Genomic DNA, 115,343 nt, shown 5'->3' on the forward strand with positions numbered 1-115,343 from the left:
GAATCCCCACCCGGCGCAGCCACCAGACCGCCCGCTCGGCGAGCGCCTTGCCGCGATAGCGGGTGTGCGCGCGCAGGGTTTCGTATAGCTGCTGCCTTACCGTCATGACCGGGTTGAGGCTGGTGGCCGGCTCCTGGAAGATGATGCCTATCCGGCCTCCGCGCACCTGGCGCATGCCGCTTTCGGAAAGGCCGTTGAGCTCAACCGTGCCCAGGTGTATGCGCCCCGCCGAAATCGCTCCGGCGTCGGGCAGCAGCCGCAGCAGCGCCAGGGCCGTCATGCTCTTGCCGCAGCCGGACTCTCCCACCAGGGCGAAGGTCTGCCCTTTGGCTATGGTCAGTTGCAGCGATTTCACCGCCTGGGTCAGGCCGCCGTCGCCGGCTATCTGCACGGACAGGCCGTCCACCGACAGAACCGTGTCGGCGCCGGCGCACCCGGAAGCCATGGAATCCGGTCCGTTCATGTCGGGCTATCCTTGATCTCCGGACGCCCGGCGGCCGGGACGGCGCCGGCGGGGAACGGCGCCAGCCGGGCCGGCCTGAAGCGGCGCATGCGGGGATCGAACGCGTCCTGGACCGCATCCGCGAAAATATTGGCCGAGAGCACCAGCGCCAGCAGGAACACGAAGGCGCCCAGCAGATTCCACCAGATCATCGGATCGCGCGACATCTCCAGCCGTGCCGCGTCGATCATGGTGCCGAAGGACGGCGTACTGGGATCCACGCCTATGCCCAGGTAGGACAGGACGGCCTCGTACAGGACCAGGCCGGAAAACTCCAGCACCATGGTTATCAGCACAATGTGCATGAGATTGGGCAGCAGATGACGCCGCATGATGCGCCAGTGGCCTACGCCGAAAGCCCTTGCCGCCTGGACGTATTCCAGTTCGCGCAGCTTCAGCGTTTCCGCCCTGAGCATGCGGCACAGGCCGGCCCAGCCGGTCAGTCCCAGTATCATGCACAACAGGAACAGGCGCAGGTCGGCGCGCGATGCGACCGTGTCGAACATGCCCGGATTGTTGTCGATATAGACCTGCATCATGAGCACGCAGGCGGCGATGAGAAGGACGCCCGGAATCGAGGTCAGCGTGGTGTAGATGTACTGGATGGCATCGTCGACCCGGCCCTTGAAGTAGCCCGCCGCAATGCCGAAGCCCAGCGCCGGGGGCAGCATGGCCAGCGTAGTCAGCGTGCCGATGACCAGCGCGGTGCGCACGCTTTTCAGGCATTGCCACAACACATCGTTGCCCGTTCTGTCGGTTCCCAGCACGTGGTAGTCGGCGCCCAGCGCCAGCGCAACGCCGGCCAGCAGCAGGATGATGCTGGATGTGACCCACATGGCGCGCCACGGAACGCCCGATTCGCCCCGCCACCACGCAGCCGCCGCCGGCCTCAGGCCGCGCCGCGCGCCCAGATGGCACAGCGTGAGCATGAACGCCGCCAGCGCCGACGCGGCCAGTCCGGCGGCTACGCCGCGCAGCAAGCGGGCCATGACGTCGTGCGCGTGGTCGTCCGCATCCTGCAGCAAAATGCCCGCATACTTGAGGCGGGGAAAATCGCGCACGGGCTGGCCGTCGATGATTTCGGTTTCCTTGACGAACTGCCGTATCGCCAGCGGCGCCGAATAGGTCTTCTCGCGCTGCGCCAGCTGCGTCAGCGACAACAGGTCGTCCAGCGCCGAGCGCAGCACCGGCGAGTAGATCGCCGCGGGCTCCGCCGCCTGCGGCCCGTTGGCGTGCACAGGAGGCAGCAGGGGCCGGTAATGTATGGAGTCCAGCACGCCGATCAGGGCGAAGCCGGCAAGCACGACCGCGGCGCACATGGCGGACGGTGTCCTGGCCACGCTGCCCCAGGCCGATCGCAGCGACGCGCTGCGCCGTATGCGCCAGCCGTAGGCCAGCATGGCCGCCACCAGCAGGAAGATGAAGATATCGGTCCAAAGGAATACGAATTTGGGCATGGACGTCTACTCGAAACGGACCCGGGGGTCGGCAAGCGTGTACGAAATGTCGGCCAGTATCAGCCCCACGATATACAGGGCCGAGCCCAGGAACACCATGGCCCTGACGATGGAGAAATCCTGCGCATTGATGGCATCGATGGTGTAGCTGCCCAGCCCCGGAATTCCGAAAAACGATTCGGAAATGAGGCTGCCCATGAACAGCAGGGGAATGGCGGAAACCGTGCCGGTCAGGATGGGCAGCATGGCATTGCGCAAGATATGCCTGAACAGCACGGCCCGCTCGGACAGCCCCTTGGCCCGCGCGCTGCGGACGTAATCCTTGCCGGCCTCCTCCAGGAATAGCGTACGGTAGAAGCGCGCCTGCGAGCCCAGGCTGGAGACGATGCCGACCAGTACCGGCAGAACCAGGAAGCGCAGGCTGCCCCAGCCGTCCACATAGCCGGAATACGGCACCCAGCGGAGGATCTTCGCAAACATCCATTGCCCGGCAATGATGTAGAAAAGCCCGGAAATCGACAGCAGAACCACGCAAAGGACCACGCCCGCGAAGTCGAGCCGGCTGCCTTTGAAGAACACCAGCATCAGCGCAAAGGCGATGCAGACGAACAGCCCCAGTACGAAGGTGGGCAGGGCCAGCGCCAGGCTGGGCCCCATGCGTTCCGCGATTTCATGGCCGATGTCGCGCCCCTCGTCCGAGAAGCCGAAATCGAAGCGCAGCAGGGGAACGGAACGCGCCGCGAATATCGTGTCCGTCCATTGCTCCGTCCCCTGGGCCCGGGCATTGAAGAACAGCGGCTTGTCGTAGCCGCGCTCGGCCTTCCAGCGTTCGATGGCGGCCTGGTTGACGCGCTGGCCGCCTATGGCAAGGCGCGCCATGTCGTCGGGCGTATTCACCGCGAAAAACAGCACGAAGGTCAGCAGGTTCACGCCGATCAGGATGAAGACCCCGTACAGCAGCCGGCGCGCAATATATCGGATCATGGCCGCTCCGCGAAATCGGCGCCCATCAGGGCGGGCGCCTTGTCCCGGCGGCGCGCCACCCGCCAGGCCGCCACGCCCCCCGCCGCGAACAGGGCGGCCAGCAGCCACAAGGGCCACCACAGCGGAGCATTCCATTCCTTGATCTTTTGCGCACGCAAGGCCGGGTCGATCCGGTAGTACTGCAAGGTATTGCGCACCATTTGCGTGGGCTTGGCGTTGCCCACCCATGCCTGGTAGGCTCCGCCCGACTTGGGGAAATAGCCGAACATCCAGGGCGCGTCCTTCTGGACGATGGCCACCATCTTGTGCACCAGTTCTTCCTTCTCGGGGCCGTCGTCCAGGAAACGCATCTGTTCGAACAGGCGGTCGAATTCAGGATTCCGGTAGTTCGAGGCGTTCTCGCCGCCGTTGGCGGCCTTGGCGTTGGGACCGTACAGCAGGAACAGGAAGTTCTCGGCGTCCGGATAATCGGCGACCCAGCCCCACATATACATCTGGGCGCTGCCATTGCGCATCTTGTCCTGGAAACGGTTGTAATCGGTGGCTCGCACCTCGAGCTGCACATTCAGGGCCGCCAGCTGGCGGCGCATCCAGTCCAGCATGGCGCTGGAACCCATGCCGCCGGCGGAATCGAAATACAGGATGAGGGGCTTGCCGGTCTGCGCGCTGCGGCCGTCCGGGTAGCCGGCCTCGCGCAGCAACTGCCTGGCCTCGTCCAGCGAACGCCTGACCGCCCTGCCGTTCTCCAGTTTATACACTTGGCGGTTCAGCCCTTCGGGCGGATCCTGATAGCCCGGCACGCCGGGCGGCACCGGCCCGTACGCCACCTGCGCCTCGTCGTTCTGGAAGATCGATACGAACTGCTCCCAGTCGAAGGCAATGCTGATCGCCTGCCTGAGCTTGCGGTTCTTTTCCTGCTGCTCGGGCGTATCGCCTCCGCCCAGCACGGGATCCAGCCAATTGAAGCCCAGGTAATAAAGCTGCGCCTCGGTGGAGCTGCGCAATTGCAGGCCATGGTCCTGGTAAAGCGCCGCCTTCTGCTCGGAATCGCCGGCCGCCACCCGCATGGCCACGCCATAGTCGCCCCGGTCGGCTTGCGGTATGTCGTAATAGCCTTGCAGGAACTTGCCCATCAGCGGCACGCTTTCCTTCTCCAGCGAAAAAACGATGCGGTCGATGAAAGGCGTAAGCTTGCCGCAATCGTCCAGCAGGCCGGCCTGGCGGTCGCCCGGCTCGCCCCGGCACGGATAGGGTTCACCGCGGAAGTTGGGATTGCGCTGCAGGACGTGGCGGCGGTTCACGATGGATTCGGCCAGCATGTAGGGGCCTGTGCCCACCGGCCAGGTGTTCAGGGAAAGATTGTGTTCCGCCATGCCGGGCTGATGATAAAAGCGGTCGGCCTCCCAAGGTATGGGTGCCGTGAAGGTCATGGCCAGCCAGTATTTGAACTGGGGATACTTGCCGATGACCTTGATGCGCAGGGTGTGCTTGTCGACGGCCTGCACGCCCTCGAAGCCTTCCTTGCGCAAATCCAGCCAGCCCTGCGCGCCATCCGGTTCAGCCTGGGCACGCAAGGCCTGATCCACCTGCTTCAGGCGCCCGCCATAATCGCGCATGCCCACCACGTGCTCGGCCATCACCCCATAGATGGGCGAAACGACGCGCGGGCTGGCCAGTCGCCGGAAGGCATAGACGTAATCATCGGCCAGCAGCTCGCGCGTTCCCGTCCGCTCGAAGTCGTCCATGCCGAACTTGTCGACGAGCTGGCCGGGTGCGATCGGCCAGTAGGCATAGCCGCCCTCCGCGTCGCGGGCAAAAGCGGGATGGGGCTGGAACAGGATGCCGGGCTTGATGCGGATGTCGTACACGCTGACGGCCACGTCCTGACCGGGCGCATCGGCCGGCAGGCGGCGGCCATCCTTGTCGAAATAGGCGGGGGGGTCGATGGATGCCGCGGCCCGTGGCACCAGGACGTAGGGCCGCGCCAGGTAATCGTAGCCGTACAGCGGCTCATAGATCGAATAGGTGAAGGGGGTTTCGTCGGTCGAATACGAACTGGCCGGATCCAGGTATTTGGGCGACCGCTGGGTAAAGGCCGTGTGCATCACATTGGCCTGTTCCAGGCCCTTGGCATAGGGGCTGTTCACCGGCTCGGGCGAACAGCCCGCCAGCAGGCACGCCGCCAGCAGGGCCCCAAGGCCGCGCAGGATTCCCGTGCCTAGCACCGCTGCTTCTGCCAGCATTGATAACGCCAAACCCATGGCGGAACCGGGTCGGGCTCCCGCCAGATCCCCTGGCGGTCCGCCTTGGCCTGGCGCTCCAGTTCGGGCAGCTTGCCGTCGCGCATGAATTTTCCGCGCCCTTCCATATTGGCCCAGGCCATGCCGCTTTGAACCTGTTTCCGGTTGGCCGTCGTGCCGCCCTCCAGCGGCACTTCGCAAATATTGCGCTCGTAGCGGTCGCGCTCGAAGCAGGCCACCGTAATGGTCCTGCCCGCGATCAGGGCCGCCAGCGCATCCCTGGAAGCCTGCGCATAAGCCTGGCCGGGCCGCTCGCGGTCTTTGCCCACTTCGGGCGCGTCGATGCTGGCCAGGCGCACCCTTTGCTGCCTGCCCTGCACCAGCAGATTGAAGGTGTCGCCGTCCGCGACACGGACCACGCGGCCGGTCAGTTCGTAGCCGCCCGCTACGCTTGCAGCGCCGGCCGGCCCGGGCCGGGCCTGGGCGGCGGGCTCGCCGAAATCGATGGCGCCGGCCGCCGCCAGCCCGGCGGCCACGACCAGCACGAGCACCTGGGTCCAGCGCCTGGCCATGAGGGCGCCGACCAGCCTGCGCAGCACATTATTCAATACTCCGTTCACTCGTTCCCCGTATCGATGCAAGCCCATGCACCCTGCCCGGAAGCCGGCGGGGCTGATCGATTATAGGGGTTGGACGCGCCCGGTCAAACCGGCCAGGCGCGTTCGAGGACGCTGTTCAGCGCCGACGGCGAGGTGGCCAGCCCATAGACCCGTCCTCCCGCGCCCTTGTAGCGGCTTTGCACGAAAGCGTCGGCCAGCCCCTGCGGAGCATGACGCCGCAACAAGCCGGCCTGCACCAGAAGCACCAGTTCCTGCGCGACATAGCGCCCCGCCGCCTCCAGATCGGGGCCGCTCAGGGCCAGCAAGGATCGCAGATGCCGCAAGCGCTCCGCCAGGACGGGCTCGTCGGCGCTGTCGCTTTCCAGCGAGCTGAAGAGGGCCTGCGCCTGTTCCGGATGCCGCTTGAGCGCCCGGAGCACGTCCAGGCACATGACATTGCCCGATCCCTCCCAGATGGAGTTGACCGGCGCCTCGCGATACAGCCTGGCCATGGGGCCGTCCTCGATATAGCCATTGCCGCCCCAGACCTCCATGCACTCGGCCGTCGCCTCGATCGCGCGCTTGCACACCCAGAACTTGGCCGCCGGCGTAAGGATGCGGCGATAGGCCTGGTCCACCAGGTCATCGGACGGGTCGAAAGCCCGCGCAAGGCGCAGGGCCAGGGCCGTGGCCGCCTCGCTTTCCAGGACCAGGTCCATCAGCACGCTTTGCATCAGGGGCTGCCTTATCAGCGGGTGGCCGAACGCAATCCGGTGGCGCGCATGATGCAAGGCCTGGACGACGGCCTGCCTGAGCAGGGCCGCGCTGCCCAGCACGCAGTCCAGCCGCGTATACGCGGCCATCTCGACCAGCGTGGGAATGCCCCGCCCTTCCTCGCCGACCAGCACCCCGGTGGCGTCCAGGAACTCGACCTCGACGCTGGCATTGGACGCATTGCCCAGCTTGTTCTTCAGCCGCTGGATGTGGACCGGGTTCTTGCTGCCGTCGTCCAGCCAGCGCGGCACGTAGAAGCATGAATAGTCCTGGCCATGCCGGGCCAGCACCAGGTGCGCATCGGACATGGGCGAGGACAGGAACCATTTGTGGCCGACCAGGCGATAGGGCTGCCCGCGCCCCGGCTGACCCAGCGGCTCGGCCCGCGTGGTGTTGCCGCGCAGATCGGAGCCGCCCTGCTTTTCGGTCATGCCCATGCCCACCATCATGGATGTCTTGCGCGACAGCGGCGCGTCGCGTTCGTCGTATTGCAGGCCATACAGGTACGCGCGGACCGACTCGAACCATTCCTCTTTCTGCAGCAGCGGTATGGCGGCCGAGGTCATGGTGGCCGGGCACAGCGTGCCGGCCTCGACCTGGCCGTGCATGAGATAGGCCGCCGCGCGAGCCACCTGCGCGCCGGGTCCGGGCGCCGACCAGGCGCTGCAATGCATGCCTTGCAGGAAGGCCATGCGCATGAGCCGGTGCCAGGCCGGATGGAAGCGGACCCGGTCCACGCGGTGGCCCAACCGGTCATGGGTTTCCAGTTCGGGCCGGTACCGGTTGGCATCGTGCCCCAGCGCAAAGGTCTCTTTCAGGCCCAGGCGCCCACCGTAGTGCAGCAGCGCTTCGCGATGCGCCTGGCCGCCCTCCCGGATGACGCCTTCCTGCAGCGCCGTGTCGCTGGCGTACAGGTTGTAGTCGCCCAGTTCGGGAACCTGGTTGGTCACTTCATGCGTAACCCAGTTCATGATGCACCTCGCTTGCCGCCCCCGGCGGCCTATAGCCACTTGGCTTTCTTGAACTTCCAGTACAGCACGCCGCATGCCGCGAAGGTCAGCCCCATGATGGCCGGGTAGCCGTAGAACCAGTTCAGTTCGGGCATGACCCTGAAGTTCATGCCGTACACGCCCGCGACGGCGGTTGGAACCGCCAGTATGGCGGCCCATGCCGCCAGCTTGCGCGTGGTGTCGGTTTGCTGCGTCTGCCCTATCATCAGGCTGGCCTCGAAGGCGAAAGCCAAGGCCTCGCGCAGGCTGTTGATGAATTCGTTGGCGCGCAGGATGCGGTCGGCCACTTCGCCGAAATAGCCCCGGCTGTCGGCATCGATGTGGCGCATCTCCACCCGCGACAGCCGCCGGCAGATTTCCGCCATGGGAGCGATGGCCGTATGGATGCGCAACAGGTCCCGGCGCTGCCGGTACAGCCGCCGGATGTCGCTTTCGCGGAACCCGCGCAGCAGGAATTGCTGCTCTATGCCTTCCACGGCGGTCTCCAGCCTTGAGAGCGCGGCCACGTAGCGGTCCACCAGCAGGTCCAGCAAGGCCGAAGCCACATAGTCGCTGCCCCGCCCCAGGAATTCGGGGGAGTTCTCCAGCAGTTCGCGCAACTCGTGATGGGTGGCCGTCGCGCCGCGCCGTATGGTCAGCAAAAAGCCCTTGCCGATCAGTATCTGGGTATCGCCGAAGCTGGGCTTCAGGTTCTCGACTTCGACCGTGATGGCCACGATCAGCGTCATTTCTTCGTATTCAACGACTTTGGGCCGCCGATGCGGTGAAATGACCTCTTCCAGGGCCTTGCGCGAGAACCCCAGCTGTCCGCCGAGCTGTTCCAGCAAAGCGGGCTCGGGGTCCTTCAGGCCGACCCAGAGCAGGCCCGAGGACGTATCAAGGCTTGCATCGATGCGGTCCAGCGGCACCTTTTCCGGCGCGCGGCCCGAACGGTACAGCACGGACGCGATCACCGCCTTGTCGGCGGCTTCAAAAACGGCGCTATCGCCGGCCATGTGACTTACCTCCGTTTGCAGGCATGCACGAGCATGCGGAAGGCCTGAAATCATCATAGCACCATGCTGCCGGCGCCTCCTCCGGACTGTTAAAGTATGGCTTTGACATTCCGATATTCGATACGCAGCAATAGGGGCAGACATGATCCGCGATTCCGAAACCCAAACCCTGCTGGAGGACGGCGTGCGCCGCTTCGTGCAGGAAGTCCTTGTGCCGCGCGAAGAGGAAGTCGCCGAAACCGACCGGATACCCGCCGACATCGTCGGCCAGATGAAGGAGCTGGGCCTGTTCGGGCTGTCCCTGCCCGAAGAATATGGCGGCCTGGGCGTGACCATGGAAGAAGAGGTTCGCATTGCCTTCGAGCTGGGCCAGACCTCGCCGGCGTTCCGCTCGCTGATCGGCACCAACAACGGCATAGGCGCGATGGGCATTTACCTGGACGGCACGGATGCGCAAAAGCAGGCTTATCTGCCTCGACTGGCCAGCGGCGAACTGATCGGCTCCTTCGCCCTGACCGAACCCGAGGCGGGGTCGGATGCGGCCTCGCTGCGCACGACCGCCGTGCGCGAGGGTGATTTCTATATTCTGAACGGCACCAAGCGCTTCATCACCAATGCGCCGGAGGCCGGGATATTCACGGTCATGGCGCGCACGGATCCCGCCGTCAAGGGGGCGGGCGGCATTTCGGCATTCATCGTCGAGGCGGACTCGCCGGGCTTGTCGCTGGGCAAGACCGACAAGAAAATGGGGCAAAAAGGGGCGCACACCAGCGACGTGATTTTCGAGAACTGCAAGGTGCCCGCGGCCAATCTGATCGGCAATCGCGAGGGGGTCGGTTTCAAGACGGCCATGAAGGTGCTGGACAAGGGCCGGCTGCATATTGCCGCCGTGGCCATCGGAGCCGCCAAGCGCATGCTGCGCGACGCCCTGGACTATGCCATGAACCGCAAGCAGTTCGGCAGCGCGATCAGCGACTTCCAGCTGGTGCAGGGGATGCTGGCCGACTCCAAGACCGAGCTCTACGCCGCGGAGTGCATGGTGATCGATGCCGCCCGCAAGCGCGACGAAGGGCGCGACGTGTCGATAGAGGCTTCATGCGCGAAGTATTTTTCCACGGAGATGTGCGGGCGGGTGGCGGATCGGGCGGTGCAGATCCACGGCGGGGCGGGCTACGTCAGCGAGTACGCGATCGAGCGCTTTTACCGCGATGTGCGGCTGTTCCGGCTGTACGAGGGCACGTCGCAGATCCAGCAGGTCATCATTGCGCGCGGGCTGACGAAGGGCGCAAGCATCTAGCGGTCAGGGCTTGAGCGGGATTGCATTGCTGGATGTGCCTGGATTCGGCCCTGCGGCCGGGCATCCGATAAACAGCGCTTGTGCGTTTTCAGGACCTGCCCGTTCACGATTCATTTTCGAGGATTTGTTCAATGACTGAACGTCAACTTGTTGTAGCGGGAGCCGTGATGCTGCTGATCGGCGTGGGCGCCGGAGCATTCGGCGCGCATGGCCTGAAGCGCCTGATTTCGCCGGAGATGCTGGGGGTGTGGCAGACGGCGGTACTGTATCAGCTGGTCCACGGTCTGGGGCTGCTGCTGCTTGCCGTGCTGTGCGCCCGATTCGGTGTTTCTTTGCTTGGCGTGGCGGGCGGCGTGATGCTGCTGGGGATCCTGATTTTCAGCGGCAGTTTGTATGCGCTGGTGCTGACGGATGTGAAATGGCTGGGGGCGATTACGCCGATAGGCGGGGTGGCGTTTCTGGTGGCCTGGGGGATGGTGGCGGTGGCGGCTTATCGGGGGAGCTGATGGCTTTCTAAGCCACGATTCTCTCGTTTCTTTAGCACTGTTTTTTGGCATCGGGTTTTCTCTGGCTTCTCTTCTCTCTTAAGCCACGCCAGTTTTGGGATCGAACGGTTCCTGATTCTTAAGCGGCGTGGCTGGCGGGCCCAGGCCGCGCCTGGAAGGAAGATGCAGGTGTAAGGTCCGGTCTTGGCAAACACAGATCAAATAGCGGGCGATGGCAAGGCTTCGCCCCGTTCAAGCGGGCCGTTGAGACAGACCCACACGCCTACCATGAAAGACACACAGCTTGGCAGAATGCGGCTTCAGCTCACACCCAGCAAGGCCTTCAATCCCGCCTCGTCCAGTACAGCCACGCCCAGTTCCTGGGCCTTGGTCAGCTTGCTGCCGGCCTCTTCGCCGGCGACCACGTAGGCGGTTTTCTTGGATACGGAGCCGCTGACTTTGCCGCCGGCGGCCAAGATGTGGCGGGTGGCTTCGTCGCGGGTCCAGTTGGGCATGGTGCCGGTCAGGACCAGGGTCTTGCCGGCCAGGCGCTGGGCGCCGCCCGCTGGGGTAGCTTCGGGCTCCGGGTGGACGCCGGCCTCGGCCAGGGCGGCAACGACCTGGCGGTTATGAGGTTCGGCAAAGAAACGGAGGATGGAGCCGGATACGACGGGGCCGACGTCGTTGACCTGCAACAGGGCTTCTTCGTCGGCGTCCATGACGGCATCGACCGAGCCGAAGTGCCGGGCCAGATCGCGCGCGGTGGTTTCGCCGACGTGGCGGATGCCCAATGCATACAGCAGGCGGCCCAGGGTCGGCTTGCGGGCGGCGTCCAGGGCGGCCACGAGGTTCTCGGCGGACTTGCGGCCCATGCGTTCGTAGGCCGCCAATTCGTCCGCGTTCAGCGTGAACAGGTCGGCCAGCGACTTGACGCGTCCGCTCTCCACCAGTTGGTCGACCAGCTTTTCGCCCAGGCCTTCGATGTCCAGGGCCTTGCGCCCCGCCGCGTGGGTCAGGCTTTGCTTGCGTTGCGCGGCGCAGAACAAGCCGCCCGTGCAGCGCGATATGGCCTCGTCCTCGGGCCGTTCTATGGCCGATCCGCAAACCGGGCAGCTTGCCGGCATGGCGAACAAACGGGCGTCTTCGGGCCGCAGTTCCGGCACCGGCGCGACCACTTCGGGTATGACGTCGCCGGCGCGGCGCACGACGACGGTGTCGCCGATGCGCACGTCCTTGCGGCGGATCTCATCTTCGTTGTGCAGGGTGGCGTTGGTGACGGTGACGCCGCCGACAAAGACGGGCTTCAAGCGCGCCACGGGGGTGATGGCGCCCGTGCGTCCGACCTGCACTTCGATGTCCAGCAGTACGGTGGTTTCCTCCTGGGCGGGGAATTTGTGCGCGATGGCAAAGCGCGGAGCGCGCGCCACGTAGCCCAGCACCTCTTGCGCGGCCAGCGAATTCACTTTGTAGACGACGCCGTCGATGTCGAAGGGAAGCGCGCCACGGCCGGCGCCCGTGCGCGTATAAAAGTCAAGCAAGCCCTCTGCACCCGCGACCACCGAACGGGACGCGTTGACGGGCAGCCCCAATTCCTGGAACCAGTCCAGCATGGCGGAATGGCTGGCACGGGGCATGTCGGCGTCGCCTGCCTCTTGCCGGAACAATTCGGTCTGTCCGTCGTGAACGATGCGTATTTCGCCCCAGCCGTAGGCGAAGAAGCGCAAAGGCCTTTGGGCGGTGATCCGGGGATCGAGCTGGCGCAGGCTGCCCGCCGCCGCATTGCGCGGATTGACGAAAATCTTGTCGCCGCGCGCCTGCTGGGCTTCGTTCAGGCGTTCGAAATCGCGGCGGTTCATCAATACCTCGCCGCGCACTTCCAGCACCTGCGGAAAATCGCCCGCCAGCATCAAGGGGACGGAACGCAGCGTGCGGATGTTGCTGGTGATGTCTTCCCCCGTCTGTCCGTCGCCGCGCGTGGCGGCCTGGACCAGACGTCCCTGTTCGTAGCGCAGGCTGACGGCCAGGCCATCGAACTTCAGTTCCGCCACGTATTCGACCTGGCCGTCGGCACCGGCCATGCCTGCGCCCGCCAGGGTGTCCGACACCCGCTTGTCGAACGCCAACACGTCCTCGGCCTGGAAGGCGTTGCCCAGGGAGCGCATGGGCACGGCATGCCTGACGCTCTTGAATGCCGACAGGGGCTGGGCGCCGACGCGCTGCGTGGGCGATTCCGGCGTGATCAGATCGGGATAGGCCTGCTCCAACTCTAGCAGCTCGGACATCAGCCTGTCGTACTCCGCATCGGAGACGACGGGCGCGTCCAGAACATAATAACGGCGATTGTGCTCGGCGATTTGCGTGCGCAGGGCCGCCAGCCTTTGCGCGATTTCCGCGCGCCCTTCATCCCTGTCGGTCACGAAAAGACCCTTACGGTGCGCTCCGCGCCGGCTTCGAAGCCGGCCTGTGCAAGCCGCTTGTACAGGTCCAGCAGCTGTTTATCGATGGTGTGATCCGCGCCCTCATGCACGGGACGGCCCTGATCGTCCAGGAGCTCCGCCTTCAGGCGCTTGGCCAGGTCGCGGCCCACGCTGGCCATGCGGCTGAAGGCCTGCTCGTCGGCGGGGCTGTTTGGCAGGTCCAGCAGCAGGTCGACGCGATCGACGCCGGCCGACTGCACATCCTGGGGCGGGACCCCGTCGAACAGGGCGGTGAAGCGCGGCGTGCCGGTATCGGACATCCAGGCAAGCTGCCGGCCGTATGCCAGGAAGCCGGCCTCCTGAAGCACCCGCGTCATGTCCGCGACCGGCGCGGTGCCTGGCAGGCGCAATACCAGGGCCACCTGGGCGTCCAGGCCGGCGCAATGGCCGTCCAGCTCGCGGGCGCGCTGCATGACTTCGTCCTGTTCGGGCGCCTCGATGGCGCCGTCGAAACGCTCGGCCAGGTCTTGCGCCATGCCCCATAGCTGCGACCACTCGATCTCGGTCAGCGGGCCGCTGCGATTGGCCAGCAATACGGCCAGCTGCATGGACACGTAGGCTTCGCCGGGCCGTAGCCGGGCCCGGTGCCCGCCGCCTTCCCGCTCGGCGAAAATGCGCACGGGCTTGCTGCCCGCCTTGTGCAGGGACTGGATAGCCTGGTGCAGTTGATCGGTGGGAATCGCTTGCGCAAAGCCGATGTCTATCACGACCTCGGTGGACGGATCGACTTCGGCGGTGTCGTCGGCGGCCGTCTCCTGGGCGGTGTCGATGGCGCCGAAAGCCGGTTCTCGCCGGCCCCCTCCCATGGGATTGCCGCTCATCAGGGGATCGAGTTCACGCTCGGGGAAGTGCTCCTGCATTTTCTGCCGTATGCGCCTGTCCTGCCACCAGTTGAAGACGAGGACGATCAGGATCAGTAGTACGCCAAGGAGGATCAAACCGATTTGCAAGTCACTCATTGTCAGCCTCGCCGTATTGCCAAAGGTTTAAGCGTGTGCGCACCATCAGACCTCGGCCATTTGCAGGGCGGAGTCGATATCCACCGCAACAATGCGCGACACGCCTTGTTCCTGCATGGTAACGCCCACCAGTTGCCTGGCCATCTGCATGGCGATCTTGTTGTGTGAAATGAACAGGAATTGCGTCTGCTCGCTCATGCTGTCGACCAGCTTGGCATAGCGCTCGGTATTGGCGTCGTCCAGCGGCGCGTCGACTTCGTCCAGCAGGCAGAAGGGGGCCGGGTTCAGCTTGAACAGCGCAAATACCAGGGCGGTCGCGGTCAAGGCCTTTTCTCCGCCCGACAACAGATGTATGGTGCTGTTGCGCTTGCCCGGTGGCTGGGCCATGACCTGCACGCCGGCATCCAGGATTTCGTCACCGGTGATGACGAGCCTGGCTTCGCCGCCGCCGAACAGGCGCGGGAAAAGTTCGCCGAAATGTCCGTTGACCGTATCGAAAGTGCCTTGCAGCAATTCGCGCGTTTCGCGGTCGATCTTGCGTATGGCGTCTTCCAGGGTCTCGATGGCGGTGCTCAGGTCCTCGTGCTGGGAATCCAGATAGCCCTTGCGCTCGCGCGCCGCGTTCAGCTCGTCCAGCGCCGCCAGGTTCACCGAGCCCAGGCTGTCTATGCTGCGCGAAATGCGCTGCACCTCGGACTGCAGCCAGTTCGTGCGGCGCCATTCCTCGGGCCGCTGCTCCAGCAATTCGCGCAGCTTCTGGCGGTCGACCTGCTGCGTATCCAGCTGTTCGGCGAACTGCTCGACCGCCAGGCGGGCCGCCTGCTCCTGCAATTGCAATTCCATGATGCGCGCGCGGCGCGGTTCCAGCGAACGCTCGAGGCTGACGCGTTCTTCGTCGGCGCTGCGCAGCATGGCGGCCAGGTTGTCCAGTTCGATGCGCGCCAGGTTCAGCGCTTCCTCACGCTCGGCGCGCAGCTCCAGCGCGTCCTGCAGGCCGGCCTGCGAGGCCGACGCATCCAGTTCGAACAGTTCGCCCTGTAAGCCTTCCAGTTCGGCATTGGCGCGCTGCGCCTGGTCCACGGCCAATTGAAGATTGCGCTTGAGCTCGGCGATGCGCGTCTGCAAAGCGCGTTCCGCGTATTCGGACTCGTGCACCGCGCGTTCCAGATCCCTCAGGTGCTGGCGCGCCTTCTCGGCCTGCGCGTGCAGGTCCTCGCCCGACATCTCGGCCTGCGAGAAGTTTTCCTGGTGTTCGCCCAATTGAATGTCCAGCGCTTCGAACCGGGCTTCGGATTCTTCCTTGCCGGCCAGCAAGGTCTCGCTTTGCAGCGCGATCTCGGCCAGCTCTTCGCGGATGCGGGCGGCCCGCTCGCCAGACTGCTCGGCTTGCTGCTTCAGGCGGGAATACTCCAGCTGCACATCGTGCAGGCGCCGGGTCAGCTCGGCCACCCGCTGGCGCGCCGGCCCCTGCGATTGCGACACCTGCTGCCAGGCGCTTTCGGCTCGGGCGACACCGGCCAAGGCCTGGTCGGCAATGAGCTGGCGGGCTTTAAGATCGCGCCGCAGGTTTTCGATTTCCTGCTGCCTGGCCAGCATGCCGGCCTGTTCCGAGTCGGGCGCGTAGAAACGCACGCTGTGCCTGTCGACAAGGTGGCCTTCCTTGACCACGTACAAGCCGCCCTCGGGCAGATCGTTGCGCAGGGACAGGGCCTTGCCCATGTCGGCGCACACATACACCTGCGCCAGCCAGTCGTTCAGCAAAGTGCGCAGGTCGGGATCGCTGATGCGCAAGAGGCTGGCCAGCGAGGTCAAGCCAGGGATGGGCGGCGCGGCAGCGGCGGCCACGGGCAATTGATAGAAAGCCAGGCGGGCCGGCGGCGCATCGCCCGCGAAGGCGCCGGCATGATCCAGATTGCGCAGTTCCAGGCCGGTCATGCGTTCGCGCAACACGGCTTCAAGCGCCGTTTCCCAACCGTTTTCGATATGCAGCTTCTGCCACAGGCGCGCCAGGCCGGTCAGCTCGTGATGCGCGAGCCAAGGCTCCAGCGCCCCCTGCTTCTGGACGTCGTCCTGCAGTTTTCCCAGTGCGGCCAGCCGCGCATCGAGCCGGGCCAGGGCCTGCGCCTCTTCCTGCGCCGCGCCCTGTGCGCTGCGGCGCTGTTCGTCCAGTTCGGGCAGGCGGTCTTCGAGTTCCAGCAGTTGCGCCTGCGCCTCGTGCAGTTGTTCTTCCATGGCGGCGCTGTCGCCCGCCAGGCGTTCGATATTGTCCGGATCGGGCGCGTTCAGGTCGCGCAGTTCCTGCTCCAACCGTTCTTTGCGCAATTCCAGCGATTGCAGTTGCCGATCGGCGTCGCGCTGGGCCTGAGCCACCAGGGCAAGCTCCTGTTCGACACGCGCCAGCACGCCGCGCATTTCGTCGCGCGATGCCGCGGCGGACCGGAGCTGGCTTTCGATGCTGGGCAATCTGGCTTGCGCGTCGTCGGCCTGGGCCCGCGCTTCCTCGGTACGGGCCGCCGCCGCTTCCAGGTCGGACTCGGCCTGGGCGATCTGCTCGGTGCAATGGACTTGCTGATCGGCCCATTCCTGAAGCTGTTCCTGCAACTGGTTCCGGCGCGCCTGCACGCGATTGCGTGAATCGACCACATGCCGGATTTCGGCTTCCAGCCTGCTGACCTGCGCACCCGCCTCGAAAAGCAGGCCTTGCGCGGCATGCACCGCATCGCCGGCGGCGTAATGCGCCTGCCGGCGCGATTCCAGCGCCGATTCGCCCGCACGCAGACTGGCCGTTGCCGCTTCCAGTTCCGTCTGGGCCTGTTCTATGGATAGAAACCTGGCCTGCTGTTCTTCCCGGGCATTGCTTTCCTTCAGCAGCCACAAGGCGTGCTGCTTCTGCTCCCCGTCTTCCTGCAAGGCCCGGTATTGTTGCGCCACCTCGGCCTGCCCTTCCAGCTTCTCGAGCTGGCTGGCGAGTTCGCGCAGGATGTCTTCGACCCGCGTCAGGTTCTCGCGCGTGTCGCTCAGTCGGTTCTCGGTCTCGCGGCGCCTTTCCTTGTAGCGTGACACACCGGCCGCTTCTTCCAGGAATACCCGCAATTCCTCGGGCCGGGCCTCGATCAGGCGATTGATCATGCCCTGGCCGATGATGGCGTATCCACGCGACCCGAGCCCGGTGCCCAGAAAGATATCGTGGATGTCGCGGCGCCGCACCTGCTGGTTGTTGACCAGGTAGCTACTGGTGCCATCGCGGGTCAGCACCCGCCTGACGGCGATTTCCGAATAGGTGCTCCACTGCCCCGCCGCCCTGCCCTCGGAATTGTCGAAAACCAGTTCGACGGACGCCCGGGCGGCCGGCTTGCGGTTGCCCGAACCATTGAAGATGACGTCCTGCATGGATTCGCCGCGCAGTTCCGACGCCTTGGTCTCGCCCAAAACCCAGCGCACCGCATCGATGATGTTGGACTTCCCGCAGCCGTTGGGGCCCACCACGCCCACCAGTTGGCTGGGCGTGGGAATAACCGTCGGCTCGACGAACGACTTGAAACCGGCTAGTTTTATCTGAGTCAGACGCACAATAAGCGAACAATTAAAAGAAGACAGCAGACTCCGTAATTCATACGGGACGGTGAAAAAAACAACGGGCTGGCGGGGCCGGCACATGGCTTGCGCGACCGGCTCGTATGATAACGCACCATGCGGCGCCTTCCATGCCCGTAAATAAAACTACGCTATTATTTTCTGTTTGCGCCGTCGCGCGGACGCTATACTCGTTAACATTTTTTTGCTATTTGTTTGCATGGCCAACCCCTAACCACCTACGAGATTTCCATTGAAAAAAGGCTTTTATCTGGTCATGATAGCCCAGGCGCTCTCGTCCGTGGCAGACAACGCATTGCTGATAGCCGCCATCGCCCTGATCGCCGATTTGCATGGGCCCGACTGGATGGCGCCCATGATGAAATGGTGGTTCGCGCTGGCCTATGTCGTGCTGGCCGCCTTCGTGGGAGCCTTTGCCGACTCCTTCCCCAAGGGCCGGGTCATGTTCATCACCAACGCCATCAAGGTCAGCGGCTGTCTGCTGATGTTCAGCTATGGCTGTTTCGGGCTCGAAGCCGACCACCAGTTGATTCTGGTGTTCTGCGCCTATACGCTGGTAGGGATAGGCGCGGCGGCCTACTCGCCGGCCAAGTACGGCATCGTCACCGAGATGCTTCCCCCTGAATTGCTGGTCAAGGGCAATAGCTGGATAGAAGGTCTGACCGTGCTGTCCATCATCGTGGGCACGGTCCTGGGCGGGGTGCTGATCAATCCCACCGTATCCGATGCGGTGTTGTCGCATTCCTGGCTGCCCGCCTTCGTGCAGACCCGCACGGAAGGCGCCATACTCATCATCGGCATCGTTTATCTGCTGGCCGCCGGAACCAATCTCCTGATACCGCTTACCAATGTGCGCTACCCCAAGCAGCAGACCAATCCGATCAAGCTGCTGCGCACCTTCAACGGCTATGTCCGGATACTGTGGCACGACAAGCTGGGCCAGATATCGCTGGCGGTCACCACGCTGTTCTGGGGAGCGGGCGCCACGCTGCAATTCATCGTCATCGAATGGGGCGCCCGGCATCTGGGCTACAGGCTGGACCAGGCCTCGGTGCTGATGGGCGTGGCGGCGCTGGGCACCGTGGCGGGCTCCATACTGGCGGGCCGGGTTCCCCTGAAACGCGCCCTGATGGTATTGCCGGTGGGGGTGATCATGGGCTTTGCCGTCATGCTCATGCCCATCGTGCGCGAACAGTGGGCCGTATACGGCGTGCTGCTGCTGATCGGCGGCTTGTCGGGCTTTTTCGTGGTGCCCATGAATGCCCTGCTGCAGCACCGTGGACACGTGCTGCTGTCGGCCGGCCACTCCATCGCCGTGCAGAATTTCAATGAGCAATTGAACATCCTGCTGATGCTGGCCGTCTACAGCCTGATGCTGTGGCTGAATCTGCCCATCAATGTCATTATCGTCATCTTCGGCCTGCTCGTGTCGGGGCTGATGCTGGTATTCATATACTGGAATCGCCTGAATCACCGCGCCAATCCGGGCCTGGAAAACACCATAGGCCAGCATGGCCATGGGCAGGCCCTGCGCCAGCACTGAATCAGCGCTTATGCCTGCGGCTCGGTCGCCATGGAGCGCGCCAGGTTCAGGTCTCGCCAGGCATCGGCCTTGTGCTGCGGGCGCATCAACAGCGAAGCCGGATGATGTGTCGCCACCAGGGGAATGTCCTGCCCCGTCTCGCTGCGCACCCGGTGCACCCGTCCGCGCAGGGCATCCAGATCGCCATCCTCTTCCAGCAGCGCCTGCGCGGCCAGGCGGCCCAGCGTCAGTATGCGCCGTGGCGCCAGCCGCGCGATCTGCCGTTGCAGATACGGCTTGCAGGCGGCGATCTCGTCGGGCCTGGGCGTACGGTTGCCCAGGGGCCGGCACTTGACCAGGTTGGTGAAGAACACCGGCGTATCGGGTTGCAGGCCTATGGATGCCAGCATCGCCCCCAGCAGCACCCCCGCCTTGCCCTGGAATGGCAGGCCGGCACGGTCGTCGAAATCGCCCGGCGCCTCGCCGACGATCAGCCATTCCGGTGAGTTGGACTCGCCCGAGCCGAATACCGTCTGGCTGCGTCCGGCATGCAGTCCGCAGGCCTGGCACTGGGCGATGTGCCCGCGCAATGCCTCCCACTCTTCGGGCAGCGAGCCCGCATCGGGCGCATGATGGGTCTCGCCGGCCTGTTTGGGCGCGCGGCCGGCCAGCGCATCGCCGGCCCGGAGCATGGCCGGGGCGGATTTGGCCATCGGCGCCGCGGCATCCGCGCCCTGCCGCGGTGGCGCGGATGCCGCAACGGCGGGCATGCCGACCGCAGGCTCGCCCTGTCCCGATGCGCTCTTGCTTGCGGCGGCGGAGCCGTCCGCCGCGAAAGGTTCCGGATCCGCCACATAGCGGGCCAGCATATGCCTGTCCAGGCCGATTTCCTGCAGCCAGGCCAATTGCAGTGGGCTGAGGGACGGCGCCGTATTCAAGCGGACTCTCCCTGAATATCAGCCAATGCCTTCTGCATTACGCACGCGTCCTCGCGCCTGCCCTGGGCGGCGGGGTAGTAGTCCTTGCGCATGGCCAGCAGTTCATAGCCCTTGTGCTTATAGAATTCCAGCGCATTCAGGTTCGAGGGCCGAACCTCCAGGACCATGGCCGGCAAGCCCCGCGCGCGGGCTTCGTTCTCGCAGTGAGCCAGCAGCAGGCCTCCTATGCCCCGCCTCTGGCCCTCGGGCGCCACGGCGATGACCAGCACGTGCGCCACGTCGGGCGCAAACATCGTCATGCAGAATCCCATGGTGCGGCCCGCCAGCCTGGCAACCCAGGCGCCATAGCCGGCGTGCAGGCCGTCCGCGAAATTGCCCCTGGACCAGGGAAAGGACTGCACCCGCTGCTCGATATCCGCCACATCGTCCAGATGTTCGGTCCGCATCGCCTCCAGGGAAACCTGAAACTCGGGGGCACGGGGATTGCCGCCCGCGCCCTGCTGGCGCTCCAGAGTGGTATAGGCGACCTTGTCGCGCACATACAAAGGCGCCGCCAGTTCCGGCGCGACGGCCTGCCCCGCATGCCATGCGCGCAAGGCCATCCGTGCGACGGCGGAAGCATCGGGACGCAGCGGCTCGCCGATGGCCAGGCCCGCCTTGCCCTCGAGTTCCCGGCGCAATCCGGGATAGGCCAACAAGGCATCGCCCAGCACCCGTATGGCCGGATCGCGCCCGTCGGACGGGGGCAGGCCAGCGGCGGCGTGTTCCAGCCAGCGGCCTACCTGGCTCGAACCCAAAAGAATGGGCGCCTGTACCGGCTCCCACTCAAAACCGGCCTCTTGGCGGCCCGCAACGACCCGATAAGCCGCCAGATAAACCTCGTCCATGCGCGCGTCCTGCACAATTACATGTAACAAGCCGGGGACGACAGGCGCCGAATCCCGTGCCGCCACCGCCAGAAGCGAAGGCACCGGAATCACGGGAATATCCAGGGCGAAAGCCATGCCCTGGGCGACACCGCAAGCCACGCGCAAGCCCGTGAAGCCGCCCGGACCCTGGCCAAAGGCCACGGCCGTAAGCTGGCTCCGACCCATGCCCTGCCGTGCCAGCAGCTGGTCCACCATGGGCAACAGGCGCTCGGCATGCTCCGCGGTGGCGTCGTGCTCCAGGGCGTGGACGCGCAGCTCTTGGTCGGATTGCGTCAGCAGCGCCACGCCGCACAGGCTGGATGAAGTTTCCAAAGCGAGAATAGATACCGTCATGGGCTCATTTTAAACGTAGCCCGCCGGAATTTCCGTCCTCTACGGGCATAAGGCATTCGGCGGGCAGACCGCCGGCCCCGCGCTGTATAAAATTAGTACCGCTCCGCAGGCGTAACGGCTAAAATACCTTGTCTTAGCTCACGATTCCAATAACAAAAAGGAGACGGCTACATACACTACGCAGCAGATCGGCGCGGCTCGCCCACCCAGCCCTAAATAATCAAGTCAAGAGAACGCGCGGGCGCGATATACCGCCAGGAGCCTGGATACGGTACCGATGTGACATGTTCTACCAGACGCTTAATATGTAATATCTTGCTACGGCCCCTATACGGGTTAACTCTACCCTGTTACATTTTCCCCATGAACACACAAAACCAATCCCTATCTCGCAAAATTCTTATCGTCGACGACGATCCACGGTTACGCGATTTACTCCGCCGCTACCTATCGGAACAAGGTTTTAATGTATTTGTCGCCGAAGACGCCAAAGAAATGGGCAAATTGTGGCAGCGCGAGCACTTCGACCTGCTGGTTCTCGATCTCATGCTTCCCGGCGAAGACGGGCTGTCCATTTGCCGTCGGCTGCGCGGCGGGCACGATAACACTCCCATCATCATTCTGACCGCCAAGGCGGAAGAAATCGACCGCATCGTTGGCCTGGAAATGGGCGCGGACGACTACCTGTCCAAGCCGTTCAACCCGCGTGAACTGCTCGCCCGCGTCAACGCCATCCTGCGCCGCCGCGGCACCGAAGAGCATCCGGGCGCCCCCAGCCAGGAAAACGAATCCATCGAATTCGGCCCTTACGTGCTGAACCTGTCCACCCGCACCCTTACGCGCAACAATGAACAGGTTCCCATCACCACGGGCGAGTTCTCGGTGCTGAAGGTATTCGCGCGCCATCCCAAGATTCCCCTGTCGCGCGACAAGCTGATGGAACTGGCCCGCGGCCGCGAGTACGAAGCCTTCGACCGCAGCCTGGACGTCCAGATTTCCCGGTTGCGCAAGCTGGTCGAACCCAATCCCTCGAAACCCGTGTTCATCCAGACCGTCTGGGGCCTGGGCTATGTTTTCGTACCCGATGGCGGCCATTGAAGCCTTGCGGGCGTGATGCAGCGCCATGGCCATGTCGCCCCCGCAAAAACCACGAGCCAAAACCAAGTCGCGTTTCCGCCTGGGCCTGTTCAGCCGCTCATTCCTGCTTCTGGCCGGATTGATGCTGGTCAGCCTGGGCGCCTGGCTCCAGGTGTTCTTCAGCATGGAAGAAGGCCCGCGCGCCACCCAGATGGCCCAGCGCGTGACCACAGCCGTCAGTATCACGCGCTCCGCGCTGGTCTATGCCCCCACCAGCGTGCGCCCCGCATTGCTGCTGGACCTGGCCACCAAGGAAAGCCTGCGGGTGCAGCCCCGCGAAGCGGCCGACGTCCTCCAGCCGCTGCCCAATTCCAACTACTGGAATCACGTCGCCGCCGAAATCAAGGACCGGCTGGGGCCTGACACCCACGTCATGTGGACGGTCAACCAGGCGCCCGGCATCTGGGTCAGCTTCGAGATCAACAACGATCAGTACTGGCTGGTCTTCGACCGCGAGCAGCTGGGGCTGACCGCCGGCGTCGAGTGGTTCGGCTGGGGCGCCACCGCCCTGCTTCTGGCGCTGGTGGGCGCGGCGATTAGCGTGCGCTTCGTCAACCGCCCCCTGGCCCAGCTGGCCAAGGTGGCTCAGCAGCTGGCGCGCGGCGAGACGCCCTCGCCGCTGCCCGAAAAAGGGCCGGCCGAGATCCGCGACATGAACATCGCCTTCAACCGGATGGCGCGCGACATCCGCCAGACCGAGGCCGACCGCGAGATCATGCTGGCGGGCATCTCGCACGATCTGCGCACGCCGCTGGCCCGCATGCGCCTGGAAATCGAGATGAGCAACGTCACCGACGAGGCGCGCCAGGCCATCGACGAAGACCTGGGCCAGATCGATCACAGCATCGGCCAGCTCATGGAGTATGCCCGGCCCGCCGGCATCGTGCCCGAGCAAGGAGTAGACGTCTCCTCGGTGCTGCATGACCTGTTCGAGCGCGAACGCTCGCATACCGAGTCCCTGGGCGGCGAGCTGACCGCCGACATCGAGCCCAATCTGTATGCCAAGATCAGCGCCCACGATCTCAAGCGCATCGTGGGCAATCTCATCGAAAACGCGCGCCGCTATGGCCGCACTCCTTCCGATGGACGCGCCTACATCGAACTGTCGGGCAAGCAGCAAGGCAACATCCTGGCCATCGAAGTGCGGGATCGCGGCACGGGAATTGCCCCCACCGACGTGCAAAGGCTGCTGCGGCCTTTTTCGCGTGGGGAGTCCGCGCGCACCGGCGTCAGTGGAGCGGGCTTGGGGCTGGCCATCGTCGAGCGCCTGCTGGGCCAGGTGGGCGGGCAGCTCGAGCTGATTTCCCACCCGCAGTCGGGCTTGGTCGCGCGCATCGAAATACCCAAAGTCCGCATCCGTAATTTTCAGGCCGACACCCAGGCTTGATGGCGTAGAATCAACGACAAGGGGCGCATGCGCCCGGCATGTGTTTACACCAGACTTCAGGAGCTCAGATGAAAACAGTAGGCGATAAACTCGAACCCTTCAAGGTCGCGGGCGTCAAGCCCGGCTTCAATCAGCATGAAGAAAACGGTGTCTCGGCCTTCGAGGACATCACCGAAAGCTCGTTTCCCGGAAAGTGGAAAGTCATTTATTTCTATCCCAAGGACTTCACTTTCGTATGTCCGACCGAAATCGTCGGTTTCAACAATCTGGCCCAGGACTTCGAGGACCGCGACGCGGTGCTCATGGGCGGCTCGGTCGACAATGAATTCGTCAAGCTGGCCTGGCGGCGCGAACATCCCGACCTGAACAAGCTGGGGCACTACCAGTTCGGCGACACCACCGGCGCGCTGGTCGACCAGCTGGGCATACGCGAAAAAAGCGAGGGGGTCGCCCTGCGCGCCACCTTCATCGTCGATCCGGACAACGTCATCCAGCATGCCTCGGTGAACAACCTGAATGTCGGCCGCAACCCCGAGGAAATCCTGCGCATACTCGACGGCCTGCAAACCGACGAACTCTGCCCGTGCAACCGTTCGCTGGGCGGCGATACGCTGTAGAACGCCCGCCGCCCTCTCTTCCAGCCCGGCGCGCCGGGCTTTAGCGGCACTGATCGATAGGTAGGAACCATGGAGTTTCTTGCATCCATCAAGGCAATGATCCCTGATTGGGCCAAGGACATACGCCTGAACCTGGACGGCACCATTGCGCGCTCCTCGCTCAACCCCCAGGACGCGGTCGGGGCGGCGCTCGCGGCCGCCTATGCGGCGCGCAGCCCGGTGCTGATGGCCGCGTTCAAAAGCGGCCTGTCACCGGAAGACGCAAACGGCGTGCTGACCGCCGCAGCCCTCATGGGCATGAACAATACTTATTATCCCTATCTCGAGATGGCGGGCGACGAGCAATTGAAAACCCTGCCCGCCCAGCTGCGCATGAACGCCTATGCCAGCCACGGCGGCATCGACCAGAACCGTTTCGAGCTCTTCGCGCTGGCCGCGTCCATTGTGGGCAAATGCCATTTTTGCGTCGGCTCGCACTACCAGAACCTGAAGAAAGCGGGCTATACGTCGGAGCAGTTGCGCGATGTGGGCCGCATCGCGGCGGTGGTCAATGCGGCCGCACAGGTCCTGACGGCCGAAGGCAAATAAGGGACCGCTATTTCGCCAGCATGGCGACCACGGTCGCGGCAATGCCTTCCTTGCGGCCCAGGTAACCCAGGCTCTCGTTGGTTTTGGCCTTGATGTTGATGTCGGCCACGGAAACCTCCAGGTCGGCCGCTATGTTGGCGGCCATCGCGGCCGCGTGCGGGCCGATCTTGGGCGCCTGCGCATGCACGGTCGCATCCACGTTCACCACCTTCCAGCCGGCCTGCGCCACCTTCCGCACGGCGGCGCGCAACAGCACGCGGCTGTCCGCCCCTTTGTAGGCCGGGTCCGTATCGGGGAAATGCCGGCCGATGTCGCCCAGGCCGGCCGCCCCCAGTATGGCATCGGTCACCGCATGCAGCAGCACGTCGGCGTCGGAGTGACCCAGCAGGCCGTGCGTATGCGGTATGTCCACGCCGCCGATGATCAGCGGCCGGCCCTCCACCAGCGCATGCACGTCGAAGCCCTGCCCCACTCGAAACGGAAAACTCATTGCAACTCCTTGAAATCACACAAGCCGCCCGGTCGGCCACCGGCGACCTATAGCCATTTTTCCATCAGCTCGAAATCCTCGGGCCAGGTCACTTTGAAATTACGCGCCGAACCGTGCACCAGGCTGGGCGCATAGCCGGCCAGCTCCATGGCGGAAGCCTCGTCCGTCAAGGACGCGCTGGACGCATCCGCACTTTGCAGGGCCTGCAACAAGCGGCCCGCCTGAAACATTTGCGGCGTCTGCGCCAGCCACAAGCCATCACGGGCCACCGACCGGCTCACCCGGTCGGCCATATTGGCGGCATCCGCCTCGCCGCCCGGCGCGGCACCGGCGGCCAGCTTCACCGTATCGGCAACCGGCTGGGCCAGGAGCCCTCCGGCCTGGGTCCGCAAGCAGGAATCGACCAGCCGCTTCAACGCCTGGGCGGGCAGCCCCGGCCGGGCGGCGTCGTGCACCAGCACCCAGTCGCCCGGATCCAGCCCGGCGTCCTGCAAGGCCGCCAGCACGGTTTCCGCCCGGGAAGGGCCGCCGCAAGGCCGCCACACCGTTCGCGGCAGGCCAGCCAGCGCGGACTCGACCCATGCATCGCCCGCCGCCACCGCCACCCGCACCTGCGCAATGCGCTCATCGGCCAGCATGGCGCGGACCGCCCAGCGCAGCATGGGCTCGCCCTTGAGCAGACGATACTGCTTCGGCATGGCGTCCCGTCCCAGGGCGGACAATCCCGGCTCTTGAGCGCGCGCCCCGATGCCGGCGGCGGGAATGATTGCAATCAGTTTCGTATGCATAAGAAAGGCATTTTATAATGATGCGCTACATGGCTACAGAAACAACCCCTCCCGTCCCCATTCCCTCCATCCAAGCCGTGCTGGCCGCGCTCAAGCCGGGGCAGCGGCACGTCCAGCCCCTGCCCGCGGGCTCCGGCGACGCATGGCTGCTGGCGGACCTGGCGCGCGCCTCGCGGCAGACCATCGTCGTCCTGTGCGCCGACCCGCTGTCCGCGCAGCGCCTGGCCGAGGAAGTGCTGCTGTTCGCGCCCGACCTGCGCCTGCGGCAATTGCCCGATTGGGAAACCCTGCCCTATGACAGCTTCTCGCCGCATCAGGATCTGATTTCCGAGCGCCTGCGCACCCTGCACGCCCTGATGCAGGAAAGCGTCGACATCCTGACCGTGCCGGTGACCACGGCGCTGTACCGGCTTGCTCCACCGGAGTTCCTGGCCGCCTATACGTTTTCGTTCCGACAGGGCGAGAAGCTGGACGAGGAGGGCCTGCGCCGCCAGTTGACGCTGGCCAACTACACCCACGTCACCCAGGTCACCGCGCCGGGCGAATTCAGCATCCGCGGCGGCCTGATCGACCTCTTCCCCATGGGCTCCGTCCTGCCCTACCGGCTGGATCTGTTCGACGATGAGATCGAGTCCATACGCAGCTTCGACATCGATACCCAGCGCAGCCTGTATCCGGTCAAGGACGTGCAGTTGCTGCCCGGCCGGGAATTTCCCATGGACGAAGCCGCGCGCAATCGCTTCCGCGCGCGCTTTCGCGAAGTGTTCGAGGGCGATCCCACCCGAGCGCTGCCCTACAAGGACATCGGCAACGGCATCGCTTTCGCGGGGGTCGAATATTACCTGCCGCTGTTCTTTACCCAAACGGCCACGCTCTTCGACTACCTGCCCGAGCAGTCGTTCACCGTCACGCTGGGCGACGTCAATCAGGCGGTGCAGCGCTTCGCCCACGATACGCAAAGCCGCTACCAGTTTCTGAAAAGCGACCGCGAACGTCCGGTCCTGCCGCCCGACCAGTTGTTCCTGGACGAGGAGGCGCTGTTCGTTCACCTGAAAGCTTTCGCGCGCCTGGTGCTGGACGGCGAGCAGCCTCATCCCGGCTTGCGCGCCGCACCCAACGTGGCGGTGGCGCGGCGCGCCCAGGACCCGGTGGCCAACCTGCGCGGGCTGCTGGGCCGTTCTCATGGCCGCGTCGTGCTGTGCGCCGACTCGGCGGGCCGCCGGGAAACCCTGTTGCAGATGCTGGCCGAATTCGGCATCGCGCCCGACTCCGGCACCGAGACACTGCAGGATTTCCTGGACTCCCAAAGCCGCTTCGCCCTTGTCGTTGCGCCGCTGTCCAACGGTTTCACCGTCGTCGACCAAGACTTGACCCTCTTGACCGAGAACGACCTGTACCCCAGCCAGGCGCGCCCCACCCGGCGCGGCCGGCGCGCGCAGGAGGCGGGCAGCGACGTCGAGGCCATGGTGCGCGACCTGTCGGAGCTGCGCGAAGGCGATCCGGTGGTGCATGCCCAGCACGGCATCGGACGCTACTGCGGCCTGGTCGAAATGGACCTGGGCGAAGGCTTGATGGAATTCCTGCATCTGGAGTACGCCAACGGCAGCACCCTGTACGTGCCGGTGGCCCAGCTGCACGTCATCGCCCGCTACAGCGGCGCCGACCCCGAACATGCGCCCCTGCACCAGCTGGGCTCCGGCCAGTGGGACAAGGCGCGCCGTAAGGCGGCCAGGCAGGTGCGCGACGCCGCCGCCGAACTGCTGGCCCTGTATGCGCAGCGCGCGGCGCGTGAGGGCTATCGCTTCAAGCTGTCTGCCTCCGACTACCAGGCTTTCGCCGAAGGCTTCGGCTTCGAGGAGACCGCCGACCAGGCCGCCGCCATCGAGGCCGTCATCGGCGACATGACCTCTGGCCGGCCCATGGACAGGCTGGTCTGCGGCGACGTGGGCTTCGGCAAGACCGAGGTCGCCTTGCGCGCCGCCTTCCTGGCCGTCATGAACGGCAAGCAGGTCGCCCTGCTGTGCCCCACCACCCTGCTGGCCGAACAGCACGCCCAGACTTTTTCCGACCGCTTCGCCGACTGGCCCGTCAAGGTGGCCGAGCTGTCGCGCTTCCGTTCGGGCAAGGAGGTCGCCGCCGCGATCGAGGGCCTGAACGAGGGCCGGGTGGACATCGTGATCGGCACGCACAAAATCCTGTCCAAGGAAGTGAAGTTCAAGAATCTGGGTCTGGTCATCATCGACGAGGAGCACCGTTTCGGCGTGCGCCAGAAGGAAGCCCTCAAATCCTTGCGCGCCGAAGTCGACGTGCTGACGCTGACCGCCACGCCCATACCGCGTACCCTGGGCATGTCGCTGGAAGGCATACGCGATTTCTCGGTGATCGCCACGGCGCCGCAACGGCGTCTTGCGATCAAGACCTTCGTGCGCCGCGAAGACGGCAGCACCATACGCGAGGCATTGCTGCGCGAGCTCAAGCGCGGCGGCCAGGTGTATTTCCTGCATAACGAAGTGGATACCATCCACAACCGGCGCGCGCGCCTGGAAGAGCTGGTGCCCGAAGCGCGCATCGCCGTCGCCCATGGGCAGATGCCCGAGCGCGAGTTGGAGGAAGTCATGAAGGGCTTCTACCAGCAGCGCTACAACGTCCTGCTCTGCACCACCATCATCGAAACCGGCATCGACGTTCCCACCGCGAACACCATCGTGATCCATCGCGCCGACCGCCTGGGCCTGGCGCAGCTGCACCAGTTGCGCGGCCGCGTCGGACGCTCCCACCACCAGGCCTACGCCTACCTGCTGACGCCCGGCGAAGACGCCATGACCTCCAATGCCAAGAAGCGGCTGGAAGCCATACAGGCCATGGAAGAACTGGGCGCGGGCTTCTTCCTGGCCATGCATGACCTGGAAATCCGGGGCACGGGCGAAGTCCTGGGCGAATCGCAGTCCGGCAACATCCAGGAGATCGGCTTCTCCATGTATTCGGACATGCTGAACGCCGCCGTGCGCGCCCTGAAGTCGGGCGAGGAGCCTGACCTGGATTCGCCCTTCTCCGCGCTGTGCGAAGTCAATCTGCACGCCTCTGCCCTGCTGCCGTCGGATTACTGTCCCGACGTCCATGCCCGCCTGGGGCTGTACAAGAAACTGTCCCACGCCCGCCACGAAGACGACCTGATCCACATCCAGGAAGAGCTGATCGACCGATACGGAAAACTGCCCGAGGCCGCGCAGACATTGCTGGCCACGCACCGGCTGCGCCTGGCCGCCGAGCCGCTGGGCATCGTCAAGATCGACGCCAGCGAGGCGCAGGCGCTGATCCAGTTTTCAGCCAAGCCGAACATCGATCCGCTGCGCATCATCGAACTGGTGCAAAAGCGCCGGGACGTCAGGCTGGCCGGCCAGGACAAGCTGAGAATCGAGATCAAGCAGGCGCAGGTTCCCGCCCGCATCGACGCGGTGCGCGGCGTGCTGAGGGCGCTGGTGTGACGGCCCGGTGCCTGCCTGCAATGGGCGGGCCGGCTGAAGGGAAGCCGGCGGCTCTGGCCTAGTGGCTCAGGCGGAACCAGTTGAGAATGCCGTCCAGCGGACTGACGTTCAAGGCGTAGTTGGCTTGTTGGCGCACCACCGGCTTGGCGCGGTAGGCCACTGAAAAATGCGCCAGACTCATCATCTTCAAATCGTTCGCGCCGTCGCCGACCGCGATGATCTGCTCCGGGGCCGCGCCCAGCTGGTCCGCCAGCGCCTTGAGGTGATCCGCCTTGCCCTGGGCATCGACGATCTTGCCCAGCACCTTGCCGGTCAGCTTGCCGCCGGCCACGTCCAGGAGATTGGCGTGGCAGGCGTCCAGCCCCAGTCTCTCCTTCAGCCTTTCGGTAAAGAAGGTGAACCCGCCCGACACCAGCAGGGTTTTCAGGCCGTTCTTCCTGGCCGTTGAAATCAGCTTTTCGGCCCCGGGATTCAAACGCAGGCGCTCTTCATAGACTTGCTCCAGCGCCGTGGCCGGCACGCCTTCCAGCAAGGCCACGCGGCGCATCAGACTTTCGGAGAAATCCTTGATTTCGCCGCGCATGGCGGCCTCGGTGATGGCCGCCACTTCCGCCTTGCGGCCCGCCATGTCGGCAATCTCGTCGATGCATTCGATGTTGACCAGGGTGGAATCCATATCCATGGCCAGTATCCGGCAATCGCGCAAGCGCGAGATCTGCTCGAAAAAGGCGTAATCCATGCCGAACTCCTCGCAGCACGCCATGACCTCGGCGCGGGCATCGGCATCCACGTCCAGCAAGCGCACGGCGGTGTTGCCCAGTTCCTGCACGCCGCCAGCGCTGGCCATGGCGGCGATTTTTTCGATATTGGCCGTCACAAGATTGGGAGCCTGAAGAATTAGGTGGGTCATAAGCCTATTGAAGAAGAAGGTGCACCGGCGGGAAAGCCGGCGAATATGGATACCGATACGGCGGCCATTTTACAAGGAAGATTCCCCGCCGCCGTTACTCTTGGAATCCTCCTCGCCGTTTCCTTGGTGGTAATCTGCCTTCTTTCCAAATTGAAACCGATGCCACTGCCAGAATATCCGGCCTACGCCGCGCGTACGCTGATGGCCCGTTGCCTGCTCGCGGCCTGCCTTGCCCTGACCATGGCGGCCATGCCGGCCCATGCCCAGAATAAAAGCGCCACCGCCGAAATCGACAAGACCCTGGACAGCGCGCGCACGCAGATCGACCGGGTGCAGAAGAAGCTGGACGCGGCCCCCGACAAGCCGCTGCAGGATAGCGACCTGGTCGACCTGCGCAACGCCGCACAGGAAGCACAGGAGCGCGCGCAAACGGCCGCTGCCGCTCTGGAGCCCCAGTTGGCCAGTGTCCAGGCCCGGGTAGCCGAACTGGGGCCACCCGCCGAAGGCATCAAGGAGACACCCGACGTCGCCGCGCAGCGTGCGGAACTGACCCGGAACAGCAGCATGCTGGACGCTCAGATCAAGCTGGCGCGCCTGATTGCCGTCGAAGCCCAGCAAGCGGGCGACCAGATACTGAAGCTGCGGCGCACACAGTTCCAGGCCGAACTGGGCGTGCGCACGGATTCGATCCTGGCCCGCCCCTTCTGGACCGAATTGCGCAATCAACTGCCCCAGGATGTGCGCCGGCTCCAGCCCCTATGGGATGAACTGCGGAAATCCGCTCGAGAAGCCGGTGCCGCGGTATGGGGAGCCGCCCTGCTGGGCGTCGTGGCCATCCTCATCCTGCGTGTGCTGGCCGGCCGCCTGCTCTGGCAACTGACCACCACCCGCGTCGCGCCGGGCCGCTTGCGGCGTTCTCTGTATGCGGCTGCCCAGGTCATGCTGGCCACCATTGCGCCCGGGATGATGGCCGCCGTCCTGCGCCTGGGCGTGGAATGGAACACGGCCCTGTCCGATGAACTGGATACGCTGCTCAGCCTGGGGGTGGGCGCCGTATATTTTGGCGGCTTCGTCACCGGCCTGGGTCGTGCGCTGCTGTCGGCGGACCGGCCCACCTGGCGGCTTGCTTCCCTGTCCGACGAAGTGGCGACAGGCTTGCGGTGGTTTCCCGCCATCCTGGCCCTTGTCCTGGTCGCTGGCTGGATAGGGCAAAGGCTGGCGACGCTGGTCAATGCCAGCCTGGCCGCCACGGTCGCCCAGAATTGCATGATGTCACTGGTTCTGGGGCTGCTCATGGCGCTGGCCATGCGCCAGGCCACGCGGCTTAGCCGGCATACGCATTCCGGACAACAAAAGGCCCCTGCGCCGCCGGCCGGCTATGCCATCGCCCGGGGCGTGATCTGGATTGCCGTGACGGCAAGCATGGCCAGCCTGCTGCTGGGCTATATCGCCCTGGGCAGTTTCATCGTCCGGCAGGCGGCCTGGCTGGCCATTGTCCTGGGCTCCGCCTACCTGCTCAACGGGCTCGTCGATGATGCCTGCCAAAGCGTCCTGGCGGCCATCAAGCGCAATGCCGATGACGAAAATTACAGCCGCCCCATGACACGGGTACGCAGCCAGGCCACCGTGCTGCTGGCCGGCCTGGTGCGCCTGGCCGTCGTGCTGTTTGCCCTGGTCCTGCTGGCCGCGCCTTTCGGCGACGGACCCACGGCCTGGCTGCAGCGCCTGGACTACCTGCACAACGGCATTGCCATCGGCGAAGTCCAGATACGCCCCGCCTCGGTCATGTTTGCACTCCTGGTGCTGCTGCTGGGCTTTGGAATCGTCAAGGTGGTCCAGGCCTGGCTGACCCGCCAATACCTGCCCACCACCAGCCTGGATCCCGGCATGCGCCTCTCGGCCGCCACCCTGTTCGGCTATGCGGGCTACGTGCTGGCCTTTTCGCTATCCCTGTCCGCCGTCGGCATCGGCCTGGAGCGGGTGGCGTGGATAGCCAGCGCGTTGTCCGTCGGCATCGGCTTCGGGCTGCAGGCCGTCGTGCAGAACTTCGTGTCCGGCCTCATTCTGCTGGCGGAAAGGCCCGTGAAGGTGGGCGACTGGGTATCGCTGGGCGGAATCGAGGGCGACATCCGACGCATCAATGTGCGCGCCACCGAAATCCAGATGGGGGACCACTCCACCGTCATCGTTCCAAATTCGGAATTCATCACCAAGGTCGTGCGCAATGTCACCCACGCCAGCCCGCTGGGCCGGGTGCAGATCAAGCTGGCCCTTCCCCTGAATACGGATGCCGGGCAGGTCCATGAGCTGATGCTGGCCGCCTTCAGGGAAAACGCCGACATCCTGGACGAACCCGCTCCCGATGTCATGCTGGACGGCGTCGATGCGAACGGCCTGGTGTTCAATGCGACGGGGCATGTAAGTTCGCCGCGCGCCGCCTACCGGGTACGCAGCGCCCTGCTGTTCGAGATCGTGCGGCGGCTCAGGAACGAGGATATTCCCCTGATCAATCCGCCGGCGATGGTGCTGAAGGAGTCCGCGGCTTCTGCGGCGGTTTCCGGTGCCGCAGCAAGTAGCGATACACAAAGCCCGGGTAGCCCAGCACCAGGAACAGGCTTAGCGTAACGGCGTAGAACTCCCAGGTCTGGGGAAACACATTGCCCATGTTGGCTTCAAATGCAAATCCCAGCGCGCCCACCAGGCCGTAGAGCACCAGCATTTCCAGCAAGCGCACGAAGAACGGCTTGTGTACCGCGCGGCCGCGATTGCGCCAGCCCGGATACGCCAGCAGCAGCGCCGCCAGGGCGGCCGCCACCAACAGCTTGCCCATGAACAATGCCGCCGAGGCGGGATCGGACGCCACGAAGAAGGCCTGGCCGATCAGCGCGAGGGTCAGGTAACCCACGCCCCACAACAAGGCGAAAAACACCAGCGCTTCCAGCCACCGGAGCCAGACCGGACGCGCCGCCTCGCCGGGCTGGATCCAGGGCAGCATCAGGAAGGGCCGCTGGACCAGGAAAGGAAGGTTGGCGCCGGCCAGAGACAAAGCGATAACGATCCAGACCGCAAACGTTTGATTCATTCGTCAGAACTTCAGCGAGCCTTCGATGACCCGCACGCAAAGCGCCATCAGGCCGCCCGGCAACACCCCCAGGACGATGATGAGCAGGCCGTTCACGGACATCAGGCCGTTGGTGATGACGCCATTGTCGATGCTGGCCGGCTCGCCCTCGGGCTCGTCGAAATAGGCCATCTTGACGACGCGCAGATAGTAGAAGGCGCCGATCAGCGACAGGATGACGGCGACCACGGCGATCGCGACATGGCCTGCTCCGATCAATGCCTGCAGCACCGCCAGCTTGGCATAGAAGCCCGCCATCGGCGGAATGCCGGTCAGCGAGAACATGGACAGCAGCAGCATGGCGGCCAGGATGGGATTGCGGCGGTTCAGGCCCTTCAGGTCGGCGATCTCCTCGCACTCGAAGCCCTTGCGGCTAAGCAGAAGGATCAGCCCGAAGGTGATCAGCGTGGTCAACACGTAGATGATGACGTAGAACAGCGCCGAGCCATAAGCCTGCCCGGCCAGGACTTGGTCCTGGACGACGCCCGAGAGCAGCCCCAGGAACACGAAGCCCATGTGGGAAATCGTCGAATAGGCCAGCATGCGCTTGAAATTGGTCTGCGCAATGGCGGCGATGTTGCCGATGGCCAGCGACAGCACGGCCAGGATCAGCAGCATGGGCTGCCAGTCGATGGCAATGCCGTGCAAGCCTTCCACCAGCAGCCGCAGCGTGATGGCGAAGGCGGCCAGCTTGGGCGCCGCGCCCAGGATCAGGGTGACCGACGTGGGCGAGCCCTGATAGACGTCCGGGGTCCACATGTGGAATGGCGCGGCGGCCAGCTTGAAGGCCAGGCCGGCCACGATGAACACCACGCCGAACACCAGCGGCAGGCGTTCGGCATTGCCGCTGCCTATGACCTGGGCGATCAGGCGCAGATCGAGCTGGCCGGTGGCGCCGTAGATCATGGACATGCCGTACAGCAGCACGCCCGAGGCCAGGGCGCCCAGCACGAAATACTTCATGGCGGCTTCGGTCGAGTTGACGTCGTCGCGGCGCAGGGCCACCAGCGCATACAAGGCAAAGGACATCAGTTCGACGCCCAGATACACCGTCAGCATGCTGCCGGCGGAAATCATGACCATCTGGCCCAGCAAGGCGAACAGCGTCAGGGAATAGAACTCGCCCCCGTGCTTGAGCATGTCGCGCTGCTCGGCGTACCCCCGGCCGTAGATCAGTGTGGCGATCACCGCCACGTAGGACAGCACTTTCAGGAAATGCGACAGGGAATCGACCACATACAGGCCGCCGAATGAATTGCCCTGGACCCCGTCGTTCCACTGCCACAGCGACACGGCGGTCAGCACCAGCAAGGCGCCTATGCTGAGCGTGAACGTGACATGGCGGGACTCGGTCTTGTTGAAGGCGTCGATGAGCAGGACCACCGCGGCCAGAATCAGCAGCAGTATCTCGGGCGTAGCCAAGGCGAAGTCAAATGGATTTTGCATAATATTTCAGGTCTACAGTTTCGAGATAGAGACGTGCTGCAGCAAGGCTTCCACCGACACATGCATGACATCTGTAAACGGTTTCGGATAAATGCCCATGTACAGCACGGCAATCGCCATGATTCCCAGAATGAAGAATTCGCGCGGGCTCAGGTCGACCATGCCCCGGACCTGCTCGTTGGCGACATCGCCAAGGGCCACGCGCTTGAACATCCACAGCGAATACGCCGCGCCCCAGATCAGCGCCGATGCCGTCAGCAGGCCGACCCAGAAGTTGTATTCGACGGCGCCCATGATGACGGTGAACTCGCCCACGAAGCCGCTGGTCGCCGGCAGGCCCGAGTTGGCCATGGAGAACAGCAGGAACAGGGTGACGAAACGCGGCATGACGTTGACCACGCCGCCGTAGTCGGCGATACGGCGCGTATGCAGGCGGTCATACAGGACGCCGATGCACAGGAACATCGCGCCGGAGACGAAGCCGTGCGAGATCATCTGCACGATGGCCCCTTCCAGGCCCGCCGTGTTGAACAGAAAGAAGCCCAGCGTGACGAAACCCATGTGGGCGACCGAGGAATAGGCCACCAGCTTCTTCATGTCGTCCTGGACGATGGCGACCAGGCCGATATAGATCACGGCGATCAGCGACAGCGCGATCATCATGCCGGCCAGGCTGTGCGAGGCGTCCGGCACGATGGGCAGCGAGAAGCGCAGGAAGCCGTAGGCGCCCAGCTTCAGCATGATGGCGGCCAGCACGACCGAGCCGCCCGTGGGCGCTTCGACGTGGGCGTCGGGCAACCATGTATGCACCGGCCACATCGGCACCTTGACGGCGAACGCCGCCAGCAGGGCCACGAAGATGAGGATCTGCGGCGTGTAGTCCAGCTTCAGCTGATGCCAGGTCAGGATGTCGAAGGAACCGTCGGCGGCATGCCACAGGTAGATGAAGGCGACCAGGGTCAGCAGCGAACCCATCAGCGTGTACAGGAAGAACTTGAACGCAGCATAGACGCGGTTCGGCCCGCCCCATACCCCGATGATCAGGTACATGGGGATGAGCGTGGCTTCGAAGAAGACATAGAACAGCATGCCGTCCAGCGAGGCGAACACACCCACCATCAGTCCCGACAGGATGAGGAAGGCGGCCATGTACTGGGACACGCGGCTGGTGATCACTTCCCAGCCGGCCAGCACCACGATGACGGTGATGAAGGCGGTCAGCAGCACGAACCAGATCGAGATGCCGTCGATGCCCAGGTGGTAGTTGACGGCAAAGGTTTCGATCCAGCTGGCCTTTTCGACGAACTGCATGTCGGCGGTATCGGGATTGAAGCCCGTGTACAGGGGCAGGGTCACCAGGAAGCCGGCCACCGAGCCGATCAGCGCGAGCACGCGGGTCAGGCCCGGCCTGTCGTCGCGGCCCACCAGCAGCACGATCAGCCCCGCCACGATGGGGACGAAGATCGAAAGCGTTAACCAGGGAAGAGTAGAAGACGCCATATCGCTAGCCATCAGTTAACCGTGAGCACAAAAAAGGAGAGTAGAGCCATGATCCCGATGATCATCGCAAAGGCGTAGTGGTAGATGTAGCCCGACTGCAAGTGCCGGCTGACCGCAGCCACCCAGCCCACCAGGCGGGCGCTGCCGTTGACCAGCACGCCGTCGATCAGGCCGCGGTCGCCGCCCTTCCAGAAACCGTGGCCCAGGCAGCGGGCGCCGCGCGCGATGACCTGCTCGTTGAACCAGTCGGCGTAGTACTTGTTGTCGAGCACGCGATTGACGAACGACAGCCGGCCATGGATGGCGGCGGGCAGCCTGGGATTGACCATGTAGCAGTACCAGGCGACCACGAAGCCGGCGATCATCAGCCAGAAAGGCACGGTGACGAAGCCGTGCAGCGCGTAGGCCACCCAGCCGTGCCAGTGCTCCGCCAGCTCGGCCATGGCCGGATGCTGCGGCAATACCGCGATGACGCCATCGAAGAAGCCGTCGAACAGCAAGGGATCGATGAACCAGGCGCCGGCGATGACGGATGGGATGGCCAGCAGGACCAGCGGCAGGGTAACGACCCAGGGCGACTCGTGCGGCGTGCCGCCGTGATGGCCATGATCGTCATGCGCGTCGTGCCCGTGTCCATGGCTGGCGTGCGCGTCGGTGTTGAAACGCTCTTTGCCGTGGAACACCAGGAAATATACCCGGAAGGAATACAGCGAGGTCACGAATACGCCGATCAGGGTGGCGTAGTAGCCGAAGCTCGCGCCCCAGACATCGGCCGCGCCGGCGGCCTCGATGATGTGTTCCTTGGAATAGAAGCCCGCGAAGAACGGCGTGCCGACCAGGGCCAGCGTGCCCAGCAGGAAGGTGATCCAGGTGATGGGCATGTACTTGCGCAGGCCGCCCATGTTGCGGATGTCCTGGTCATGATGCATGCCGATGATGACCGAGCCCGCGCCCAGGAACAGCAGGGCCTTGAAGAAAGCGTGCGTCATCAGGTGGAAGATGGCCGCCGAATAGGCGGAGGCGCCCAGCGCGACCGTCATGTAGCCCAGTTGCGACAAGGTGGAATAAGCGATCACGCGCTTGATGTCGTTCTGGACGATGCCCAGTATGCCCAGGAACAGCGCGCCGATGGCGCCGATCACGATCATGAACGACAGCGCCGTGTCGGAATGCTCGAACACCGGCGAGAATCGCGCCACCATGAAGATGCCCGCGGTCACCATGGTTGCCGCGTGGATCAGGGCGGAAATGGGCGTGGGGCCTTCCATGGAATCGGGCAGCCAGGCATGCAGAGGAACCTGCGCCGACTTGCCCATGGCGCCCACGAACAGCGAAATACACGCCACCGTCAGCAACTGCCAGTCGGTGCCCGGGAAGGCCTCGGTGGCCAGCTTGTCGCTTTGCGCGAAGATGTCGCCGTAGTGCATGCTGCCGGCATAGGCAAACAGCAGGCCTATGCCCAGGATGAAGCCGAAGTCGCCCACGCGGTTGACCAGGAAGGCCTTCATGTTGGCGAAGATGGCGGTCGGACGCGTATACCAGAAGCCGATCAGCAGGTAGGACACCAGGCCCACCGCTTCCCAGCCGAAGAACAGCTGCACCATGTTGTTGGACATGACCAGCATCAGCATGGAGAAGGTGAACAGCGAAATATAGGCGAAGAAACGCTGGTAGCCGGGATCGTCGGCCATGTAGCCTATGGTGTAGATGTGCACCATCAGCGACACCGAGGTCACCACCACCATCATCAGCGCCGACAGCGGATCGATCAGGAAGCCGAGTTCCAGCGGGGTCGTGCCGATGACGCTCCAGGTGTACAGAGTGCCGTCGTAGGTGTGGCCGTCCAGCACCTGGAACAGCACCATGACCGAGCCGATGAAGGAAACCAGCACGCAGGCGATGGTGATCAGGTGGGAGCCGCGGCGGCCGACGAAGCGGCCCAGGAAGCCGGTGCCGAACAGGCCGGCCAGTATGGCCCCGGCCAGCGGCGCCAATGCAATCAATAGGTAAAGACTGGGTGAATTCATAGTATGTGCAATCCCATCAACCCTTGAGCTGGTCAAGTTCTTCAACGTTGATCGTATTCAGGTTGCGGAACAGCAAAACCAGAATCGCCAGGCCGATAGCGGCTTCAGCCGCGGCCACCGTCAAGATAAAAAAGACGAAGACTTGCCCGGCCGTATCGCCGAACCATGTTGAAAACGCCACGAAATTCATGTTGGCGGCCAGCAGCATGAGCTCGATGGACATCAGCAGAATGATCAGGTTGCGGCGGTTCAGGAAGAAGCCGAAGATACCGATGGCGAACAGGATGGCGCCCAGTATCAGGTAATGAGCCAGAGTCAATGTCATTTGGAGTCCCCTTGGGCTGGTTCGGCGCCGGTTGCGGCCGAGGGCGCTTCGGTCTGCGAGGGAATGCTGACCAGGCGCAGGCGGTCCTTGGCCTGGGCCTTGACCTGGTCGGACGGACGGTTGCGCTTGACGTCGCTACGCTTGCGCAAGGTCAGCGCGATGGCGGCGATCATGCCCACCAGCAGGATCACGCCGCCCACCTGCACGGCGAACACGTAGTCGGTGTACATCGCCACGCCCAGGGCATGGGTGTTGTCGTAGTCGTCGGCGACCGGGGCTGCCGGGCCGGCGCCCATCCAGGTCCTGGCCAGCACGAAGGCCATCTCCAGCACCATGACCAGACCGATGACCAGGCCCAGGGGCAGGTAGGTCTTGAGCCCCGAGCGCAGGGTTTCCATGCGCACGTCCAGCATCATGACCACGAACAGGAACAGCACCATGACCGCGCCCACATACACCAGGACGAGCAGCAGGGAAAGGAATTCGGCGCCCAGCAGCATCCAGATCATGGATGCGGTGAAGAAGGCCAGGATGAGATGCAGCACGCCGGTGACGGGACTGTTGGCGGTGATGACGCGGAACGCGGCGACGATCAGCACCAGCGACAGCAGATAAAACAGGACGGTAGAAAAAATCATAGGTGTCGGGTCCGGCATCAACGATAAGGGGCGTCTTCGGCGCGACGGCGTGCGATTTCAGGCTCGTAGCGATCGCCAATGGCAAGCAGCATGTCCTTGGTGTAGTACAGGTCGCCGCGCTTTTCACCGTGGTATTCGGAGATATGCGTCTCGACGATGGAGTCCACCGGACAGCTTTCTTCACAGAAGCCGCAAAAAATGCATTTGGCCAGGTCGATGTCGTAGCGCGTGGTGCGGCGGGTGCCGTCATCGCGCTCCTCGGACTCGATGCTGATGGCCAGCGCGGGGCAGACCGCCTCGCACAGCTTGCAGGCGATGCAGCGCTCTTCGCCGTTGGGATAACGGCGCAAGGCGTGCAGGCCGCGGAACCGGGGCGACGCGGGGGTTTTCTCTTGGGGGTAGCGCAAGGTGACCTTGCGCTTGAAGAAGTACTTGCCGGTCAGGCGCATACCCTTCAACATCTCGGACAGCATCAAGCTGCCGAAGAAATCCTTAATAGCTTCCATAATCTAGCCCCTGTGTCCTATTGCCAAATATTCCAGGGCGTTTGCATCCAGATCGCCACCACCAGCAACCAGATGCCGGTGAGCGGAATGAATACCTTCCAGCCCAGGCGCATGATCTGGTCGTAGCGGTAGCGCGGGAACGTCGCACGGAACCACACAAACATCGAAACCACAAAAAATGTCTTGATACCCAGCCACAGCCAGCCCGGAATCCAGGTCAGCGGCGCGATCTCCAGGGGCGGCATCCAGCCTCCCAGGAACATGATGGACGCCAGCGCCGACAGCAGGATCATGTTGGCGTACTCGCCCAGGAAGAACAGCGCAAAGCCCATGCCGGAATATTCCACCATGTGCCCCGCGACGATTTCCGATTCGCCCTCGACCACGTCGAAGGGGTGGCGGTTGGTTTCGGCCACGGCCGACACCACGTAGATGACGAAGAGCGGCAGCAGCGGCAGCCAGTTCCACGACATGAAGTTGATGCCCTTGTCGGCGAACCAGCCGGCGCCCTGCCCGTTGACGATGCCGCTGAGGTTCAGCGTACCGGATACCAGCAGCACGGTCACCAGCACGAAGCCGATAGCCAGTTCGTAGGACACCATCTGCGCGGCGGCGCGCAAGGCGCCCAGGAAGGCGTACTTGGAGTTCGATGCCCAGCCCGCGACGATCACGCCGTACACGCCTATGGACGTGATGGCCATGATGAACAGCAGGCCGGCGTTGACGTCGGCCAGCACGACTTCGGGCCCGAAGGGAATCACGGCCCAGGCCGCCAGCGCGGGCATCAGCGTGACCACGGGCGCCAGTATGTACAGCACCTTGTTGGCCTTGCTGGGAACGATGACTTCCTTGGTCAGAAGCTTGAACACGTCGGCAAAAGGCTGCAGCAGCCCGCGATAGCCCACGCGGTTCGGCCCCATGCGCACGTGCATCGCGCCTATCATCTTGCGCTCCCAGTAGGTAAGGTAGGCCACGCAAAGGATGATGGGCACGGCGATGACGACGATCTTCACCAGCGACCACACCACCAGCCAGGCAGTCGGGCCGATGAGTTCGGTACCGTAGTTTTCAAGAACTGTAAGCCACTCCATTAGGCACGCTCCACCGTGATTTGGCCAAAGCCGCTACCCAGCGCCGCCGTTTCGTCGAAGGCGGCGGCGATCCGTACGCAATCGGGCGCGACGGTATTGTCTTCCAGCGCGGGCAGCACGATCTGGCCCTGCTGGCTGGCAATGCGCACCGCATCGCCCGACTGTATGCCCAGGCCGGCCAGTGTGCCGGCCGCCATGCGCGCCTTGGGCGGCCGCGAGTCGGCCGTTTCCTGCAAGGGCGCCGAACGGCGCACCAGGGCATCGCTGCGATAGATGGGCACGTCGGTCACGCGCTCGAGGCCGCCGGGCCGGGCCGCCAGGCCGGGCTGGGCCTTGATTTCGTTGGACAGGCGTCCATCGAGTCCGCCGACCATGACGGTGTCGCGCACCGCTTCCGAGGTTTCGTAGTCGAAGCCCTGCAGTTCGAACAGATTGCCCAGCACGCGCAGGACTTTCCAGGCCGGCCGCGTATCGGCGAACGGCGCGGCCACGCCCTTGAAGCTCTGGGCACGGCCTTCGGCATTGACGAAAGTGCCCGACGTTTCGGTGAAGGGCGAAATGGGCAGCATGACATCCGCCCAGTCCTGCGCCGCCGACCGGAACGATGTAAGCGCCACCGCGAAGCCGGCCGATTTAAGGGCCTGGAGCGCGCGGGCGCCGTTGTCGCTGTCCAGCGTGGGTTCGGCATGCAGCACCAGGTAGGCTTTAAGGGATTTCTCCAGCATCTGCTCGGCGGTCAGCCCGCCGCGTCCGGGCGTGGCGCCGGCCAGGTAGCCGCCCACCGTGTTGGCGCCCGGGGTCAGGAAGCCGAATTGCGCCCTGGCCGCCTGGGCCAGCGCGGATGCATTGGCGGCGATCAACGATGCCTGGTCCGATGCCACCGCCATATTGCCCAGCAGTACGGCAACGCGTTCGCCGGACAGCAGGCTGGCGGCGATCTGCTCGGCCGCCACGGAAGGCGCGACGCCCGCCAGGGCCTCGGGCAGGGATTGCTCGGTGCTTTTCGCCACCGCCGCCAGCACCTCGGCCAGGGCATTGGGCAAGGCGCTGGGCGCCACCGTCATGCGGCCGGTCACGGGGAACAGGGGATCGTCGGCGGCCGAATCGATGAAGGAAATCTGCGTGCCGTGCTTGGCCGCCTGGCGCAGGCGCTGCGCCATCAGCGGGTGATCCTTGCGCAGGAAGGAACCCACCACCAGCACGCGATCAAGCTGGGCGAACTCGGTGATCGGCATGCCCAGCCAGGGCACGCCCGGCAGGGCCTCGTCCAGGGCCGCATCGATGTGGCGCAGGCGGAAGTCGACGTTCTCGGAACCCAGCGCCCGCATCAGCTTGGCCATGAGAGCCAGCTCTTCAGTGGTGGCGGTAGGGCTGCCGATGCCGCCGATCTGTTCGGCGCCGAACTGTTCGCGCACCGTATTGAAACCATGCACCACCACTTGCAGGGCGTCGGTCCAGGAGGCTTCGCGCCATTGGCCGTCCTCGCCCTTGATCATAGGGTGCGCCAGCCGGTCTTCGGTGTACAGGCCTTCGTAGGAGAAACGATCGCGATCGCTGATCCAGCATTCGTTGATGTCGTCGTTCTCGAAGGGCACCACGCGCAGCACGCGGTCCAGCTTGGCCTGCACGACCAGGTTGGCGCCCAGGCTGTCGTGGGGGCTGACCGAACGGCGGCGCGCCATTTCCCAGGTACGGGCCGTGAACTTGAAGGGCTTGGACAGCAATGCGCCCACGGGGCAGATGTCGATCATGTTGCCGGACAGCTCGGACTCGACCGCCTGGCCCACGAAGGTGGTGATCTCGGAATGCTCGCCGCGGTTGATCATGCCGATTTCCATGATGCCGCCGATTTCCTGGCCGAAACGGACACAGCGCGTACAGTGGATGCAGCGCTGCATGCCTTCGGTGGAAATCAGAGGCCCCATTTCCTTGGCGGACACCACGCGTTTCTCTTCGAGGTAGCGCGAGGCCGAGGCGCCGTAGCCGACGGCCAGATCCTGCAGCTGGCACTCGCCGCCCTGGTCGCACACGGGGCAATCCAGGGGGTGATTGATCAGCAGGAATTCCATCACGCTCTTCTGGGCCGCGATGGCCTTTTCCGAACGGGTGTGTACGACCATGCCGTTGGTGACCGGCGTGGCGCAGGCCGGCAGCGCCTTGGGCGCTTTTTCGACGTCGACCAGGCACATGCGGCAATTGGCCGCCACGGATAGTTTCTTGTGATAGCAGAAATGCGGTACGTAGACTCCCAGCTTGTGGGCGGCCTGGATGACCATGCTGCCTTCGGGAGCCTCTACTTTGATACCGTCGATGGTGATTTCAACCATTAGCGTGTCCTGACCCTACAGATATTTGGGCACCACACAGCTTTTATGCTCGATGTGGTGTGCGAATTCGTCGCGGAAGTGCTTGATGAAGCTGCGTACCGGCATGGCGGCGGCGTCGCCCAGGGCGCAGATGGTGCGGCCCATGATGTTGTGCGCGACCGAATCCAGGACGTCCAGGTCTTCCGGAAGGCCCTGGCCGTTCTCGATGCGTGCCAGCATGCGGTAAAGCCAGCCCGTGCCTTCCCGGCACGGCGTGCACTGGCCGCAGCTTTCCTCGAAGTAGAAATAGGACAGGCGCAGCAGCGACTTGACCATGCAGCGGGTTTCGTCCATGACGATCACCGCGCCCGAGCCCAGCATGGAGCCGGCCTTGGCGATGGAGTCGTAGTCCATATTGGTCTGCATCATGATGTCGGCGGGCAGCACGGGCGCGCTGGAACCGCCGGGAATCACGGCCTTGAGCTTGCGGCCGCCGCGCATGCCGCCGGCCAGCTCCAGCAGCTTGCTGAAGGGCGTGCCCAGCGGGATTTCATAGTTGCCGGGAAGCTCGACGTCGCCGGAAATGGAAAACAACTTGGTGCCGCCGGCATTGGGCACGCCGATGTCCAGGTACTCCTGCGCGCTGTGGCGGAAGATCCAGGGCACCGCTGCAAACGTTTCAGTGTTGTTGATGGTGGTGGGCTTGCCGTATAGGCCGAAGCTGGCCGGGAACGGCGGCTTGAAGCGCGGTTGTCCCTTCTTGCCTTCCAGCGATTCCAGCAAGGCGGTTTCCTCGCCGCAGATGTAGGCGCCATAGCCATGGAAGGCATGCAGCTGGAAGCTGAAGTCGGAACCCAGGATCTTGTCGCCCAGGAAGCCGGCCGCGCGGGCCTGGTCCAGCGCCTCTTCGAAACGCTCGTAGATTTCGAAGATTTCGCCGTGGATGTAGTTGTAGCCCACGGTGATGCCCATGGCATAGGCCGCGATGGCCATGCCTTCGATCACGATGTGCGGGTTGAAGCGCAGGATGTCGCGGTCTTTGAAGGTGCCCGGCTCGCCCTCGTCGGAGTTGCACACCAGGTACTTCTGTCCCGGCAGGGTGCGCGGCATGAAGCTCCATTTCAGGCCCGTGGGAAAGCCCGCGCCGCCCCGCCCGCGCAGGCTGGAGGCCTTGACTTCGGCGATGACGTCTTCCGGCTTCATGCCGGTGGTCAGGATCTTGCGCAGGGCTTCGTAGCCGCCGCGCTTGACGTAGTCTTCCAGCCCCCAGTTCGTGCCGTCCAGGCCCGCCACGATCTGCGGGTTGATGTGGCGGTCGTGGAAAACCATGCTGGTGGCAAGATCGGGGCCGGGATTGGGCGTAAGACCTTGCGAGAACTGCTGCAATAGACCCGGAGCGTTCATGCCGATTCCCCGTGCTGTTTGAGTTCCTGGATCATGGCGTCGATCTTTTCCGACGACATGCGTACACACATATGCCTGTTGTTCATGAGCATCACGGGCGAATCGCCGCAAGCGCCCATGCACTCGCCTTCCATCAGGGTGAACAGGCCGTCGGGCGTGGTTTCGTGGAAGTCGATGCCCAGCTTCTGCTTCAGGTAGTCGGCCGCCTTGACCCCGTCGCGCAAGGCACAGGGCAGATTGGTGCAGACCGTGATCTTGAAGCGGCCCACCGGGTGCGTATTGAACATGTTGTAGAAGGTGGCGACTTCCTGCACCGCAATGGGCGGTACGTGCAGGTAGGCGGCCACATCATCGATGACCTCGGTGGACACCCACCCCTTTTCTTCCTGGGCGATGGTCAGCGCCGCCATGATGGCGGACTGTTGCTGATCGCCGGGGAACTTGGTCAGTTCCCGGTCGATTTTCTGATAGGCTTGTTCGGAAAGCAGCATAGTTTGAATCCGGTTTTTACCTTGGCTAGCGCCGGTTAACGGTCGATTTCGCCAAACACAATGTCTTGCGTCCCAATGATGGTGACGGCGTCGGCAATCATGTGCCCGCGCGACATTTCATCGAGGGATTGCAGGTGGGCGAAGCCCGGCGCGCGTATCTTCATGCGATAGGGCTTGTTGGCGCCGTCGGACACCATGTAGATGCCGAACTCGCCCTTGGGATGCTCGACCGCGGCGTAGGTTTCGCCGGCAGGCACGTGCATGCCTTCGGTAAAGAGCTTGAAGTGGTGGATGAGGTCTTCCATGCCGGTCTTCATGCGCTCGCGCTTGGGCGGCGCAACCTTGTGGTTGTCGACGATGACCGGACCGGGATTGTTGCGCAGCCATTCCACGCACTGGCGGATGATGCGGTTGCTTTCGCGCATTTCGGCGATACGCACCAGGTAGCGGTCGTAGCAGTCGCCATTGATGCCCACGGGAATGTCGAATTCAAGGCGATCGTAGACTTCGTAGGGCTGCATGCGGCGCAAGTCCCATTCGACGCCGGAGCCGCGCAGCATGGGGCCGGTAAAGCCCAGGGCCTTGGCGCGCTCGGGGCTGACCACGCCCACGTCCACCAGGCGCTGCTTCCAGATGCGGTTGTCGGTCAGCAGGGTTTCGTACTCGTCGACGCAAGTGGGGAAGCGGTTGGTGAAGTCCTCGATGAAATCCAGCAGCGAGCCCGAACGCGCTTCATTCATGGCGCGCACTTCTTTCTCGCCGCGATACTTGCTGGACTGCCCGTACTGCGGCATGGCGTCGGGCAGGTCGCGGTAGACGCCGCCCGGGCGATAGTAGGCCGCGTGCATGCGCGCGCCCGACACCGCTTCATAGCAGTCCATAAGGTCTTCGCGCTCGCGGAAGGCGTACAGGAAAACCGCCATGGCGCCCACGTCGAGCGCGTGCGAGCCCAGCGACATCAGGTGATTGAGCAGGCGCGTGATCTCGTCGAACATGACGCGGATGTACTGCGCGCGCAGCGGCACCTTGATGCCCAGCAGATTCTCGACCGCCATCACATAGGCGTGCTCGTTGCACATCATGGACACGTAATCCAGGCGATCCATGTAAGGCAGGGCCTGAAGAAAGGTCTTGTGCTCGGCCAGCTTTTCAGTGGCGCGGTGCAGCAGGCCGATATGGGGGTCGGCGCGCTGGATGACCTCGCCGTCCAGCTCCAGCACCAGGCGCAGCACGCCGTGCGCGGCCGGATGCTGGGGCCCGAAGTTAAGTGTGTAGTTTTTGATTTCAGCCATGTTCTAGCGCCCTGCTCCGTAGCCTTCTTCACGCACAACACGCGGAGTGATTTCACGCGGCTCTATGGTGACGGGCTGGTAGACAACCCGCTTCTGTTCCGTGTCGTAGCGCATTTCAACGTTGCCCGACAGGGGGAAATCTTTGCGGAAGGGATGCCCGATGAAACCGTAGTCGGTGAGAATGCGGCGCAGATCGGGGTGCCCTTCGAATACGATGCCGTACAGATCGAATGCCTCGCGCTCGAACCAATTGACCGCGGGCCAGACATCGACCAGGGTGGGCAGCACGGGGAAGTCGTCGTTGGGAACGTAGGCGCGTACACGCAGGCGCCAGTTGTGCTTGACCGACAGCAGGTGGACCACCACCGCAAAGCGCTGCGGATGCAGGCCGGGCTCGGCCACGTAGGTGGGGGCTCCCCATCCGGAATAATCGATTCCGCAAACATCGATGCAGGTGTCGAAACCCAGCGTCTCGTTGTCGCGCAGCGCGGTACAGGTGTCGATCCAGTGTTTGGCCTGAACCTCGAGCGTAAGCTCGTTCAGGGCCAGCTTCAGCGAGGCGGATTCGCCCAATGCGGCCAGCAGGTTAGTGTGTAGCGTTTCGAGCCGAGTCATAGTTCAAGCAGTTCAACGTGTTAAGGGTGAAAGCCGCAGGGGCCTAGCGCGCGATGGTGTTGGTCAGGCGGATCTTGTTCTGCATTTGCAGCAGGCCGTAGACCAGGGCTTCCGCCGTGGGCGGGCAACCCGGCACATAGACGTCGACCGGCACGATGCGGTCGCAGCCGCGCACCACCGAATACGAATAGTGGTAATAGCCGCCGCCGTTCGCACAGGAACCCATGGACAGGACCCAGCGCGGTTCGGGCATCTGGTCGTAAACCTTGCGCAGCGCGGGCGCCATCTTGTTGCACAGCGTGCCGGCCACGATCATCAGGTCGGACTGACGCGGGCTGGGGCGGAAGATGATGCCGAACTGGTCCAGGTCGTAACGCGCCGCCCCGGCATGCATCATTTCCACCGCGCAACAGGCCAGACCGAAGGTCATGGGCCACAAGGAGCCCGTCTTGGCCCAGTTCAGGAACTTGTCCGCGCTGGTGGTTATAAAACCTTCTTTCATAATGCCGTCGATAGCCATAATTTGCCTTTAGCCCTGGAACGGACAGGAGGTTTGCATTTCGCACATAAGCTTGCGGCCGCAAGCCCGCCTGCTTCGTTCCATTTGAATTCGCATCTACTTAAATTTTTGAACAACGGCTTGCCGCAACGCCGGACAACCCGCAATAAGCGCCGATCATTCCCAATCGAGCGCGCCCTTCTTCCACTCGTAGATAAAGCCCACGGTAAGAATGGCCAGAAACACAAGAACCGTCCAGAAACCGACCATGCCTATCGTGCCATTGGCCATGGCCCAGGGGAAAAGGAAGGCGATTTCCAGGTCGAACATAATGAACAGTATGGCAACCAGGTAGTAGCGCACGTCGAACTTCATGCGCGAGTCGCTGAAGGCCTCGAAGCCGCACTCGTATTGCGACAGTTTTTCGTCGTAGGGACGATGGGGGCCAAGCAGGCGGCCCGCCGACAGCAGCGCAAAACCGATCAGTGTTGCAACGACTATAAACAGCAGAACGGGAAAGTACTGTTGCAGATTCATGCGGCGCATCCAATCACAATAAGTAAACTCTCGGATTGTAGCATTTTGAGAGCGTCATTCCGCTGAATGACCCTATGCTGAAACATGTTGGCGCAACGGCTGGCGCAAGCCGCTACGAAGCGCTTGAGTTAACACGACACGGGCGCGCAAACCAGTCAACTTCGAGACTGGCATCGTCGAGATACGGGGAAAAATCACTTACGTTCAGATCGGAGCACATATTCTGGACAGACCATTCGACAGGCACGATCAATGCCGTTCGCCTCACGCAAAAAACCACCCCGAGGGGTGGTTTTTTGCTGGCAGTACTGCTTGCCTTAGTTCTGCTGGCAACCCGGCAAGCCGGGCCGCCTCGGCGCATAGACGAGCTATGCAGTCCGATTAGAACTGGTGACGCAGGCCGACGCCCAGAAGGGTCGACTTGGCATCAGGCAGGAAGTAAGCGTTCTTGGCGTACGAACCGATAGCGTACACGTTGGTGCGCTTGGACAGGTTGTAGGTGTAGCCCAGGCTGTACGTTTGTTGCTTCTTCCACTCTTGACCAACCGTGTTGTCAGGCTGGCTGGTAGGATCAGCCATGGTCCAGGAAGCCATGACCTTGCCATTGCCGATAGGAGCAGACACACCGACCAGGTAGGAGTTGATCTTCAGGCCTTCAGCGGCGCCGAACGAAGAGGTCTTGAATGCGGAGTCGCCACCGTAGTCGTTACCAGCGAAGTAACCGTTACGGGTTTGGCCGAAAGCCAGGTGAGCCTTGACGACTTCGAAGTCGTAAGCAGCACCCAGGTTCCAGGACTTGACGGTCGAATCTTGACCACCGTTAACAGCCTTGGTGTACTCGTAGACAGGCAGGCCAGTCGAGGTCACGCCAGTTTGGCTGGTGCCGGTTTCAGCAGCGGTACCCTTGACCTTGAACGTGTCATAAGTCAAAGCAACAGCCAGGGGGCCGTTAGCGTAACGCAGACCGGTCGTGATGGCACGCTTGTTGGTGTCGTCGGTACCCGACTCTTTCCATTCTTGGCCGCCGTCAACGTTGAACGAGTAGCCAACGCCGAATTGGAAGCCCGAGAAGTTCGGGGTTTGGTACATGACCATGTTGTCGTAGCGAACCGTGTTCACAGCGGTGAAGGCTGCGCCCATGTTGGCTTGACCGAAGCCCAGGCCGAACGGATCGATGGCGCCGAAGTACTTGGAGCCGATGTTGGTTTGACGACCGAAGTCCAGTTGACCCCATGCGTCGCTGGCCAGACCCAGAGTGGCCTGACGACCGAACAGGCGATCGCCTTGAGCATGCTTACCGGTACCCAGATCGAAGCCGCTTTCCAGTTGGAACACAGCGCGCAGGCCGTCGCCCAGATCTTCAGCGCCTTTCAGGCCCCAGCGGTTGCCGGACTGAACGCCATTGATCAGGCCAGTCTTGGTGTACTTGGCATCGGTAGCACCGGTGCGATTTTCAGCACGGCTGGTGTTGCCTTTGATTTGCTGGTAACCGATACCACCGTCCAGGATACCGTACAGGGTAACCGACGTTTCTGCTTGAGCAACACCGAAGAAGCCGACGGTGAGAGCAGCAGCGAGCAGAGTCTTTTTCATGTAAGAAATCTCCGTAGATTTGAGTAACTAGAGCAGCGACGACCAAACTGTGCTGCTGCTCTTTCTAACTCCGCGATGGGAAGTTGCTGCTATTGCATCAAAATTCACGGCTCATGGCTATGACCGTGTTGGCAAAAGTGGGGTTTTTCACACAGGCTGTAGACATAAAACAACAAAACACCCTGTTTTACGCCTTCGAATAGGGGATTACCCGATACTTTTTCGTTGCCTTCGGGCCACACTTTTTGAGGTGTTTTTTTATTGATACCGATTCTAGCTAAAGACCGCAGGCGCTTGTTTTTATTGGTAGTTTTACGGCGCTATTCGACTGAAATTTTTTGTTTTATTTTCAAAGCTTTACTATCAAAGGCAGTTCAAAAAGCAGGGCCGCTCATAGCTGTCTAAGGTGGTTGTCCCAGGCCAGATCCGCCGCGGCCGCCACCCTTGCGGGTTCCGGTTTTCCGGGCGTCAATCGCGCCAGTTCACCCTGGCCGCTGCTGGCCAGAAAGCCCTTATCCGCAAGCGGCGCCACGCCGCAGCCGTCGAACATGCGCGTCACGCCCAGGCAGCGGCCGCTGGCCGCATCCCAATACATGATTTGCCCGCCCACCGGGCTGGATGTGGCGATGCGCGTTCCCGATGCATTGCGCGCCAACGAGCCCACGTAGTTCTTCATGCCGCGCAGGGCGTCGTCGGGGCCGGTGAACAGCTCCGGCGAACCGCCGCGGCGATGGCGCCCCACCAAAGGAGGACGCTCGCCCGCCGGGCCGGTGTGCTGGCAGCCGAACCAGACCGAGCCCGCGCCATCCACCACAAGATGGCGTATGGACAGACGGTTAAGCCCGGCATCGAGAAAGACCTGTTCCAGCAACTGGCCGCCATGCATGTCTATATAGGCGAGCGACGGCCGCATGTCGTCCGCATTCAGCTGCAGCTTGCCATAGTCGGGATGCGTCAGTATGCCGCCGTTGGCCACGCACAGCGTACGGCCATCGGGCATCAGCACCACTTCATGCGGGCCCACGCCATGGGTGGGCACCTCGCCCACACGCCGATAGCCGCCGCCTTGGCTGGCGTCGTACAGTCCCAACACGCCACGGCCCGCTTCATAGTCGTTTTCCGTGGCCGCCATCAAACGCCCGTCGGGCGAGAACACGCCATGGCCGAAAAAGTGCCGGCCCGGCGCAACGTCCAGTGTCTGCGGCGCACGCTTGCCCGCCGCATCGAACGCAATGGCAAAGAAACCCGGTTGCCTGCCGAACGCCACCACGCGTCCGCGCGCGGCATCGATGGCAAAGCTATGCCCGCGCCCCGGCAAGGGCAGCACTCTTTGATCGCGCCCTTGCGCATCGAACAGGGCCGCTTCGTAACGGCCGGCGTTCTTGCGCGCGGCCACATATAGACGATGTTCTTCATCCGGCATGCGATGGCCGCCTGAAGCCGCCCGTTGAGCCGCATCGCCCTTCAATCCCGTAGCTGTCGTCGTGCCGGATGCCGCACTCAAGGCCGGCGTGCCGGCCAGGCTGCCGCCCGCAACGGCCATCCAGGCCAGGAAGCGGCGCCGGTCAATCTCCATCGAGCGCATTGAAGCCTATCCTTGCGCCGAAGGCCGGCGCCATGTGTTCGTCTACCACGCTTTTGGCGTTCTTCAGGACGAGCGATACAAGAGTCAGGCCACGATAGCCCTCCTCTGTTTTCAGCAGATCATTGAGGTCGCCCCGCATGGCCCGCAGGCCGTCGCGCGCCTGTTCCAGTTCGTGCCGGACGCTGCCGTCCACCCAGTCCTCGTCCTCGGCATATATATAGGCGCCCGCCTTATAGAACTGCAGCATGCCCTCGATCGAAGCCGCCATGGCTTGCGCCGACAAACCGCTGCGCCAGAATGGCGCCTTGTTGTGCCTGGCCGCCTTGATGTCGGCACCCAGCATGGGCAGCAGCTTCACGTCCCGGGCGAATTGCAGTCCGGTGGACAAGGCCTTGATGGCTTCGGCGGCCACTTCCTGCTGGCTGCGGTACAAGGCGTTCGTGGACGAGGGCGCCGCAAACTGGCGGGCGTAATCGCCCTTTGTCGCCCAGGCCCGGCCAAGCTCGGCCCCCACCGCCGCCAGGTTGCCGGCGACGGCGGTGGCGTAAGCGCATGCGCGCGCCTGGTTTTTCCCGTCATTGGCGCTGCCGCCCCCGGCAGCTTGCGCTTCGGTGGGCGCCAGCAGGCCGCCTGTTCGGTACAGTACATATTCCAATGCGGGCAGGCCCTGCAAGGCCACGCTTTGGGCAGCCAGATCGGCCGCATTGGGAATGGGCTGATCTGCCTGGCCCAGCAGGCCCTGCACTTGGCGCAGGGTGATGCCGCGCGGATCGGGCCAGAAATAAATGCGCTCGTAGCGGTTGGCGGCCACCAGCGGGCCGAAGCGCAGGAACTCGATGCCCGACCAGGCCTCGACCAGTTCCGAGAAATCCAGCTTGAGCTTGTCCGTCCCGGACGCCGCCGGGGCGGCGCACCAGGCGCTCAGGCCTGCCTGCATCTGTTCCGCCGAATGCTGGAATCGCTGCATTGCGGGCGCTATATAGCCCTGCACCAGCTTACCGCCCAGATCGGCCGGCAGTTGCCCCGCGCCCGCCACGCCTGCGCCGCATAGCAGGCCGATTGCCGCCAGCCCCGTGCTCAAAGTGCGGAGAACGCCCCGGCTTTCGGCCCATGTAGGGATATAGGCGCTTATCGATGGCATCGCCGGCCCTCCTTATAAAGATTCCAGAAAACGTATCAGATCGGCGCGCTGCTCGGGCGTCATGTCCACCACCCGGTCCCGCGCCGCCTGCGCTTCGCCGCCATGCCACAGTATGGCTTCCAGCAGGGTCCGGGCCCGCCCGTCGTGCAGCCAGGTCGCATTGGGATTGACGGTCTTGGTCAGGCCTATGCCCCATAAGGGCGGCGTGCGCCATTCGCGGCCGCCCGCTCCGCCCTCGTCCTGCCCATCGGCCAGGCCGGATCCCATGTCGTGCAACAGCAGGTCGGTATAGGGCCAGATCAGTTGGAAGCGGTGCTCGGGCCGTTCGGCATCGCGCCGGGTCACGTACTTGGGCACATGGCAGCCTATGCAGTTCGATTCGTAGAACAGCTTCTTGCCGGCCAGCACGCGTTCATCGCCCACGTCGCGGCGTTGCGGCAGCGCCAAGTTCTGGGAATAGACGGTCACGAAATCCATCAAGCGTGCGGGGACCTCGTGATCGCCCAGATGCGGCTGCGCGCCATGCGGCATGGCGTGGCAGTCTTTCTGGAACGGCGTGCAGTCACCGTAATGGCTGGGAAACATGGGCGTGGACAAGCCCATGTCGCCCGAAAAAGCGTTGGCCGACTGATGCTCGACCGTGGGCTGGCCGGCCTTCCAGTTGAAACGCCCCAGCACCTTTTCTCCGCTGCGGGGATCGTGTATCCAGTTGGGCCGGCCTGAAATCCCGTCGCCGTGGTCGCGCTCGGCGTGGGCCAGGATATCGTCCTGGTGGATGGCCTCAAGCAGGCCCAGACCCAGCATGGGCGGCGCCAGCCGGGGCGAAAGCCGGACATCGGGATGCAGAGGCCCATAGGCCAGGTCTTCCACACTGTAGGCGGGATCCATCAGGACGGCTGTCTCGCCGCCGTTCAGTTGCACGGGAATTTCGCGATAATCGATCTTGATCCGCCCCTCGGCGGCCAGGCCCGGCACCGCGAAAGGCTGCAATTGATGCCCATAGACCGGATCCGGCAATGAGGCCACCTCGCCCTGGTCCAGGCGCCGGCGCGCATCTTCGCTGTTGTCCGGCAAGGAAAGGCGCAGGAGCAAGGCCACGGCATCGCTGCGTTCCAGCGGATCGAAGCCCGGCACCGTGCCCCGGCCGTCCTTGACGTGGCAGCCCTGACAGGACCGCGCGTTGAACAAGGGGCCCAGTCCGTCGGAGGCCTGGGTGGACGATGGGGATGAAACCCAATCCTTGCGGAACAGGCCGTTGCCCACCATGAATTCCTGACGCCCTTCGAAGTCCAAATTGGCCGCCGGATGCGAGAAGATATCGGGATTGATCAGTTTTTGAACGGTGCCGGCGCCCCCCTGCATGACCTCGAACTGTTCGGGCTTGCTGAAGTCGGTGGCGGGCTGCGTAATGGCCTGGACCCGCTTGCGATCCTTGGGATCGAGGTCGGACCTCGACGGCGAGGCGCTGGCGGGCATGACCAGCATGCCCGCCAACAGTATGGATACAGCTATGTATTTCACGCTAGATAAGACTTTTGCTTGTGCGCCGGGGATGCCCCGGATCCACTATTTGAATACGGCGTTGGGATTGTCCAGGCTGTCGGACCCCTCGAGCTCGATGCCGCCCAGCTCCAGGGCTGCGATCACGCGCTCTATGCTGCGGGTCTGAGCCACCAGGCCGTCGATGACCGCCTGCACCACGGCATTGCCCGCCGTATTGCCTTGCGCGATCATCTGATCGTAGGTTTCCGTTTTTTCGGCGCGGTCCTTCATGGCCTGCATGGCTTTCAGGGTGTCATCCAGCTTGGCGCGCATCTCGGCATCCAGCCCCGCATCGACGCCCTTGACCAGATCCGACAAGGCGGCGCCCTTGACCGTCGAGCCATCCACGCGCACATACCGGCCCAGGTAGACATTCATCATGCCGACCTGATTGTAGAAGTGCGAATTATGCGTATTGTCGGAAAAGCAGTCGTGCTCTTCCTCGGGATCGTGCAGCATCAGCCCCAGCTTGATGCGCTCGCCGGCCAGTTCGCCGTAGGAAAGGCTGCCCAGTCCGGTCAGCATGGCGATCAGCCCCGCCTTGGGATCCTCCTGCACGGCCTGACGCGCCTCGCCGTCGGCCTTCCAGTTGCCGACCATTTCCTCCAGGTCGGACACCAGCAGGTCGGTGACCACCTGCAGGTACTGGCCGCGGCGCTCGCAATGGCCGCCGGTGCAGTTGGCCGGGTCGAAATCGGTATGCGGGCGGTTGCCGGCGTGGCGTTCCATGGGAGTGCCGGTCCGGCCGGCCGGGGCGGGCCCGGTGCCGTTCAGGTCCTGGCCCCACAGCAGGAATTCGATGGCGTGGTAGCCGGTGGACACGTTGGCCTCGTTGCCGTCGGCTTCGTGCAGCACGTCGCGCAGCAGCTCCGGCGTTATCGTGGATGCGTCGACGGCCTTGCCGCCCACGCTGAGCTTATTGTTGGCGATGACGTTGACGACATAGTAGGCGTTGGCGTCGGATTCGGTGCCGTAGGATGCGTCGACATAATCGATCATGCCTTCGTCCAGCGGCCAGGCGTTCACCCTGCCCTCCCAGTCGTCGACAATGGGATTGCCGAAACGGAAAGCCTCGGTCTGCTGATAGGGCACTCGAGCCGCCAGCCAGGCATCGCGCGCGGCGGCCAAGGTCTTGGCGCTGGGCCCGGCCAGCAGGGCATTCACCGATTTCCGCAAGTCCCTGGCCGTGGACAAGGCATCTTCATAACCGGCCAAGGCCACGTCGGCATAGGTTTTTACGACAGACTTGGGCTCGACCGCGGCCTGGGCTCCCGTCATCATTGTTGCGGCCAGAACCGCCCCCAAAAGCAAATTGCGCATGGCTTTCATCACTCCCTTACCCGCGACGCCCCCACGGCGCCGCGATATTGTTTTCAGCAAAATGTAAGTGTAAACGATTTTCATTACGAACCATGGAAGCACGCAGGAATGCATGCAGTCCGATGGCGCCGGCTGTGCCATCCACCGTCGAAGCCCGGGCCATGAACCGCTTTAGGGGTTTTCGAGGATACTGACTTCCACCATCACCGATAACAATGAGGCGTCCATGGCCGCAGCGGGCAGACAGGGCCGTTGCGGTCACAGGGCGCACCATTGAAAGGAAGCTTGAATGTCGGCAATCGTAAAAGTACAGAATATCCATAAGCAATTCGGCGACAACGAAGTCTTGAAAGGCGTGTCCTTCGAGATCAGCAAAGGCGAGGTGGTCGCCATCATCGGCCAGAGCGGATCAGGAAAAAGCACCGCATTGCGCTGCATCGATCATCTGGAAACCATCAATAGCGGCACCATAAGCGTATGCGGGCACGAACTGGGCTCGGCGTCGATCGACCTGCGCCAGTTGCGCCAGGACGTGGGCATCGTGTTCCAAAGCTACAACCTGTTCCCGCACCTGACCGTAAAGCAGAACATCACCCTGGCCTTGAAGCATGTAAAGAAGCTGTCCAAGAAAGCATGCGCCGACAAAGCCGACCAGGTCCTGCAAAAAGTGGGCTTGAGCGAGAAGGCCGACAGCTACCCCGAACAGCTTTCCGGCGGCCAGCAGCAGCGCGTGGCCATCGCGCGGTCGCTGGCCATGGAGCCGCAGGTCATGCTGTTCGACGAAGTCACGTCGGCATTGGACCCGCAGTTGACCAGCGAAGTGCTGAAAGTCATCGAGGATCTCGCCGCCGGCGGCATGACCATGATCCTGGTCACCCATGAAATGAGCTTCGCGCGGCGGGTCGCCGACAAGATCATCTATATGCACCAGGGCCTGGTATGGGAAACCGGCGGCCCTGAGATCCTGACGCATCCGCAAACCAGGGAGTTGCAGGATTTCGTCGGGACCGGCTTATGACGCCCGGCACGGAGTAGCCCCGGAAAAATCCGCCACGGAAATCAGCAACAACTGCCAGGGGCATGGCAATTATCTTCATTTACTTGTATGATAACTGACAAGTAAGCCCAGGCATTGCCGCAAGCGCAGTCCACTTTACCCGTATCCCCCTCTTCCTCAACCCAGAAACTTGCGTGCCCGCATACGGGCACATGGAGAAAAACCAGATGGATCCTCAACAACTGAAAGCCGTCATGGGCTCGGGCCTGTTGTCCTTTCCTTTAACGGATTTCGACGCCAACGGCGATTTTCACGAAGCCGGCTACCGGCAGCGCCTGGAATGGCTGATGCCATACGGCCCCAGCGCCTTGTTCGCGGCCGGCGGCACCGGCGAGTTCTTTTCGTTGACGGGGCATGAATACCCGCAGATCATCAAGGCGGCCGTTGATACCTGCAAAGGGAAAGTGCCCATCATTGCGGGCGCCGGCGGCCCGACCCGCTTTGCCATCGAATGCGCCCAGGCCGCTGAAAAGGCCGGGGCCGACGGCGTGCTGCTCCTGCCGCACTACCTGACCGAAGCCGGCCAGGAAGGGCTGGCGGCCCACGTGGAGCAGGTATGCAAAAGCGTCAAGTTCGGCGTCATCGTCTACAACCGCGCCAACAGCCGCCTGACGCCGGACACCCTGGAGAAACTGGCCGAGCGCTGCCCCAACCTGATCGGATTCAAGGACGGTGTGGGCGATATCGAATTGATGTCGGCCATCCACCTGCGCATGGGCGAGCGCTTTTCCTACCTGGGCGGCCTGCCGACGGCCGAAGTCTATGCGGCCGCCTACAAGGCGTTGGGCACGCCGGTGTATTCGTCGGCGGTATTCAACTTCATCCCCAAGACGGCCATGGCCTTCTACGAGGCGGTGGCGAAGGACGACACCGCTCTTCAGCATCGCATGCTGAAGGACTTCTTCATGCCCTATCTGGAACTGCGCAATCGCGAGCCCGGCTATGCGGTCAGCATCGTCAAGGCCGGCGCCACCCTGGTCGGACATAGCGCCGGTCCCGTCAGGGCGCCGCTGTCCGAACTGAAGCCCGCCGAAGTCCAGGCGCTGGGCGAACTGATCGAAAAGCTCGGTCCGCAATAAGAAGCGGATTCGAAACACGCGGCCGTGCGCAGGTATGCGCGGCCGCCCTCCCCGGCCTCGGCCCGCCTTCGGCGCCGGGGCTTTCTTTATTCGGGCACATTGCTTGCTGGGCGTCTCCGGTACGTGGAGAAAAGCATGGCTACATCGAGCAAGCGCGCCCTATGGAAAGGGGCCATTTCCTTCGGGCTGGTTCATATCCCCATTGCCCTGCATTCGGCCACCCAGGACCAGGGCCTGGATTTCGACTGGCTGGACAAGCGCAGCATGGATCCCGTCGGCTACAAGCGCATCAACAAGGCAACGGGCAAGGAAATCAGCAAGGAAAATATCGTCAAGGGCATTGAGTACGAAGATGGCCGCTATGTCATCCTGTCGGCCGAGGAAATCTCGGCGGCCTATCCCAAGACGACGCAGACGGTTGAAATAGAAGCCTTCGTCTCCATCAGCGACATCCCCTTCGTCTATCTGGAGCGGCCCTACTATATTTCCCCCATCAACAAGGGCGCCAAGGTGTACGCCCTGCTGCGCGAAGTCCTGCTCAAGACCAAAAAGGCGGGCATCGCCAAGGTCGTCATCCAGACCAAGCAGCACCTGGCCATCCTCATGCCTTGCGGTCCCGCGCTCATTCTCAACCTGCTGCGCTGGGGAGACGAAATCCGTTCCTGGGACGACTTGAACCTGCCCGCGCAGGGCACCAAGTCCACCGGACTGACGGACAAGGAGATGGCCATGGGGGAACAGCTGGTACAGGACATGAGCAGCAAATGGAAGCCCGAGGACTTCACCGATTCCTTCAAGGAACAGATACTGCGGCTGGTCAAGGAAAAGGCGGATGCGGGCGAAATCGAGTCCGTCATGGAGCCTGAAACCGAAGAAACGGGCGGCGGCGCCAAGATACTGGACCTGACCGACATGCTGCGGCGCAGTTTGGGCAAGAATGGATCCCTGGAGACCGGCAAAGCGCCAAAAGCGCCCGCCAAAAAATCAACGGCTGCCGGGAAAACCGCTGCGAAGAAGGCCACCGCCAAAGCGGGCGCCGCGAAGAAGGCCGCGCCCGCAAAGAAGGGCAGCCGCAAGACGGCAGCCAAATCCGGCCGCAAGGCCGCCTAGCATGGCCAAATCAGACCCACTGGCATCCTACAAGGCCAAACGCGATTTCACGCGCACGGCCGAACCGTCCGAAGGCGGCGCCGCCGTCGCCAGCGCGCCCTCCTTCGTCATCCAGAAGCACTGGGCGTCCCGCCTGCATTACGATTTTCGGCTGGAGCTGGATGGCACCATGAAAAGTTGGGCGGTCCCCAAGGGACCCAGCTTCGACCCCACCGACAAGCGCATGGCCGTCCATGTGGAAGACCACCCCATTTCTTATAGAGAGTTCGAAGGCGAGATTCCGGAAGGGCAATACGGCGCGGGCAAAGTCATCATCTGGGACAAGGGCATCTGGAAGCCGCTGGGCGACGCGCGCCAGGGCTATCGCCGCGGCAAGCTGGAATTCGAGCTGCACGGACACAAGCTGAAGGGCCGGTGGGCTCTGGTGCGCATGAAAGGGAAGTCTGAAAAGCAGGATCCCTGGCTGCTAATCAAGGAAAAAGACGAGTTCCAGCGCCCTTCCGCCGAGTTCAGCGTGGTGGACGAAATGCCGGACAGCGTAGCGCGGGAGCCCGATCATCCGGATCCGCCCGCTCAGGCGCGGGCGGGAAAGAAATCGCCCCTGCCCGCCACACTGAAGCCGCAGCTGGCGACGCTGGTCGACTCGGCGCCCTCCGATGCGGAGGCGTGGCTGTATGAAATCAAGTTCGACGGCTACCGCCTTCTGGCACGCATACAAGAGGGTAGCATCCGCCTTTTCACCCGCAACGGAAACGACTGGACCGCCAAGCTGGGCGCACTGGCCCGGCAGCTCGAGTCCCTGCAGCTTCCGGAAGGATGGTATGACGGGGAAATCGCCGTGCTCGACAAGAATGGTCTGCCCGATTTCCAGGCGCTGCAAGGCGCCTTCGACACCACCCGCACGGAAAAAATCGTGTACTACCTTTTCGACCTGCCTTTTTGCGGCGGCAGGGACTTGCGCCAGCTTCCCTTGGTCGAAAGGCGCGCTTTGCTGGAAACCGTGCTGCGCGACGCCAAGGCCACCGAGCGACATGAGGCAATCCGCTACAGCGCAAGCTTTGAGGAGAGCGCGAAAGACATCGTGGTGTCGGCATGCAGGATGGGACTGGAGGGTGTCATAGGAAAAAGAAAAAGCTCCCGCTACGTGTCGCAACGCTCGACCGACTGGATCAAACTGAAGTGCAGCATGCGCCAGGAGTTCGTGATCGGGGGTTATACCGACCCAAATGGTTCCCGCAGCGGCGTGGGCTCCCTGCTGCTGGGTGTGCATGACGAAACCGGCGCCTTGCGGTATGCCGGAAAAGTGGGCACCGGCTTCAACAGCAAAATGCTGAACGCCATCAGACAGAAGCTGGACGCGCTGCATGCGGCAAAGAGTCCTTTTTCGGCGGCGTCGGACATCGAGAAGAATGCCCACTGGGTGCGCCCCGAATTGCTGGCCGAAGTCTCGTTCGGGCAATGGACCAAGACGGGCCGGATCCGCCATTCGGTATTCCATGGGCTGCGCAGCGACAAGCCCGCCATCGCCATCGTCAGGGAGACCAGCATGCCCTCTGAAGCCGTCCGGAAGTCCGATCGTTCCAAATCCTCCGCCAAGGGAAAAGAGCCTGTCCTGGACAAGCTCAAGGTCACCCATCCCGAACGCGTGGTCGAAGCGTCATCGGGCGTCAGGAAGATAGACCTCGTCCGCTTTTACAGCCTGGTGGGGCCGCTGATGATGGAGCACCTCAAGGGCCGCCCCGTATCGCTGGTGCGCGCGCCCGAAGGCGTGAAAGGCCAGTTGTTCTTCCAGAAACACCTGGAGACGGCCACCATGACAGGGGTCAGGCAACTGCCCAAGAAGCTGGATCCCGGTCACGATCCGCTGATGGAGATCGCAACGGAACAAGGGCTGCTGTCCGCCGCCCAGATGAACGTCATCGAGTTCCATACGTGGAACGCCGTCAAGACCGTGATCGCCCGGCCGGATCGCATGACCTTCGATCTGGATCCCGGCAAAGGCGTGGAATGGCAGGCCATGCAGGAAGCCGCCCTGCTCCTGCGCGCCTTCCTTCAGGAGCTGGAGTTGCATCCATTTGTAAAGACCAGCGGAGGCAAGGGCCTGCATGTGGTGGTCCCGCTGCAAAGGCGCCATGACTGGGATACGGTCAAGGCCTTTTCGCATGCCATCGTCCTGCACATGGCTGCCACCCTGCCTCGGCGCTTCGCCGCGAAAAGCGGTCCGCGCAACCGGGTCGGAAAAATCTTCATCGACTATTTGCGCAATGGCTTCGGCGCCACCACGGTATGCGCCTGGTCCGCGCGCGCGCGCCCCGGCATGGGCGTGTCTGTTCCCATCGGATGGGATGAAGTCGAGAAACTGAAAAGCTCGGACCAGTGGCGGGTGCAAAACATACACGAAAGACTGGATCGGGGGAACCAGCCGTGGGCGGAGTACGGCAAATCCGCCAAGGCTCTGGGCAAGGCCATGAAGATACTTGAGTTCAAGCCCGGAGAATGACTTTCCGGCGGGCCCGAAACTTGCCGGAAGACCGGGCATCGCATCCATTCATTTACCGTGCCGCGCCGCCGCTCAGGAGATTTGCATGAAAATTTCGCTTAAACCCCTAAAGGAACAAGTCATCGTCATTACAGGCGCCAGCAGCGGGATCGGGCAGGCCACGGCCCGCGAGGCGGCGCGCCGTGGGGCGCGCCTGGTGCTGGCGAGCAGGAACCGCCAGGCCCTGGACGCGCTGATCGAGGAGCTGAAGGAACAGGGCACGGAGGCCATCGCGGTGCCGGCCGACGTGGGCGTCTATGAGAACCACAAGAAAATCCTGGATGCCGCCATGACGAGGTTCGGCGGAATCGAGACCTGGGTCAACAATGCCGGAGTTTCCATCTTCGGCAAGCTCGAAGAAGTCGCCATCGAAGACCAGCGCCAGCTGTTCGAGACCAACTTCTGGGGCGTGGTCTACGGCTCGTTGACGGCGGCCGGCCAGCTTCGCCAGACCGGAGGCGCCATCATCAATGTGGGCAGCGAGGTCTCCGACCGCGCCATTCCATTGCAGGGCGCCTATTCGGCGTCGAAGCATGCGGTAAAAGGCTATACCGACGCCCTGCGCATGGAGCTGGAAGCCGAGAACGCGCCGGTTTCCGTCACCCTGATCAAGCCGGCCTCTGTGGACAGCGGCTATGTCGAGCACGCCAAGAACTACATGGACGTGGAACCGCGATTGCCGCCCCCGCTGTACAGCCCCAAAGCCGTGGCGGACGCCATCCTGTATGCGGCGGAGCATCCCATCCGCGACGTGTTCGTGGGCGGCGCCTCGAAAGCCGTATCCATGTTCGGCAACAGCATGCCTTCCGTCGCCGACAAACTGTTTGGACGCTCCATGATCAAGGCTCAACGGAGCGCCAGGCCCGCCCTGCCGCGCCATGACGCCCTTTGGGACGCGGGCGACATGGCCGATGCGCGCGCGTCCCCTCGACGCAATGTGCATCAGTCCAGCCTGTACACCGAATTGAATACACGCTGGCGCGGTCTGATGTGGGTGGGTGCCGGCGTGGCGGCGGCTTGCACGGCCTTGCGCTATCTGCCCCGATCCAATCGCCGGCCCTGACGCCTTTCAGGCATTCATGGACTGTTCATCCACCAGGAGAATCAAGGTGCGCAAATATCATGTCATTCCGGACGGAAACGCGAGAGCGGCTCTCCGGCCATCCGGCCATACCAATCCGGACGAGAGCGGCGGCCGGGAGCGCGAATCCCCGGCGCCGGCGCCCGACACCAGGCCGGACAAGCCTTATCCGCCGGACAGCATTCCCAATCCGATGCCTGGAGTCAATCCGCAGCAGACACCCGGCATCGACGGCGTGCCCGCCGAAGAAAACCTGGGAGACTGCCTGCTTGCCTGGCCACGTACCGGCCGCTACGTTGAATGCGGGTTTCATCGGCCAAACGGCCGGTCCACGGAAACACTTTATTAACAAAACTTACGCAACGCTATGGCTAAGCCTTTGATTCTTCGCCGGATTACCTTGACTTGCAACGGCCCGGTGCTACTATGAATCGACTGCGGATTTATGGTGTCGCGCAATGAACCTGCGCAGTCGGCGTCGCGTTCATACTATTTAACTTTTATACAGGAGATACTATGAAATGGACCAAACCAGCATTTCGCGATCTGCGCTTCGGCTTTGAAATCACCATGTACATTGCCAATCGCTGACACGATACGCATGCCACCAACGACGCGGCGCTGGCGCAAGCTACCGCCGCGTAATTCATGATGAAAATCCTGGTTCTCGGATCGGCGGCGGGCGGCGGGTTTCCGCAATGGAACTGCAACTGCCCGAACTGCCAGGGCGTGCGCAAGGGCAGCATACGGGCTCACGCCCGCACACAGTCGTCCATCGCCGTGTCCAGCGACGGCGTCGATTGGATCCTCATCAACGCCTCGCCCGACATCCTGAGCCAGATCCGCGCGAATCCGGCCTTGCAGCCCGAGCGCGGGACGCGCGACACCGGCATACGCGCCGTCGTTCTCATGGACGCGCAAATCGACCATGTCACGGGCCTGCTCATGCTGCGCGAAGGCCGGCCCTTGCCACTGTACTGCACGGCGTCGGTATGGGACGACCTGTCCAACGGCCTGCCGCTGGCCAAGGTGCTGTCCCATTACTGCGGCCTGCTATGGCAGCCCCTGCCCGCCCATCGATCCGCGCACGAGCCCTGTATCCGGATTCCGGGCTTCGACGATATCGGTTTCACGCCCCTGAGCCTGAAAAGCAAGGCGCCGCCTTATTCGCCGAAGCGCGATACTCCGGGCGCCGACGACAACATCGGCCTGCTCATCGAGGACAGGACCACCGGTCGAAAACTGTTCTATGCCCCTGGACTCGCCGAAATAGAGCCGCATGTCGATGAAGCCATGCGCATGGCCGACTGTGTGCTGGTGGACGGCACATTATGGACGGAAGACGAAATGATACGGCTCGGGCTGTCCCGGAAAACCGCGTCCGACATGGGCCATCTGCCGCAATCGGGCCCCAATGGCATGATGGCCGCGCTGGACGCACTGGGTACGCGGCGCAAGATCCTCATCCACATCAACAACAGCAACCCCATACTGAATGAGGATTCGCAAGAAGCCTCGATACTGAAAAACCACGGCATTGAAACCGCCTTCGACGGGATGGAGATAAACCTGTGAATACACCCGCAGAGCCGCTGCGCCTGGCCGAGAACACCCCCTGGAATCGCCAGGAGTTCGAAGCGCAATTGCGCGCCAAAGGCGCCGGCTACCATATTCATCATCCCTTCAACGTGAAAATGAACGAGGGCCGGCTGCGCCCGGATCAGATACGCGCCTGGGTGGCCAATCGCTTTTACTACCAGATACGCATACCGCAAAAAGACGCCGCCATCATTGCCAACTGTCCCGACCGCGACACACGCCGCAAATGGGTGCGGCGCATCCTGGATCACGACGGCTACGACGGCCACGAGGGCGGCATCGAAGCCTGGGTCAGGCTGGGCGAGGCCACAGGCATACCGCGCGACGACCTGCTCTCGCTGAAGCTGCTGGTGCCGGGCGTGCGGTTTGCGGTCGATGCCTACGTCAACTTCGCCCGCCAGGCCCCCTGGCAGGAGGCGGTATGTTCGTCGCTGACTGAAATGTTCGCGCCGCAGATCCATAAGGATCGCCTCGCCAACTGGCCGCAGCACTATCCCTGGATACAGGCGGAAGGCCTGCATTATTTCCGCAGCCGCATCCCTCTGGCGGAGCGCGATGTGGAGCATGGCCTGCATGTCACGCTGGACTACTTCACCACGCGCCCGCAACAGATGCGCGCGCTGGAGATCCTGCAGTTCAAGCTCGACATACTCTGGACCATGCTCGATGCCATTGAAAAAGCCCATCCCTAGCCCCTTTGCCGGAGCCATTATGAATCCGCTGCCGCAAGCCCCTCAACTATCGACGCTGTTCCGGCTTCAGTGGGAAGAGGCGCAAAACAGCTATGTGCTGCTCTATCCGGAAGGCATGGTGCAGTTGAACTCCAGCGCGGCCGAAATCCTGAAGCGCTGCGACGGTGTGCGCGATGTTTCCGGCATCGTCGCCGATCTTGAAAGCGCCTTTTCCGAAAGCGGCCTGCGGCCCGACGTGGAAGAGTTCCTGCGCGCCGCGCTGGAACGAGGCTGGATACGCTGAATGGCCGAATCGACGTGAACGCCCTCTCCATGCCCCCCGCGATCGACCCTCCGCTTTGGCTGTTGGCGGAACTGACGTACAAATGCCCTCTGCATTGCGCGTTCTGCTACAACCCCACCAACTATGCGCAGAATCGGGACGAGCTGAGTACAGGCCAGTGGCTGGATGTGCTGCGACAGGCGCGGGCGCTGGGCGCGGCGCAACTGGGCTTTTCGGGCGGCGAACCGCTGCAGCGCGACGACCTGGAAGATCTGGTGGCCGAAGGGCACCGCCTGGGTTTCTACACCAACCTCATCACCTCCGGCGTGGGGCTGACCGAGACCCGGATCGCCCACATGAAGGAAGCCGGACTGGATCACATACAGCTGTCCTTTCAGGACTCGACCCGGGAAATGAACGATTTCCTGTCCAGCACCAAGACCTTCGACCTGAAAATGCGCGTCGCCGGCCTGATCAAGCAGTACGGCTATCCCATGGTGCTGAACGTGGTGCTGCACCGCTACAACCTGGACCACGTGGGCCGCATCATCGAGATGGCCGCCGCCATGAAAGTGGAATACCTGGAACTGGCCAATACCCAGTATTACGGCTGGGGCTTGGCGAACCGGGCGCTTCTGATGCCGACGCGCGAACAGCTGGCGCGGGCCGAAGCCACCGTCAATGCCTACCGCCGCGAGTTCGGACACAGCATGCGCATACTGTTTGTCGTTCCGGACTACTTCGAAACCAGGCCCAAGGCCTGTATGAACGGCTGGGGATCGGTTTTCCTGGGAATATCGCCGGACGGGACCGCCCTGCCCTGCCATGCGGCGCGGACCCTGCCGGACATCGAGTTTCCCAATGTAGCCACCGACAGCCTGCGCCACATCTGGTACGACAGCGATGCGTTCAACAAATACCGGGGCGATGCCTGGATGAAAGAGCCTTGCCGCGACTGCCCCGAGAAAACGAAAGACTTCGGCGGCTGCCGCTGCCAGGCTTATGCCTTGACCGGCGATGCAGCCAATGCGGATCCGGTATGCGATAAATCGCAGCATCACGACCTGGTCGAAGACGCCGTCCGGCAGGCTCAGGCGGCCAATGATTCAGCGCATGAACAGCCCCTGCTGTTTCGCAGCGATGCGAATTCGAAGCGATTCGCTGCGCCATCGCCGAAATCTTCAAGCCACGAGGTAAAAGCGGCCCACCAGGAATGACATGGCGGCTCCGCGACGCATCGCCATCGCCGAAATCTTTGCCCGTGTCATCGGCAACAAAAAACCCGCAGGACACGAATGGTCATGCGGGTTTCTGGTACTTCATCAGCCGTTGCGCAACGATCTGATTTCATGCTCTGGTGCCGACGGCGAGACTCGAACTCGCACAGCTTTCGCCACTACCCCCTCAAGATAGCGTGTCTACCAATTCCACCACGTCGGCTTGCAAAGACCGGTATTCTAGCATGAAATTTTCGTCCAACTTCCTGCCCGGCCGGCCTGCGCCGCATGCCTGCGGCTACCCTTATTTGCCTGCGGCGGGCGCAGGTTCAGCGGGGGTCTCGGGCGCGGCGGGAACGGCCGGCACTTCGGCCGACGCCGCAGGAGTCGGCTGCTCGGGCGCCGCGGCGGGCGCGGGTGCCGACGGCACCGCCGAGCCCGTCGGCGCCCCGGGCACCGAAGGCACGTCGGAGCCGACGGCGGGCGCCGGCTTGTCCTGGAAGCCTTGCATCACGCCGCCATCGATGATGGATTTCCCGCCGGGATGGTGAGCCACATAGGCCAGGCCGGCGGTCGACGCGAAGAAGACGATGGCCGCCCACTTGGTGGTGCGCGACAGGAAGTTGGCAGCGCCCGTGGCGCCGAAGAGGCTACCCGCGGAACCGCCGCCGAACGACGAGCCCATGTCGGCGCCCTTGCCTTGCTGCAGCAGGACCAGCACGATGATGCTCAACGAAGACAGAACCTGAATGGCCAGGAGGACAGGTGACAACCATTGCATGAAAAAACTCCGAGGCCTATGCGGCCGCTATACGTAAAAATTCTTCCGCCACCAGCGATGCACCGCCCACCAGGGCGCCATCGATATCGGGCATGGCAAACAAACTGGCGGCATTCGATGCCTTGACGCTGCCGCCGTACAGAACCCGAACCTGGGGCACGCCCAGTTCGGTCAGCCGCGCGCGGATGAAGGCATGCACTTCCTGGGCTTGATCGGGCGTGGCGGTGCGGCCGGTTCCAATCGCCCACACCGGCTCGTAAGCCAGCACCATGCGGGCAACCAGGGATGCTCCCAGGTCCAGCACCGGCGCCAACTGACGGGAAATGACATCCTTGGTCTGGCCGGCTTCCTGCTCGTCCAGCGTTTCACCGATGCAAACCACCGGTGTCAGCCCGGCATTCAATGCCGCCACAGCCTTGTCCGCCACCAGCTGATCGGTCTCGCCGTGCATGGCCCGCCGCTCGGAATGCCCGGCCAGCACCCATGCGCACCCAAAGTCGGCCAGCATCGCGGGAGCCACTTCGCCCGTATAGGCGCCCTGCTCGTGCGTGCTGACGTCTTGCGCGCCCCAGGATATGCCGCTGCCTTGAAGGCTGGCCGCGGCCTGCCCCAAATAGGGGAACGGAACGCAGACAGCCACATCGCAATTCGGCGCCGCGGAGACGCCCGCGCACAGCCCGTCAAGCAGCACCACGTTGGCAGCCTGATTGCCGTGCATTTTCCAGTTGCCCATCACAAGGCGTTTGCGAGTTCGTTCGCGACTTTGAGTATCCATCAAGGTATCTGCCCAAGGCCTGAATTAAAAAATTGGTTAACCCGGCATTGTAGCGTGTTAGGGCTCCATTCGCATAATCGGCTGGCCCGGCCGGGCGCGCGCCGCCACAGCCGGTGGGCCCCGCCCGATCAGCCGGTCCGCCTTATACCGTAAGAACGATTTTTCCGATCTGCTCGCCCGCATCCATCATGGCATGGGCGTCGCAGGCCCTGTCCAGAGGATAAGTGGCATGCACGATAGGCCGGATCTTGCCGGCCTCGAGCAGGGGCCAGACACGGGTCTTCAGCGATTCCGCAATTTGCGCCTTGAACGCCACCGGGCGCGGACGCAGCGTGGATCCGGTCACCGTCAGGCGGCGGCGCAAGATCTGGCTGCAATCGATATCGGCCTTGGCGCCGCCCAGCAAGGCGATGATGACGATACGGCCGTCATCGGCCAGGCAATTGATATTGCGGTTGATGTAGTCGCCCGCCACCATGTCCAGCACGACGTTCACACCCTTTCCGCCCGTGGCCTTCTTGACCTCTTCGACGTAATCCTGCGTACGATAATTGATGGCTTGAACCGCCCCGAGCGCCTCGACGGCGCGGGCGCGTTCGTCGCTGCCCACCGTGGCATAGACCTTGTGCCCCATGGCTGTGGCCAGCTGGACGGCTGTCGTGCCTATGCCGCTGGCCCCGCCATGCACCAGCAGCGACTCGCCCGCCGACAATTGCCCGCGGTCGAAGACATTGCTCCATACCGTATAGTAGGTTTCGGGCAGGCCGGCCGCCTCGACATCGGACAGGCCCTTGGGCACTGGCAGGCATTGCGCGGCGGGCGCCGTGCAGTACTCGGCATAGCCGCCGCCGGCCAGTAAAGCGCAGACCTTGTCGCCCACGGACAGGCCCGCCGAGCCGGCATCGCCCCCAACGATCTCACCCACGACTTCCAGTCCGGGAAGATCGGACGCGCCCGGCGGCGGCGGATAGTTCCCCTTGCGCTGAAATACATCGGGCCGGTTGATGCCGGCGGCGGACACCTTGATGAGCACTTCGCCGGCCTTGGGTTCCGGCATGGGGCGATCCACCATCACCAGCACTTCAGGACCACCGGGTTTGGAAATTTCCACCGCTTTCATAACAGCTCCTTGCAGGCCATTCAAAAGAAGCATTATCGCCTGTTAATCCGGCTTTTTTAAGGCGGCCTGGCCGGCCCGGCCCACAAGAGGCCTTACATGGGCTAAACTCACGTCCTTCTGAAAAGCCGATGAATCCACGATAAAATCGGACTTTCAGCATCCGGGCGCCGTCCCGGAAATGGAAGCGTGCCAGAGCGGTTGAATGGACTGGTCTTGAAAACCAGCGATGGGGCAACCCATCCGTGAGTTCGAATCTCACCGCTTCCGCCAGATTACAAGAGCTACCGGGCCTGACGCGAGCCGAAAGGCGCATCGCGGCCCCGCGCACCCATGGCGGAATTGGTAGACGCAAGAGACTTAAAATCTCTCGACCTCTGGTCGTGCCGGTTCGATTCCGGCTGGGTGCACCAATAAAATCCATAACTTCGAAGATTCCAGCGAGGTACAAAGCGACGTTGGTCCGCATTTGTTCCGCGCCGTGCTCCGCATTTTGCTCGACTCAATTCAAGGCGCGGGCAGATCCGGAATCAGCCTGCGGCCCAGGCTGACCGCCTCGTCCTGAACATAGCCCAAACCGCGATAGAACTCGATCACCTGCTTGTTGGAATTGCGGACAAGCAGGTTCACCTTCGGGCAACCGCGCGCCGTCAACAGGCGCTCGACCTCGAGCATCAACGCTTTGCCGTACGACAGCCGCCGAAAATCCGGGTCAACCGCCAAGTAGTAAACCCAACCCCGATGGCCATCGAAACCGGCCATGGCCGTGGCGACCAGCCTTTCATTTTCAGTACCGACAAGAAAGAGTTCCGGCTGCTCGGTAAGCTTGCGGGCGATGTCCCGGCGTGGATCATTCCAGGGCCTGATCAGGCCGCATGCATCCCAAAGGGCGATAACGGCGGATTCATCTTGAGTTTGATATGATCGAATTTTCATGGCTGTGGGCGTGTGCAGGCGGGCGGCACAATCATAGCTCAAGCTCCTCCGCCGGGCTGTGGCGGCCCGCTCCTGAATCGCCCGGCGAACCCGCCCTTTCCGAACATTCGATCTCCCTTGGAACACGGTATGCGACGACTCATGCTTCTACGTCACGCCGAAGCCGCCAGGCCGGAAGGCGTTGGCGACCACGACCGTCCTCTCTCGCCTCATGGACGCAGGCAAGGCGCCGAAATGGGGAAATTCCTGGCCAGGCAGGAGCCGGCGCCCGATCTGGTTTTGGTGTCGACGGCGCAACGCACGCAAGAAACCTGGGCGCTTGTACCAGACGCGGCCCGGCACGGCTCCGGCCGGCGCGATGAACCGCGCCTTTACGAAGCCAGCCTGGAAGGCCTTGTCGAATTAATCAGGGAAACGCCGCCTGCCGTAGACACCTTGCTCCTTGTCGGGCACAACCCGGGATTCGAGCAATTGACCCAAAGCCTTGCCCGCACAGGCCGCCCGGCCGCATTGTCGCGGCTGCAGCGCGGATACCCCACTGCCGGGCTGGCGATCATCGATTTCCCCATGGACGACTGGGCTGCCGCAAAGGCAGGCAGCGGCTATCTGGAACGCTTCGAGTCGCTGGCGACCATCAGCCAGTAAAGCCCGGCAGTGCGGCGCGCCGCAGCACCGCTCGCACAAACATAAAGTCGTTTTCATGTACCGCCGGCCCTGACTTCGGGCTTTGGCCAAGGCAATGTGCGCTACGAATGGCGCCGCAAAGACGACCCTTCCCACATTTTTTCTTTTCAACCCATACCTTTTAAGCTTATCATAATGATAATCATTATCATTCCATAAAAAGGGAAGAAAAACTGTGGCTATCAAGAACCTGCCATCCCACACCCTGCTGGGATCGTCGCTGGCGCTCGCGCTGGCATCCTCGGGCACCTTCATGCCCGCCCATGCGCAAAATGCCCCTCAATCCGCGACGATGCTGTCGCCGGTGAAAGTAACCGGCTCTGTAGACAACAGCTACCAGGCTCCCGAAGCGGCGCAGGCAAAATTCACCGCGCCCCTTCTGGATACACCGAAGACAGTGCAGGTCATTCCCCAGGCAGTGATGCAGGACAGCGCGGCGACATCCCTGCAGGATGTGCTGCGCAACGTTCCCGGCATCACCTTCGGTGCTGGAGAAGGCGGTCAGCCGCTGGCGGACCGCCCCTTCATCCGGGGCAGCGCCTCGGGCAACAACGTGTATGTGGACGGCCTGCGCGACCCGGGCGGCCAGACCCGTGAGATCTTCAACCTGGAAAGCGTCGAGGTCATCAAGGGCGCCGACTCGGCATACGGCGGGCGTGGCTCGGGCGGCGGCAGCATCAATCTTTCAAGCAAGCGTGCCAAGCTGGGCAATTTTGCCGAAGGCAACCTGGGCTACGGCACCGACGGCTATCTGCGCGGCACGGCCGATGGCAACTGGCAGTTCAACGACCATTCCGCCTTCCGCCTGAATGTCCTGGGCGCGAAAGGCAACACCCCCGGCCGCAATCAGGTCGACTACAAGAAATTCGGTATCGCGCCTTCGCTGTCGCTGGGCCTTGGCACACCCACCCGGGTAACGCTCAGCTATTATCATCTGGATACCGACGGCATGCCCGACTACGGCGTTCCGACTACACGCAAAGCGCCGGAACTGAATACGAACGGGACCGGCATACTGGATGTCAGCCGGGACACCTTCTACGGCCTGTACGACCGTGACTATCAGAAGACCCGGGCCGATATCGGGACAGTGGAAATCGAGCACGACCTGGCCGACCGGCTGACCTTGCGCAATGCCACCCGATATGGTGAAACGCTCAACGACTATGTCGTGACGAATCCGGGCGACGGAACCGTGAAATTCGATCCTGGAACCAATCAATACTGGCTGCAGCGCGGAACCAAGTCGCGCTGGCAGAAAAGCACGATGATAAGCAACGTGACGGAGCTTTACGGAAAACTGGACACCGGTTCCATCAAGCATAGCTTCAACCTGGGCGTGGAGTTCTCACGCGAAACGAACAAGAATGCCAGCTATAACGTAAGCACCGATCGGGGCACGGCGTGCCCGGCCATCTTCGGCGCCGGGAAGCTCGACTGCACGCCCTATCTGAACCCAAATCCAAGCGACCCCTGGTCGGGCTCCATCACGCGCCAGCCGCTCAGCCTGGATTCAACGTCCACGACCCGCGCGGCCTATCTGTTCGACACCATCGAGCTTTCAGAACAATTCCTGGTCAACGCCGGCGTACGCCTGGACAACTACCGCATATCGGGCGACTTCTCGCAGCGCGGCTCAACCGGGATGCTTTCCGAAAGCGGCAGCTGGAATATGTTCAACTACCAGTTGGGCTTGGTCTACAAGCCCACCAAGAACGGCAGCGTATACCTGTCGTACGCGACCGCATCCACGCCGCCCAGCGTCAGCGGCGGAGACCAGGAAGGCTTGAGCGCGGGCATGGCCGATCTCAAGCCGGAGAAAAGCGCCACGCTGGAACTGGGCACCAAGTGGAATGTGCTGAACGAGCGACTCAGCCTGACGGCGGCAATCTTTCAGAATGACAGGCGGGACGCGCAGATCGAAGTCGAGCCGGACCTGTTCGCGCAAGCCGGGCACACCCGTGTGCGCGGCCTGGAACTGGGCGTGTCGGGCGAAGTACTGCCCGGCTGGAATCTATACGGCGGCTACACCTACATGGCCAGCAAGCTGATCCAAGGCGCCTACGATGGCGTCAACGAAGGCGATCCCTTAGCCAATACGCCCAAGCACAGCTTCAGCCTGTGGTCCACCTACAAGATACTGCCGCCCCTCACCGTAGGCGCGGGTGCCTATTACGTCGGCAAGACCTTCGGCGGCAACCAGGGCGGTGCCGGCGGCGGGGCCGATGCGGTCTATATGCCGGCATACTGGCGCTTCGATGCGATGGCGGCCTACCAGGTCAACAAGAACCTGGCGTTCCAGCTGAATGCCTTGAATGTGACCGACAAGAAATATTATTCGCGCACGAACGGCGTGCATCATGCCGACTTCGGCCCCGGCCGGCAGGTCATCCTGAGCGCCAACCTGCGCTACTAAAAGCAATACCGAAGGCTGTCAACGATAGGCCGCATGCTTCACAAGAGCATGCGGCCTATCCGCGTTCGGAATCCCGCCAAACGAAAGGCAAAAAACGCTAGACGTCCGACCACTTGCGCAGCAGGTTGTGATAGATGCCGGTGAGCTCATCGATGGACGTGTGCCCCGGGTGATCTTTCAGCACACGCTGGATGGCCACGTCCATCTGCAGCAGCAGCGCCCGTTCGCTGTCCTCGCGAACCAGGCTTTGTATCCAGAAAAATGCGCTGACGCGCCTGCCCCGGGTAACCGGGTTGACCTTGTGCAAGCTGGTTCCGGGATAGAGCACGGCGCTGCCCGCGGGCAGCTTGACCTCATGCCTGCCGAACGTGTCTTCAACGACCAGCTCACCTCCGGCATAAGTGTCGGGCTCCGAAAAAAACAGAGTCATCGATAAATCCGTACGCACTCTTTCCTGGGTACCCTTGATGGGGCGTATGGCATTGTCGATATGGAAGCCGAACGACTCACCGCCTTCATACAGGTTGAACAAAGGAGGGAATATCTTCCGCGGCAAGGCCGCCGACATGAAGACATTGCTGGCGGTAAGCCGCTCGATGATCTGGTTTCCCAGTTCACGTCCCAGGGGGTGATCTTCAGGCAGTTGCCGGTTGTTCTTGACCTTTCCCGATCGATAGCCCGCCGTCACCTTTCCGTCCACCCAGTCGGACTGCTCCAGTTGCTGCCGTATCGCCTGGGCTTCCTGCAGGTTGAACAAATCCGGTATCTCGATAAGCATAAAAATAGTCGCTGAAAAGGTTGATGCGCGCCGCAGCAAGGATTGCGTACAGGCGATCGTCATGGAATAACAATAACGATAATGATAATAATTATCATCATTAATGTACAATCACCGGTATACGTGTGATCGATGTGATTTTGTCGGAAAAATGGCTCTCTCCTCCTCCCAACGCCGTTCCTATTGGCTGAAGACCTTGCACCAATGGCATTGGATGAGCGCGGCGATAAGCCTGGTGAGCCTGGTGCTGTTTTCGGCAACCGGCTTGACCCTGAACAATGCCGGCTGGATAGAGGCCGCGCCACAGACCATCAACAAGACATTGACACTGCCGCAAGATCTGCTTGCCCTGCTGAATGCCCCGGCGGGCGGGACAAGGCAAAAGCAGACGCTGGCCGCCCCGGTCGAAGCATGGCTGGACCGCGAGCTCGATATCCGGATCAACGAGCGGCCTGCGGAGTTCTCGGCCGATGAAGTCTACCTTTCCATGCCGGAACCCGGCGCGGACGCCTGGCTTTCCATCCAGACCGCCAGCGGCGATATCGAGTATGAGCGCAGCAGCCGCGGCTGGATCGCCTACTTCAACGACCTGCATAAAGGCCGCCATGCCGGGATGGCCTGGAGCTGGTTCATCGACTTTTTCGCGCTCGCATGCCTGATCTTCGCCTTGACCGGGCTCTTCCTGGTCAAGCTTGATGCGGGCAACCGCCCCGCCTCATGGCCTCTTCTGAGCTTGGGCATGGTCCTGCCCTTCGTAATAATCCTTCTGTTCGTCCACGGATGACAACCATGAAACACATTCTGAAACCCCTGCTGGCGCTGGCATTGTCCAGCGTCCTGGGCACTCGCGCCCAAGCCGCCGACATGACGCTCAAGGTCGCCATTCCGCGCATAGACACCGCGGAATACCATCGTCCTTATGTGGCGATCTGGCTGGAGGACGGACAAAAGAAGATCGTGCAGGACATCGCGATCTGGTATGAACAAGACAAGCCGCAGAATGAAGGTCGGAAATGGCTCAAGGACCTGCGCCAATGGTGGCGCGTAAGCGGCCGCAACCAGGACCGGCCGGCGGACGGCATCAGTGGCGCAACGCGGCCAGTGGGCACGCAGACCTTGAATCTTCAGGGCCAGGACGAGCGCCTGTCCAGGCTGCCTCCCGGCGACTACCAGCTGGTCGTGGAAGCGGCGCGCGAGAAAGGCGGCCGCGAACTTGTCCGCCTGCCGCTGGCATGGCCGCCCGCACAGCCCGCGAGCCATGAAGCCAGCGGAGATCACGAGCTGGGAAAAATCCAAATCAGCCTTACTCCCTGACCCCGTTTCCCCGGCACTTCACACCCCCTATCCAACGGAGCATAGACTCATGATGAAACAGCTTGCCCTGCCTTTGCTGGCTTTCTCCCTGCTGCTTAGCCCCTTTGCCAACGCGCATGATGCATGGATTCTTCCTTCAGCCACCACCCTGTCCGGAGAAAAGGCCTGGATCACGGTGGATGCCGCAGCGGGTAATGACAAGTTCTACTTCAACCATCGCCCCCTGAATCTGAACGGATTGCAGATCGTCAGTCCCCGCGGTGCCAGCCTGAAAGGCGAAAATGTCTTCAGCGGCGAACTGCGCAGCGGCTTTGACCTGCAACTGACCGAAACCGGCACGTACCGGATCGCGCTGGTGCGCAGCGGCGTTTCCGCGCAGTGGAAGCAGGACGGTAAGCCCAAGCGGTGGTTCGGACCTTCCGGTGAATTTGCCGGAAACGTGCCGCAGGATGCAAGCGGACTGAAAGTGCAGGAGCGCTCCAGCCGGATCGAGACCTTTGTCACCAAGGGCAAGCCCAGCTCCATTTCCGACGTCAAGGAAGGCATCGGCTTGCTGCCTGTCACCCATCCAAATGATCTGTTCGTCGGCGAGCCTGCGCAATTCATCATGACCGTGGACGGGCGGCCGGCCAAGCAGGCCAAAGTCCATATCGTGCCCGAAGGCAGCCGCTATCGCGACGAATTGAACGCAATCGAACTGACAGCCGACGACGCGGGCAAGATCGAGGTCACCTGGCCTCACGCCGGCCGCTACTGGCTGTCCATGGAGGCTTCCGGCCCCGCAACCGACGCCGCGCCCGCCGGAACCCGAAGCCGCCAGATGTCCTACTCGGCCACCCTGGAAGTCCTTCCCCAGTAAATGCCGTGAACGCCATTGGAAGCCGGCGTTGCCGGCAGATGTCCGAAAGCCCGGAACAGTGATTCCAACCCGCCCTTATCGAACGCTGAGCGGCCTTACCATGGGCACGACCTGGACCGTCAAGCTGTGCGAGCCGGACGCCATCGCGCCGGAAACGCTCGAGGCGGTCATCCAGGCCGTGCTTGGGCGCATTACGGAACAGATGAGCACCTGGAAACCCGATAGCGCCATCAGCCTTCTGAATCGGGCGGAACGTGGCTGGTACCGGCTGCCCGATGAACTGTTCCACGTGCTGAGCCACGCCCTGGAGCTGGCGCGCGATACCGAAGGCGCCTATGACCCGACACTGGGAAAATTGGCCGGCCTATGGGGCTTCGGCCCCGCAGGCGCGCTCAACATCCTACCGGGCGCCGGCGATGTGGCCGACGCGATGGCGCAAGCAGGCTGGCGGCGCACCGGAGTGAACGCGCCGCACTGCGCCATCTGGCAGCCGGGCGGCCTGGAGTTCGATCTGTCCTCGATCGGCAAGGGCTACGGCGTGGACCAGATCGCCGCCGTGCTCGACCGCCACCGGATCGAACATTACCTGGTCGAAGTCGGAGGCGAATTGAAAGCCCGGGGAAGCAATGAAGAGCACATGCCGTGGAGTGTGTCCATTGAAGTTCCCGAACCCGCCGATCTTTCCGAATCGGCGCCCAGGCCGCCTGGCCTGCCAATCTCTCTCGTTGACGGCTCTATCGCCACGTCGGGCGACTATCGCCGCTACTTCGATCACGGCGGCAAGCGCTACGCCCATACGCTGGATCCGGCAACGGGGCATCCGGTGACGCATCGTCTGGCTTCCGTCAGCGTCCTGGATCCGCAATGCATGGCGGCTGATGCGCTTGCCACGGCGCTGTTCAGCATGGGCCCGGTGCAGGGCCCGGAATATGCCCGCCGCCGCGGCATCCCCGCACTGTTCATGCATCGCGATGCCGGCGACCTGGCCCTGGAATGGACCGGCGAGTTCGAAGCCCTGGCCGGCGGCAATGCGAACACGCCATGAATCCATCGAACTTGAATCTCTTCCTTGCGGCCGTCATGGTCTGCGCCTGGCTCGGGCTGGTTTGGAAAACCGTGAGGCAGTCGCGATCCGCGCGCATTCGGCCGAGGCCGGAAGAAGGTCGGATCGTGGTGGCCTATGCCAGCCAGACCGGAACGGCCAGGGAGATCGCCGAGCGCACGGTGGCTGCCCTGGGCCGGGAACGCGCCGCCCTGTTGCCCATGTCGCAGCTCAGCCCTCGCCAGCTGCTCGACTATGGCTGCGTGGTGTTCGTGGTCAGCACCTACGGGGAAGGAGATCCGCCTGATCCCGCTCAGAGTTTCTACCGGCAGGCCTGCGCGTCCGACGCGCTCCGCCTGGACCACCTCGAGACGGCGGTGCTGGCCCTGGGGGACAGCGGCTACCGCCATTATTGCGGCTTTGGCCAGGCATTGGGAAGCTGGCTCGAGCGGCGCGGCGCCACCCTGCTCTTCCGGCCGGTACTGGCGGACAAATGCGATCCGGCCGCCTTGCGTTCCTGGAGCGACTCCCTGGATCGGCACTTCCAGACGGTGTCAGACGTGGAGAGGCACTATGCGGATTGGCGACTGGCCGCACGGCGGCATATCAACCCCGGCAGCATGGGCGGCGCGTGCTACGAACTGAGCTTCGTGCCCGCAGGCGGAGTCCCGCCGGTCTGGCAGGCCGGCGACATCGCCGAAGTTGCCATCGGCCCATACGGCCTGCACAGGGAATATTCGATCGCCTCCATCCCCGCCGAGGGCAGCCTGAAGCTGCTGCTGCGGCAGCGCCGCGACGCCGATGGCCGCATCGGCATAGGCAGCCGCTGGCTGACGGAAGAACTCGAGCCTGGCGGGATCGCACAGGTGCACATACGTGAGAATGCCTCGTTCCATGCCCCCGCCCGAGCCTTGCCCGCCATTCTGATCGGCAACGGCACCGGCATCGCGGGCCTGCGCAGCTTGCTGAAGTTCCGCCTTGAACAGGGCCATCATGAAAACTGGCTGATATTCGGCGAGCGGCAACGCGCTTGCGATTTCCACTATGAGGATGAGCTGGAAGCCTGGCTGGCGCAAGAACGGCTGGCCCGTCTGGACCTGGCTTTTTCCCGCGACCAGGCGTCCAGACGCTACGTTCATCATATCCTGGCGGAGGCCCAGACGGCCATCAGGGAATGGGTGGCGCGGGGCGCGCTCATCTATGTGTGCGGCAGCAAGAACGGCATGGCAGGCGATGTGGACGGAGCCCTGAAGGAAATACTCGGCCAGCAGGCTTATGCCGGCCTGCTCGAACGGCAGGGCTATCGGCGGGACGTATACTGAAATCCGACGGATCAGGCATTGAAAACGCCCCCGGGCGGGGGCGTTTTCGGTACTGCTTTGTCTTGGCCCGGATGCTCGAAAGCACTCGGAGCCCGTAAAAGCGGCCGCCGGGGCCGCCTTCCAGCCTTGCTGTTATGCCTCGGGCTGTGCCACGGGCGCTTGCGGGCCGCCCTGGGCTTCGATGCCGCCGATGGCCTTCATGGACAAGCGCAAACGGCCCTTGTCGTCGGCTTCGATGACCTTGATGCGAACCATCTGACCCACCTTCAACACGTCGTTGATGTTGGCGATGCGGTAGTTGGCGATCTCGGAAATATGCAGCAAGCCGTCGCGGCCGGGCAAGACCTGGACGATGGCGCCGAAATCCAGCAGGCGCAGCACGGGGCCTTCGTACTCCTGGCCCACTTCCACGTCGGCCGTCAATTCCTTGATGCGGCGCTCGGCTTCGCGGGCCTTGTCCAGGTCGGCGCTGGAAATGGTGATGGTGCCGTCGTCGCCGATGTCGATCTGCGTGCCGGTTTCCTCGGTCAGCGCACGGATGGTGGCGCCACCCTTGCCGATGACGTCGCGGATCTTCTCGGGATTGATCTTGACGCTGAGCATGCGCGGCGCGAACTCGGACAGTTCAGTGCGCGAACCCTCGATGGCTTCCTTCATCTTGCCCAGGATGTGCAAGCGGCCTTCCTTGGCCTGAGCCAGGGCGACCTGCATGATTTCCTTGGTGATGCCCTGGATCTTGATATCCATTTGCAAGGCGGTGATGCCCTGCACGGTGCCGGCCACCTTGAAGTCCATGTCGCCCAGGTGATCTTCGTCGCCCAGGATGTCGGTAAGGACCGCGAACTTGCCGCCGTCCTTGATCAGGCCCATGGCGACACCGGCCACGTGATCCTTGACGGGCACGCCGGCGTCCATCATGGCCAGCGAGCCGCCGCACACGGATGCCATGGAGGACGAACCGTTGGATTCGGTGATTTCCGACACGACGCGTATGGTGTACTGGAAGTCCTGCGCTTCGGGCAGGGACGAAATCAGTGCGCGCTTGGCAAGGCGGCCGTGGCCGATTTCACGGCGCTTGGGCGAACCGAAGCGGCCGGTTTCACCGGTGGCGAACGGCGGGAAGTTGTAATGCAGCATGAAGCGGTCGCGATGCTCGCCCATGATGGAGTCGATGATCTGCTCGTCCTGCTTGGTGCCCAGGGTGGCCACGACCAGGGCCTGGGTTTCGCCGCGCGTGAACAGGGCGCTGCCGTGAGCGCGGGGCAATACGCCCAGGCTGACGCTGATGGGGCGCACGGTGCGCGTGTCGCGGCCGTCGATGCGGGGTTCGCCATTCAGGATCTGGCCGCGGACGATCTTGGCTTCCAGGTCGAACAGCATGTTTTCGACTTCGACGCTGTCAGGAGCGGCCTCGCCCTTGGCGGCGGCATGCTCGGCCAGCTTTTCCTTGACGCTGGCATAGGCTTCGCGCAGCTTGGCGGTGCGGGCCTGCTTTTCACGGATCTGATAGGCGGCCTGCAGGCTTTCCTGGGCGGCGGACGCCACGGCGGTTGCCAGCGCTTCGTTCTTGGCTGCGGGCTGCCAGTCCCATTCGGGCTTGCCGGCTTCGGCGACCAGATCGTGGATGGCGTTGATGGCGGCCTGCATCTGCTCGTGGCCGAACACGACACCACCCAGCATGACCTCTTCGGACAGGTTCTGGGCTTCGGATTCGACCATCAGCACGGCGGCTTCGGTGCCGGCGACGACCAGGTCCATCTGCGAGGCCTTGATCTGGCTGGAGGTGGGGTTAAGCACATACTGGCCGTCGATGTAGCCCACCCGCGCGGCGCCGATGGGGCCGTCGAAGGGGATGCCCGAGATGGCCAGCGCGGCCGAAGCGCCGATCATGGCGGCGATATCGGGATCGATTTCAGGATTGACCGAAACCGTATGCAGGATGACCTGGACTTCGTTGTAGAAGCCTTCCGGGAACAAAGGACGCAATGGGCGATCGATCAGGCGCGAGGTCAGGATTTCCTTTTCCGAAGGACGGCCTTCGCGCTTGAAGAAGCCGCCGGGAATGCGGCCGGCGGCATAGGTTTTTTCTACGTAATCGACGGTCAGCGGGAAGAAATCCTGGCCGGGCTTGGCGGTCTTGGCCCCGACGACGGTCGCCAGGACAACGGTATCGTCGATCGAAACCAGTACGGCGCCGGAGGCCTGGCGAGCAATCTCGCCGGTTTCCAGGACCACCGTGTGCTGACCGTACTGAAACGACTTGCTCACTTTATTAAACATTACGGAATATCCTTACAATAAAAAAAACCGTGTACACCGCGATTCTGGTCGCAGTGTGCACGGTTGCATCGTGGGGAGCCAGCCCCGGGTATCACTTACGCAGACCGAGCTTTTCGATGAGCGAGCGGTACGAATCGGGATTGCGGCCCTTCAGGTAATCGAGCAGTTTGCGGCGACGGCTCACCATGCGCAGCAGGCCACGACGCGAGTGGTGGTCTTTCATGTGCGCCTTGAAGTGACCGGTAAGCTCATTGATGCGTGCCGTAAGCAACGCCACCTGGACTTCGGGGGAGCCGGTATCGCCTTGCGCACGTTGGTATTGTGCAACGATGTCGGATTTTTTGATGTCAGCAACAGACATTATTCAGCCTCTTTAACAAGCGTCAGGGCCGAGGTGCCCTGACGTGCAGTGATTAACAAATTACAATCGAATAAAGCATTTGCTTTGGGCGCAAATTCAAGCTTTTGGCAAGATGCGCGTCGATGCGCGGCCCAAAGAAGTCAGCATTATACCGGAAAAAGGCCTACCGCCATGAATACCGTCACCGCAGTACATTACGCAAAGCTGATCGGCGCCGCCACCGGACTTGTTTTTCTGGCAGCGTGCGCGAACATGGCCAACACGCCGCCCGGAACGCCCCTGGCCCAGGTCGAAGCCGAATATGGGCGGCCCGGCTTTTCCTGCCCCGCCGAAGGCGGCGGCCAGCGTTTCATCTGGAGCCAGCAGCCCTATGGGCAATATGCCTGGGGAACCAACGTCGACAGCGCGGGCAATACCGACAGCATCGAGCCCTTGCTGACCGACAAGCACTTCAGCCTGCTGTCTTCGGGCACCTGGACGCCCGAGCGGGTACGCTGCGAGTTCGGACCGCCCGCCGAAATCAGCACGGTGGGGCTGCCCTCATCCACGCAAATCGTCTGGAGCTACCGCTATCGGCAAGCCGGCGCCTGGAATTCGCTTATGCATGTGTACTTTGGCTCGGACGGGGAAAAGGTCACCCGCTTCCATCCGGGCCCCGACCCCATGTACGACCGCGACAGCGATTGGTTTTTTTGACGCGGAACGGCAAGGCCGGTAGGCCCGCTTACTGATCGGGCTTGTTCGGCGGCGAATCGTGCCTGTCGGTTTGCCCGCCCAGCTCGGGAGACTGGAAGGTGTGGGTGGCGCTGAACGAGTGCTCCGCAGCGGCCGCGGCGTCGTCGGTCGTGCCGCTGACGCCCTCATGCCGCATGCGGTTCAGCTGGCGGGCACGGCGCCAGCGCCACAGCATGATGAACCAGCCCGACAGGCCATAAACCACGAACAGGCCGAACAGCACGATGGGCGGATCGCTGGAGACGAACACGAATCCGGCGACGACCAGCAAAATGACCCAGAACGGCACGCTGCGCCCCAGGGCGAAGGTTTTTCCGCTGTAGAACGGCGCATTGGTGACCATGGCGATGCCCGCGTACACGGTGAACACGAAGGCCACCCAGGCGATCGTGTGGCTTTCCAGCAGCAGCTTGTTGTCGACCGCCAGCCAGACGAAGCCGGCCACCAGGGCCGCCGCGGCCGGGCTGGGCAGGCCCTGGAAGAAACGCTTGTCGACCACGCCGATGTTGGTGTTGAAACGCGCCAGGCGCAATGCCGCGCCCACCACATAGATGAAGGCGGCCAGCCAGCCCCAACGGCCCAGTCCCTGCAAGGTCCATTCGTACATGACCAGCGCCGGCGCGATGCCGAACGAGGCCATGTCGGACAGTGAATCGTATTGCTCGCCGAACGCCGACTGGGTGTTGGTCAGGCGGGCGACCCGCCCGTCCATGCCGTCGAAGATCATGGCCACGAAAATGGCGATGGCTGCGACGTCGAAACGCCCGTTCATTGCCTGCACGACGGCATAGAAGCCTGAAAACAGATTGGCGGTGGTGAATGCGTTTGGCAGCAGGTAGATGCTGCGCCGTCGATGGGATTCGTCGGAATTTGGCATGGCTGTTACTCGCTTGAGGCGGCGGTGGCGCTATCGGGTAGCTCGGCCAGGACCGTGCTGGTGGCCTGGACCTTGTCGCCTATGGCCACGCGCGGACGCGCGCCCAGAGGCAGGTATACATCGACTCGCGACCCGAAACGGATGAAGCCGTAGCGCTGGCCTGCATAAAGCCGCTCGCCCGGTTTCGTATAGCAAAGTATACGCTTGGCCACTAGCCCGGCCACTTGAACGGCGGTGACCACGTGGCCATGGGGCGTATGCAGCACCGTCGCGTTGCGCTCGTTTTCCAGCGAAGCCTTGTCGAGCGCCGCGTTGAAGAATTGTCCTGCGAAGTAATTGACCGCCTGGACCGTTCCGTCGACCGGAGAGCGGTTGGAGTGAACGTTGAAGACGTTCATGAATACGCTGATTTTCAGCGCGTCGCGATCCGCATAGGCATCGCGCACCTCTTCCACGGCGACCACCCTGCCGTCGGCGGGCGACAGGACGTTGAACTCGCCTTCCGGCGCGACCCTCGCGGGGTCGCGAAAAAACTGCAGGACAAAAATCGAGAGCAGCCAGAAGGGGATCGACGCGACGCCCGACCAGAAGCTGACAAGAATCGACACCAGCACGATGCCGGCCAGGAAAGGCCAGCCTTCGCGCGCGATAATGGGATGGGGGTAAGGAGGTTTATTCATCGTAAGACGAAGAATAACCGAAATAAAGGCTGTTTTTGCATTTTTGCGGCGCTGTTCTAGCCGAAAACCACCAAGGGCTTCAAGGGTTGCCGGGGATGCTCCATGACGTGGACTTCGACCCCGTAGACCTTGCGCAGATTCTCACGAGTCAAGACCTCCATAGGCTTGCCGCAGGCAAATACCCTGCCCTGCGACAGCAGGGCAATACGATCGCTCCACAAGGCGGCAAGGTTCACGTCATGCAGCACCAGCATTATTCCTATCCGCTCGGTTTGCGCCAGCTCGTTCAAGGTCTTCAGCAAGGCCTGCTGGTGCAGCGGATCAAGGCTGGCCGTGGGCTCATCCAGCAACATATAGCGTCCTTGGGGATCGGCCCGCCTTTCGGCCAGCACCTGCACCAATACGCGTGCGAACTGCACCCTTTGCTGCTCGCCGCCGGACAGCTCCAGATAGCGGCGGCCCGCCAGATGCGCGGTGTCGGCCCGCTCCAGCGCCGCGCGCGACAATGCCCGCAAATCATGCGCGGACAGTCCCTTGAATGGGTATGCTCCCATGGCCACCACTTCGGACACATCCAGATCAAAGCTCAGGCCCGGCTTCTGCGGCAGCACGGCGCGCGAAAGGGCCTGCCTGGCCAGGCTCATGTCCGATAACGATATGCCATTGAGGCTTGCCGCGCCCTCCGGATGCAAGCCGTCTTCGGGCTTGAGTTCGCCGGCAAGCACCGACAGGAAGGTCGACTTGCCGGCGCCGTTGGCCCCCAGAAGACTGACGACTTCGCCCGGCTGAAAGCGCAGCGAAGCGCCATCCAGGACCATGCGATGGCGGCGCGCCACCTTGACATCGACTGCGCCGAAATCTTCCTGCATTCGAGTCATCCGACCTCCTTCAGATGGGCTTGCCGCGCCCGCGCAGCAGCATCCAGAAGAAGAATGGGCCGCCGACCAGGCTGGTTACCAGGCCTATGGGCAGCTCCGCCGGACTGACCATGATCCGCGACATCCAGTCCGCCAGGGTGAGGACCAGTGCTCCGGCGACGACGGAGGCCGGCATCAAATAGCGGTGATGGGCGCCCAGCAGCATGCGCACGACATGCGGAACCACCAGGCCGATGAAGCCTATGCCTCCGGTGACGGCTACCAGCGGTCCCACGATCAAGGCGATGACGCAGATCAGGCGCCGCCGCACGGCGGAGAGCGCGAAGCCCAAGTGGGCCGCCTCGCGGTCGCCCAGCAGCAAGGCGTTCAGCACCCTCCACTGGCGGCATAGGTAAACCAGCAGCGCCATCGTCCAGGGCCCCAGCCACATCAAGGTGCGCCAGTCGGCCGCCGCCAGGCTGCCCAGGCTCCAGAAGGTCAGGTCGCGAAGCTGGACATCGCTGGCCAGATAGGTGAGTATGCCGATCCCGCTGGCCGCCATGGTATTGATGGCGATGCCGGCCAGCAGCAGTCCCGCCGAGCCCTGGTAGCCGCTGCCTACGGAATAAGCAAGGAATGTGGCGGCCAGGCTGCCCAGGAAGGCCGCCGCCGCAATGATGAAAAAGCCGCCCGAAGTCATGACGATGGCAGAGACAGCACCCAGCGCCGCGCCCATCGTGATGCCCACCAGGCCGGGTTCGGCAAGCGGATTGCGAAACAAGGCCTGCATGGTCACGCCGGCCGCGGCAAGGGCAGCCCCCGCCACCGAGCTGAACAGCACCCGGGGCAGACGGATCTGCACCAGCACATTATGCATGAGCGCTTCGGCGGGAACGATATCGCCCCACAGCAGGCGCGGCAGGCTGGACCAGGGAATGGATACCGCGCCGCCGGCGCTGGCGACCAGCGCCGCCAACGCCAGGCAGCAGGCCAGCATGGCCAGTACGGGCTGCGGAGCCAGTTTTCCCGAATCGGATAGCAAACGCATGGCGGCTGCGGCTATTTCGCCGCTTCCTTCAGTTCATGTATGGCCTGGCCCACACGGGGGCCCAGACCAAGGATCAGCAGATCGTCCATCGCCAGGACACGGCCTTCACGGGCGGCGGGCGTCGAAGCGATGCCGGCGCCGGACCTGAACTTTTCCATGCCGCCGCTTGCATCCAGGGAAGCCCTGGAGATGACGATCAGCTCGGGACTCAAAGCGGCCAGGCCTTCGGCCGAGATGGGCTTGTAGCCTTGCTGAGATTCAAGGACGTTCTTCAGGCCCGCAAGGGTCAGGACGGCATCCGCCGCCGTGCCGCTCCCAGCCGCCATCAACGGGCCAGTGCGATTCAGCAACACCAAGGCCCGGCGCGATGGAGCGGCTTGAGCCTGAGCCGCCTGAACCTCCGCACGCACCTGGGCGATCAGTTTCTCGCCTTCCCCGGGCACGCGCAAGCGGCCGGCGATCTGTTCGATGCGCTTGTACAGCGACTCGATGGAGGGAGCATCCGACACGACATCCACCTCGATGCCCAACTGGCTCAGGCGCTGCAACGTTTTTTGCGGCCCCGCATTCTCGGATGCCAGCACCAGATCGGGGCGCATGGCGATCACGCCTTCGATCGGAACGCTGCGGTAATACCCCACGCGTGGCAGCTTCAAGGCCGCGGGCGGATGTATGCTGGACTGATCGCCGGCCACCAGCCGCCCTTCCTGGCCCAGGTCGTAGACGATTTCGGTTACGCTGCCGCCCAGCACCACAACCCGTTCCGGCTGGGCCTGGGCCTGCTGGCCCAGACCCAGGCTCAGCGATAGGCACAAGGCCGCAAGACACGCGCGCATGCCCTTAGGCCGCCAATGGCAGCGGACAATACCCCACCAGCAATTCACGCCAACTGGCAAGTTCCGGAACGCCCGGCTTGCGCGCCCCGAAGAACTGCACAATCATGTCGCCGTTCTCCGCAAAGCATTCCAGGGAGGTCACCCAGCCGTCTTTCGACGGTTTGTTGACGACCCAGGTGGATACGATGGCTGTCGTGTCCAGATGCAGATTGAAATGGGGCTCGAGGACATTGAACCAGGGTCCCATGCGCATCAGCTTCTTCACCGGCCCCGAGTGAATCTGGATCATCCCGCGATTGCCCACGAAACACATGAACGGGATATCGCGTTCGGCGACATCCCGCAGCATGCGCTCGGCCAGGTCGTTGGAGACTTCCTGAGCCAGGTCCGCACCCACCGCCCGTAAGGCGGTCAGGCGCGCTACCTTGTGCTTTTGCAGCAGGCTGTGGAATTCATGGGTATCCTTCATGGACAACCAGTCGCTGCGCAGCGCCGGCGTCGCCTGGGTCACCGCCGAGTCTTCCGGCGCGGCGGCCTCTTGAACCGCAGGCCACGGCTCAGCCCCTTCCGCGTACTTTTCCACCAGGGCTTGATACGCCGCCGTATCGCTTTCGTCGGTGACATAGACCTTGTGAATGGCCGCCCCCGCTCCATCGAAGAACTGGATGCTGAGGCGACCGCCGTCATTCACGGCCCAGGTGGTCTTCCAGTCGCCGAAGAACATGCGCAAGTCGATGTCGGGACCCAGGACTATTCCCATCGTCTTGCCCGCACGTATCTCTTCGTACCGGCCGTGGCGCTCATGCACGCACCATTCGTTGCGCGTCAGCGCCATGACGCGGCCCAGGCTGCCCAGTTCCTTGAAGATATCCTGGGCCGGTCCGCGCAGCGGCGTGGACCGGATATCGCCGCAGTTCGCGGCCACCAGTTCCACCTCGGAAACCGACATTTTCTGCGCCAGATTCCGTATGCGCGCCTTCGGATTTTCATCCTTCAGTCGAGCATAGCGCTCGCGCAGGGATTTGGAGATCTCTTCAATTGCCAGAGTCATGACTGCTGTGTTCCTTGCTTGTAGTTCATCAATACTGGTAAGTAAGGCTTACCCGAACGCTGCGGCCCGGCTGGGTGTAGCTGTCGATGGGGTATGCGTAGCCCGTCGCGCTGGCTGACGGTGTCGGCACATCCAGGGCATTCCAGTACTTCTTGTCAAAAACGTTGTAAACGCCCGCTTGTACACGCAGGCCCTTGACGGCTTGAGGCTTCCACCAAGCCGTGAAGTCAAGCAAACCATAGCCGGGCGCCTTGAAGTCCGGCGTCTTCTGGGTTGCCGTCGACTCCGGATTCTCGACCTTGCTGCGGCGTTCAGCCACCGTCACGATGCTCTCGGCACCCCACTGTTCAGTACGGTAGCCAAGCGCCACAATGGCCTTCAACGGCGCAATGCTGTTCAGGTAGGTATCCCTATCCTGATCCTTCCCGCTGGCCCATGCCACGGAGCCCCAGGTATACCAACTGTCGTTGAACGCCCAATGAGCGCGGGCTTCGGCGCCATAGATCCGCACGCGGGACCGATTGGCATAATGATAGACAGTGCCGTATCCATTGGCATCCCATTGCGGATCGCGGCCGGCTGCGGTCTTGGTGTATGTGAGGCGGTCGATGAAATCCCGGTAATGCGTATCGTAGATGCTGATATGAGCGCCGCGCTCCGTATCGCCCACATCCATGCCCAGTTCCCAGCCTCGGCTGATTTCAGGATTCAGATTGGGATTGCCCAGGACGACATATTCGCCGGGCGACTTTCCGCCAAAGGTCAGATAGAGCTGGCTGGTATTGGGCGCCTTGAAGCCATAACCATACTTCGCATAGAAGGAGAGGTTCTCCCTAGGCTTGTATGTCGCCAGCAGAGAGGGCGACAGGCGTTTTCCGCTATTGCTCGACAAGGCTTGCATGCCGATAAGATTGCTGTCGTACATCCCACCGGCTTGCGGTTTTTGCTCATAGGCATCAAAACGCAGCGCGGGGGTCAGCGCATATTTCCCATCAGCCCAGGAAAACTCATCTTGCGCCCACAAGGACCATGTGTTTCCCTTTACTTTCGGAATATCCGCCTGGTTGGAACGCAAATGCGGGCATCCCGTTACGGGGCAGCTATCGAAGCCGCGCGATAGCTGCTCTGTATCGTTGCCAGCCCATTCCCCGCCCGCAGACCAGTGCTGCCTCAATGCGCCATCGATATAGCCTCCCCATGACGTCACCAGCCCTATCGTCGATTCTTCGATCGTATTGTTGCGGCTGTAAGGCCCTTTCGCCGATGTGCCCGAGCGAAAGCCGTTCATTCCGTCCTCCAGGCTGATCTTCTGCCAGTAGAGCTTGGCGCTGCCATAGTTGAACAATGACCGGTTCTGCACCGACTGATAATCGTAGCCCAGCACGACACGATCGCGATCTTGTTTTTTCTTGCTGTGATATTGGCCGATGGCGTAGTTGGTCGTATTCTGCTCGCGCCTGTCATCGATAGTGGATTCGCGGCGGAACAGTTCGCCACTGACGCTTATCATCTGCTCGGCCGTAAGATCGTGCTCCAGCTTGATCAAGGCGTTGTTCTGCGTGTAATCCATCGGATCGGGAAGCTCGCGCAGGGCACCATAACCTCCCACCACGCCTTTATTGTCGCGCTCGTGACCCTTGCGATGGCCCGCCTGCACCAGCCAACGCGTGCTATCCCCTAAACGCCCGGCAAGTGCCGCATCTCCGCCAAAGCTCTGATCCACGCTATCGTAGCCGGTCTTGAGCAAGGCGCCGAAATCCTTGCCCGGCGTCAGCAAGTCGCGGGGCGACAATGTGCGCAGGTCCAGATAGCCCACGAGCGAGCCCGACTGCACGGCACCGGCTCCGCGCACCACATCGATTGCCGACAAGGTATTGAACGCAACGGTGTTCAGTCCGCCTTCCGCACTGCGAGCTCCATCATCCAGCCATGGCACCCTGATGCCGTCCACGCGGGTCACAACCCGATCTCCATCCATACCCCGGATATTGACGCTGTTGTTCTGGGGATTGATATTGACGCCGGGTTCGCCGCGTTTGGAAAAGTCATCCCAGCTTTCGATCGCACGATCATCCAATTGCTGGCGGGTGATTACAACAGAGCCCTCTGGCAGTTCCTCTTCCAGTCGCTGGCCTTGGACGCGCAAGGGTGACAGTGTTTGTATTGACTGATCGCCTGCCGCCGACACACGCGTATCCGCCTGTTTGTTTTCCTGAGCCCCCGCTTGCGCAACAGAAAGCGCCAAGAACACCCCGCCCCACCAGACTAAAGATTTCCCCATGATTCTTGTTGATCCAAAAGTTAGTTTAGATTGATCGCAAATGATAACCATTTCTATTTGCGTTAGCAATATCAAATTGACACAAAACGAACGTTTGGTAGCGGGAAATAGACAGACCCGCCGTTGAACAGACGGGGATCCGCGTTGTGAGGGTTGACGCGGGACCAAAAAAAAACCCGGCCGAAGCCGGGCTTTCAGTGCAATGGACGATTGCACCATTCAATGCAGCAAGGCCTTCAAGCACGACGGGCGTGATTGAAGGCCGATCTTGTGAAGATCAGTTCTTGGTCTGGTCGACCAGCTTGTTGGCCGCGATCCAGGGCATCATGGCGCGCAGCTTGCCGCCGACCTGTTCGATTTCCGATTCGGCGTTGATGCGGCGGCGCGACGTCAGCGTGGGCGCGCCGGCGGCGTTTTCCAGGATGAAGTTCTTGGCGTATTCGCCGGTCTGGATGTCGGCCAGGCACTGGCGCATGGCTTTCTTCGTTTCCTCGGTGACGATGCGCGGACCGGTGACGTACTCACCATATTCGGCATTGTTGGAAATGGAGTAGTTCATGTTGGCGATGCCGCCTTCGTAGATCAGGTCCACGATGAGCTTCAGTTCGTGCAGGCACTCGAAGTAAGCCATTTCAGGCGCATAGCCCGCTTCCACCAGGGTTTCGAAACCGGCCTTGATCAGTTCGACGGTGCCGCCGCACAGCACGGCCTGTTCGCCGAACAAGTCGGTTTCGGTTTCTTCGCGGAAATTGGTCTCGATGATGCCGGCGCGGCCGCTGCCGATGGCGCAAGCGTACGACAGGGCGATATCACGCGCGGCGCCGGACGTGTCCTGATGCACGGCCACCAGCGAAGGCACGCCGCCGCCCTGGCTGTAGGTGCCACGCACCGTGTGGCCGGGCGCCTTGGGCGCGACCATGATGACGTCGATGTCGGCGCGCGGCTGGACCTGGCCGTAGTGCACGTTGAAACCATGCGCGAACGCAAGAGCCGCGCCCGCCTTGATGTTGCCGGCAACCTGATTGCGATAGACCTCGGCGATGTTCTCGTCGGGCAGCAGAATCATGACCAGGTCTGCGCCCTTGACCGCGTCGGCGACTTCCTGAACGTTCAGGCCGGCATTGGCGGCCTTGCTCCAGGAGGCGCCGCCCTTGCGCAGGCCGACGATCACATTGACGCCCGACTCATGCAGGTTGAGCGCGTGTGCATGGCCTTGCGAGCCGTAGCCGATGATGGCAACCGTTTTGCCTTTGATCAGGGAAAGGTCGCAATCTTTGTCGTAAAAAACTTTCATTAGGGTGCTCCAATAACCGTTTGGTATTTTGATTTTTGCCGGATGCCGCATCCGGCGCAAGGTTGAACATTGGCCGGCATGCTGCCGCCTGGCCGGTAATAATAAATTAAAGCTTCAGGACACGTTCTCCACGGCCTATGCCCGACACGCCGGTGCGCACCGTTTCCAGGATGGCGCTGCGATCGAGCGCGCCGATGAAGGCTTCGATCTTGTCCTGGTCGCCGGTGAGCTCGATGGTGTAGACCTTGTCGGTGACGTCGATGATGCGGCCGCGAAAGATATCGGCCATGCGCTTCATTTCGTCGCGCTCCTTGCCCACGGCCCTGACCTTGATCAGCATCAGCTCGCGCTCGATGTGCGGCCCTTCGGACAGATCCACCACCTTGACCACGTCGACCAGCCGATTCAGATGCTTGGTGATTTGCTCGACCACTTCATCCGAGCCGTTGGTCACAATGGTCATGCGGGACAGCGTGGTGTCTTCGGTGGGCGCCACGGTCAGCGTTTCGATGTTGTAGCCGCGCGCCGAGAACAGGCCGACCACGCGGGACAGCGCGCCGGGTTCGTTTTCCAGAAGGATAGAAATCACATGTTTCATTTTTCTCTCCTTACAGGTCTTCGGAACCGAGCAGCATTTCGGTCAGGCCGCGGCCGGCCTTCACCATGGGCCATACGTTTTCAGTCTGGTCGGTGATGAAGTCCATGAACACCAGCCTGTCCTTGTGCTTGATGAACGCCTCGCGTATGGCCGGCTCGACGTCGGCCGGCTTCTCGATGCGCATGCCGATGTGGCCGTAGCTTTCGACCAGCTTGACGAAATCGGGCAAGGCATCGACATAGGATTCGGAGTAGCGCGAACCATAATCGATTTGCTGCCATTGCCGCACCATGCCCAGGTAGCGGTTGTTCAGGCACAGCACCTTGGGGGTCAACCGGTACTGGCTGCAGGTGGAGAGCTCCTGGATGTTCATCTGGATGGAGGCTTCGCCCGTGATGACGGCGATCTGGCTGTCCGGGTTGGCCATCTGTACGCCCATCGCATAGGGAAGGCCCACGCCCATGGTGCCCAGGCCGCCGGAATTGATCCAGCGGCGCGGTTCGTCGAAGCGGTAGTATTGCGCGGCCCACATCTGGTGCTGGCCGACGTCCGAAGTCACAAAGGCATTGCCGCCGGTGACTTCCCACAGCTTCTCGACCACGAATTGCGGCTTGATGACGGTGTCGGAGTTTTCATAGACCAGGCACTGCTTGCCGCGCCAGGCGTTGATCTGCTCCCACCACTTGGCCAGGGCCGCCTTGTTGGACGGGGCCTCGGTCGCGGCCTGCGCATAGACCGCGTTCATTTCCTGCAGCACGTCCTTCACGTTGCCCACTATGGGCACGTCGACGCGCACGCGCTTGGAAATCGACGACGGGTCGATGTCGATATGGATGATCTTGCGGGGATTCTGGGCGAAATGCCGGGTGTTGCCGATGACCCGGTCGTCGAAGCGCGCGCCCACGGCGATGAGCACATCGCAATGCTGCATCGACATGTTGGCTTCGTAAGTGCCATGCATGCCGGGCATGCCCACGAACTTGTCGTCGCTGGCGGGAAACGCGCCCAGGCCCATCAGGGTGTTGGTGCACGGCGCGCCGGTCAGCTCGACCAGCCGGCGCAGTTCCGTCGATGCGTCGGACAGGACCACGCCGCCACCCGAATAGATCATGGGGCGTTCGGCGGAAAGCAGCATCTGCACCGCTTTCTTGATTTGCCCAAGGTGGCCCTTGTTGACCGGCGCGTACGAGCGCATCTTGACTTCGCCGCGCTTGGCGGTGTACTTGCACTTGGCGACGGTGATGTCTTTGGGAATATCGACCAGCACGGGGCCGGGACGGCCCGTCTTGGCGATATAGAAAGCGCGGCGCATGGTTTCCGCCAGGTCCTTGACGTCGCGGACCAGGAAATTATGCTTCACGCAGGGCCGCGTGATGCCCACGGTATCGCATTCCTGGAAGGCGTCTTCCCCGATGGCATGGCTGGGCACCTGCCCGCTGATGATCACCATGGGGATGGAATCCATATAGGCGGTGGCGATGCCCGTGACGGCATTGGTCAGGCCCGGCCCGCTGGTGACCAGCGCAACCCCCACCTTGTCGGACGAGCGCGAATAGGCGTCGGCCGCATGGACGGCGGCCTGTTCGTGGCGCACCAGAATATGCTTGAAATTGTCTTGCTTGTAGATTGCGTCGTAGATGTACAGCACTGCGCCGCCGGGGTAGCCAAACACATGGTCTACGCCTTCTTCGGCCAGGCACTGCACGACGATGTCGGCGCCATTGAGTTCCATATTATTTTCCTTTCGTAACCAGCACTGATATCCCGACCGGCCCAGAAGGCCCAAGCTTGAACCGGTTGCAGCAACATGACCTGGCGCTTTATGGCTCACGGAGCCATGCCACCCAGACACCTTGCCGATCCGACCCGTACTCATCGAAACACAGCACAAACGTTCTTGAGAACGCGGGAGGTAGAAACGGAAGCCCTGGCAACACACGCTTGTGGCGCGGCCAACGGCAAATTATTACAGGCGCAAAAAACCGGGCGGATGGCCCGGGCAACAGTGCCTCTGGCGACCCGCTCCGGATAATTGAGCGGATCAACGCGCTAATGTAGCGCGTAACGCGGGGATAGGCAAATCAGGGAAGCAGATGGCTTTCCAGCAGCGCGCCGATGAATTCGGCATATTGCGTGGCGCTGACCCCCTGGTTGCTGTATTTGCGCCGCTTCAGGTACCAATCCTGCATCATGGCCTTGCACAGCGAAGCCAGCAGGCGCGCGTTGATCTGCCGGAACGCGCCGGCCTCGATGCCTTCCTGAATGATGCCGTGAAGGATGTTCTCGATTTCGAGCTCGATCGCGATGGCTTCCTTCTTCTGCTTTTCAGGCAGGCTCTTGGTCTCCATGAAGGAAAAATAGAACCAGGGCTGCATCAGCTCGCTGAGGTAGACGTGCGCCTTCACGGCAGCCAGCAACTTGTCGCGTGGCGCCGCGATGTCCTGCGTATAGGCCAGCATGGTGCGCCGGGTCAGCAGGAAGCCATGGCCCTGGATAAGGCCGAGCAGGTCTTCCTTGCTTCGTATATAGGCATACAGGCCGCCTATGCTGAAACCCGAATCGGCGCACAGGTCGCGCAGCGACATGGCGTGAAAGCCCTTGGTGCCGGCCAGCCGCAGGGTCGAATTGATGATGCGAACCAGGTTCCTGACCGCCACATGCTCTTTCTTGATGCGGATGAGATCCCGGTTCTGGTGGTACAGCTCGCGGCAGATTTCGACTTTGGACAGGCTCAGCTCGATCTTGAAGGACTCAAAATCAGCAATCATCGCAGGCTCCCGCTGTTGTTTCGCCGCGCAAGTTTACGGTATTTCCGGCAGGCCCCTCATACCGACAAATAGCGATGCTGTGTTTCCATATCGCCGATCAGATCCTCGCTGGTGGCCTGGTGAACGATCATGCCCTTTTCAAGGATGTAGGCGCGCCTGGCGTGCTTCAGCGCAAAGTGCACGCTCTGATCGGTGAACAGGATGGTGGTCGTCTTGGCCAGTTCGTCGATCAGCGCGCCGATCTGCTTGACGATGACGGGAGCCAGCCCTTCGTTGGGCTCGTCCAGCAAAAGCAGGCTGGGCTCGCTCATGAGCGAGCGGGCCACCGCCAGCATCTGCTGCTGTCCGCCCGAGAGGGTTGCGCCGTCCTGCCCCGCCAGTTCGCCCAGCATGGGGTATTCGTCGAAGATGCGCTCCACGGTCCAGCGGCGCGGGGCGCCCGGTCGCCGGTACTGCGCGATCTCAAGGTTCTCGCGCACGCTCAAGCCCGGGAAGATGCGCCTGTCCTCGGGCACCAGGCCCACGCCCATGCGGGCGATGCGGTAGGCCGGCTGGCCAGTGATGTCGCGGCCCTGGAAGGACACGCGGCCCGAGCGCGGCGCCGACAAGCCGATGATGCTGCGCAGCGTCGTGCTTTTGCCGGCGCCGTTGCGTCCAAGCAGGCAGACGGTTTCGCCTTCGTCCAGCGCCAGCGATATGCCTTGCAAGGCGTGGCTTTCGCCGTAATAGGTATGGATGTTGTCGACTTCCAGAATCATGATGCCAGCTCCTCTTCGGCGTCGCCAAGGTAGGCCCGCCTGACCTCCGGGTGCGCCTTGACTTCCTGCGGCGAGCCCAGGACCAGGTTCTGGCCGCGGTGCATGACCAGTATCCGGTCCGCCACGTCGAACACCACGCTCATGTCGTGCTCGGTGATCAGGAAGGTGTAGTCGCCCGTCGCGGCCAGGGACTTGACCAGGGACGTTACGCGGTGGGTTTCATCGGGGGTCATGCCGGCCGTGGGTTCGTCCAGCAACACCAACTGCGGCCGGGTCGCCAGGACCACCGCGATTTCGACCAGTCGCTTGTCGCCGTAGCTGATGAAGCCCGCCCGCTTGGCGGCGATCTCCGTCAGGGACAGGCGCTCCAGCAGGGCGTCCGCCTCTTGCTGAATGGGTTTGTTGCGCGAGGCGATGTTCATCCATCGCCGGCTGTCGCCGTGGTAGGCCGTCAGGGCGACCTCCACATTCTCGCGCACGCTCATTTCATTGAAGATGTTGTTGATCTGGAACGACCGGGATACGCCCATGCGGCTGATGCGGTGCGCCGGCAGGCCGGTGATGTCGGTGCCCTGGAACACGATGGTGCCCGAGGTGGGATGCATGCGCCCGGACAACATGTTGTAGAAGGTGGTCTTGCCCGCGCCGTTCGGGCCGATGATGGCCAGCGTTTCGCGGGGAAAGACCTGAAGCGATACATCGGACACCGCGGCGACGCCGCCGAAGCGCTTGGTCAGATTGCTGATCTGCAAGATGGGTTGTGTCATTTTCGCTCCAGCCACCAGTCAAGAAAGGTACCCAGCAGCCCGCGCCGGAAGAACATCACCATGAGCGCCAGGATGATGCCCAGGACCAGCATCCATGCCTGCGTCATGCTGGTGATCCAGGTTTCCAGCAAGACGAACATGCCGGCCCCGAAGAACGGGCCAAGAAAATAGCCTGTTCCGCCCAGTATGGACATGAGCACCGGTTCGGCGGACATGGACCAATGCACGAGCTCGGGGCTGGCGATGCGCAGGAACGGCGCCATCAGCCCGCCCGCCAGGCCGGCGAAGGCCCCCGCCAGCGTGAAGGCCGCCAGTCTGTAGCTGCGTACGTTAAGCCCGCAGAACGCGACACGTTCGGGGTTCTGGCGTATGGCGCGCAGGATCAGGCCGAAGGACGAACGGCAGATCAGGTACAGAAGCGCCGTGGCCAGCACGACCAGCGCCAGAACCACGTGGTAATAGACGCTGGGATTGCCCAGGGTCAGATCCAGGCCCAATCCGAACGAAGTGACGCTGAAGCCCGCGATGCCGTCGCTGCCATTGGTGACGGAACGCCACTGATGCACCACGGCGAAGACCATCATGCCGAAGGCCAGCGTGAGCATGGAGAAATACACTTCGTTCAGGCGCACGCTGAAGAATCCGATGACCAGCGCCAGGACCGCGCCCGCCGCGACGGCCACCAGCAGGCAGGCCAGCAGGGGCCATTGCATGCCCTGCAGCAGCAGCGCCGTGGCGTAGGCGCCGATGCCGAAGAAAGCGGCATGGCCGAAGCTGAGCATGCCGGTGTAGCCGAAGATAAGGTTGAAGCTCGCCGCGAACAACCCGAGAATCAGGATCTCGGTGGCGATGAAGATATAGAAATAAGGCGCTATCCAGGGCAAGGCCGCAAGCAGAACGAGCAAGACGACAAGCGCCAACGGGGTCAGTGTGTTTTTCATAGGGTAGCCCCCTTCCCCATCAGGCCGTGGGGCTTGAGCAGCAGGACGACGGCCATGCCCACGAAAGGCAGGATGAGATTGATTTCAGGCAGGAAGCGGCCGCCCAGCCCATGGATGAGGCCCAGCACGATGGCGCCCAGCAAGGCGCCCGGGAAGCTGCCCAGCCCGCCAATGACGACGACGATGAAGCTTTCGATGATGATCTTGTCGCCCATCCCCGGGTCGATGGCGCGCATGGGCGCGGCGACCACGCCCCCCACCGCGGCCAGCCAGGCGCCGAAAGCGAACACGGCGGTAATGACCAGCTTGGTGTTGATGCACAGCGCCTGCGCCATTTCGCGGTCCAGCGCGGCCGCGCGCATGATCTTGCCCGCCCGCGTGCGATTGAACAGAAACCACAGGCCGCATACGAAGACCAGGCCCACCCCCACCACGAACAGGCTGTAGACGGGATAGGTGACCCCGCCCGGCAAGGCCACCGTGCCTTGCAGCAGGGACGGCGGATCGACGACGTGTATGCCCGTGCCCCATACCAGCCGCACGGATTCGTTGAGGATCAGCAACAACGCGAAGGTCAGCAGCAGGCTGTCGGAGATCTCGCGCTGGTAGATGAAGCGCAGCATCAGCCTGTCGATGAGCACCGCCAGTGCGGCCACGCCCAGCGGCGCCACCAGCAAGGTCAGCCAGAATGGCAGGCCCCACAGGATGATGCACGAGTAGGCCAGATAGGCCCCCAGCATGTACAGCGCCCCATGGGCGAAATTGATGACGTTCAAAACGCCGAAAATGATGTTCAGTCCGATGGCGATAACGAACAACAACAAGCCGATATCCAGACTGTTGAGCAAAGCCAAACCGATACTGCTCATGACGCCCCCTCAGTGATTGCGCCGCCCCTGTGCCTGCCGGCCGGGGACGGCGCTGCCTTCCCGCGAACTATCGTATGGATCAGAGCTTGCAGGCGGGATCGACGGGCGGCGTGATTTTTTCGCCGTCGAAGAACTGCACTTCGGTCAATGAACGGATCTTGTCCTGTGTGTTCATGGCGCCCGTACGCCCCCAGGTCGGCCCGATGAGCGCCTGGTTGTCGCCCTTGCGCAGCGTCAGGGTGCCGGTCGGAGCGGGTATGCTCAGGCCTGACAGCGCCTGGGCCACCGCCTTGCCGTCGACCTTGCCGGCCTTCTCGATGGCCGCCTTGTAGGCATGCACGGCCACATAGGCCCCTTCGGCGTTGTAGCTGGGCGGCGTGCCGTAGTTCTTTTGATAGGCGGCGACGAATTTCTTGTTGAGCTCGTTGTCGTGGGCGCCATACCAGTAGCGCGTGCCCAGCCATACGCCCTCGGGCATCTGCTCGCCCAGCGCCGACATCACTTCGGTCGCCGCGCCCACGGTCATCAGCACCTGGAAGCCCTGCTTGAAGAAGCCGCGGTTATTGGCCTGGCGGACGAAGTTGACCAGGTCCCCGCCCCACAGGGAAATCAGCACGCCATCGGGCTTGTTCTCCATGACCCCATTGATGAAGGGGGTGAAGTCCTCGGCGCCGAATCGGGGAAACGCCGTTTCGCTCATGAGCTGGGCATCGGGCATCTGCTCTTTCAGATACTTGCTGAAGAATTCCCAGGACTGATGGCCGAAGGCGTAATCGGGGCCTATGGTGGTCCACTTCTTGGCGCCGGTCTTTGCCGCAATGGCCGCCGCCCCGGACATGTTCTGATGGACGTTCACGCTGATGCGGTAGGTGTAGGCATTACACAGCTTGCCCGTCACGTCGGGGGTCGCCGCATGGGTGATGATGAAGGGCTTGCCCAGTTCGGGCAGCACGGGCACCAGGCCCTGCGCGACGCCGGAGCTGTCCAGTCCCATCAGGATGTCGGCCTTGTCCTGGTAGACCAGCTTGCGCGCCGCCTGGATGGCCACGGCGGCCTTGCCCTGGCCGTCTTCCAGCTGCAGCGTCAGCTTGCGCCCCAGCACGCCGCCGGATGCGTTGATTTCATCCATGGCCAGCTTGATGCCCTGCTCGGCGAATTTCCCGTAGGTGGCGGCGCTGCCCGACATGATGTAGATGGCGCCTATCTTGATGGGCTCTTCGGCCGCCTGGGCCGGCGCCGCCGCGAACGCGCCGGCCAGAGCCAGCGCCAAAAGGGGTCGTTGAGATAGAAACTTGAACATGCGAATGTCTCCTGGATAGTTATGGTGTGCTACATGTTGATCCTTCGTTTCACATCTGTTGCCAAGCCTGCATAATCGATAGCCTTTACCTCCCTTGCGTACTGTCTTCCCGCGAACCGGACCCGCCCTCCTGCGCCAGCTGCTCGCGCAGAAGGTTTTTGCGGATCTTCCCTGTGGAAGTCTTGGGTAGCTCGCCAAAGACGACTTTACGGGGCGCTTTGTAGGAAGCCATATTGGCTTTGCAAAACGCGATGATCTCCTGCTCGTCCGCTGCCTGCGCGGCGTCCTTCAGGGCGACGAAGGCGCAGGGCGTTTCGCCCCACTTGTCGTCCGGCATGGCCACCACCGCCGCCTCGAGCACCCGGGGATGGCGGTACAGGACTTCTTCGACTTCCTGGCTGGAGATGTTTTCCCCGCCCGAAATGATGATGTCCTTGGCCCGGTCTTTTATTTCGGCATAGCCGTCGGAATGCATGACGGCCAGGTCGCCGCTGCGGAACCAGCCGCCCCGGAACGCCTCCCGGGTCGCCGCTTCGTTCTTCAGATAGCCCTTCATGAGCGTATTGCCGCGCATGACCAGTTCGCCCAGGGTCTGCCCGTCGCACGGAGCCATGGCGCCGTCGTCCAGGCGGGCGACGGCCAGGTCGTCGATGGCGAACAGGCCCACGCCCTGCCTGGCCATCTTCCGCGCCAGATCGTCGGTGGACAGCGACGCCCATTCGTTCTGCCAGACGCACAGGGTGGACGGTCCGTAGGACTCGGTAAGGCCATACAGATGGGTGATGCCGAAACCGATTTCCTGAGCGCGGCGTATGACCGGACTGGGCGGAGCCGCGCCGCCCAGCGCGAACTGCACCGGGCTGGACAGGGCCTGGCCGCTGTTGTGGAAGTCGTTGAGCAGCATATTGAGCACGATGGGCGCGCCGCACATGTGCGTGACCTTGCAGCGTTCGATGCGTTCCAGGACATGATCCGACTGAACCTTGCGCAGGCAGACATGCGTGCCGCCCACCGCCGTGATGGCCCAGGTATAGGACCAGCCGTTGCAGTGGAACATGGGCAGCGTCCATAAATAGACGGTATCGGCCGTCATGTTGAAAGCCATGGCATTGCTCAGCGCGGCCAGATAGGCGCCCCGGTGGTGGTACACGACACCCTTGGGATTGCCGGTCGTGCCCGAGGTGTAATTCAGCGCGATGGCATCCCATTCGTCGCCGACCTTTTGCCATTGGAAATCGGCATCGCCCGCTGCGACCAGGCTTTCGTAATCCAAGCTGGAAAAGCCTTGCGAGGCGCCCGCCTGGCGAACAATGGCGACGCATGCGGGCGGCGACGCCATGCCCTGTACGGCCTGCTTGAGCAGCGGTTCGAATTCGGTGTCGTAGAACAGCAGGCGCGATTCGCCATGCTCGAGGATGAAGCGCAAGGTGGCCGGGTCCAAGCGGGTATTCAGGGCGTTCAGCACCGCGCCGAGCATCGGGACGGAGTAATGGCACTCGAGCAGCTCGTGTGTATTGAAGCACAGCACCGACACGGTGTCGCGGGCCTTGATGCCCATGCTGTCCAGGGACGAGGCCATGGCGCGGCATCGCCGATAAAACTGGCTGTACGTCAGCGTCATGTCGTCATCGACGATGGCGGCCTTTTCGGGGAAGACGTGCGCCGACCTCTGCAGGAAGCTGACGGGCGTAAGGCTTGAATAATTGGCGGGGTTCTTGTCCAGCCCCTGGCGGTATTTATCGTCCATCGCGCCCCCTATCGATCCGGATGCCTGGGATTGGACAGCAACAGCTTGGCGCGCGTCAGCGTCAGCAGCAGTTGATGCAGGCGGGCGGAGTCCGCCCCGCGGACGGCGCGCTTGCGTATCTGCGCGGCCAGGGCATGCTCGGTGGGCTCGACCGCATCGCCCTGGCCGATGTCGGCAAGGAAGCGCTGGATCTCGCGACGGGCGGCCCGGTCATCGGCCGCATGCGGCGCCAGTTCACGCGAGGCGATCGCCATCGCATTGGCGACCATGAGCGCCTCGTAGGCTTTTTCGCCGGGCAGCAAAGGCAACAGCTCGTCGAGCAGTGTGCGCCGGGCCACGTCCAGCAGTTCGTTTCCGTAAGGCCGGTTATTCATGCAGTCTCCCGCCGGTGGATATGGTCGAGCAGGTCGAACTCGATTTCGGGCAGCAGCCGCCCGGTCAGCGCCAGCTCCAGCGAAGCCTCGCCGCCGGAAATATGGCGCCGGGCCTGCTGCAAGGCGATGATGGCCCAGCGCGTCATGCCCATGGCTTCCCAATAGAGCACAGTATCGCCATCGACCGGATGGCCGGCCGCCTGTCCATAGGCGGCGAACAGATCCGCCTTGTGCCCGATTCCGCCGACCTCCTTGTCGTTGACCCCGAAGCGCCAGCTTTTGGCGCACAGCCACCCCAGGTCTTCGTAGGGATCGCTCCAGGCGGCGAACTCCCAGTCGAGAATGCCGGTGACCTTCCCCTGATCGACCATGTAATTGCCGCTGCGGAAATCGCCATGGCACAGGACGATGCCCGCGCTTTGCGGCGCATTGTCCTCCAGCCAGTTCAGGGACCATTCCAGCACCGGGTGCGGCTCCGGTATGCGGTCCAGCGCCTGGCGGTAGGCATGTATGCGCCACAACGCCGGGGAAGCCTGCGGCACGGGAAGAAAGTCCAGTCTTGCGTCGGGCGGGCGCAGCGCATGCAGGCGGGCCAATTCGCGGCCCAATTGCCCGACGATATTTGCGGCCTCCCGCTCGTCCCGCGGCTCGCGCACCAGTTGTCGTCCCTGCGCCAGGCCCGGCACGCGGGCCATGACGCAGAACACATGGCCGATGACTGATGTATCGGTGCACAGCCATAGCGGCTCGGGCACCGTCACCCCGGCCTGATGAGCCGCCCGCAAGACCTGGAATTCCTGCTCGCGGGCAAGGCTGGCATCGACCTTGGACGGCGAATCGCTGCGCACGACCAGGTCCAGCCTGCCCGGCCGGCTGCCGCCGGCGCATTCCACAGAGAGGGCGTAGTTGCTTTGTATGGCGCCGCCCGCCAGGCGCGAGAAGGCCAGCGGCTCGACGTGCCGCGCGCCTGTCCGCTGCCGGACATAAAGCGTCAATGCGCGCTGTATGTCGTCCGGGCTCATCTGCCCTCCCTTGGCGTGGTCGAAGCCGGGTCGCATGCCGAGCCTAGCCCCATTTCCAGAACGAGTCGCCCTCATTCATCATCTGCCGGGACAAGACCATTTTATGCACCTCGGACGCCCCATCCACCAGCCGCGCCTGGCGTGCATAGCGGTATATCCATTCGAGCCGCGTATCTTTCGAATAACCCCGGGCGCCGCACAGCTGGATGGCGGTATCGACGGACTGTTGCAAGACATTGGCCACCGCCACCTTGGCCATGGAGACTTCCTTGCGGGCGAAGTCGCCCTGATCGAGCTTCCAGGCCGCATGCATGGTCAGCAATCGGCCCGTCTGGATCGCCATGGCGGCCTCGCCCAGCATCCATTGCACGCCCTCGCGGTCGGCGAGGCGTGAACCGAAGGCTTCCCGGTGGCCGACATACTCGGCGGCGATCTCGAGCGAACGCTTGGACAGGCCCAGCCAGCGCATGCAATGAGTCAGGCGCGCCGGCCCGAGGCGGATCTGCGTGAGCTTCAGGCCGTCGCCGACCTCCATCAGGCGGTTTTCATCGGGTATGGCCAGCCCGTCGAAACGCAGTTCGCAATGCCCGCCATGTTCTTCGGGGCCCATGATGGGTATGCGCCGGACGATTTCCCAGCCCGGATCGTCTTTATGGAACAGGAAGGCCGACAAGCCCTTGCGCGCGTCATCGGAGGTGCGCGCAATGAGTATGAAATGGGTGGCGGCGGCCGCGCCGGTGATGAAATGCTTGACGCCGTTGACGACCCAGCGATCGCCCTTGCGCTCCGCGGTGGTCTGCATCATGGCCGGATCGGACCCCGAACCCGGCGCGGGTTCGGTCATGACGAAGGACGATTGCACCCGGCCATCGACGATGGGCTGCAGCCAGCGTTTTTTCTGGGCTTCTGTGGCGACCTTGTTCAGCACCATCATGTTGCCGTCGTCGGGCGCCGCCGAATTGAACACCACCGGCCCGAATATGGACCGGTTCATTTCTTCGTAGCAGGCTGCCATTTCGGCCATGCCCAAGCCCTGCCCGCCCCTTTCCACGGGCATTTGCAGGCACCACAAGCCTTGCTTGCGGGCTTTGTCGCGCATGCGCTCGAGCAAGGAGGCATCGATGTTTTCGTGCTCGTCGTAGGAGTCGGCATGATCCTCGAGAGGAAGAAGCTCGCGCTCGACAAAAGCCTTGATGCGGCTGCGGTAGTCTTCGCCCCGGGGCGACAAGGTAAAGTCCATGTGGCTGGCCTTATTTAAAGAGAAGACTGCAAATGACCGCCGTCCACCACGATGGAACTGCCGGTCATGTAAAGGGAGGCATCGGATGCAAGCAGCAGCAAGGCGCCATCCAGGTCTTGCGGCCTGCCCAGTCGACGCTGGGGAATGCGCCGTATCAGGGCCTGCCCCGCTTCCGATGCGAAAAAATCGCTGTTCAGACTGGTTTCTATGTATCCCGGAGCCAGCGCGTTGACCCGGATGCCATGGCGGGCCCATTCGAGCGCCATGGCTCGGGTCATGTGCTCCAGCCCCGCCTTCGACGCGGCATAAGGCAAGACGGCGGCGGCCACACGATGCCCCAGTATGGATGTGACCGTGATGATGGAACCGGGCCTGCCGGCGTCCGCCAGACGGCGGGCGGCCTGCCGGCACACCAGCCAGCTGCCTTTCAGATTGGTGTCGACCACCTGCGACCATTCGTCGAACGGGATGTCGAGCGCCTTTTTGTTGACCGCCACGCCGGCGTTGCAAACCAGGACATCGACACCGCCGCAAAGCGACCAGGCCTCGTCAAAGGCTTGCTCCACACTGGCGGGGTCGCCGACATCCATGTGCACCGGATGCGCGGTAATGTGGTTGCTGTGCAGCCGGGCCGCCAGCTCCTTCAGGGGCTGGAGACGGCGGCCGGCCAGGACGACGGTTGCGCCGGCGTGGCCCAGGGTGCCCGCGAAGTGCGAGCCCAGCGCCCCGGCCGCCCCGGTTACCAGCGCGACCTTGCCATCCAAGCGGAATCCGACATCCATTTCAGCCTCCCCTCTTCTTTGGCCAAAGAATAGAACGACCGTTCGATAATGTCAACGAATCGGGATGCAACTCATGGAAGACGGGGAGTTTTGCCTCTATACTTTCCTGCCCCCTGTCATCCGGTGTTTGCATGATCGCACGCATACCCCAGCTTCAGCGCTTTCTTTACAGCCACTATTTTTTCGGCGGCCTGCGGCAGGCCATAGGCGTGCTGCTTCCCGCCCTGATCCTGATGGGCGTGTTCCAGATGTACAGCGTGGGCATGATCGCCGCCATCGGCGCCGCCTGCGTGGCCATCATCGACCAGCCAGGCGGACCGCGGCGCTACGGCACCAATGGCATGCTGGCCGCCATCCTGCTGGGGTCGGCGACTGCCGCCGTGACCGGACTCGCGTCCTCGCACAGCCTGCTCATCTGGCTGGTGGTGCCCTGCCTGTGCTTTCTGTTTTCAATGTTCACGGTGTTCGGCAAGCAAGGCGGACTGCTGGGCTTTGCCTGCCTGCTGATCATGACACTGACCATGCGCGTGCCGCTGGATCCGCATGAAGTGCTCCAGCACACGGTTTATTCCTTCCTGGGCGGCGTCTTCTATTTTGTGTTCAGCTTCGCGGCCCACCGGCTGCTTTGGCATCGAGAGGAATTGCAGGCCCTGTCCGTCGCCCTGTTCGCGACCGCCGATTACATGGCCGCCAGGTCCCGCTTCTACGATGTGAATTCCGACCTGGACGAAAGCTATCGTCTTTTGATCCATGCCCAGTCGGCCATGACCGACAAGCATCAAGCGGCGCGCGACACGGTGCTGCGCGAGCTGCCCAAGGGCAGAGGCCGGGCCGATCGCCTGCGCACGGCATCGCTGAACATCTTCATCGACATGGTCGCGCTGCTGGACAGCCTGGTCGCCACGCATACCGACTATGCCACGCTGCGCCGCACCCTGCCCAACAGCGACGTGCTGATCTTCAGCCGGGATGCGCTGCGCAAGCTGTCCATCAACGTATCGGCCATCGCGTTCAATGTCGCGCGCAACCGGCATGTGAAGGAGCGCAACAGCGTGAAGGCCGAGCTGCGCGCCATCGAATACGAACTGGAAAAATACCGCGAAGGCGGACTGGCCGACGGCGACCCCGAGGTCTATGCCCTGTTGGTGCAGGTGCTGCGCCGCTTGCGCAATGCGACGCGCCTGGTCGACCGCATGGCCGGGCATCTGAGCGGCAGCGGCAATACCGAACTGGTGGATATGCGCCTGGACAAGTCGCTGGACCGATTCCTGTCGCGCAAGACCTGGCGCCTGGGCATGCTGACCAGCAACCTGCGCATGGATTCCTCGCATTTCCGCTATGCCTCCCGCGTGGCGATCGCCGCCTTGCTGGCCATGACGCTTTCAGCGGCGCTGTCGCACACCCCCATCCTTGGAAGCATGGGATCCGGGCTCAGCGCCCACAGCTATTGGATCGTCCTGACGGTGCTGGTGGTCATGAAGCCCGGCTTCGCCCTGACGCGCCAGCGCAACGGCTGGCGACTGGTGGGAACCCTGATAGGCTGCGCCCTGGCCCTGGTGCTGTTCAACGTCACGCATAGCCCCGATGTCTATCTTGCCGTCCTGGTCGTGACCTGCGTGCTGGGCTACAGCCTGATACAGGTGAATTTCATGGCAGCGGCCATCTTCAACACCTTGTTCGTGCTGCTGGTCTTCCACTTCCTGTCGCCCACCACCAATGCCGTCATAGGGGAAAGGCTGGTCGACACCTTCATAGGATGCGGGCTGGCGCTCCTGTGCAGCTACATCCTGCCTTGGTGGGAACACGGCTTCATGGCTTCGCTGGCCAGGGCCGCCAGGAAATCGAACCAGGCATTCCTGAAGACCGGGCTGCGCTACGCCGAGCTGACACGCGCTCAGGCAGCGGCGCATGCGGCGCGGAACAGCCAGCCGCAAAGGGAAACGCAGGGAGACGGCGCCACTGTCGAACCGGCAGCCATCGAAGGGCTGGATACCCAGCAGCACGAAGCGGAAGTCCGCTGGCGCGTGGCGCGCAAGAACATGCATATCGCCTTCGGCAATTTCGCGGCGGCCTTCTACCGGATGATGGACGAGCCGATCAAGCGCCAGAACAACGTTCCGGAACTGAACAACCTGCTTATCCAGAACCACGTCCTGGCGTCGCAAATCACCTCGGCCATACCTATTCTGGCCGGGCTCGATCACGTACCCGAGGGCATACGAAAATCGCTGGAAGCGGTCGAGCTGTATCTCGACGACAAGGATGCCGACCCGCCCGCCTCGATAGAAACCGAAGGCGAACTGGCGGCCCTGGCCTATCCATTGCGGCAGATGGTCAAGGCTGCGCAATTGATACGGCAGGAGATGCGCGGCCTTGAAACCGCCGGCAGCGGTTCATAGGGGCCGCCCTTCCTATCGCCTGCTTCGCAACTGACGACAAGCCGGGCCTGCGCGGCGCGGCATGGCCCCGCCCATGCCTCCTCTTGCATCAGCCCTGCTTGCGCCTGAATACCAGCTTATCGACGCTGGATTCGGCGGCGGCATAGGCGTAGCCTTCGCTGGCAAAGCCCTGCAAAGCGTCCACCGCCGAGATTTTATTTTCAATGACATGGCGGGCCATCAGGCCACGCGCCCGCTTGGCATGGAAGCTGATCACTTTCCAGGCGCCGTTCTTGTAGTCCTGGAAGACGCATTGCACCACCCGGGCCTGCAGGGTTTTCAGGTCCACCGATTTGAAATACTCTTCGGATGCAAGGTTCAGCACCACCCGCGCCTTTTTCGCGCCCGGCATCGCATCCAGGCGTTCATTCAGGTGGGCGGCAATCGAACTGCCCCAGTATTCGTACAGATTCCTGCCCTTGCCGGTTTCCAGCCGCGTGCCCATTTCAAGCCGATAGGGACGCATCAGGTCCAGGGGCCTGAGCACGCCATACAAGCCGCTAAGCAGCGCCAGGTGTTCCTGCGCCCACTTGAGCTGCGCATCCGACAAGCTGGGCGCATCCAGGCCTTCATAGACATCGCCGTTGAAGGCCAGCACGGCCTGACGTGAATTGGTCTGATCGAATTGCGGCTTCCAGGCGGCATAGCGGTCTACGTTCAGCCTGGCCAATGCCTCGCTGATCTTCATCAAGTCGGCCACTTCGGCGGCGGACTTTTTCTTCAGCACCTTGATCAGGCCGGCCGCCTGATCCGCGAACAAGGGTTGCGTATGCAAGGTGGTGCGCACAGGCGTATCGTAGTCCAGCTTTTTCGCCGGCGACAGGAGCAACAGCATTATGATTTCCTTCAATGATGGGTATCAGGCGCCGCCGGCCGCAACCGGCGGCCACGATCGCCATGAGGCGGCGCCCTGCTTCGCGGGTATCCCTACCCTTGCGCAGTCGGCTAGCGGGCCGTCCAGCCGCCGTCCAGGGTCAAGGTCGTGCCTGTCATCTGGTCGGCCGCTTCCGAACACAGGAATACCGCCGCGCCCGCCAATTGCTTGGGCGTGACGAACTGCAGGGAGGGCTGCTTCTCGGCCAGCAGCTCTTTGGCCGCGGTTTCGATGTCGGATCCATTCTTTTGCGCCAATGCTTGGATCTGTTTTTCCACCAGCGCCGTGCGCACCCATCCCGGGCAGATGGCATTGCACGTGACGCCATTGCCGGCGTTCTCCAGGGCCGTGACCTTGGTCAGGCCGACCACGCCATGCTTGGCCGCGACGTAAGCGGATTTGTTGACCGATGCCACCAGGCCGTGAGCCGAGGCGATGTTGATGATGCGGCCCCAACCCTGCTTCTTCATGTGCGGTAGGGCGGCTGCCGTGCCATGGAAAACAGCCGAAAGATTCAGGGCGATGATGGCGTCCCAGCGATCGACCGGAAAATTCTCGATGAGGTCGGTATGCTGGATGCCGGCGTTGTTGACCAGAATGTCGATGCCGCCCAGCGCCTTGGCGGCCGCATCGATGAATTCGCGCGTCGCGCCCGCCTGCATCAGGTCGGCATTGATGTAATGCGCCTTGACGTCGAACTCCAGCTCGATATTGACCCGCTCTTTTTCAATGGCGGCGGGATCGCCGAAGCCGTTGATGATCACATTGGCGCCATTGGCAGCAAACTCGCGGGCCATGGCCAAGCCTATGCCGCTGGTCGAACCTGTAATGACTGCATGTTTACCTGTAAGCATGTCGTTCCTTTCTTATCGGGTCGAAAAAGCCCTGCATTCCGGCATTAGTTTACCGCCCGATGCAGCCTTCCCCGGCAGTGGCCAGGCTGATTATGATTTTTTTTATTTCCTTGCTAGAATAGCGGACTTGCCTACTTGGGCCGCTTGATCTTCGACCAGACCTCAAGCAATGGCCTTGCCGGCAATGGCAGTAAAAACGCAGTAAACAGGACAGGTGGCAGAGTGGTCGAATGTACCTGACTCGAAATCAGGCGTACGGTAACCCCGTACCGTGGGTTCGAATCCCACCCTGTCCGCCATGAATTCGCCCGCAACTGCGGGCAACAGTAGAAAACCCGCAATGTTTGCCGACATTGCGGGTTTTTACGTCTGTATGCCGCAGGCAAGCGCCGCGCGGTGCGTGGCCCTTGCCGCATGCCTGGGCTGCATTCCGCCCAGGGCGCACCTGCCGGCTAAGGGCGCTTCATGGCGCAGGTGGTGGGCAGCTCCGCTTCCGTAGCGGGAATCACCTCGTCCGTACGCCAGCCAAAGCCCGTTCCTTCCTGGTCAAGCTGTACCGTGGTGCCGTTCGTTTTCGACCACGTTGCAACATACAGGGGCTGCTGCAGTTGATGATCGCTGGCGCGCATCGTCGCTTTCCCTCCGGACAGGCTGTCGACCTCCATGCCTTCCATGGCGCGCGCCACCTCGACGGGTTCGGTGGAGCCGGATTTTTTGATGGCCTTCGAAAGCAGCTCCACGGCGGGATACGCCTGCATCCAGGTCAAGTCGTCGTTGTGCTTTTTCTTGAATCCTTCGACAAGCTCGCGTCCCTTATAGCCTTCGTTATTGACGTTGCCAACACCAACGTACTTCACGCGATCAAGCCCACTCTCACCCATGGCTGTCGGCGCCCCCTTCAGCACCGCATAATAGGTATAGAAGTTGGCGTCCAGCCCTGAAGCGCGTGCGGCACGAATCAGCAGGGCCAGATCAGAGCCCCAGTTGCCGGTGATGATGGTGTCGGCGCCCGAAGCGATGATTTTCGCCACATAAGGCGAGAAATCCTTGACCTCGCCAATGGGGTGCAGGTCGTCGCCCACGATCTGGACGTCAGGACGCTTCTCGGCTAGCATCTTCTTGGCTGACGCACTGACCGAACGCCCGAACGCGTAGTTCTGCCCAATGATGTAGACCTTCTTGACGTCCTTGTTCTTGGCCAGGGTGTTGACCAACGCCTGCATCTTCATGTCGACGTTGGAGTCGACGCTGAAATGCCAGAAGCTGCACTTGCCGTTGGTCAGGTCGGGGTCGATGGCCCCGTGGTTGATGTACAGGACTTCCTTCCCGGGATTGCGCTCATTATGTTTGTTGATGGCGTCGACCAGGGCGAATGCCACACCCGAACCGTTCCCCTGTGCCACGTAGCGGTAACCCTGGTCAATGGCGCGTTTGAGCTGGCTCAGACTGTCTTGAACGCCAGCCTTGTTATCGAAGCCGACGATTTCAATGGTGTGCTCGCCCGCCCACTTCTCCTTGTTGGCCAGTTCACTGAAGTATTGCCAGGTGCGAAGCTGGTTCTCGCCCAGGGCGGCAAATGATCCCGACAAGGGGTCGATAAGCGCAACCTTGACGGTATCGGCGTGCGCCATGCCTGTGGCCAGACTCATCGTTACAGCCAATGTGCCCAGCTTGAGTTGTGTTGCAAATTTCATTGCGTCTCCTGTATTGATTAAATAACCACCTAAACTTCCAGCCAATCCTTACGCACCTGATGCGCGTCGCGAAGATCGCCTGGTGCTCCTTCAAACACTATCGTTCCGTGGCCCATGACATAAAGCCGCTGAGAAATATCGAGCGCGATGGCCAGCTTCTGCTCGACCAGCAGCACCGCAACGCCGCGCTCGCGAAGGATGTCGAGGTAGCTCGCCACCTGCTCGACGATCTGCGGCGCCAGCCCTTCGGTGGGTTCATCGATCATGATGAGCCTTGGATCGCCTATCAATGAGCGGCATAAGGTCAGCATTTGCTGCTCTCCACCGGACATCACCCCGGCCGCAGTATGCCGGCGTTCCTTCAAGCGAGGAAACATTTCATACATGTCGTCGATGGACCATTGGGAACGTTTTCCGCGCTTCTGCCCGAGCAAGAGATTCTGCTCCACCGTCAGCGCCGGAAACACGTCACGGCTTTCCGGCACGTAACCCAGGCCTTGATGCACGATTTCATGGGTTTTCATCCCATTCAGTTCCTTGCCATCGAAGACGACTGAACCCGTCGAGCGAACCAGGCCCATGATCGCTTTCACCGTCGTTGATCTGCCCACGCCGTTGCGGCCCAGCAGGCTGACGATTTCACCGGCGTCAATACGAAGGTCGACGCCTTGCAGCACATGGCTTTTTCCGTAGTAGGCATGAAGCCCGGAAATTTCAATCAATGCCATCCATCACCTCTTTCTTCTGATCTTTTTTGACACCCAAATAGGCTTCTTGAACCTTGGCATTGGCGCGAATGTTCTCCGGCGTGTCGCACGCGATGACCTGACCGTAGACCACGACGGCAACGCGATCGGCCAGGCCGAACACCACCCCCATGTCGTGCTCGACGATCAGTAGCGTCTTGTCCGCGCTGACTTTCTTTATCAGCTCGATCGCGGCATCGCTTTCGCCACGGCTCATGCCGGCCGTGGGCTCATCGAGCAAAATGGTATGGCCCCCGCCTGCCACAGCCATGCCGATTTCCAGTGCGCGTTGCTCCGCGTAGGTAAGCAGGTTCACGGAAACATCGCGGCGAGACGCCAGGCCGATCAGTTCCAGCACTTCCTGCGCCCGATCGTGCAAAGGCTTGAGCTGGCTGATGCGCTTCCAGAAGGTATATCGATAACCTTGCGCCCACATCGCCGCCGACAGGATGTTTTCATAGACGGTCTGGCGGCTGAACAGATTCGTGATCTGGAAACTGCGACTTAAGCCGCGCTGGTATATTTGCTGGGCGTTGCAGTCGTTTATTCGGTCACCATCGAACCAAATTTCACCGGAGCTGACGGACAGTCGTCCGGAGATAAGGTGGAACAAGGTCGACTTCCCCGCGCCGTTGGGCCCGATGACGGCCAGCCTTTCGCCTTTTCTTACCTTCAGATCCAGCCCTCTGATGATTTCGGTTTTGCCGAACTGTTTCTGTACATTCTTCAGCTCGAGAATATTCTGTGTCATTGCCCTTCTCCTTCAAGCTGCTCGGTATCTTCCGCAAGCTGCCTGAACAGCGCGCGCCCCGAGGGCTTGATGGTCAACACGCCTGCAAGAAGGATGGCAATCGCGACGCCCCATGCCATGAGTCCTTGATGATCCAGGCTCAGGCCCCAGAGCAACAAGGGGTTTGAGCTTCCTTCGGCCCGATGAAACAGCAGTTCGATCAGGAGGATGGAGCCGGCCACCAGCGCTATGATGCTTAGAAGAAGCCGGATGAACAATGCGTAGCGCTTGTGAAGGGCCGTTTTCCGGACTACATCCACACTGGGCTTCAGCAAACTGATGATGCCGCCGGGCGCATAGACCACCACAAGGATGAAAACAATGCCCAGGTACATCTGCCAGCCGGCCGTGTAGTCGGGCAGAAGCTTGGTCAGCAGCACTCCGATCACCGCACCGAGCATTGGTCCGAAGAAGCTCGTCGTGCCCCCGATGAAGGTGAACAGCAGCACTGCTCCCGATTCGTGCAGGCTCAATACCTCGTCCGTGGCAATCTCGAAGTTGATGGCCATGAGCGATCCGCCTATGCCCGCGAATACGCCCGAGATCATGAGAGCCATGTATCGCAGCATATGGGGGTTGAATCCGATGAATGGGATGCGCTCCTCGTTGTCGCGCACTCCGTTCAACAGACGGCCCAGGGGCGTCCTGGTCAGGTAGAAGGTGGCCATCACGGAAATCAGCAGCCAGAACGCCACCAAATAGTAAACCTGGATCTGAGGGCCGAAGTTCCAGCCAAGAATGGCGTCGCCGTACACCCTGTTGGTGGAAACGCCGCCCTCACCGCCGAAGAAGCCGGGAAACATCAAGGAGCTGGCATAAGCCATTTGCCCAATTCCCAAGGTGATCATTGCAAAAGCAACACCCGAGATGCGTGTAATGACATAGCCTATCAAAGCCGCGAAGGCCAGGCCGGTCAGTGCGCCGACGATAGGAATCAAAGGCAGTGGCATCCAGAAAGCGCCCCCTCCCGCCAGATTCATGGCATGAACCGACATGAAGGCGCCCAGCCCCGAGAATGCGGCATGTCCGAAGGAAAGCATGCCGCTTTGGCCAAGCAGTATGTTGTACGACAAAGCCAGGACGATGCCCGTCCCCATCTGTGTAAGATGAGAATGCGCCAGCGACGATGTAAATACATGGGGCGCCAACAGCAGAACAGCCGCGAAGCCCAGCCACATCAGCAGTATCCGAGAGCTCGTCAACCGGCCAGTCCCTCCGGCAATCAATGAGTGTGTAGTCATGACTCAGTTCTCCCGCTTACCCAACAGCCCCCGCGGGCGGAATATCAAGATCAGCACCAGAAGCGCATACGGCAGCATGGGCGCCACTTCCGATAAGCTGACCGCCAACACCGCATGCCCGAATGCATCAGGGCCAACGTTCAGGCCCGCGGCCGTCAGCAGGTCCAACGGCGATACGTCGATGGCAATGGAGAAGGTCTGGATGACCCCGATGAGCAGTGACGCCAGAAGCGCGCCCATCAGTGAACCCATGCCACCAGCCACGACCACTACAAAAATGATGGTGCCCAAGGTTTCTGCCATACCCGGTTCGGTGACAAGGGAGTTGCCGCCGATCACGCCGGCCAGTCCGGCCAGTGCGCAACCGCCGCCGAAGACGAGCATGAATACCCGGGGAACGTTATGGCCCAGGGACTCGACCATCTCTGGATGGGTCAGTGAGGCCTGTATGATCAAGCCGATACGGGTGCGGGTGAGGACGAGATACAAAGCCAGCAGCGTCAATACTGCAATCAACATCATGAAGGCCTGGTATTTGGGGAATGTGGTGGTGTAGATGGTGAACAGCGGGCCTTGCAGAATTTCCGGAATTCCATAGGGCACGGCGGAGCGCCCCCATATCAGCTGAACCCCTTCGAGTATGAGATATGACAGGCCGAACGTATATAGAAGCTCGGCCACATGGCCGTGCTTATGCACAGCGCGCAAGCCATAGCGCTCTACGACGATGCCCACGGCTCCCACCAGCAACGGTGCGAGGATGAAGGCCGCCCAGTACCCGGCCATCCCGCTGATGGTGTAGGCGAAATAAGCCCCCATCATATAAAAGCTGGCATGGGCAAAGTTCAACACACCCATCATGCTGAAAATAAGGGTCAGGCCCGAAGAGAGCATGAACAAAAGCAAGCCGTAGCTCAGGCTATTCAAAAGAGAGATCAGGAAGAACTCCATCTATGTCTCCAACGCATTGTTATTCATATTGTCTCCACTGTCGTTGATCGGTGATCACCAGCCTCACGAGCGCCAGGAAGGCGCGTCTGCGCCCTCCTTTTGTCGCTTTAGAGCGAGATGTGGGCACTGCCTTTCAGAGCCAGAGTCTGGCGGGCTTCATCGGGTGTCGCCGCCGTCAGCGAGAGCTCTTCGAGGATGCGCTTGATCTTCTGAACCTGGTCGGCACACGAGACTGCAAGCTTGCCCGACTCCAGATAAAGGCTGTCTTCAAGGCCGACGCGCACGTGGCCACCCATGATGGCGCCCATCGTGATCAGGGGCATCTGGTGTCGCCCCGCGCCTAGAACGGAGAACTGATAGTTCTCGCGGCCAAAGAGACGATCGGCGGTGGTGCGCATCAAGGCCAGATTTTCCGGATCCGGGCCCATTCCGCCCAGGATGCCGAAGATCATCTGGATGAACAGGGGGCCCTTGATCAAGCCGGCATCGACGAAGTGCGCCAGATTGTATAGATGGCCGAGGTCGTAGCATTCGAACTCGAAGCGGGTTCCACAGTCGTCGCCAAGCACCTTCAGGATATGTTTGATGTCCTTGAAGGTATTGCGGAATATGAGGTCTTCCATGCCTTCGATATAAGGCTTCTCCCAGTCGTACTTCCATTCCTTGATTTTTTGTGCCGCCGGGTGGATCGAGAAATTCATCGACCCCATGTTGAGCGAGCACATTTCCGGCTTGAGCTTAAGCGGATAGGCGAGCCTCTCTTCCAGCGTCATGCGCGTGCTGCCGCCGGTGGTGATATTAAGGACCGCATCGGTCTGTTCGCGGATACGCGGCACGATCTTGTCGAATATGGCGGGGTCGGCCGTCGGGCGCCCGTCCTTGGGGTCCCGCGCATGCAGATGCACGATGGCCGCCCCGGCGTTGGCTGCGTCCACGGCATTCTGAACGATCTGATCCGGTGTCAGAGGCAGATAGTCGGACATCGAAGGCGTGTGGACGGCGCCGGTGACGGCGCAAGTGATGATGACTTTGGATGAATGTGCAGCCATTGCGTATTTCCTAGACGTGTTGAGCTTGACCCGAACGAGAGCTAAGTAGATCGTCGAAGCGGGTGATGTTTGAGAATGTGGGAACCTGACGCCGGCTCTGCGCCTCGAGAACCAGTTCGATGACGCGGTCGTTGAAGGGGGTCGGTATGCCAAACTGCCGGCCCGTATCGCGGACGATGCCGTTGATGAAGTTGATCTCGGTATCCCGGCCTTTCTCCAGATCCTGGAGCATGCTGGCGCGCAATTGCCGATGCTGGTTCCAGATCCGCTCAATCAGGGGGATCTTGGCGTCCACGTCGGCCGCCGAAGCCAGAAAAAACTGCTCGAAGTCCTCCCCTTGCATCGGCGCCATGCGGTGTCCTGCGGCATGTGCGGCACGCAACGTCTCGTCGGCCAGGAATGCGATGCAACGCAGGGCGCGTGCGTCGTCCATTACTTCTCCGAAGGTGCAGCCCAGGGCAGCGGACATGCCACTGAACGTGGCGTTCATCAGTACTTTCGACCAGCGTATTCCCATCAAATCGGGCAAGATACGCGTGGTACCCACGCAAGAAAGGTAGGCTTGAACCTGGGCTAGGCGCGGCCGTGCCGCGCCATCGATTTCGCCGATCTCGAAGGCAAAATTCCTGACGGTTTCTTCCCGGGTAGTCAGTTGCGAGACCCCAGGCCCGACCCATGTCGCGCCGAAGCCGACCGCGCCGCCTATGGTGCGCTGCGCGGAAACGTATGAGGCGACCCGTGGCTCCGGGATGCCATTTTGCAGAGTGCAGACAATGCTGTCGTCATGCAGGAAGGGCAGCAGGTGCCGCAGCACAGCGTCGTTGGCGGTCTGCTTGTTCAGGAGAAACACCAAGTCGTATTGCCCGGACATTTGACTGGGCGTCAGCGCATGCACCGGTACAAGAAGGTCCATCTCCCCGGTGATTCGTGCACCCACGCGGCTCATTACCGCAACGTGCTCTTCATTGGCGTCAATCAGGTCGACCTGACGGCCGCGATGGGTCATCAGTGCGCCAATGATGGTGCCCAATGAGCCGGCGCCGATGATTGCTGCTCTCATTTGTTCTCCTCTTCCCTCGCCGGGCGTCCGGCAGAAGCCCGAAT

Annotated in this window: 101 protein-coding genes and 4 tRNA genes (1 of these 105 running past the window's edge); 32 read left to right on the forward strand and 73 right to left on the reverse strand. The window is 62.6% G+C overall.

The features are described 5' to 3' along the window. From OEG81_RS12270 to OEG81_RS12300, 7 genes are all read right to left on the reverse strand, one after another. A protein-coding gene (locus OEG81_RS12270) for an ABC transporter ATP-binding protein (RefSeq protein ID WP_264129542.1) crosses the window boundary here: on the reverse strand, positions 1–463 show its 5' portion. It extends 1,235 nt beyond the left edge of the window; 463 of the gene's 1,698 nt are visible here — the first part of the coding sequence; the start codon lies at positions 461–463; its stop codon lies off the left edge, out of view. Further along, the gene (locus OEG81_RS12275; RefSeq protein ID WP_264129543.1) at positions 460–1,959 is read right to left on the reverse strand and encodes an ABC transporter permease; all 1,500 of its coding nucleotides are present in this window, start codon (positions 1,957–1,959) and stop codon (positions 460–462) included. The genes OEG81_RS12270 and OEG81_RS12275 overlap by 4 nt, the downstream gene beginning before the upstream one ends. A 6-nt stretch (positions 1,960–1,965) precedes the next feature. Continuing rightward, complete coding sequence (locus OEG81_RS12280; RefSeq protein ID WP_264129544.1) at positions 1,966–2,943, reverse strand: ABC transporter permease; 978 nt, start codon at positions 2,941–2,943, stop codon at positions 1,966–1,968. Next, a complete protein-coding gene (locus tag OEG81_RS12285) occupies positions 2,940–5,168 on the reverse strand; it encodes an ABC transporter substrate-binding protein (RefSeq protein ID WP_412034145.1) in 2,229 nt (742 codons plus the stop codon). The genes OEG81_RS12280 and OEG81_RS12285 overlap by 4 nt, the downstream gene beginning before the upstream one ends. After that, the gene (locus OEG81_RS12290) at positions 5,162–5,803 is read right to left on the reverse strand and encodes a thermonuclease family protein (RefSeq protein ID WP_264129547.1); all 642 of its coding nucleotides are present in this window, start codon (positions 5,801–5,803) and stop codon (positions 5,162–5,164) included. Before OEG81_RS12290 ends, OEG81_RS12285 begins: the two co-directional genes overlap by 7 nt. An 83-nt stretch (positions 5,804–5,886) precedes the next feature. Further along, a complete protein-coding gene (locus OEG81_RS12295; protein WP_264129548.1) occupies positions 5,887–7,527 on the reverse strand; it encodes an isovaleryl-CoA dehydrogenase in 1,641 nt (546 codons plus the stop codon). A 29-nt stretch (positions 7,528–7,556) separates the two neighbouring features. Beyond that, complete coding sequence (locus OEG81_RS12300) at positions 7,557–8,561, reverse strand: magnesium and cobalt transport protein CorA (protein ID WP_264129550.1); 1,005 nt, start codon at positions 8,559–8,561, stop codon at positions 7,557–7,559. 142 nt (positions 8,562–8,703) lie between these two features. On the opposite strand from OEG81_RS12300, the gene OEG81_RS12305 reads away from it, so the two are divergent. Both OEG81_RS12305 and OEG81_RS12310 read left to right on the forward strand, forming a co-directional pair. Then, positions 8,704–9,858: an acyl-CoA dehydrogenase family protein gene (locus tag OEG81_RS12305; protein ID WP_264129551.1), complete on the forward strand. Its 1,155-nt coding sequence runs from the start codon at positions 8,704–8,706 to the stop codon at positions 9,856–9,858. Between the two features lie 131 nt (positions 9,859–9,989). Then, the gene (locus OEG81_RS12310; protein WP_264129552.1) at positions 9,990–10,364 is read left to right on the forward strand and encodes a DUF423 domain-containing protein; all 375 of its coding nucleotides are present in this window, start codon (positions 9,990–9,992) and stop codon (positions 10,362–10,364) included. Between the two features lie 299 nt (positions 10,365–10,663). Here OEG81_RS12310 and ligA read toward each other — a convergent pair whose 3' ends face one another. From ligA to smc, 3 genes are read right to left on the reverse strand one after another with little or no spacing between them, the layout of a single operon-like run. Further along, entirely contained in the window at positions 10,664–12,760 is a 2,097-nt protein-coding gene (ligA, locus tag OEG81_RS12315; protein WP_264129553.1) for an NAD-dependent DNA ligase LigA, read from the reverse strand. Then, on the reverse strand, positions 12,757–13,779 hold the full coding sequence (locus tag OEG81_RS12320) for a cell division protein ZipA C-terminal FtsZ-binding domain-containing protein (protein WP_264129554.1): 1,023 nt from the start codon (positions 13,777–13,779) through the stop codon (positions 12,757–12,759). Before OEG81_RS12320 ends, ligA begins: the two co-directional genes overlap by 4 nt. 45 nt (positions 13,780–13,824) lie before the next feature. Next, entirely contained in the window at positions 13,825–17,349 is a 3,525-nt protein-coding gene (gene smc, locus OEG81_RS12325) for a chromosome segregation protein SMC (RefSeq protein WP_264129555.1), read from the reverse strand. A 256-nt stretch (positions 17,350–17,605) separates the two neighbouring features. Between smc and lplT the strand changes: the two genes are divergently transcribed. Then, on the forward strand, positions 17,606–18,916 hold the full coding sequence (gene lplT / locus OEG81_RS12330; RefSeq protein WP_264129556.1) for a lysophospholipid transporter LplT: 1,311 nt from the start codon (positions 17,606–17,608) through the stop codon (positions 18,914–18,916). A gap of 8 nt (positions 18,917–18,924) precedes the next feature. On the opposite strand, the gene OEG81_RS12335 is transcribed toward lplT, so the two are convergent. Beyond that, a complete protein-coding gene (locus OEG81_RS12335; RefSeq protein WP_264129557.1) occupies positions 18,925–19,833 on the reverse strand; it encodes a uracil-DNA glycosylase in 909 nt (302 codons plus the stop codon). Beyond that, complete coding sequence (gene tsaB / locus OEG81_RS12340; RefSeq protein ID WP_264129558.1) at positions 19,830–21,095, reverse strand: tRNA (adenosine(37)-N6)-threonylcarbamoyltransferase complex dimerization subunit type 1 TsaB; 1,266 nt, start codon at positions 21,093–21,095, stop codon at positions 19,830–19,832. The genes OEG81_RS12335 and tsaB overlap by 4 nt, the downstream gene beginning before the upstream one ends. A gap of 363 nt (positions 21,096–21,458) precedes the next feature. Between tsaB and ompR the strand changes: the two genes are divergently transcribed. The 4 genes from ompR to OEG81_RS12360 all read left to right on the forward strand — a co-directional run bounded on the left by ompR (position 21,459) and on the right by OEG81_RS12360 (position 24,824). Next, entirely contained in the window at positions 21,459–22,193 is a 735-nt protein-coding gene (gene ompR / locus OEG81_RS12345; RefSeq protein ID WP_264129559.1) for a two-component system response regulator OmpR, read from the forward strand. 31 nt (positions 22,194–22,224) lie between these two features. Next, entirely contained in the window at positions 22,225–23,619 is a 1,395-nt protein-coding gene (locus OEG81_RS12350; RefSeq protein WP_264132583.1) for a sensor histidine kinase, read from the forward strand. Positions 23,620–23,687: 68 nt separating this feature from the next. Next, positions 23,688–24,236 carry a peroxiredoxin gene (locus OEG81_RS12355; protein WP_264129560.1) on the forward strand — a complete coding sequence of 183 codons (549 nt, stop codon included), beginning with the start codon at positions 23,688–23,690 and terminating at the stop codon, positions 24,234–24,236. A gap of 69 nt (positions 24,237–24,305) precedes the next feature. Continuing rightward, positions 24,306–24,824, forward strand: a complete 519-nt coding sequence (locus OEG81_RS12360) for a carboxymuconolactone decarboxylase family protein (RefSeq protein WP_264129561.1) — start codon at positions 24,306–24,308, stop codon at positions 24,822–24,824. A gap of 7 nt (positions 24,825–24,831) precedes the next feature. Here the strand turns inward: OEG81_RS12360 and ispF are convergent, their stop codons facing one another. Both ispF and OEG81_RS12370 read right to left on the reverse strand, forming a co-directional pair. After that, positions 24,832–25,314 carry a 2-C-methyl-D-erythritol 2,4-cyclodiphosphate synthase gene (gene ispF / locus OEG81_RS12365; RefSeq protein ID WP_264129562.1) on the reverse strand — a complete coding sequence of 161 codons (483 nt, stop codon included), beginning with the start codon at positions 25,312–25,314 and terminating at the stop codon, positions 24,832–24,834. Positions 25,315–25,361: 47 nt separating this feature from the next. Further along, the gene (locus OEG81_RS12370) at positions 25,362–26,102 is read right to left on the reverse strand and encodes a 2-C-methyl-D-erythritol 4-phosphate cytidylyltransferase (protein ID WP_264129563.1); all 741 of its coding nucleotides are present in this window, start codon (positions 26,100–26,102) and stop codon (positions 25,362–25,364) included. Between the two features lie 29 nt (positions 26,103–26,131). On the opposite strand from OEG81_RS12370, the gene mfd reads away from it, so the two are divergent. Beyond that, positions 26,132–29,587, forward strand: a complete 3,456-nt coding sequence (gene mfd, locus OEG81_RS12375) for a transcription-repair coupling factor (RefSeq protein WP_264129564.1) — start codon at positions 26,132–26,134, stop codon at positions 29,585–29,587. A gap of 58 nt (positions 29,588–29,645) precedes the next feature. On the opposite strand, the gene serB is transcribed toward mfd, so the two are convergent. Beyond that, the gene (serB, locus tag OEG81_RS12380; protein ID WP_264129565.1) at positions 29,646–30,497 is read right to left on the reverse strand and encodes a phosphoserine phosphatase SerB; all 852 of its coding nucleotides are present in this window, start codon (positions 30,495–30,497) and stop codon (positions 29,646–29,648) included. Between the two features lie 159 nt (positions 30,498–30,656). Between serB and OEG81_RS12385 the strand changes: the two genes are divergently transcribed. Next, positions 30,657–33,122 carry a DUF3772 domain-containing protein gene (locus OEG81_RS12385; RefSeq protein WP_264129566.1) on the forward strand — a complete coding sequence of 822 codons (2,466 nt, stop codon included), beginning with the start codon at positions 30,657–30,659 and terminating at the stop codon, positions 33,120–33,122. Here the strand turns inward: OEG81_RS12385 and OEG81_RS18175 are convergent. The 20 genes from OEG81_RS18175 to OEG81_RS12485 all read right to left on the reverse strand — a co-directional run bounded on the left by OEG81_RS18175 (position 33,004) and on the right by OEG81_RS12485 (position 55,476). Further along, entirely contained in the window at positions 33,004–33,579 is a 576-nt protein-coding gene (locus tag OEG81_RS18175) for a DUF2818 family protein (RefSeq protein WP_264129567.1), read from the reverse strand. The two genes, OEG81_RS12385 and OEG81_RS18175, sit on opposite strands and share 119 nt — an antisense overlap. Before the next feature lie 3 nt (positions 33,580–33,582). Next, positions 33,583–35,067, reverse strand: coding sequence for an NADH-quinone oxidoreductase subunit NuoN (nuoN, locus tag OEG81_RS12395; protein ID WP_264132584.1), 1,485 nt, complete (start codon positions 35,065–35,067; stop codon positions 33,583–33,585). A 9-nt stretch (positions 35,068–35,076) separates the two neighbouring features. Next, complete coding sequence (locus tag OEG81_RS12400; RefSeq protein ID WP_264129568.1) at positions 35,077–36,564, reverse strand: NADH-quinone oxidoreductase subunit M; 1,488 nt, start codon at positions 36,562–36,564, stop codon at positions 35,077–35,079. Between the two features lie 11 nt (positions 36,565–36,575). Then, positions 36,576–38,591, reverse strand: a complete 2,016-nt coding sequence (gene nuoL, locus OEG81_RS12405; RefSeq protein WP_264129569.1) for an NADH-quinone oxidoreductase subunit L — start codon at positions 38,589–38,591, stop codon at positions 36,576–36,578. A gap of 16 nt (positions 38,592–38,607) precedes the next feature. Next, complete coding sequence (gene nuoK, locus OEG81_RS12410; RefSeq protein WP_165026998.1) at positions 38,608–38,916, reverse strand: NADH-quinone oxidoreductase subunit NuoK; 309 nt, start codon at positions 38,914–38,916, stop codon at positions 38,608–38,610. Further along, complete coding sequence (locus OEG81_RS12415) at positions 38,913–39,554, reverse strand: NADH-quinone oxidoreductase subunit J (protein ID WP_264129570.1); 642 nt, start codon at positions 39,552–39,554, stop codon at positions 38,913–38,915. Before OEG81_RS12415 ends, nuoK begins: the two co-directional genes overlap by 4 nt. 17 nt (positions 39,555–39,571) lie before the next feature. Then, positions 39,572–40,060, reverse strand: a complete 489-nt coding sequence (gene nuoI, locus OEG81_RS12420) for an NADH-quinone oxidoreductase subunit NuoI (RefSeq protein WP_264129571.1) — start codon at positions 40,058–40,060, stop codon at positions 39,572–39,574. A gap of 17 nt (positions 40,061–40,077) precedes the next feature. Continuing rightward, positions 40,078–41,151 carry an NADH-quinone oxidoreductase subunit NuoH gene (gene nuoH / locus OEG81_RS12425; protein WP_264129572.1) on the reverse strand — a complete coding sequence of 358 codons (1,074 nt, stop codon included), beginning with the start codon at positions 41,149–41,151 and terminating at the stop codon, positions 40,078–40,080. Next, positions 41,151–43,478, reverse strand: coding sequence for an NADH-quinone oxidoreductase subunit NuoG (gene nuoG / locus OEG81_RS12430; RefSeq protein WP_264129573.1), 2,328 nt, complete (start codon positions 43,476–43,478; stop codon positions 41,151–41,153). Before nuoG ends, nuoH begins: the two co-directional genes overlap by 1 nt. Before the next feature lie 15 nt (positions 43,479–43,493). After that, the gene (nuoF, locus tag OEG81_RS12435) at positions 43,494–44,861 is read right to left on the reverse strand and encodes an NADH-quinone oxidoreductase subunit NuoF (protein ID WP_264129574.1); all 1,368 of its coding nucleotides are present in this window, start codon (positions 44,859–44,861) and stop codon (positions 43,494–43,496) included. Further along, positions 44,858–45,352 carry an NADH-quinone oxidoreductase subunit NuoE gene (gene nuoE / locus OEG81_RS12440; protein WP_264129575.1) on the reverse strand — a complete coding sequence of 165 codons (495 nt, stop codon included), beginning with the start codon at positions 45,350–45,352 and terminating at the stop codon, positions 44,858–44,860. The genes nuoF and nuoE overlap by 4 nt, the downstream gene beginning before the upstream one ends. 35 nt (positions 45,353–45,387) lie before the next feature. Further along, positions 45,388–46,644 (reverse strand): NADH-quinone oxidoreductase subunit D, encoded by a 1,257-nt coding sequence (locus OEG81_RS12445; RefSeq protein ID WP_264129577.1) that lies wholly within the window; start codon positions 46,642–46,644, stop codon positions 45,388–45,390. A gap of 3 nt (positions 46,645–46,647) precedes the next feature. Then, on the reverse strand, positions 46,648–47,259 hold the full coding sequence (locus OEG81_RS12450; protein ID WP_264129578.1) for an NADH-quinone oxidoreductase subunit C: 612 nt from the start codon (positions 47,257–47,259) through the stop codon (positions 46,648–46,650). 43 nt (positions 47,260–47,302) lie between these two features. Next, positions 47,303–47,779 (reverse strand): NuoB/complex I 20 kDa subunit family protein, encoded by a 477-nt coding sequence (locus OEG81_RS12455; RefSeq protein ID WP_264129579.1) that lies wholly within the window; start codon positions 47,777–47,779, stop codon positions 47,303–47,305. A 156-nt stretch (positions 47,780–47,935) separates the two neighbouring features. Further along, positions 47,936–48,295, reverse strand: a complete 360-nt coding sequence (locus tag OEG81_RS12460; protein ID WP_264129581.1) for an NADH-quinone oxidoreductase subunit A — start codon at positions 48,293–48,295, stop codon at positions 47,936–47,938. 381 nt (positions 48,296–48,676) lie between these two features. Then, entirely contained in the window at positions 48,677–49,888 is a 1,212-nt protein-coding gene (locus tag OEG81_RS12465) for a porin (protein ID WP_264129582.1), read from the reverse strand. Between the two features lie 391 nt (positions 49,889–50,279). Then, positions 50,280–51,464, reverse strand: coding sequence for a DUF1513 domain-containing protein (locus OEG81_RS12470; protein WP_264132585.1), 1,185 nt, complete (start codon positions 51,462–51,464; stop codon positions 50,280–50,282). Further along, positions 51,454–52,614 carry an imelysin family protein gene (locus OEG81_RS12475; RefSeq protein ID WP_264129583.1) on the reverse strand — a complete coding sequence of 387 codons (1,161 nt, stop codon included), beginning with the start codon at positions 52,612–52,614 and terminating at the stop codon, positions 51,454–51,456. Before OEG81_RS12475 ends, OEG81_RS12470 begins: the two co-directional genes overlap by 11 nt. 12 nt (positions 52,615–52,626) lie before the next feature. Continuing rightward, the gene (locus OEG81_RS12480) at positions 52,627–54,099 is read right to left on the reverse strand and encodes a di-heme oxidoredictase family protein (protein ID WP_264132586.1); all 1,473 of its coding nucleotides are present in this window, start codon (positions 54,097–54,099) and stop codon (positions 52,627–52,629) included. Positions 54,100–54,180: 81 nt separating this feature from the next. Then, positions 54,181–55,476 (reverse strand): imelysin family protein, encoded by a 1,296-nt coding sequence (locus OEG81_RS12485; protein ID WP_264129584.1) that lies wholly within the window; start codon positions 55,474–55,476, stop codon positions 54,181–54,183. 289 nt (positions 55,477–55,765) lie between these two features. On the opposite strand from OEG81_RS12485, the gene OEG81_RS12490 reads away from it, so the two are divergent. The 11 genes from OEG81_RS12490 to pqqE all read left to right on the forward strand — a co-directional run bounded on the left by OEG81_RS12490 (position 55,766) and on the right by pqqE (position 66,112). Then, positions 55,766–56,494, forward strand: coding sequence for an amino acid ABC transporter ATP-binding protein (locus OEG81_RS12490; protein ID WP_264129585.1), 729 nt, complete (start codon positions 55,766–55,768; stop codon positions 56,492–56,494). A 206-nt stretch (positions 56,495–56,700) separates the two neighbouring features. Further along, positions 56,701–57,612 carry a 5-dehydro-4-deoxyglucarate dehydratase gene (gene kdgD / locus OEG81_RS12495; RefSeq protein WP_264129586.1) on the forward strand — a complete coding sequence of 304 codons (912 nt, stop codon included), beginning with the start codon at positions 56,701–56,703 and terminating at the stop codon, positions 57,610–57,612. 135 nt (positions 57,613–57,747) lie between these two features. Next, positions 57,748–58,722, forward strand: coding sequence for a Ku protein (locus OEG81_RS12500; RefSeq protein WP_264129587.1), 975 nt, complete (start codon positions 57,748–57,750; stop codon positions 58,720–58,722). Position 58,723: 1 nt separating this feature from the next. Further along, on the forward strand, positions 58,724–61,222 hold the full coding sequence (ligD, locus tag OEG81_RS12505) for a DNA ligase D (RefSeq protein WP_264129589.1): 2,499 nt from the start codon (positions 58,724–58,726) through the stop codon (positions 61,220–61,222). Between the two features lie 85 nt (positions 61,223–61,307). Next, a complete protein-coding gene (locus OEG81_RS12510) occupies positions 61,308–62,324 on the forward strand; it encodes an SDR family oxidoreductase (RefSeq protein WP_264129590.1) in 1,017 nt (338 codons plus the stop codon). A 46-nt stretch (positions 62,325–62,370) separates the two neighbouring features. Further along, entirely contained in the window at positions 62,371–62,691 is a 321-nt protein-coding gene (locus tag OEG81_RS12515) for a hypothetical protein (protein WP_264129592.1), read from the forward strand. Positions 62,692–62,858: 167 nt separating this feature from the next. Further along, positions 62,859–62,933 carry a pyrroloquinoline quinone precursor peptide PqqA gene (pqqA, locus tag OEG81_RS12520; RefSeq protein ID WP_264132587.1) on the forward strand — a complete coding sequence of 25 codons (75 nt, stop codon included), beginning with the start codon at positions 62,859–62,861 and terminating at the stop codon, positions 62,931–62,933. Positions 62,934–62,993: 60 nt separating this feature from the next. Next, positions 62,994–63,917 (forward strand): pyrroloquinoline quinone biosynthesis protein PqqB, encoded by a 924-nt coding sequence (gene pqqB, locus OEG81_RS12525; RefSeq protein ID WP_264132588.1) that lies wholly within the window; start codon positions 62,994–62,996, stop codon positions 63,915–63,917. Then, on the forward strand, positions 63,914–64,633 hold the full coding sequence (gene pqqC / locus OEG81_RS12530) for a pyrroloquinoline-quinone synthase PqqC (protein WP_264129593.1): 720 nt from the start codon (positions 63,914–63,916) through the stop codon (positions 64,631–64,633). Before pqqB ends, pqqC begins: the two co-directional genes overlap by 4 nt. Positions 64,634–64,652: 19 nt before the next feature. Further along, positions 64,653–64,916: a pyrroloquinoline quinone biosynthesis peptide chaperone PqqD gene (gene pqqD / locus OEG81_RS12535; RefSeq protein ID WP_264129594.1), complete on the forward strand. Its 264-nt coding sequence runs from the start codon at positions 64,653–64,655 to the stop codon at positions 64,914–64,916. Between the two features lie 29 nt (positions 64,917–64,945). After that, positions 64,946–66,112, forward strand: coding sequence for a pyrroloquinoline quinone biosynthesis protein PqqE (pqqE, locus tag OEG81_RS12540; protein WP_264132589.1), 1,167 nt, complete (start codon positions 64,946–64,948; stop codon positions 66,110–66,112). Positions 66,113–66,250: 138 nt separating this feature from the next. Here the strand turns inward: pqqE and OEG81_RS12545 are convergent. The 4 genes from OEG81_RS12545 to OEG81_RS12560 all read right to left on the reverse strand — a co-directional run bounded on the left by OEG81_RS12545 (position 66,251) and on the right by OEG81_RS12560 (position 68,788). Next, positions 66,251–66,335: transfer RNA gene (locus tag OEG81_RS12545), tRNA-Leu, on the reverse strand. A gap of 81 nt (positions 66,336–66,416) precedes the next feature. Next, a complete protein-coding gene (gene secG, locus OEG81_RS12550; RefSeq protein WP_264129595.1) occupies positions 66,417–66,893 on the reverse strand; it encodes a preprotein translocase subunit SecG in 477 nt (158 codons plus the stop codon). A 16-nt stretch (positions 66,894–66,909) separates the two neighbouring features. After that, entirely contained in the window at positions 66,910–67,668 is a 759-nt protein-coding gene (tpiA, locus tag OEG81_RS12555; RefSeq protein ID WP_264129596.1) for a triose-phosphate isomerase, read from the reverse strand. Positions 67,669–67,810: 142 nt separating this feature from the next. Next, positions 67,811–68,788 carry an NAD(P)H-quinone oxidoreductase gene (locus OEG81_RS12560; RefSeq protein ID WP_264129597.1) on the reverse strand — a complete coding sequence of 326 codons (978 nt, stop codon included), beginning with the start codon at positions 68,786–68,788 and terminating at the stop codon, positions 67,811–67,813. A gap of 180 nt (positions 68,789–68,968) precedes the next feature. Between OEG81_RS12560 and OEG81_RS12565 the strand changes: the two genes are divergently transcribed. Both OEG81_RS12565 and OEG81_RS12570 read left to right on the forward strand, forming a co-directional pair. Further along, positions 68,969–69,058: transfer RNA gene (locus OEG81_RS12565), tRNA-Ser, on the forward strand. Between the two features lie 54 nt (positions 69,059–69,112). Next, positions 69,113–69,198, forward strand: a tRNA-Leu gene (locus tag OEG81_RS12570). 94 nt (positions 69,199–69,292) lie between these two features. Here OEG81_RS12570 and OEG81_RS12575 read toward each other — a convergent pair. Beyond that, positions 69,293–69,721: a GNAT family acetyltransferase gene (locus OEG81_RS12575; RefSeq protein WP_264129598.1), complete on the reverse strand. Its 429-nt coding sequence runs from the start codon at positions 69,719–69,721 to the stop codon at positions 69,293–69,295. Positions 69,722–69,862: 141 nt separating this feature from the next. Between OEG81_RS12575 and OEG81_RS12580 the strand changes: the two genes are divergently transcribed. Next, positions 69,863–70,366: a SixA phosphatase family protein gene (locus OEG81_RS12580; RefSeq protein ID WP_264129599.1), complete on the forward strand. Its 504-nt coding sequence runs from the start codon at positions 69,863–69,865 to the stop codon at positions 70,364–70,366. Between the two features lie 214 nt (positions 70,367–70,580). Beyond that, positions 70,581–72,821 carry a TonB-dependent receptor gene (locus tag OEG81_RS12585; RefSeq protein WP_264129600.1) on the forward strand — a complete coding sequence of 747 codons (2,241 nt, stop codon included), beginning with the start codon at positions 70,581–70,583 and terminating at the stop codon, positions 72,819–72,821. Positions 72,822–72,918: 97 nt separating this feature from the next. Here the strand turns inward: OEG81_RS12585 and OEG81_RS12590 are convergent, their stop codons facing one another. Next, entirely contained in the window at positions 72,919–73,599 is a 681-nt protein-coding gene (locus OEG81_RS12590) for a Fe2+-dependent dioxygenase (protein ID WP_264129601.1), read from the reverse strand. A gap of 151 nt (positions 73,600–73,750) precedes the next feature. On the opposite strand from OEG81_RS12590, the gene OEG81_RS12595 reads away from it, so the two are divergent. From OEG81_RS12595 to OEG81_RS12615, 5 genes are all read left to right on the forward strand, one after another. Beyond that, positions 73,751–74,383, forward strand: coding sequence for a PepSY-associated TM helix domain-containing protein (locus OEG81_RS12595; protein WP_264129602.1), 633 nt, complete (start codon positions 73,751–73,753; stop codon positions 74,381–74,383). Between the two features lie 14 nt (positions 74,384–74,397). Then, positions 74,398–74,913 (forward strand): DUF2271 domain-containing protein, encoded by a 516-nt coding sequence (locus OEG81_RS12600; protein WP_264132590.1) that lies wholly within the window; start codon positions 74,398–74,400, stop codon positions 74,911–74,913. Between the two features lie 49 nt (positions 74,914–74,962). After that, complete coding sequence (locus OEG81_RS12605) at positions 74,963–75,772, forward strand: DUF4198 domain-containing protein (protein ID WP_264129603.1); 810 nt, start codon at positions 74,963–74,965, stop codon at positions 75,770–75,772. A gap of 100 nt (positions 75,773–75,872) precedes the next feature. After that, positions 75,873–76,817 carry an FAD:protein FMN transferase gene (locus OEG81_RS12610; RefSeq protein WP_264129604.1) on the forward strand — a complete coding sequence of 315 codons (945 nt, stop codon included), beginning with the start codon at positions 75,873–75,875 and terminating at the stop codon, positions 76,815–76,817. Beyond that, on the forward strand, positions 76,814–78,136 hold the full coding sequence (locus OEG81_RS12615) for a sulfite reductase subunit alpha (protein WP_264129605.1): 1,323 nt from the start codon (positions 76,814–76,816) through the stop codon (positions 78,134–78,136). The genes OEG81_RS12610 and OEG81_RS12615 overlap by 4 nt, the downstream gene beginning before the upstream one ends. A 132-nt stretch (positions 78,137–78,268) precedes the next feature. Here the strand turns inward: OEG81_RS12615 and pnp are convergent, their stop codons facing one another. After that, positions 78,269–80,416: a polyribonucleotide nucleotidyltransferase gene (pnp, locus tag OEG81_RS12620; protein WP_264129606.1), complete on the reverse strand. Its 2,148-nt coding sequence runs from the start codon at positions 80,414–80,416 to the stop codon at positions 78,269–78,271. Positions 80,417–80,507: 91 nt separating this feature from the next. After that, complete coding sequence (rpsO, locus tag OEG81_RS12625) at positions 80,508–80,777, reverse strand: 30S ribosomal protein S15 (protein WP_073105838.1); 270 nt, start codon at positions 80,775–80,777, stop codon at positions 80,508–80,510. Positions 80,778–80,948: 171 nt separating this feature from the next. On the opposite strand from rpsO, the gene OEG81_RS12630 reads away from it, so the two are divergent. Beyond that, complete coding sequence (locus tag OEG81_RS12630; RefSeq protein WP_412034065.1) at positions 80,949–81,473, forward strand: hypothetical protein; 525 nt, start codon at positions 80,949–80,951, stop codon at positions 81,471–81,473. Positions 81,474–81,501: 28 nt separating this feature from the next. Here the strand turns inward: OEG81_RS12630 and pssA are convergent, their stop codons facing one another. The 21 genes from pssA to OEG81_RS12735 all read right to left on the reverse strand — a co-directional run bounded on the left by pssA (position 81,502) and on the right by OEG81_RS12735 (position 103,602). Beyond that, positions 81,502–82,389 (reverse strand): CDP-diacylglycerol--serine O-phosphatidyltransferase, encoded by an 888-nt coding sequence (gene pssA, locus OEG81_RS12635; RefSeq protein ID WP_264129607.1) that lies wholly within the window; start codon positions 82,387–82,389, stop codon positions 81,502–81,504. A gap of 5 nt (positions 82,390–82,394) precedes the next feature. Next, on the reverse strand, positions 82,395–83,069 hold the full coding sequence (locus OEG81_RS12640) for a phosphatidylserine decarboxylase (RefSeq protein ID WP_264129608.1): 675 nt from the start codon (positions 83,067–83,069) through the stop codon (positions 82,395–82,397). Positions 83,070–83,125: 56 nt separating this feature from the next. Next, positions 83,126–83,947: a heme ABC transporter ATP-binding protein gene (locus OEG81_RS12645; RefSeq protein ID WP_264129609.1), complete on the reverse strand. Its 822-nt coding sequence runs from the start codon at positions 83,945–83,947 to the stop codon at positions 83,126–83,128. 10 nt (positions 83,948–83,957) lie between these two features. Further along, a complete protein-coding gene (locus tag OEG81_RS12650; protein ID WP_264132593.1) occupies positions 83,958–84,923 on the reverse strand; it encodes a FecCD family ABC transporter permease in 966 nt (321 codons plus the stop codon). Between the two features lie 62 nt (positions 84,924–84,985). Further along, positions 84,986–85,810 (reverse strand): heme/hemin ABC transporter substrate-binding protein, encoded by an 825-nt coding sequence (locus OEG81_RS12655; RefSeq protein ID WP_264129610.1) that lies wholly within the window; start codon positions 85,808–85,810, stop codon positions 84,986–84,988. A 4-nt stretch (positions 85,811–85,814) separates the two neighbouring features. Continuing rightward, the gene (locus tag OEG81_RS12660) at positions 85,815–86,861 is read right to left on the reverse strand and encodes a hemin-degrading factor (RefSeq protein ID WP_264129611.1); all 1,047 of its coding nucleotides are present in this window, start codon (positions 86,859–86,861) and stop codon (positions 85,815–85,817) included. Between the two features lie 28 nt (positions 86,862–86,889). Beyond that, positions 86,890–89,193, reverse strand: a complete 2,304-nt coding sequence (locus OEG81_RS12665; protein WP_264129612.1) for a TonB-dependent hemoglobin/transferrin/lactoferrin family receptor — start codon at positions 89,191–89,193, stop codon at positions 86,890–86,892. Between the two features lie 226 nt (positions 89,194–89,419). Continuing rightward, entirely contained in the window at positions 89,420–90,487 is a 1,068-nt protein-coding gene (gene ilvC, locus OEG81_RS12670; RefSeq protein ID WP_264129613.1) for a ketol-acid reductoisomerase, read from the reverse strand. A gap of 55 nt (positions 90,488–90,542) precedes the next feature. Next, on the reverse strand, positions 90,543–91,034 hold the full coding sequence (ilvN, locus tag OEG81_RS12675) for an acetolactate synthase small subunit (protein WP_264129614.1): 492 nt from the start codon (positions 91,032–91,034) through the stop codon (positions 90,543–90,545). 10 nt (positions 91,035–91,044) lie between these two features. Next, a complete protein-coding gene (locus tag OEG81_RS12680; RefSeq protein ID WP_264129615.1) occupies positions 91,045–92,766 on the reverse strand; it encodes an acetolactate synthase 3 catalytic subunit in 1,722 nt (573 codons plus the stop codon). 349 nt (positions 92,767–93,115) lie between these two features. Next, complete coding sequence (locus OEG81_RS12685) at positions 93,116–93,802, reverse strand: TetR/AcrR family transcriptional regulator (RefSeq protein ID WP_264129616.1); 687 nt, start codon at positions 93,800–93,802, stop codon at positions 93,116–93,118. A 56-nt stretch (positions 93,803–93,858) separates the two neighbouring features. Further along, complete coding sequence (locus tag OEG81_RS12690) at positions 93,859–94,560, reverse strand: ABC transporter ATP-binding protein (RefSeq protein ID WP_264129617.1); 702 nt, start codon at positions 94,558–94,560, stop codon at positions 93,859–93,861. Then, positions 94,557–95,327 carry an ABC transporter ATP-binding protein gene (locus OEG81_RS12695; RefSeq protein ID WP_264129618.1) on the reverse strand — a complete coding sequence of 257 codons (771 nt, stop codon included), beginning with the start codon at positions 95,325–95,327 and terminating at the stop codon, positions 94,557–94,559. The genes OEG81_RS12690 and OEG81_RS12695 overlap by 4 nt, the downstream gene beginning before the upstream one ends. Further along, on the reverse strand, positions 95,324–96,268 hold the full coding sequence (locus OEG81_RS12700) for a branched-chain amino acid ABC transporter permease (protein ID WP_264129619.1): 945 nt from the start codon (positions 96,266–96,268) through the stop codon (positions 95,324–95,326). Before OEG81_RS12700 ends, OEG81_RS12695 begins: the two co-directional genes overlap by 4 nt. Then, complete coding sequence (locus tag OEG81_RS12705) at positions 96,265–97,137, reverse strand: branched-chain amino acid ABC transporter permease (protein WP_264129620.1); 873 nt, start codon at positions 97,135–97,137, stop codon at positions 96,265–96,267. The genes OEG81_RS12700 and OEG81_RS12705 overlap by 4 nt, the downstream gene beginning before the upstream one ends. A 79-nt stretch (positions 97,138–97,216) precedes the next feature. After that, positions 97,217–98,437 carry an ABC transporter substrate-binding protein gene (locus tag OEG81_RS12710; RefSeq protein WP_264129622.1) on the reverse strand — a complete coding sequence of 407 codons (1,221 nt, stop codon included), beginning with the start codon at positions 98,435–98,437 and terminating at the stop codon, positions 97,217–97,219. Positions 98,438–98,522: 85 nt separating this feature from the next. Then, positions 98,523–100,184, reverse strand: coding sequence for an AMP-binding protein (locus tag OEG81_RS12715; RefSeq protein WP_264129623.1), 1,662 nt, complete (start codon positions 100,182–100,184; stop codon positions 98,523–98,525). Positions 100,185–100,192: 8 nt separating this feature from the next. Then, positions 100,193–100,558: a DUF6285 domain-containing protein gene (locus OEG81_RS12720; protein WP_264129624.1), complete on the reverse strand. Its 366-nt coding sequence runs from the start codon at positions 100,556–100,558 to the stop codon at positions 100,193–100,195. After that, complete coding sequence (locus tag OEG81_RS12725; protein WP_264129625.1) at positions 100,555–101,616, reverse strand: phosphotransferase family protein; 1,062 nt, start codon at positions 101,614–101,616, stop codon at positions 100,555–100,557. Before OEG81_RS12725 ends, OEG81_RS12720 begins: the two co-directional genes overlap by 4 nt. 7 nt (positions 101,617–101,623) lie before the next feature. Next, positions 101,624–102,820 carry an acyl-CoA dehydrogenase family protein gene (locus OEG81_RS12730; protein ID WP_264129626.1) on the reverse strand — a complete coding sequence of 399 codons (1,197 nt, stop codon included), beginning with the start codon at positions 102,818–102,820 and terminating at the stop codon, positions 101,624–101,626. Positions 102,821–102,834: 14 nt separating this feature from the next. Next, complete coding sequence (locus OEG81_RS12735) at positions 102,835–103,602, reverse strand: SDR family NAD(P)-dependent oxidoreductase (protein WP_264129627.1); 768 nt, start codon at positions 103,600–103,602, stop codon at positions 102,835–102,837. Between the two features lie 131 nt (positions 103,603–103,733). Between OEG81_RS12735 and OEG81_RS12740 the strand changes: the two genes are divergently transcribed. After that, positions 103,734–106,001 (forward strand): FUSC family protein, encoded by a 2,268-nt coding sequence (locus OEG81_RS12740; RefSeq protein WP_264129628.1) that lies wholly within the window; start codon positions 103,734–103,736, stop codon positions 105,999–106,001. An 88-nt stretch (positions 106,002–106,089) separates the two neighbouring features. On the opposite strand, the gene yaaA is transcribed toward OEG81_RS12740, so the two are convergent. Next, positions 106,090–106,875: a peroxide stress protein YaaA gene (gene yaaA, locus OEG81_RS12745; RefSeq protein WP_264129629.1), complete on the reverse strand. Its 786-nt coding sequence runs from the start codon at positions 106,873–106,875 to the stop codon at positions 106,090–106,092. A gap of 110 nt (positions 106,876–106,985) precedes the next feature. Further along, complete coding sequence (locus tag OEG81_RS12750) at positions 106,986–107,768, reverse strand: 3-hydroxybutyrate dehydrogenase (RefSeq protein ID WP_264129630.1); 783 nt, start codon at positions 107,766–107,768, stop codon at positions 106,986–106,988. 208 nt (positions 107,769–107,976) lie between these two features. Between OEG81_RS12750 and OEG81_RS12755 the strand changes: the two genes are divergently transcribed. Continuing rightward, positions 107,977–108,067: transfer RNA gene (locus tag OEG81_RS12755), tRNA-Ser, on the forward strand. 153 nt (positions 108,068–108,220) lie between these two features. Here the strand turns inward: OEG81_RS12755 and OEG81_RS12760 are convergent. The 7 genes from OEG81_RS12760 to OEG81_RS12790 form a co-directional block, all read right to left on the reverse strand. Next, positions 108,221–109,462 (reverse strand): branched-chain amino acid ABC transporter substrate-binding protein, encoded by a 1,242-nt coding sequence (locus tag OEG81_RS12760; protein WP_264129631.1) that lies wholly within the window; start codon positions 109,460–109,462, stop codon positions 108,221–108,223. A 29-nt stretch (positions 109,463–109,491) separates the two neighbouring features. Beyond that, positions 109,492–110,190 (reverse strand): ABC transporter ATP-binding protein, encoded by a 699-nt coding sequence (locus OEG81_RS12765; RefSeq protein ID WP_412034066.1) that lies wholly within the window; start codon positions 110,188–110,190, stop codon positions 109,492–109,494. Further along, positions 110,177–110,959, reverse strand: a complete 783-nt coding sequence (locus OEG81_RS12770; RefSeq protein WP_264129632.1) for an ABC transporter ATP-binding protein — start codon at positions 110,957–110,959, stop codon at positions 110,177–110,179. Before OEG81_RS12770 ends, OEG81_RS12765 begins: the two co-directional genes overlap by 14 nt. Next, on the reverse strand, positions 110,956–112,239 hold the full coding sequence (locus OEG81_RS12775) for a branched-chain amino acid ABC transporter permease (protein WP_264129633.1): 1,284 nt from the start codon (positions 112,237–112,239) through the stop codon (positions 110,956–110,958). The genes OEG81_RS12770 and OEG81_RS12775 overlap by 4 nt, the downstream gene beginning before the upstream one ends. 3 nt (positions 112,240–112,242) lie before the next feature. Beyond that, positions 112,243–113,190 (reverse strand): branched-chain amino acid ABC transporter permease, encoded by a 948-nt coding sequence (locus tag OEG81_RS12780; protein ID WP_264129634.1) that lies wholly within the window; start codon positions 113,188–113,190, stop codon positions 112,243–112,245. A 107-nt stretch (positions 113,191–113,297) separates the two neighbouring features. Next, positions 113,298–114,239 (reverse strand): 3-keto-5-aminohexanoate cleavage protein, encoded by a 942-nt coding sequence (locus OEG81_RS12785; protein WP_264129635.1) that lies wholly within the window; start codon positions 114,237–114,239, stop codon positions 113,298–113,300. A gap of 10 nt (positions 114,240–114,249) precedes the next feature. Beyond that, positions 114,250–115,299 carry a ketopantoate reductase family protein gene (locus OEG81_RS12790; RefSeq protein ID WP_264129636.1) on the reverse strand — a complete coding sequence of 350 codons (1,050 nt, stop codon included), beginning with the start codon at positions 115,297–115,299 and terminating at the stop codon, positions 114,250–114,252. Positions 115,300–115,343 lie beyond the last annotated feature (44 nt).

This window comes from Pollutimonas sp. M17 (assembly GCF_025836975.1).
Taxonomy (GTDB): Bacteria; Pseudomonadota; Gammaproteobacteria; order Burkholderiales; family Burkholderiaceae_B.

Bases quoted from the DNA above. Each gene is read 5' to 3' on its own strand.
- OEG81_RS12445 (WP_264129577.1), bottom strand. From the start codon at position 46,644: ATGGCTGAAATCAAAAACTACACACTTAACTTCGGGCCCCAGCATCCG.
- OEG81_RS12685 (WP_264129616.1), bottom strand. From the start codon at position 93,802: ATGATTGCTGATTTTGAGTCCTTCAAGATCGAGCTGAGCCTGTCCAAA.
- tsaB (WP_264129558.1), bottom strand. From the start codon at position 21,095: ATGACGGTATCTATTCTCGCTTTGGAAACTTCATCCAGCCTGTGCGGC.
- ilvN (WP_264129614.1), bottom strand. From the start codon at position 91,034: ATGAAACATGTGATTTCTATCCTTCTGGAAAACGAACCCGGCGCGCTG.
- pqqD (WP_264129594.1), top strand. From the start codon at position 64,653: ATGAATCCGCTGCCGCAAGCCCCTCAACTATCGACGCTGTTCCGGCTT.
- ilvC (WP_264129613.1), bottom strand. From the start codon at position 90,487: ATGCGGCATCCGGCAAAAATCAAAATACCAAACGGTTATTGGAGCACC.
- nuoG (WP_264129573.1), bottom strand. From the start codon at position 43,478: ATGGTTGAAATCACCATCGACGGTATCAAAGTAGAGGCTCCCGAAGGC.
- OEG81_RS12465 (WP_264129582.1), bottom strand. From the start codon at position 49,888: ATGAAAAAGACTCTGCTCGCTGCTGCTCTCACCGTCGGCTTCTTCGGT.
- OEG81_RS12415 (WP_264129570.1), bottom strand. From the start codon at position 39,554: ATGATTTTTTCTACCGTCCTGTTTTATCTGCTGTCGCTGGTGCTGATC.
- OEG81_RS12655 (WP_264129610.1), bottom strand. From the start codon at position 85,810: ATGCGCGCGTGTCTTGCGGCCTTGTGCCTATCGCTGAGCCTGGGTCTG.
- OEG81_RS12475 (WP_264129583.1), bottom strand. From the start codon at position 52,614: ATGCCATCGATAAGCGCCTATATCCCTACATGGGCCGAAAGCCGGGGC.
- OEG81_RS12580 (WP_264129599.1), top strand. From the start codon at position 69,863: ATGCTTCTACGTCACGCCGAAGCCGCCAGGCCGGAAGGCGTTGGCGAC.
- OEG81_RS12455 (WP_264129579.1), bottom strand. From the start codon at position 47,779: ATGGCTATCGACGGCATTATGAAAGAAGGTTTTATAACCACCAGCGCG.
- OEG81_RS12590 (WP_264129601.1), bottom strand. From the start codon at position 73,599: ATGCTTATCGAGATACCGGATTTGTTCAACCTGCAGGAAGCCCAGGCG.
- OEG81_RS12400 (WP_264129568.1), bottom strand. From the start codon at position 36,564: ATGGCGTCTTCTACTCTTCCCTGGTTAACGCTTTCGATCTTCGTCCCC.
- OEG81_RS12690 (WP_264129617.1), bottom strand. From the start codon at position 94,560: ATGATTCTGGAAGTCGACAACATCCATACCTATTACGGCGAAAGCCAC.
- OEG81_RS12350 (WP_264132583.1), top strand. From the start codon at position 22,225: ATGTCGCCCCCGCAAAAACCACGAGCCAAAACCAAGTCGCGTTTCCGC.
- OEG81_RS12640 (WP_264129608.1), bottom strand. From the start codon at position 83,069: ATGAATAAACCTCCTTACCCCCATCCCATTATCGCGCGCGAAGGCTGG.
- OEG81_RS12720 (WP_264129624.1), bottom strand. From the start codon at position 100,558: ATGAATAACCGGCCTTACGGAAACGAACTGCTGGACGTGGCCCGGCGC.
- OEG81_RS12385 (WP_264129566.1), top strand. From the start codon at position 30,657: ATGCCACTGCCAGAATATCCGGCCTACGCCGCGCGTACGCTGATGGCC.
- OEG81_RS12770 (WP_264129632.1), bottom strand. From the start codon at position 110,959: ATGACACAGAATATTCTCGAGCTGAAGAATGTACAGAAACAGTTCGGC.
- OEG81_RS12510 (WP_264129590.1), top strand. From the start codon at position 61,308: ATGAAAATTTCGCTTAAACCCCTAAAGGAACAAGTCATCGTCATTACA.
- OEG81_RS12650 (WP_264132593.1), bottom strand. From the start codon at position 84,923: ATGCTGGCCTGCTGCCTGGCGTTGGCGGCGCTGGTCGCCAGCGCCGGC.
- OEG81_RS12500 (WP_264129587.1), top strand. From the start codon at position 57,748: ATGGCTACATCGAGCAAGCGCGCCCTATGGAAAGGGGCCATTTCCTTC.
- OEG81_RS12595 (WP_264129602.1), top strand. From the start codon at position 73,751: ATGGCTCTCTCCTCCTCCCAACGCCGTTCCTATTGGCTGAAGACCTTG.
- OEG81_RS12740 (WP_264129628.1), top strand. From the start codon at position 103,734: ATGATCGCACGCATACCCCAGCTTCAGCGCTTTCTTTACAGCCACTAT.
- serB (WP_264129565.1), bottom strand. From the start codon at position 30,497: ATGACCCACCTAATTCTTCAGGCTCCCAATCTTGTGACGGCCAATATC.
- OEG81_RS12715 (WP_264129623.1), bottom strand. From the start codon at position 100,184: ATGGACGATAAATACCGCCAGGGGCTGGACAAGAACCCCGCCAATTAT.
- OEG81_RS12775 (WP_264129633.1), bottom strand. From the start codon at position 112,239: ATGACTACACACTCATTGATTGCCGGAGGGACTGGCCGGTTGACGAGC.
- nuoI (WP_264129571.1), bottom strand. From the start codon at position 40,060: ATGGAAGCTATTAAGGATTTCTTCGGCAGCTTGATGCTGTCCGAGATG.
- OEG81_RS12610 (WP_264129604.1), top strand. From the start codon at position 75,873: ATGGGCACGACCTGGACCGTCAAGCTGTGCGAGCCGGACGCCATCGCG.
- OEG81_RS12355 (WP_264129560.1), top strand. From the start codon at position 23,688: ATGAAAACAGTAGGCGATAAACTCGAACCCTTCAAGGTCGCGGGCGTC.
- OEG81_RS12275 (WP_264129543.1), bottom strand. From the start codon at position 1,959: ATGCCCAAATTCGTATTCCTTTGGACCGATATCTTCATCTTCCTGCTG.
- OEG81_RS12295 (WP_264129548.1), bottom strand. From the start codon at position 7,527: ATGAACTGGGTTACGCATGAAGTGACCAACCAGGTTCCCGAACTGGGC.
- ligD (WP_264129589.1), top strand. From the start codon at position 58,724: ATGGCCAAATCAGACCCACTGGCATCCTACAAGGCCAAACGCGATTTC.
- OEG81_RS12310 (WP_264129552.1), top strand. From the start codon at position 9,990: ATGACTGAACGTCAACTTGTTGTAGCGGGAGCCGTGATGCTGCTGATC.
- OEG81_RS12725 (WP_264129625.1), bottom strand. From the start codon at position 101,616: ATGCGACCCGGCTTCGACCACGCCAAGGGAGGGCAGATGAGCCCGGAC.
- OEG81_RS12320 (WP_264129554.1), bottom strand. From the start codon at position 13,779: ATGAGTGACTTGCAAATCGGTTTGATCCTCCTTGGCGTACTACTGATC.
- yaaA (WP_264129629.1), bottom strand. From the start codon at position 106,875: ATGCTGTTGCTCCTGTCGCCGGCGAAAAAGCTGGACTACGATACGCCT.
- OEG81_RS12735 (WP_264129627.1), bottom strand. From the start codon at position 103,602: ATGGATGTCGGATTCCGCTTGGATGGCAAGGTCGCGCTGGTAACCGGG.
- OEG81_RS12460 (WP_264129581.1), bottom strand. From the start codon at position 48,295: ATGAATCTGCAACAGTACTTTCCCGTTCTGCTGTTTATAGTCGTTGCA.
- tpiA (WP_264129596.1), bottom strand. From the start codon at position 67,668: ATGGATACTCAAAGTCGCGAACGAACTCGCAAACGCCTTGTGATGGGC.
- pqqB (WP_264132588.1), top strand. From the start codon at position 62,994: ATGAAAATCCTGGTTCTCGGATCGGCGGCGGGCGGCGGGTTTCCGCAA.
- OEG81_RS12480 (WP_264132586.1), bottom strand. From the start codon at position 54,099: ATGCTGGTCATGCCCGCCAGCGCCTCGCCGTCGAGGTCCGACCTCGAT.
- OEG81_RS12630 (WP_412034065.1), top strand. From the start codon at position 80,949: ATGAATACCGTCACCGCAGTACATTACGCAAAGCTGATCGGCGCCGCC.
- OEG81_RS12560 (WP_264129597.1), bottom strand. From the start codon at position 68,788: ATGAAAGCGGTGGAAATTTCCAAACCCGGTGGTCCTGAAGTGCTGGTG.
- OEG81_RS12695 (WP_264129618.1), bottom strand. From the start codon at position 95,327: ATGACACAACCCATCTTGCAGATCAGCAATCTGACCAAGCGCTTCGGC.
- OEG81_RS12575 (WP_264129598.1), bottom strand. From the start codon at position 69,721: ATGAAAATTCGATCATATCAAACTCAAGATGAATCCGCCGTTATCGCC.
- OEG81_RS12485 (WP_264129584.1), bottom strand. From the start codon at position 55,476: ATGCGCAATTTGCTTTTGGGGGCGGTTCTGGCCGCAACAATGATGACG.
- OEG81_RS12665 (WP_264129612.1), bottom strand. From the start codon at position 89,193: ATGGTTATCATTTGCGATCAATCTAAACTAACTTTTGGATCAACAAGA.
- pssA (WP_264129607.1), bottom strand. From the start codon at position 82,389: ATGCCAAATTCCGACGAATCCCATCGACGGCGCAGCATCTACCTGCTG.
- OEG81_RS12645 (WP_264129609.1), bottom strand. From the start codon at position 83,947: ATGACTCGAATGCAGGAAGATTTCGGCGCAGTCGATGTCAAGGTGGCG.
- OEG81_RS12280 (WP_264129544.1), bottom strand. From the start codon at position 2,943: ATGATCCGATATATTGCGCGCCGGCTGCTGTACGGGGTCTTCATCCTG.
- ompR (WP_264129559.1), top strand. From the start codon at position 21,459: ATGAACACACAAAACCAATCCCTATCTCGCAAAATTCTTATCGTCGAC.
- OEG81_RS12615 (WP_264129605.1), top strand. From the start codon at position 76,814: ATGAATCCATCGAACTTGAATCTCTTCCTTGCGGCCGTCATGGTCTGC.
- pqqE (WP_264132589.1), top strand. From the start codon at position 64,946: ATGCCCCCCGCGATCGACCCTCCGCTTTGGCTGTTGGCGGAACTGACG.
- OEG81_RS12780 (WP_264129634.1), bottom strand. From the start codon at position 113,190: ATGGAGTTCTTCCTGATCTCTCTTTTGAATAGCCTGAGCTACGGCTTG.
- mfd (WP_264129564.1), top strand. From the start codon at position 26,132: ATGGCTACAGAAACAACCCCTCCCGTCCCCATTCCCTCCATCCAAGCC.
- nuoK (WP_165026998.1), bottom strand. From the start codon at position 38,916: ATGACATTGACTCTGGCTCATTACCTGATACTGGGCGCCATCCTGTTC.
- OEG81_RS12370 (WP_264129563.1), bottom strand. From the start codon at position 26,102: ATGCATACGAAACTGATTGCAATCATTCCCGCCGCCGGCATCGGGGCG.
- ispF (WP_264129562.1), bottom strand. From the start codon at position 25,314: ATGAGTTTTCCGTTTCGAGTGGGGCAGGGCTTCGACGTGCATGCGCTG.
- nuoE (WP_264129575.1), bottom strand. From the start codon at position 45,352: ATGCTGCTTTCCGAACAAGCCTATCAGAAAATCGACCGGGAACTGACC.
- OEG81_RS12790 (WP_264129636.1), bottom strand. From the start codon at position 115,299: ATGAGAGCAGCAATCATCGGCGCCGGCTCATTGGGCACCATCATTGGC.
- OEG81_RS12360 (WP_264129561.1), top strand. From the start codon at position 24,306: ATGGAGTTTCTTGCATCCATCAAGGCAATGATCCCTGATTGGGCCAAG.
- OEG81_RS12785 (WP_264129635.1), bottom strand. From the start codon at position 114,239: ATGGCTGCACATTCATCCAAAGTCATCATCACTTGCGCCGTCACCGGC.
- rpsO (WP_073105838.1), bottom strand. From the start codon at position 80,777: ATGTCTGTTGCTGACATCAAAAAATCCGACATCGTTGCACAATACCAA.
- OEG81_RS12705 (WP_264129620.1), bottom strand. From the start codon at position 97,137: ATGAGCAGTATCGGTTTGGCTTTGCTCAACAGTCTGGATATCGGCTTG.
- nuoL (WP_264129569.1), bottom strand. From the start codon at position 38,591: ATGAATTCACCCAGTCTTTACCTATTGATTGCATTGGCGCCGCTGGCC.
- OEG81_RS12730 (WP_264129626.1), bottom strand. From the start codon at position 102,820: ATGGACTTTACCTTGTCGCCCCGGGGCGAAGACTACCGCAGCCGCATC.
- nuoH (WP_264129572.1), bottom strand. From the start codon at position 41,151: ATGGAGTGGCTTACAGTTCTTGAAAACTACGGTACCGAACTCATCGGC.
- OEG81_RS12450 (WP_264129578.1), bottom strand. From the start codon at position 47,259: ATGACTCGGCTCGAAACGCTACACACTAACCTGCTGGCCGCATTGGGC.
- OEG81_RS12700 (WP_264129619.1), bottom strand. From the start codon at position 96,268: ATGAAAAACACACTGACCCCGTTGGCGCTTGTCGTCTTGCTCGTTCTG.
- secG (WP_264129595.1), bottom strand. From the start codon at position 66,893: ATGCAATGGTTGTCACCTGTCCTCCTGGCCATTCAGGTTCTGTCTTCG.
- OEG81_RS12680 (WP_264129615.1), bottom strand. From the start codon at position 92,766: ATGGAACTCAATGGCGCCGACATCGTCGTGCAGTGCCTGGCCGAAGAA.
- OEG81_RS12470 (WP_264132585.1), bottom strand. From the start codon at position 51,464: ATGGAGATTGACCGGCGCCGCTTCCTGGCCTGGATGGCCGTTGCGGGC.
- OEG81_RS12750 (WP_264129630.1), bottom strand. From the start codon at position 107,768: ATGCTTACAGGTAAACATGCAGTCATTACAGGTTCGACCAGCGGCATA.
- OEG81_RS12300 (WP_264129550.1), bottom strand. From the start codon at position 8,561: ATGGCCGGCGATAGCGCCGTTTTTGAAGCCGCCGACAAGGCGGTGATC.
- nuoF (WP_264129574.1), bottom strand. From the start codon at position 44,861: ATGAACGCTCCGGGTCTATTGCAGCAGTTCTCGCAAGGTCTTACGCCC.
- OEG81_RS18175 (WP_264129567.1), bottom strand. From the start codon at position 33,579: ATGAATCAAACGTTTGCGGTCTGGATCGTTATCGCTTTGTCTCTGGCC.
- OEG81_RS12305 (WP_264129551.1), top strand. From the start codon at position 8,704: ATGATCCGCGATTCCGAAACCCAAACCCTGCTGGAGGACGGCGTGCGC.
- OEG81_RS12605 (WP_264129603.1), top strand. From the start codon at position 74,963: ATGATGAAACAGCTTGCCCTGCCTTTGCTGGCTTTCTCCCTGCTGCTT.
- OEG81_RS12490 (WP_264129585.1), top strand. From the start codon at position 55,766: ATGTCGGCAATCGTAAAAGTACAGAATATCCATAAGCAATTCGGCGAC.
- OEG81_RS12760 (WP_264129631.1), bottom strand. From the start codon at position 109,462: ATGAAATTTGCAACACAACTCAAGCTGGGCACATTGGCTGTAACGATG.
- OEG81_RS12765 (WP_412034066.1), bottom strand. From the start codon at position 110,190: ATGGCATTGATTGAAATTTCCGGGCTTCATGCCTACTACGGAAAAAGC.
- OEG81_RS12710 (WP_264129622.1), bottom strand. From the start codon at position 98,437: ATGTTCAAGTTTCTATCTCAACGACCCCTTTTGGCGCTGGCTCTGGCC.
- kdgD (WP_264129586.1), top strand. From the start codon at position 56,701: ATGGATCCTCAACAACTGAAAGCCGTCATGGGCTCGGGCCTGTTGTCC.
- pnp (WP_264129606.1), bottom strand. From the start codon at position 80,416: ATGTTTAATAAAGTGAGCAAGTCGTTTCAGTACGGTCAGCACACGGTG.
- OEG81_RS12660 (WP_264129611.1), bottom strand. From the start codon at position 86,861: ATGACTCTGGCAATTGAAGAGATCTCCAAATCCCTGCGCGAGCGCTAT.